General features: G+C 63.9%; 107 protein-coding genes, 1 pseudogene and 1 riboswitch (2 of these 109 running past the window's edge). Of the genes and pseudogenes, 71 read left to right on the top strand and 37 right to left on the bottom strand.

The genetic code is table 11. The features are described from left to right. Positions 1-155 carry the end of an ABC transporter permease gene (locus tag J2Y48_RS04445; RefSeq protein ID WP_310414301.1) on the top strand. It extends 724 nt beyond the left edge of the window, so only the last 155 of its 879 coding nucleotides appear in the window; the start codon falls outside the window, past its left edge; its stop codon occupies positions 153-155. Next, complete coding sequence (locus tag J2Y48_RS04440; protein ID WP_310413326.1) at positions 155-949, top strand: ABC transporter ATP-binding protein; 795 nt, start codon at positions 155-157, stop codon at positions 947-949. Before J2Y48_RS04445 ends, J2Y48_RS04440 begins: the two co-directional genes overlap by 1 nt. Before the next feature lie 49 nt (positions 950-998). Here the strand turns inward: J2Y48_RS04440 and J2Y48_RS04435 are convergent, their stop codons facing one another. After that, the gene (locus J2Y48_RS04435) at positions 999-1,640 is read right to left on the bottom strand and encodes a LysE family translocator (protein WP_310413323.1); all 642 of its coding nucleotides are present in this window, start codon (positions 1,638-1,640) and stop codon (positions 999-1,001) included. 177 nt (positions 1,641-1,817) lie between these two features. Between J2Y48_RS04435 and J2Y48_RS04430 the strand changes: the two genes are divergently transcribed. After that, a complete protein-coding gene (locus J2Y48_RS04430; RefSeq protein ID WP_310413319.1) occupies positions 1,818-3,041 on the top strand; it encodes an argininosuccinate synthase in 1,224 nt (407 codons plus the stop codon). Between the two features lie 144 nt (positions 3,042-3,185). Here J2Y48_RS04430 and J2Y48_RS04425 read toward each other — a convergent pair whose 3' ends face one another. Continuing rightward, a complete protein-coding gene (locus J2Y48_RS04425; protein ID WP_310414297.1) occupies positions 3,186-4,382 on the bottom strand; it encodes a saccharopine dehydrogenase family protein in 1,197 nt (398 codons plus the stop codon). Positions 4,383-4,407: 25 nt separating this feature from the next. Between J2Y48_RS04425 and J2Y48_RS04420 the strand changes: the two genes are divergently transcribed. Then, the gene (locus tag J2Y48_RS04420; RefSeq protein WP_310413316.1) at positions 4,408-4,848 is read left to right on the top strand and encodes an Lrp/AsnC family transcriptional regulator; all 441 of its coding nucleotides are present in this window, start codon (positions 4,408-4,410) and stop codon (positions 4,846-4,848) included. A gap of 29 nt (positions 4,849-4,877) precedes the next feature. Here J2Y48_RS04420 and J2Y48_RS04415 read toward each other — a convergent pair whose 3' ends face one another. The 3 genes from J2Y48_RS04415 to J2Y48_RS04405 all read right to left on the bottom strand — a co-directional run bounded on the left by J2Y48_RS04415 (position 4,878) and on the right by J2Y48_RS04405 (position 7,811). Continuing rightward, positions 4,878-6,131 (bottom strand): FAD-binding oxidoreductase, encoded by a 1,254-nt coding sequence (locus tag J2Y48_RS04415; protein WP_310413313.1) that lies wholly within the window; start codon positions 6,129-6,131, stop codon positions 4,878-4,880. A 90-nt stretch (positions 6,132-6,221) separates the two neighbouring features. Next, a complete protein-coding gene (locus J2Y48_RS04410; protein ID WP_310413310.1) occupies positions 6,222-6,989 on the bottom strand; it encodes an SDR family oxidoreductase in 768 nt (255 codons plus the stop codon). Positions 6,990-7,112: 123 nt separating this feature from the next. Further along, positions 7,113-7,811: a GntR family transcriptional regulator gene (locus J2Y48_RS04405; RefSeq protein ID WP_405030156.1), complete on the bottom strand. Its 699-nt coding sequence runs from the start codon at positions 7,809-7,811 to the stop codon at positions 7,113-7,115. Between the two features lie 143 nt (positions 7,812-7,954). On the opposite strand from J2Y48_RS04405, the gene J2Y48_RS04400 reads away from it, so the two are divergent. Then, the gene (locus J2Y48_RS04400; protein ID WP_310413303.1) at positions 7,955-9,304 is read left to right on the top strand and encodes a glutamine synthetase family protein; all 1,350 of its coding nucleotides are present in this window, start codon (positions 7,955-7,957) and stop codon (positions 9,302-9,304) included. Beyond that, a complete protein-coding gene (locus J2Y48_RS04395; protein WP_405030155.1) occupies positions 9,304-10,611 on the top strand; it encodes an NAD(P)/FAD-dependent oxidoreductase in 1,308 nt (435 codons plus the stop codon). Before J2Y48_RS04400 ends, J2Y48_RS04395 begins: the two co-directional genes overlap by 1 nt. An 82-nt stretch (positions 10,612-10,693) precedes the next feature. Here the strand turns inward: J2Y48_RS04395 and purU are convergent, their stop codons facing one another. Further along, positions 10,694-11,578 (bottom strand): formyltetrahydrofolate deformylase, encoded by an 885-nt coding sequence (gene purU, locus J2Y48_RS04390; protein WP_310413300.1) that lies wholly within the window; start codon positions 11,576-11,578, stop codon positions 10,694-10,696. Positions 11,579-11,864: 286 nt separating this feature from the next. Between purU and J2Y48_RS04385 the strand changes: the two genes are divergently transcribed. Next, positions 11,865-12,452: a YigZ family protein gene (locus tag J2Y48_RS04385; RefSeq protein ID WP_310413296.1), complete on the top strand. Its 588-nt coding sequence runs from the start codon at positions 11,865-11,867 to the stop codon at positions 12,450-12,452. 61 nt (positions 12,453-12,513) lie between these two features. Here the strand turns inward: J2Y48_RS04385 and J2Y48_RS04380 are convergent, their stop codons facing one another. Further along, entirely contained in the window at positions 12,514-13,605 is a 1,092-nt protein-coding gene (locus tag J2Y48_RS04380; RefSeq protein ID WP_405030154.1) for an AraC family transcriptional regulator, read from the bottom strand. 142 nt (positions 13,606-13,747) lie between these two features. Here J2Y48_RS04380 and J2Y48_RS04375 point away from each other — a divergent pair, with 142 nt between their 5' ends. From J2Y48_RS04375 to J2Y48_RS04325, 11 genes are all read left to right on the top strand, one after another. Further along, positions 13,748-14,515 carry a 3-hydroxyacyl-CoA dehydrogenase gene (locus J2Y48_RS04375; protein WP_310413292.1) on the top strand — a complete coding sequence of 256 codons (768 nt, stop codon included), beginning with the start codon at positions 13,748-13,750 and terminating at the stop codon, positions 14,513-14,515. 27 nt (positions 14,516-14,542) lie between these two features. After that, on the top strand, positions 14,543-15,730 hold the full coding sequence (locus tag J2Y48_RS04370; protein ID WP_310413289.1) for an acetyl-CoA C-acyltransferase: 1,188 nt from the start codon (positions 14,543-14,545) through the stop codon (positions 15,728-15,730). 27 nt (positions 15,731-15,757) lie between these two features. Continuing rightward, complete coding sequence (locus J2Y48_RS04365; RefSeq protein WP_310413286.1) at positions 15,758-16,885, top strand: acyl-CoA dehydrogenase family protein; 1,128 nt, start codon at positions 15,758-15,760, stop codon at positions 16,883-16,885. A gap of 68 nt (positions 16,886-16,953) precedes the next feature. Beyond that, positions 16,954-18,186 (top strand): 3-methyl-2-oxobutanoate dehydrogenase (2-methylpropanoyl-transferring) subunit alpha, encoded by a 1,233-nt coding sequence (locus tag J2Y48_RS04360; protein WP_310413283.1) that lies wholly within the window; start codon positions 16,954-16,956, stop codon positions 18,184-18,186. A 1-nt stretch (position 18,187) separates the two neighbouring features. Beyond that, positions 18,188-19,201, top strand: a complete 1,014-nt coding sequence (locus tag J2Y48_RS04355; protein WP_310413280.1) for an alpha-ketoacid dehydrogenase subunit beta — start codon at positions 18,188-18,190, stop codon at positions 19,199-19,201. Between the two features lie 3 nt (positions 19,202-19,204). Continuing rightward, positions 19,205-20,521, top strand: a complete 1,317-nt coding sequence (locus tag J2Y48_RS04350; protein ID WP_310413277.1) for a dihydrolipoamide acetyltransferase family protein — start codon at positions 19,205-19,207, stop codon at positions 20,519-20,521. A gap of 4 nt (positions 20,522-20,525) precedes the next feature. Continuing rightward, a complete protein-coding gene (gene lpdA, locus J2Y48_RS04345; RefSeq protein ID WP_310413274.1) occupies positions 20,526-21,917 on the top strand; it encodes a dihydrolipoyl dehydrogenase in 1,392 nt (463 codons plus the stop codon). Continuing rightward, the gene (locus J2Y48_RS04340; RefSeq protein WP_310413271.1) at positions 21,901-23,019 is read left to right on the top strand and encodes an enoyl-CoA hydratase/isomerase family protein; all 1,119 of its coding nucleotides are present in this window, start codon (positions 21,901-21,903) and stop codon (positions 23,017-23,019) included. The genes lpdA (J2Y48_RS04345) and J2Y48_RS04340 overlap by 17 nt, the downstream gene beginning before the upstream one ends. After that, entirely contained in the window at positions 23,016-23,912 is an 897-nt protein-coding gene (gene mmsB / locus J2Y48_RS04335) for a 3-hydroxyisobutyrate dehydrogenase (protein WP_310413269.1), read from the top strand. The genes J2Y48_RS04340 and mmsB overlap by 4 nt, the downstream gene beginning before the upstream one ends. A 17-nt stretch (positions 23,913-23,929) precedes the next feature. After that, positions 23,930-24,715 carry an enoyl-CoA hydratase gene (locus tag J2Y48_RS04330; protein WP_310413265.1) on the top strand — a complete coding sequence of 262 codons (786 nt, stop codon included), beginning with the start codon at positions 23,930-23,932 and terminating at the stop codon, positions 24,713-24,715. A 104-nt stretch (positions 24,716-24,819) separates the two neighbouring features. Continuing rightward, positions 24,820-26,118, top strand: coding sequence for an amidase (locus J2Y48_RS04325; RefSeq protein ID WP_310413262.1), 1,299 nt, complete (start codon positions 24,820-24,822; stop codon positions 26,116-26,118). Positions 26,119-26,162: 44 nt separating this feature from the next. Here J2Y48_RS04325 and J2Y48_RS04320 read toward each other — a convergent pair whose 3' ends face one another. The 5 genes from J2Y48_RS04320 to J2Y48_RS04300 form a co-directional block, all read right to left on the bottom strand. Continuing rightward, positions 26,163-26,324, bottom strand: a complete 162-nt coding sequence (locus J2Y48_RS04320) for a hypothetical protein (protein ID WP_310413259.1) — start codon at positions 26,322-26,324, stop codon at positions 26,163-26,165. A gap of 104 nt (positions 26,325-26,428) precedes the next feature. Continuing rightward, positions 26,429-27,442 (bottom strand): MsnO8 family LLM class oxidoreductase, encoded by a 1,014-nt coding sequence (locus J2Y48_RS04315; protein WP_310413256.1) that lies wholly within the window; start codon positions 27,440-27,442, stop codon positions 26,429-26,431. Between the two features lie 66 nt (positions 27,443-27,508). Continuing rightward, positions 27,509-28,462 (bottom strand): NrtA/SsuA/CpmA family ABC transporter substrate-binding protein, encoded by a 954-nt coding sequence (locus J2Y48_RS04310; protein WP_310413253.1) that lies wholly within the window; start codon positions 28,460-28,462, stop codon positions 27,509-27,511. Then, positions 28,401-29,219 carry an ABC transporter ATP-binding protein gene (locus J2Y48_RS04305; protein ID WP_310413249.1) on the bottom strand — a complete coding sequence of 273 codons (819 nt, stop codon included), beginning with the start codon at positions 29,217-29,219 and terminating at the stop codon, positions 28,401-28,403. The genes J2Y48_RS04310 and J2Y48_RS04305 overlap by 62 nt, the downstream gene beginning before the upstream one ends. Next, positions 29,212-29,985 carry an ABC transporter permease gene (locus J2Y48_RS04300; RefSeq protein ID WP_310413246.1) on the bottom strand — a complete coding sequence of 258 codons (774 nt, stop codon included), beginning with the start codon at positions 29,983-29,985 and terminating at the stop codon, positions 29,212-29,214. The genes J2Y48_RS04305 and J2Y48_RS04300 overlap by 8 nt, the downstream gene beginning before the upstream one ends. A 213-nt stretch (positions 29,986-30,198) precedes the next feature. Between J2Y48_RS04300 and J2Y48_RS04295 the strand changes: the two genes are divergently transcribed. Both J2Y48_RS04295 and J2Y48_RS04290 read left to right on the top strand, forming a co-directional pair. Beyond that, positions 30,199-31,713, top strand: coding sequence for an acetyl-CoA hydrolase/transferase family protein (locus J2Y48_RS04295; RefSeq protein ID WP_310413243.1), 1,515 nt, complete (start codon positions 30,199-30,201; stop codon positions 31,711-31,713). Between the two features lie 569 nt (positions 31,714-32,282). Then, positions 32,283-35,330, top strand: coding sequence for a calcium-binding protein (locus J2Y48_RS04290; protein WP_310413240.1), 3,048 nt, complete (start codon positions 32,283-32,285; stop codon positions 35,328-35,330). A gap of 127 nt (positions 35,331-35,457) precedes the next feature. Here J2Y48_RS04290 and J2Y48_RS04285 read toward each other — a convergent pair whose 3' ends face one another. Beyond that, complete coding sequence (locus J2Y48_RS04285; protein WP_310413237.1) at positions 35,458-36,543, bottom strand: DUF475 domain-containing protein; 1,086 nt, start codon at positions 36,541-36,543, stop codon at positions 35,458-35,460. 395 nt (positions 36,544-36,938) lie between these two features. On the opposite strand from J2Y48_RS04285, the gene J2Y48_RS04280 reads away from it, so the two are divergent. The 11 genes and pseudogenes from J2Y48_RS04280 to ppa all read left to right on the top strand — a co-directional run bounded on the left by J2Y48_RS04280 (position 36,939) and on the right by ppa (position 47,737). Continuing rightward, positions 36,939-38,999 carry a M3 family metallopeptidase gene (locus J2Y48_RS04280; protein WP_310413234.1) on the top strand — a complete coding sequence of 687 codons (2,061 nt, stop codon included), beginning with the start codon at positions 36,939-36,941 and terminating at the stop codon, positions 38,997-38,999. Continuing rightward, positions 38,995-39,184, top strand: a pseudogene (locus J2Y48_RS04275) (alkaline phosphatase); the annotation flags it as partial. The gene J2Y48_RS04280 and the pseudogene J2Y48_RS04275, both read left to right, overlap by 5 nt. Positions 39,185-39,326: 142 nt before the next feature. Next, entirely contained in the window at positions 39,327-41,153 is a 1,827-nt protein-coding gene (gene typA / locus J2Y48_RS04270; protein WP_310413231.1) for a translational GTPase TypA, read from the top strand. Between the two features lie 220 nt (positions 41,154-41,373). After that, a complete protein-coding gene (locus J2Y48_RS04265) occupies positions 41,374-41,880 on the top strand; it encodes a GNAT family N-acetyltransferase (RefSeq protein ID WP_310413228.1) in 507 nt (168 codons plus the stop codon). Between the two features lie 182 nt (positions 41,881-42,062). Continuing rightward, positions 42,063-42,449: a cytochrome c family protein gene (locus tag J2Y48_RS04260; RefSeq protein WP_310413225.1), complete on the top strand. Its 387-nt coding sequence runs from the start codon at positions 42,063-42,065 to the stop codon at positions 42,447-42,449. A 138-nt stretch (positions 42,450-42,587) separates the two neighbouring features. Further along, on the top strand, positions 42,588-43,427 hold the full coding sequence (locus tag J2Y48_RS04255; RefSeq protein ID WP_310413222.1) for a cytochrome c oxidase subunit II: 840 nt from the start codon (positions 42,588-42,590) through the stop codon (positions 43,425-43,427). Between the two features lie 39 nt (positions 43,428-43,466). Further along, complete coding sequence (gene ctaD, locus J2Y48_RS04250) at positions 43,467-45,245, top strand: cytochrome c oxidase subunit I (RefSeq protein WP_310413219.1); 1,779 nt, start codon at positions 43,467-43,469, stop codon at positions 45,243-45,245. Then, entirely contained in the window at positions 45,242-45,955 is a 714-nt protein-coding gene (locus tag J2Y48_RS04245) for a cytochrome c oxidase subunit 3 (protein WP_310413217.1), read from the top strand. Before ctaD ends, J2Y48_RS04245 begins: the two co-directional genes overlap by 4 nt. 10 nt (positions 45,956-45,965) lie before the next feature. After that, positions 45,966-46,688, top strand: a complete 723-nt coding sequence (locus J2Y48_RS04240; RefSeq protein ID WP_310413214.1) for a heme-copper oxidase subunit III family protein — start codon at positions 45,966-45,968, stop codon at positions 46,686-46,688. 9 nt (positions 46,689-46,697) lie between these two features. Next, the gene (locus J2Y48_RS04235; protein ID WP_310413211.1) at positions 46,698-47,075 is read left to right on the top strand and encodes a cytochrome C oxidase subunit IV family protein; all 378 of its coding nucleotides are present in this window, start codon (positions 46,698-46,700) and stop codon (positions 47,073-47,075) included. A gap of 128 nt (positions 47,076-47,203) precedes the next feature. Then, complete coding sequence (gene ppa / locus J2Y48_RS04230; protein WP_310413209.1) at positions 47,204-47,737, top strand: inorganic diphosphatase; 534 nt, start codon at positions 47,204-47,206, stop codon at positions 47,735-47,737. Between the two features lie 36 nt (positions 47,738-47,773). On the opposite strand, the gene J2Y48_RS04225 is transcribed toward ppa, so the two are convergent. From J2Y48_RS04225 to hemC, 8 genes are all read right to left on the bottom strand, one after another. Then, on the bottom strand, positions 47,774-48,070 hold the full coding sequence (locus tag J2Y48_RS04225) for a DUF167 domain-containing protein (protein WP_310413206.1): 297 nt from the start codon (positions 48,068-48,070) through the stop codon (positions 47,774-47,776). Positions 48,071-48,076: 6 nt separating this feature from the next. Further along, entirely contained in the window at positions 48,077-48,373 is a 297-nt protein-coding gene (locus tag J2Y48_RS04220; RefSeq protein ID WP_310413203.1) for a YggT family protein, read from the bottom strand. A 137-nt stretch (positions 48,374-48,510) separates the two neighbouring features. Then, positions 48,511-49,227 carry a glutamine amidotransferase gene (locus J2Y48_RS04215; RefSeq protein WP_310413200.1) on the bottom strand — a complete coding sequence of 239 codons (717 nt, stop codon included), beginning with the start codon at positions 49,225-49,227 and terminating at the stop codon, positions 48,511-48,513. A gap of 150 nt (positions 49,228-49,377) precedes the next feature. Continuing rightward, positions 49,378-49,854, bottom strand: a complete 477-nt coding sequence (locus tag J2Y48_RS04210; RefSeq protein WP_310413197.1) for a TerB family tellurite resistance protein — start codon at positions 49,852-49,854, stop codon at positions 49,378-49,380. 31 nt (positions 49,855-49,885) lie between these two features. After that, complete coding sequence (locus J2Y48_RS04205) at positions 49,886-51,502, bottom strand: heme biosynthesis protein HemY (RefSeq protein WP_310413194.1); 1,617 nt, start codon at positions 51,500-51,502, stop codon at positions 49,886-49,888. Positions 51,503-51,517: 15 nt separating this feature from the next. Further along, on the bottom strand, positions 51,518-52,750 hold the full coding sequence (locus J2Y48_RS04200; RefSeq protein ID WP_310413191.1) for a mitofilin family membrane protein: 1,233 nt from the start codon (positions 52,748-52,750) through the stop codon (positions 51,518-51,520). A 128-nt stretch (positions 52,751-52,878) separates the two neighbouring features. Further along, entirely contained in the window at positions 52,879-53,607 is a 729-nt protein-coding gene (locus J2Y48_RS04195; RefSeq protein WP_310413187.1) for a uroporphyrinogen-III synthase, read from the bottom strand. Further along, positions 53,607-54,536, bottom strand: coding sequence for a hydroxymethylbilane synthase (gene hemC / locus J2Y48_RS04190; RefSeq protein WP_310413184.1), 930 nt, complete (start codon positions 54,534-54,536; stop codon positions 53,607-53,609). The genes J2Y48_RS04195 and hemC overlap by 1 nt, the downstream gene beginning before the upstream one ends. Positions 54,537-54,609: 73 nt before the next feature. On the opposite strand from hemC, the gene tsaD reads away from it, so the two are divergent. From tsaD to J2Y48_RS04145, 9 genes are all read left to right on the top strand, one after another. Further along, positions 54,610-55,704, top strand: a complete 1,095-nt coding sequence (tsaD, locus tag J2Y48_RS04185) for a tRNA (adenosine(37)-N6)-threonylcarbamoyltransferase complex transferase subunit TsaD (RefSeq protein WP_310413180.1) — start codon at positions 54,610-54,612, stop codon at positions 55,702-55,704. Then, positions 55,701-56,693 carry an NAD(P)H-dependent glycerol-3-phosphate dehydrogenase gene (locus J2Y48_RS04180; protein WP_310413177.1) on the top strand — a complete coding sequence of 331 codons (993 nt, stop codon included), beginning with the start codon at positions 55,701-55,703 and terminating at the stop codon, positions 56,691-56,693. The genes tsaD and J2Y48_RS04180 overlap by 4 nt, the downstream gene beginning before the upstream one ends. Positions 56,694-56,707: 14 nt before the next feature. Further along, a complete protein-coding gene (locus tag J2Y48_RS04175) occupies positions 56,708-57,001 on the top strand; it encodes a YciI-like protein (protein ID WP_310413174.1) in 294 nt (97 codons plus the stop codon). A 5-nt stretch (positions 57,002-57,006) separates the two neighbouring features. Further along, the gene (locus J2Y48_RS04170; protein ID WP_310413171.1) at positions 57,007-57,438 is read left to right on the top strand and encodes an EVE domain-containing protein; all 432 of its coding nucleotides are present in this window, start codon (positions 57,007-57,009) and stop codon (positions 57,436-57,438) included. A gap of 7 nt (positions 57,439-57,445) precedes the next feature. Then, a complete protein-coding gene (locus tag J2Y48_RS04165) occupies positions 57,446-58,093 on the top strand; it encodes a methyltransferase (RefSeq protein WP_310413168.1) in 648 nt (215 codons plus the stop codon). Between the two features lie 414 nt (positions 58,094-58,507). Continuing rightward, positions 58,508-61,606 carry a helicase-related protein gene (locus J2Y48_RS04160; RefSeq protein WP_310414291.1) on the top strand — a complete coding sequence of 1,033 codons (3,099 nt, stop codon included), beginning with the start codon at positions 58,508-58,510 and terminating at the stop codon, positions 61,604-61,606. A 4-nt stretch (positions 61,607-61,610) separates the two neighbouring features. Beyond that, on the top strand, positions 61,611-62,030 hold the full coding sequence (locus J2Y48_RS04155; RefSeq protein ID WP_310413164.1) for an RNA-binding S4 domain-containing protein: 420 nt from the start codon (positions 61,611-61,613) through the stop codon (positions 62,028-62,030). A 226-nt stretch (positions 62,031-62,256) separates the two neighbouring features. Beyond that, positions 62,257-62,595: a ferredoxin FdxA gene (gene fdxA, locus J2Y48_RS04150; protein ID WP_310413159.1), complete on the top strand. Its 339-nt coding sequence runs from the start codon at positions 62,257-62,259 to the stop codon at positions 62,593-62,595. Positions 62,596-62,971: 376 nt separating this feature from the next. Beyond that, positions 62,972-63,541 carry a CarD family transcriptional regulator gene (locus tag J2Y48_RS04145; protein WP_310413155.1) on the top strand — a complete coding sequence of 190 codons (570 nt, stop codon included), beginning with the start codon at positions 62,972-62,974 and terminating at the stop codon, positions 63,539-63,541. 24 nt (positions 63,542-63,565) lie between these two features. Here J2Y48_RS04145 and J2Y48_RS04140 read toward each other — a convergent pair whose 3' ends face one another. Further along, positions 63,566-63,751: a hypothetical protein gene (locus tag J2Y48_RS04140; RefSeq protein WP_310413151.1), complete on the bottom strand. Its 186-nt coding sequence runs from the start codon at positions 63,749-63,751 to the stop codon at positions 63,566-63,568. 259 nt (positions 63,752-64,010) lie between these two features. Here J2Y48_RS04140 and J2Y48_RS04135 point away from each other — a divergent pair, with 259 nt between their 5' ends. Then, positions 64,011-64,880, top strand: coding sequence for an RNA polymerase factor sigma-32 (locus J2Y48_RS04135; RefSeq protein WP_310414289.1), 870 nt, complete (start codon positions 64,011-64,013; stop codon positions 64,878-64,880). A gap of 75 nt (positions 64,881-64,955) precedes the next feature. On the opposite strand, the gene J2Y48_RS04130 is transcribed toward J2Y48_RS04135, so the two are convergent. The 6 genes from J2Y48_RS04130 to thiB all read right to left on the bottom strand — a co-directional run bounded on the left by J2Y48_RS04130 (position 64,956) and on the right by thiB (position 72,956). Next, complete coding sequence (locus J2Y48_RS04130; protein ID WP_310413148.1) at positions 64,956-65,429, bottom strand: DUF2721 domain-containing protein; 474 nt, start codon at positions 65,427-65,429, stop codon at positions 64,956-64,958. A 69-nt stretch (positions 65,430-65,498) separates the two neighbouring features. Next, the gene (locus J2Y48_RS04125) at positions 65,499-67,574 is read right to left on the bottom strand and encodes a mechanosensitive ion channel family protein (protein ID WP_310413145.1); all 2,076 of its coding nucleotides are present in this window, start codon (positions 67,572-67,574) and stop codon (positions 65,499-65,501) included. Between the two features lie 149 nt (positions 67,575-67,723). After that, on the bottom strand, positions 67,724-69,229 hold the full coding sequence (locus J2Y48_RS04120) for a M48 family metalloprotease (RefSeq protein ID WP_310413142.1): 1,506 nt from the start codon (positions 69,227-69,229) through the stop codon (positions 67,724-67,726). A gap of 285 nt (positions 69,230-69,514) precedes the next feature. Then, complete coding sequence (locus J2Y48_RS04115) at positions 69,515-70,258, bottom strand: ATP-binding cassette domain-containing protein (RefSeq protein ID WP_310413140.1); 744 nt, start codon at positions 70,256-70,258, stop codon at positions 69,515-69,517. Then, complete coding sequence (thiP, locus tag J2Y48_RS04110) at positions 70,251-71,861, bottom strand: thiamine/thiamine pyrophosphate ABC transporter permease (protein ID WP_310413137.1); 1,611 nt, start codon at positions 71,859-71,861, stop codon at positions 70,251-70,253. The genes J2Y48_RS04115 and thiP overlap by 8 nt, the downstream gene beginning before the upstream one ends. 84 nt (positions 71,862-71,945) lie before the next feature. Continuing rightward, on the bottom strand, positions 71,946-72,956 hold the full coding sequence (gene thiB / locus J2Y48_RS04105; RefSeq protein ID WP_405030153.1) for a thiamine ABC transporter substrate binding subunit: 1,011 nt from the start codon (positions 72,954-72,956) through the stop codon (positions 71,946-71,948). Between the two features lie 39 nt (positions 72,957-72,995). Beyond that, positions 72,996-73,110: riboswitch (TPP riboswitch) on the bottom strand. Between the two features lie 105 nt (positions 73,111-73,215). On the opposite strand from thiB, the gene J2Y48_RS04100 reads away from it, so the two are divergent. Both J2Y48_RS04100 and J2Y48_RS04095 read left to right on the top strand, forming a co-directional pair. After that, the gene (locus J2Y48_RS04100; protein WP_310413134.1) at positions 73,216-73,875 is read left to right on the top strand and encodes a thiamine diphosphokinase; all 660 of its coding nucleotides are present in this window, start codon (positions 73,216-73,218) and stop codon (positions 73,873-73,875) included. Positions 73,876-73,877: 2 nt separating this feature from the next. Then, a complete protein-coding gene (locus J2Y48_RS04095) occupies positions 73,878-75,704 on the top strand; it encodes an ABC-F family ATP-binding cassette domain-containing protein (protein WP_310413131.1) in 1,827 nt (608 codons plus the stop codon). Positions 75,705-75,785: 81 nt separating this feature from the next. Here J2Y48_RS04095 and J2Y48_RS04090 read toward each other — a convergent pair whose 3' ends face one another. Further along, a complete protein-coding gene (locus tag J2Y48_RS04090; RefSeq protein WP_310413128.1) occupies positions 75,786-76,436 on the bottom strand; it encodes a hypothetical protein in 651 nt (216 codons plus the stop codon). Positions 76,437-76,745: 309 nt separating this feature from the next. Between J2Y48_RS04090 and sdhC the strand changes: the two genes are divergently transcribed. From sdhC to J2Y48_RS04000, 18 genes are all read left to right on the top strand, one after another. After that, positions 76,746-77,138, top strand: a complete 393-nt coding sequence (gene sdhC, locus J2Y48_RS04085; protein WP_310413125.1) for a succinate dehydrogenase, cytochrome b556 subunit — start codon at positions 76,746-76,748, stop codon at positions 77,136-77,138. Positions 77,139-77,147: 9 nt separating this feature from the next. Next, positions 77,148-77,528 (top strand): succinate dehydrogenase, hydrophobic membrane anchor protein, encoded by a 381-nt coding sequence (sdhD, locus tag J2Y48_RS04080; protein ID WP_310413122.1) that lies wholly within the window; start codon positions 77,148-77,150, stop codon positions 77,526-77,528. Between the two features lie 6 nt (positions 77,529-77,534). Further along, the gene (gene sdhA, locus J2Y48_RS04075; protein WP_310413119.1) at positions 77,535-79,376 is read left to right on the top strand and encodes a succinate dehydrogenase flavoprotein subunit; all 1,842 of its coding nucleotides are present in this window, start codon (positions 77,535-77,537) and stop codon (positions 79,374-79,376) included. Positions 79,377-79,394: 18 nt separating this feature from the next. Then, entirely contained in the window at positions 79,395-80,174 is a 780-nt protein-coding gene (locus tag J2Y48_RS04070; protein WP_310413116.1) for a succinate dehydrogenase iron-sulfur subunit, read from the top strand. Positions 80,175-80,419: 245 nt separating this feature from the next. Beyond that, a complete protein-coding gene (locus J2Y48_RS04065) occupies positions 80,420-80,947 on the top strand; it encodes a protease inhibitor Inh/omp19 family protein (protein ID WP_310413114.1) in 528 nt (175 codons plus the stop codon). A 42-nt stretch (positions 80,948-80,989) separates the two neighbouring features. Next, a complete protein-coding gene (gene zapE, locus J2Y48_RS04060) occupies positions 80,990-82,171 on the top strand; it encodes a cell division protein ZapE (RefSeq protein WP_405030164.1) in 1,182 nt (393 codons plus the stop codon). A 179-nt stretch (positions 82,172-82,350) separates the two neighbouring features. Further along, the gene (gene mdh / locus J2Y48_RS04055) at positions 82,351-83,313 is read left to right on the top strand and encodes a malate dehydrogenase (protein ID WP_310413109.1); all 963 of its coding nucleotides are present in this window, start codon (positions 82,351-82,353) and stop codon (positions 83,311-83,313) included. 30 nt (positions 83,314-83,343) lie between these two features. Next, a complete protein-coding gene (gene sucC, locus J2Y48_RS04050; RefSeq protein ID WP_310413106.1) occupies positions 83,344-84,537 on the top strand; it encodes an ADP-forming succinate--CoA ligase subunit beta in 1,194 nt (397 codons plus the stop codon). A gap of 17 nt (positions 84,538-84,554) precedes the next feature. After that, a complete protein-coding gene (sucD, locus tag J2Y48_RS04045) occupies positions 84,555-85,457 on the top strand; it encodes a succinate--CoA ligase subunit alpha (RefSeq protein ID WP_310413103.1) in 903 nt (300 codons plus the stop codon). Positions 85,458-85,605: 148 nt separating this feature from the next. Then, on the top strand, positions 85,606-88,602 hold the full coding sequence (locus tag J2Y48_RS04040; RefSeq protein ID WP_310413100.1) for a 2-oxoglutarate dehydrogenase E1 component: 2,997 nt from the start codon (positions 85,606-85,608) through the stop codon (positions 88,600-88,602). Positions 88,603-88,626: 24 nt separating this feature from the next. Further along, positions 88,627-88,905 (top strand): YciI family protein, encoded by a 279-nt coding sequence (locus J2Y48_RS04035; protein WP_310414283.1) that lies wholly within the window; start codon positions 88,627-88,629, stop codon positions 88,903-88,905. A gap of 50 nt (positions 88,906-88,955) precedes the next feature. After that, positions 88,956-90,176 (top strand): 2-oxoglutarate dehydrogenase complex dihydrolipoyllysine-residue succinyltransferase, encoded by a 1,221-nt coding sequence (gene odhB, locus J2Y48_RS04030; protein WP_310413097.1) that lies wholly within the window; start codon positions 88,956-88,958, stop codon positions 90,174-90,176. 12 nt (positions 90,177-90,188) lie between these two features. Beyond that, positions 90,189-90,602, top strand: a complete 414-nt coding sequence (locus J2Y48_RS04025) for an MAPEG family protein (RefSeq protein WP_310413094.1) — start codon at positions 90,189-90,191, stop codon at positions 90,600-90,602. Between the two features lie 16 nt (positions 90,603-90,618). Then, positions 90,619-91,260, top strand: coding sequence for a LysE family translocator (locus J2Y48_RS04020; protein ID WP_310413091.1), 642 nt, complete (start codon positions 90,619-90,621; stop codon positions 91,258-91,260). 3 nt (positions 91,261-91,263) lie between these two features. Continuing rightward, positions 91,264-91,773 carry a hypothetical protein gene (locus J2Y48_RS04015; RefSeq protein WP_310413089.1) on the top strand — a complete coding sequence of 170 codons (510 nt, stop codon included), beginning with the start codon at positions 91,264-91,266 and terminating at the stop codon, positions 91,771-91,773. Then, positions 91,770-92,522 (top strand): SDR family oxidoreductase, encoded by a 753-nt coding sequence (locus J2Y48_RS04010; RefSeq protein ID WP_310413086.1) that lies wholly within the window; start codon positions 91,770-91,772, stop codon positions 92,520-92,522. Before J2Y48_RS04015 ends, J2Y48_RS04010 begins: the two co-directional genes overlap by 4 nt. Before the next feature lie 25 nt (positions 92,523-92,547). Continuing rightward, positions 92,548-93,954 carry a dihydrolipoyl dehydrogenase gene (gene lpdA / locus J2Y48_RS04005; protein ID WP_310413082.1) on the top strand — a complete coding sequence of 469 codons (1,407 nt, stop codon included), beginning with the start codon at positions 92,548-92,550 and terminating at the stop codon, positions 93,952-93,954. Between the two features lie 116 nt (positions 93,955-94,070). Then, the gene (locus J2Y48_RS04000) at positions 94,071-94,571 is read left to right on the top strand and encodes a cytochrome b/b6 domain-containing protein (protein ID WP_310414279.1); all 501 of its coding nucleotides are present in this window, start codon (positions 94,071-94,073) and stop codon (positions 94,569-94,571) included. Positions 94,572-94,608: 37 nt separating this feature from the next. On the opposite strand, the gene J2Y48_RS03995 is transcribed toward J2Y48_RS04000, so the two are convergent. Next, positions 94,609-95,694 carry a TraB/GumN family protein gene (locus J2Y48_RS03995; RefSeq protein ID WP_310413079.1) on the bottom strand — a complete coding sequence of 362 codons (1,086 nt, stop codon included), beginning with the start codon at positions 95,692-95,694 and terminating at the stop codon, positions 94,609-94,611. A 137-nt stretch (positions 95,695-95,831) separates the two neighbouring features. Then, positions 95,832-96,767: a tyrosine recombinase XerC gene (locus J2Y48_RS03990; protein ID WP_310413077.1), complete on the bottom strand. Its 936-nt coding sequence runs from the start codon at positions 96,765-96,767 to the stop codon at positions 95,832-95,834. A gap of 127 nt (positions 96,768-96,894) precedes the next feature. Between J2Y48_RS03990 and J2Y48_RS03985 the strand changes: the two genes are divergently transcribed. The 10 genes from J2Y48_RS03985 to J2Y48_RS03940 all read left to right on the top strand — a co-directional run bounded on the left by J2Y48_RS03985 (position 96,895) and on the right by J2Y48_RS03940 (position 108,775). Beyond that, a complete protein-coding gene (locus tag J2Y48_RS03985) occupies positions 96,895-97,797 on the top strand; it encodes a 1-acyl-sn-glycerol-3-phosphate acyltransferase (protein WP_310413073.1) in 903 nt (300 codons plus the stop codon). A gap of 49 nt (positions 97,798-97,846) precedes the next feature. Further along, a complete protein-coding gene (locus J2Y48_RS03980; protein ID WP_310413070.1) occupies positions 97,847-98,980 on the top strand; it encodes an AAA family ATPase in 1,134 nt (377 codons plus the stop codon). Between the two features lie 58 nt (positions 98,981-99,038). Then, a complete protein-coding gene (locus tag J2Y48_RS03975) occupies positions 99,039-101,255 on the top strand; it encodes a primosomal protein N' (protein ID WP_310413065.1) in 2,217 nt (738 codons plus the stop codon). A 208-nt stretch (positions 101,256-101,463) separates the two neighbouring features. Continuing rightward, entirely contained in the window at positions 101,464-101,847 is a 384-nt protein-coding gene (locus J2Y48_RS03970; protein WP_310413063.1) for a DUF4345 family protein, read from the top strand. 263 nt (positions 101,848-102,110) lie between these two features. After that, on the top strand, positions 102,111-102,677 hold the full coding sequence (locus J2Y48_RS03965; protein ID WP_310413061.1) for a F0F1 ATP synthase subunit delta: 567 nt from the start codon (positions 102,111-102,113) through the stop codon (positions 102,675-102,677). Next, the gene (gene atpA, locus J2Y48_RS03960) at positions 102,677-104,206 is read left to right on the top strand and encodes a F0F1 ATP synthase subunit alpha (RefSeq protein WP_310413058.1); all 1,530 of its coding nucleotides are present in this window, start codon (positions 102,677-102,679) and stop codon (positions 104,204-104,206) included. Before J2Y48_RS03965 ends, atpA begins: the two co-directional genes overlap by 1 nt. A 28-nt stretch (positions 104,207-104,234) precedes the next feature. Then, the gene (locus J2Y48_RS03955) at positions 104,235-105,107 is read left to right on the top strand and encodes a F0F1 ATP synthase subunit gamma (protein WP_310413055.1); all 873 of its coding nucleotides are present in this window, start codon (positions 104,235-104,237) and stop codon (positions 105,105-105,107) included. A 26-nt stretch (positions 105,108-105,133) separates the two neighbouring features. Beyond that, positions 105,134-106,654: a F0F1 ATP synthase subunit beta gene (atpD, locus tag J2Y48_RS03950; protein WP_310413052.1), complete on the top strand. Its 1,521-nt coding sequence runs from the start codon at positions 105,134-105,136 to the stop codon at positions 106,652-106,654. 73 nt (positions 106,655-106,727) lie between these two features. Then, positions 106,728-107,135 carry a F0F1 ATP synthase subunit epsilon gene (locus tag J2Y48_RS03945; RefSeq protein WP_310413049.1) on the top strand — a complete coding sequence of 136 codons (408 nt, stop codon included), beginning with the start codon at positions 106,728-106,730 and terminating at the stop codon, positions 107,133-107,135. A 215-nt stretch (positions 107,136-107,350) separates the two neighbouring features. Further along, positions 107,351-108,775, top strand: coding sequence for a mannose-1-phosphate guanylyltransferase/mannose-6-phosphate isomerase (locus tag J2Y48_RS03940; RefSeq protein ID WP_310413046.1), 1,425 nt, complete (start codon positions 107,351-107,353; stop codon positions 108,773-108,775). A 27-nt stretch (positions 108,776-108,802) separates the two neighbouring features. Here J2Y48_RS03940 and J2Y48_RS03935 read toward each other — a convergent pair whose 3' ends face one another. The 6 genes from J2Y48_RS03935 to J2Y48_RS03910 all read right to left on the bottom strand — a co-directional run. Continuing rightward, positions 108,803-109,516, bottom strand: a complete 714-nt coding sequence (locus tag J2Y48_RS03935) for a metallophosphoesterase (RefSeq protein ID WP_310413043.1) — start codon at positions 109,514-109,516, stop codon at positions 108,803-108,805. Positions 109,517-109,683: 167 nt separating this feature from the next. Then, on the bottom strand, positions 109,684-110,484 hold the full coding sequence (locus J2Y48_RS03930; RefSeq protein ID WP_310413040.1) for a DUF6030 family protein: 801 nt from the start codon (positions 110,482-110,484) through the stop codon (positions 109,684-109,686). 247 nt (positions 110,485-110,731) lie between these two features. After that, the gene (locus J2Y48_RS03925; RefSeq protein ID WP_310413037.1) at positions 110,732-112,453 is read right to left on the bottom strand and encodes an ABC transporter substrate-binding protein; all 1,722 of its coding nucleotides are present in this window, start codon (positions 112,451-112,453) and stop codon (positions 110,732-110,734) included. 71 nt (positions 112,454-112,524) lie between these two features. Next, a complete protein-coding gene (locus J2Y48_RS03920) occupies positions 112,525-112,944 on the bottom strand; it encodes a DUF2160 domain-containing protein (protein ID WP_310413034.1) in 420 nt (139 codons plus the stop codon). Then, positions 112,944-113,831: a carbohydrate ABC transporter permease gene (locus tag J2Y48_RS03915; protein WP_310413031.1), complete on the bottom strand. Its 888-nt coding sequence runs from the start codon at positions 113,829-113,831 to the stop codon at positions 112,944-112,946. The genes J2Y48_RS03920 and J2Y48_RS03915 overlap by 1 nt, the downstream gene beginning before the upstream one ends. 11 nt (positions 113,832-113,842) lie before the next feature. Then, positions 113,843-114,443: the 3' portion of a sugar ABC transporter permease gene (locus tag J2Y48_RS03910; protein WP_310413027.1), read on the bottom strand. 266 nt of this gene lie beyond the right edge of the window; 601 of the gene's 867 nt are visible here — the last part of the coding sequence; its start codon lies off the right edge, out of view; the stop codon is at positions 113,843-113,845.

The following is a 114,443-nucleotide window of genomic DNA, read 5'->3' as shown; positions in this document are numbered from 1 at the left end:
GCGTGCTCGGCTCGATCCTCTACCGCATCGCCATCCAGCTTGCGCTATCGTCGGACGTTCTCGGACTACAAGCATCCGACCTCAATCTCGTGACGGCCGTGCTCGTCACCGTGGCGCTTGTGCTGCCGCGGCTGCGTCGTGGAGGAGTCGCCTGATGATTTCCGTTTCCGATATCAAAGTCGTCTTCGGCAAGGGTACGCCGCTGCAGAAGCAGGCGCTGAACGGCGTCAGCCTCACGATCGAGGAAGGTCAGTTCGTCACCGTCATCGGATCGAACGGCGCCGGCAAGTCGACGCTGCTCGGCGTTCTCGCCGGCGACGTCATCGCAACCGAGGGCCGGGTGATGATCGGTACGACCGACGTCACCCGACAGGGCACCGCTGCGCGGGCGGGCCGGGTGGCGCGCGTGTTCCAGGATCCGCTTGCCGGCAGCTGCGGCGCGCTGTCGATCGAGGAAAACCTGGCGCTGGCGGCCCGCCGCGGCGAGCGGCGCGGCCTTGCGCCGGCGCTCGGCTCCGGACGGCGCGCCTTGTTCCGCGAGCGGATCGCCGAACTGAACCTCGGGCTCGAAAACCGGATGCGCGACCGCATGGATCTGTTGTCCGGCGGCCAGCGCCAGGCGGTCTCGCTGGTGATGGCGACGCTTGCCGGGTCCGACGTGCTGTTGCTCGACGAGCATACGGCAGCGCTCGATCCGGGCATGGCCGAATTCATCATGAACCTGACGCAGAAGATCGTCTCGGACCGCAAGCTGACGACGCTGATGGTCACCCATTCGATGCGCCAGGCGCTTGACTACGGTCACCGCACGGTGATGCTGCACGGCGGCGAGATCGTCCTCGACGTCACCGGCGACAGCCGCAAGACCCTGCAGGTCGAGGACCTGATCGCCATGTTCCGCAAGATGCGCGGCCAGACGCTCGACGACGATTCGCTGCTGATCGGCTGACGCCGTCCGGGCTGCGCGGGCCGGACCATGGGTCGATCCGGTTTTGCGCTCAGCGCGCCGTCGTCATGAAGATCTTTACCGCGAAGAGCGAGAAGACGCCGGCGATCGAATAGTCGAGGCCGCGCAGCACCTTCCTGTTGTTTTGCAGCCAGGTCGACAGCCCGTCGGCGGCAAGCACGATGAGCGCGTTCACCGGCATGCCGAGCAGAATGAAGAAGAAGCCGAGGAAGACCAGCTTTCCGGTCACGCTCGGATCGCTGGCGGAGACGAACTGCGGCAGGAAAGTCATAAAGAAGATGATGACCTTGGGGTTCAGGAGATTGACCCAGAAGCCGCTGGAGACGTTCGCAAGGGTCGACATCTTCGGGCTGTCGACCGCATCGACGGTCAGGCTGGAGCCATGGCGGATCGCCTGGATCGCGAGCCACAGCAGATAGGCAGCGCCGCCGGTCTTGAGGATCATGAACGCGGTCGGCGAGGCGGTGATCAGCGCCGCAATGCCGAAGGCGACCAGCAGCGTATGCACGACGATGCCGCAGGCTGTGCCGAGCACGACCCAGAGCGCGGCGGATTTCCCCTGCGACAGCGCCCGGCTGATCGTCAGCGTCATGTCGGGGCCGGGCGTCGCGGCGAGCAGGAGCGTCGCCACGGCAAAGGCGGCAATCGTCGGCAGGGAGGGCAGGAAATCCATCGCATCTCGTCCTGTGTGGGTGCTGGGTCCTGATACTCCGGAGCCCGTCACATTGGAAGCCAAATTGCGATGCGCGGTGATCCGGACGCTTGTATCCGCGCGGTTTCTGGCTAAAAGTGCCGCCGAAAATCGTCGCGCGGCACCGCCGCCCCTTCCTCACCAGACGGACAGAGAACCATGGCATCTCCCAAGCAAGTCAAGAAGGTCGTTCTCGCCTATTCGGGCGGCCTCGACACCTCGATCATCCTGAAGTGGCTGCAGACCGAACTCGGCGCCGAAGTCGTCACCTTCACCGCCGACCTCGGCCAGGGCGAGGAACTGGAGCCGGCGCGCAAGAAGGCTGAGATGCTCGGCATCAAGGAGATTTTCATCGAGGACGTGCGCGAGGAGTTCGTCCGCGACTTCGTCTTCCCAATGTTCCGCGCCAACGCCGTCTACGAGGGTGTCTACCTGCTCGGCACCTCGATCGCCCGCCCGCTGATCTCCAAGCACCTGATCGAGATCGCGAAGAAGACCGGCGCGGACGCGATCGCCCACGGCGCCACCGGCAAGGGCAACGACCAGGTCCGCTTCGAGCTGTCGGCCTATGCGCTGAACCCCGACATCAAGATCATCGCGCCGTGGCGCGACTGGTCGTTCAAGAGCCGCACGCACCTGCTCGAATTCGCCGAGCAGCACCAGATCCCGGTTGCCAAGGACAAGAAGGGCGAGGCGCCGTTCTCGGTCGACGCCAACCTGCTGCACTCCTCTTCCGAGGGCAAGGTTCTGGAAGACCCGGCCGTCGAGGCACCCGAATACGTGCACATGCGCACCATTTCGCCGGAAACCGCGCCGGACAAGGCGACCACCATCAAGGTCGGCTTCGAGCGCGGCGACGCCGTCTCGATCAACGGCGTGCGCATGTCGCCGGCAACGCTGCTCGCGACGCTCAACAATTACGGCCGCGACAACGGCATCGGCCGTCTCGACCTCGTTGAAAACCGCTTCGTCGGCATGAAGAGCCGCGGCGTCTACGAGACCCCCGGCGGCACGATCCTGCTGGCCGCGCACCGGGCGATCGAGAGCATCACGCTCGACCGCGGTGCCGCGCACCTCAAGGACGAGCTGATGCCGCGCTATGCCGAGCTGATCTACTACGGCTTCTGGTTCTCGCCCGAGCGCGAGATGCTGCAGGCCCTCATCGATAAGAGCCAGGAGCATGTCGAGGGCGAAGTGACGCTGAAGCTCTACAAGGGCAACGTCATGGTCATCGGCCGTGAATCGGAAAAGTCGCTCTATTCCGACAAGCTCGTCACCTTCGAAGACGACCAGGGCGCCTACGACCAGAAGGACGCGGCCGGCTTCATCAAGCTCAACGCGCTGCGGCTGCGCACGCTGGCCGCCCGCGACCGCAGGGGCTGAACGGCACCCGACCGATCCGACAAAGTGAGCCCCGCCGAGAAAACTCCGGCGGGGCTTTTCTGTCTGGCGGCCAGGCGGTTCCCCCCAAATGAAAACGCCCCGGACGAGCCGGGGCGCTGATAGCCTTTGACCGAGTGTGCGCAATCAGCTTGCGGCGCGGTGGCCGTGCTGGTCCTGCGCGTAGTAGTGGCCGAAGCGGTTGGCGAGGAAGGAGTCGAGAGCGATCTCCTCCTGCTTGACGAAGCCCTTGGCGCGCAGCGAGCCGTCGGCCAGCATGTCGAGCACGGCGCAGATCGAGCCGGCCGTGGTGATCTGGATCGCCGAGTGCATGCGGCCGGCGATGACGGCGCTGTAGACCTTGTTGGCGTAGGTTTCCTGGATCAGGCGGCCGTCCTTGCGGCCCGAGACGGTGACGAAGATGATCACGACGTCCTGGGTGGTGGTCGGCAGCGCGTTCTCGAAGATGTCCTTCAGCACTTCGCGGCGGTGGCGCAGGCCGAGGTCGTTCAAGAGCGCCTTCATGATCGCGGCGTGGCCGGGATAGCGGATCGTCTTGTAGTTCAGCGTGCGCACGTTGCCTTCCAGTGTCTCGCACAGCGTGCCGAGGCCGCCGGAGGTGTTGAAGGCTTCGTAGGTGACGCCGTCGAGCGAGAACTCTTCGCGCTCTTCGAGCGCCGGCACTTCGATCAGCGAACCTTCGACGATTGCCTCGCAGGGCTCGATGTATTCGTTGATGACGCCGTCGGTGCTCCAGGTGAGATTGTAGTTGAGCGCATTCGACGGGTACTGCGGCAGGGCGCCGACGCGCATGCGCACGCTTTCCAGCGTGTCGAAGTGGCTGGCGAGGTCATTGGCGCAGATGGAGATGAAGCCCGGCGCCAGGCCGCACTGCGGGATGAAGGCGGTCTCGGCCTTGGCGGCGATGCGCTTGACGGCGCGGGTGGATTCGACGTCTTCGGTCAGGTCGAGGTAGTGGATGCCGGCGGCAGCCGCAGCTTCGGCGATCGCGACGGTCAGATGATAGGGAGCGGCACTCAGGACGGCGAACTTGCCCTTCAAGAGTTCGACGAGTGCCTTGCTGTCGGCGATGTCGACGACGGCGGTGACCACGGCCTTGTGCTCTTCGATGGCCGCGAGCTGTTCGGCGGAACGGTCGGCAACGGTGACCTTGTAGTCCCCGCTATGCGCGAGCAGCCGCGCAATGGTGGAGCCGATCTTGCCTGCGCCGATGACGACGATTTCTTTCATGGATGTGTCCCCTGTAAGGCGATAAAACTGACCCACTGATTTTGCCGCCGATTTTTGTCGATTTATAGCTTCGGATTTGGCATATTGCACCATCTGTATCGGCAAAATGACGACAAGAATGAGCATTTCGACATTGGGCGGGAAGGATCGCGAGCTCCTCGCCATCCTCAGCGAAAACGCCCGTGAGCAAACCGCGACGATCGCGCGAAGGCTCGGCCTGTCGCGCACGACCGTGCAGGCCAAGATCGAGCGACTGGAACGGGATGGGGTGATCACCGGCTACGGCGTGCGCCTGTCGGACGAATATGAGGACGGCATGGTGAAGGCGCACGTGCTGATCACCATCGCTCCGAAGACGCTGACCCGGATCACGACCGAGTTGCATGCCATCACGGAGGTGCGCGCGCTGCACTCCGTTTCCGGCACGTTCGACCTCATTGCCATCGTCGCGGCGGCGTCGATTGCCGAACTCGATCACCTGATCGACCGCATCGGCGCGATCGATGGCGTGGAGCGCACGCTTTCCTCGATCATCCTGTCGACGCGGATCAGTCGTTAGCGCACGCCATTCGTGCTCGCTTCGCCGGCCTATGCCAGAAAGCGCTCGGGCCTGAACGGGCCGATATTGATGAGGGTGCGCTCGCCCAGCATCTTTTCCGCCAGCGCACGGCCGGTGATCGGTCCGAGCGTCATGCCATGATGGGCATGGCCGAAGGCAAACCACAGGCCGGCATGACGGGGAGCCTTGCCGATGATCGGCATCATGTCCGGCGTGCAGGGCCGTGCCCCCATCCACGGCTCGTCGTCGCGGCGCTCGGCGAGCGGGAAGAACTCGCGCGCGACCTTTTCGGCGCGGCGAAGCTGGACCGGCGTCTTGCGGGCGTCCCGCTTGGCGAATTCGGCGCCGGTCGTCAACCGGATGCCGCGGTTCATCGGCGCGAGGAAATAGCCGCGCTCCGCATCAAGCACCCAGTTGTTCAGCTTCGCGCCATCGGCGGCACCGTAGTGCATGTGGTAGCCGCGCTTGACCGCAAGCGGGAAGTGATAGCCAAGCTTCCGCGTCACGGTGTCGGCCCATGGCCCCAGCGCCACGACGACATCGCGGGCTTCGAGCGGCCCCTCCGGCGTCGCGATCCGCCAGCCCTCGCCCTCCAGCACATGTTCGATCGTCGCGGCATCGCCTGCAGCCAGGGTGCCGCCGAGCGACTGGAAATATTTTAGGTAGGCCTTCAGCAGTCCGCCCGGATCGAGGATCGACCAGGGATCCGTCCAGCGCAGGCCGCCGGTCAAATCGGCGCGGATGTCGGGCTCTGCCTGTTTCATCTCGGCGGCCGACAGCTTCTGATGGTTGACCCCGAAATTTGCAGACCACAGTTCGGCCTCGGCGTAGGCGGCATCGCGCGCCTTCTCGGTGCGGAACACTTTCATCCAGCCGTCCTTGCGGATCAGGTCGCCGGCGCCAGAGGCGTCGATCAGGTCGGCGTGTTCGCTGATCGAATGCTCGATCAGCGGTGCGTACATGTGGGCAATGCTCTGGTGCTGCCGGAAGCCGGAATGCCACCAGTACCGGGCGAGAAACGGCACAAGACCCGGGAGCGCGGACAGGTGATAATGCGCATCGATCGTGTTGTTCAGCGCGTAGCGGAACAGCGCACCGAAATCATGCGGGAAGCCGTAAGGATAGACGCCCTCGCGCTGGATCAACCCGGCATTGCCGTAGGACGTCTCCTCCCCCGGCCCGCGCCGGTCGACCAGAACGACCGATTTTCCGCGCCGTGCCAGATGGATCGCCGTCGAAATGCCGACGACACCCGCCCCCAGAACGATGACATCCGTTTTCATGTGCTATGCCTCAGGATCCCGCTTTCGTTGCATCGATCAATGCACCCGGCTGGGGGTGCACGCAAGGCGCCCGCCGCCGGATTTTTTCCTTCAGAGCGAAGTGGTGATGCCGCCGTCGACATAGAGCGTGTGTCCGTTGACGAAAGAGGAGGCGTCGGAGGCGAGGAAGACCGCGGCCCCGACGAGTTCGCCGACTTCGCCCCAGCGGCCCGCCGGCGTCCGCTTCTCCAGCCAGGCGCTGAACTCCGAATTCTCGACCAGCGCCTCGTTCAGCGGCGTCCTGAAGTAGCCGGGCGCGATCGCGTTGATCTGCAGGCCGTATCGCGCCCAGTCGGCGCACATGCCGCGGGTGAGGTTGCGCACGGCGCCCTTGGTGGCCGTATAGGGCGCGATACCCGGTCGGGCCAGTTCGCTCTGCGCCGAGGCGATGTTGATGATCTTGCCGCGGCCGCGCGCGATCATGTGGCGAGCGACGGCACGGGAGACGTGGAAGACGCTGGAGACGTTGGTGCGTAGCAACTCGTCCCACTTCTCGACCGGGAAAGTCTCGAGCGGTGCGCGAAACTGCATGCCGGCATTGTTGACGAGGATGTCGATCGGGCCGGTCTCCGCCTCGATCACCGCGACCATCTGTGCCGCAGCGGCCCCGTCGGTGACATCGAACGGCGCGGCCTGCGCCGAATAGCCTTTGTCGCGCAAAACCTTGACTGCGCCGCCGAGTTTTTCTGCCGAACGGCCGTTGAGCAGAACGCTTGCACCGTGTGCGGCAAGTCCCTCTGCAATTGCAAATCCTATTCCCTGCCCAGAGCCCGTGACCAAGGCCGTTCGGCCGCTAAGATCGAACAATGGATACGACATGGCCATCGATCCTTTCGCTGCAGGCCGGCGACCTGTTCGCAACGGCCAAAGGGATCATGTCAGGATGCGCAATGTCAGCCAAACCGAAACGCGCGTGGCGTCATCAGCTGATCTTGAGCGGAGCTACTGCCCTGCGAGCCGCAGCAGGTTCTCGATCGCCGCGCGCTCGAATCCACCGATGCCCTCGCGGATGTCCGCGCCGATGGCGGCAGCAACGGCATCCCCGTCGCGCTTGCGCAGTGCCGCGATCGCCTCCTGATGGCGGTCGACGAAATAGAGCTGCTCCACGTACTCCATGGCGATGCCCAGGAACGGCCCGAGCTGCAGCCAGACGCTCTCCACCATTGGCATGATGATCTGGTCCGGATTGGCGGTGTAGAGCGTGCGATGGAATTCCTGGTTCAGCAGCAAGAGCGCGGTAGCGCTGTCCTTGCGCGCGATCGCCTCGTCCTGCGCCTTGTCGATCTCCACCAGCCGATCGATCTGCTTTTCGGTGATGTGGACGACGGCGCGCCGGGCGGCGTGTTGCTCGAGCACGGTGCGCAGGGCGATCAACTCACCGAAGCGGTCGGCGGTCATCTTCGGCACCATGATCCGCCGATTGTCGAGCACCTTCAGCGCCCCTTCCGAAGACAGGCGCCGCAACGCTTCGCGAACCGGCGTCGGGCTGCTCTCCATCGCTTCCGCGATTCCCCGAATGGTCAGGGCCTCACCCGGGCGGATGGAGCCGACCATGATCGCCTGGCGCAGCCGCCGGTGTGCGTATTCATGCGTGGTCATTCCGTCTGGCCGAACCAGCGGCTGCAGCTTCAAAGCGCCCAACGTCCCCTCCTGACCAGCAAAAGGACACGACCGGTTTCGGTCGCGCCCTTCTTGTTCCGGTCTTACCAGCTTGACCGACAACAAGAAAGTGTGCATATATTAGAAATGTGATCACAAAAATCAATATGTGATATGGAAAAATCATGAATGAATCTGAGGGGAACGACTGGCTCATCAACGCGGAGTCGGTAGAGAGCATCCAGGCGGTCGTGTGCGACCTGAACGGCATTCTGCGCGGCAAACGCGTACCGGTCAGCCAGGCAAAGAAGGTACTGGAGGGCGGCATCCGCATGCCGCTATCGATCGTCGGCGTCGACGTCTGGGGCGAGGACATCGTCGGCTCGTCGCAGGTGTTCACCAGCGGCGACCAGGACGGCATCTGCAGCGCGACGGGCCGCGGCGCCCTGCCGGTCAGCTGGACGCTGAAGCCGAGCGCCGTCGTGCCGTTGTGGCTGTTCAAGGAAAACGGCGAGCCGTTCCTCGCCGATCCGCGCCAGGCGCTCGCCCATATCGTGCGCCAGTACCATGAACTGGGCCTGCGGCCCGTCGTCGCCTCGGAGATGGAATTCTATCTGATCGATTCCGAGCCGGACCATGCCGAGCCGCCGATCTCGCCGTATACCGGCAAGCGCCTCGATTCCGACGCGATCCTGTCGATTGACGAACTCGACGACTTCGGCCAGTTCTTCTCCGACGTCTATGCGGAATGTGAGCGCCAGAACGTGCCGGCTGACTCGGCCGTCGCCGAGAACGGTATCGGCCAGTTCGAGATCAATCTGGTGCATTCGGACGATCCGTTGAAGGCGGCCGACGACGCGCTGTTCTTCAAGCGCATCATCAAGGGCATCGCCCGCAAGCACGGCTTTGCCGCCACCTTCATGGCCAAGCCCTACGGCATGCGCTCGGGCAGCGGTATGCATATGCATTTCAGCCTGATCGACGAGGGCGGCAAGAACGTCTTCGACGACGGTACCGAGCAGGGCTCCGACGTCCTGCGCCACGCGGTGGCCGGCCTGACGCGCGGCATGGCGGAGACGACGCTGCTGTTTGCCCCGCACTACAATTCCTACCGGCGACTTCGGCCGGACACCCATGCGCCGACGTCGATCACCTGGGGCTACGAGAACCGCACCGCGGCCATCCGAATCCCCGGCGGCAACCCTGCGGCGCGGCGTATCGAGCACCGTGTCGCCGGTGCCGACGCCAATCCCTATCTCGTCATGGCCGGCATCCTCGGCGCGGCGCTGATGGGAATCCGCAACAAGTGGGAGCCGCCGCCGCCGGTCGTGGGTAGCGCCTACCAGATGAGGGCGCCGCGCATTCCCAGCGAATGGGGCTCGGCGGTGAGCGCCTTCGAAAACGGCTCGATCGTCTCGGAGATCTTCGATCCCGACTTCCGCTCGATGCTGATCGCCTGCAAGCGGCAGGAGATCGCCGGCTTTGCCGAGCAAGTGACCGACTTCGAATTCAGCGCTTATCTGGAAATCGTCTGATGGCCAACAACACGCAATCCTATGCCGGCGACGGCCGCTACCCCGACAGCTACTACGCCGCCTCCCGCAACATCATCCGCACGCCGAAGGTCCTGGAGGGCGAGGTGCGGGCGGACGTGGCGGTGCTCGGCGCCGGCTATTCCGGCCTGTCGACCGCGATCCACCTCGCCGAAAAGGGCTACAAGGTCGTCGTCGTCGAAGGCGCCGGCGTCGGCTGGGGGGCTTCCGGCCGCAACGGCGGCCAGGTCGTCAACGGACTGAACGCCAGCCTCGACACGATCAAGCGCCGCTACGGCGATGCCGCCGGCGCCTTCGTCGGCAGCCTCGTGCAGGAGGGCGGCAAGATCATCCGCCGCATCGTCAGCCAGTACGGCATCGAGTGCGACCTGAAGGACGGCAACATCTACGCCGCCTACACCGCCGCCCACATGCGCGAACTGGAGCACAAGAAGGCGCTGTGGAAGAGCTACGGCATGGACGACCATCAGTTGCTCGACAAGGAGGCGATCCGCAAGCTCGTCAACACCGATGCCTATGTCGGCGGCATGCTGGACACCACCGGCGGGCACATGCACCCGCTCAACCTTGTGCTCGGCGAGGCGAAGGCGCTCGAATCGCTTGGCGGCGTCGTCTACGAGCAGTCACCGGTGACGAAGGTCGAGCACGAGGCGGAAAAGCCGGTCATCCACACGGCCAAGGGCCGCGTGATCGCCAATATCGCGGTCCTCTGCGGCAACGCCTATCTCGGCCATGTCGTGCCGAAGCTTGTCTCCCGCGTCATGCCGGTCTCGACCCAGATGGTCGCGACCGAGCCGCTCGGCGATCGCGCCGACGCACTGATCCCGTCCGACATGTGCGTCGAGGACGTGCGCTACATCCTCGACTATTTCCGGCTTTCGGCCGACAAGCGGATGATCTTCGGCGGCGGCACCGTCTATGGCGGCACCGACCCGGCCGACGTGCGGGCGAAGATCCGCCCCAACATGGAAAAAGTCTTCCCGTCGCTGAAGGGCGTGAAAATCGACTATGCCTGGAGCGGCAATTTCGCGCTCTCCTTCTCGCGCGTGCCGCAGATGGGCAAGATCGGTAGGAACACCTATTTCGCCCATGGCTACAGCGGCCACGGCGTCACCGGCTCGCACCTGTTCGGCAAGATCCTGAGCGAAGCCGTCCACGGCGACGCCAGCCGGTTCAGTCAGTTCGAGAAGCTGCCGTGGATTCCGTTCCCGGGCGGGCGCATGTTCCGCGCGCAGTACTCGACGATCGGCTCCTGGTGGTACCAGTTCAAGGACGCCTTCGGGCTCTGAGGTCCAAAACGGGGATTGATAACGAAAGAGGCCGGCGGAAATCTCCGCCGGCCTCTTTCATTGAGGGATCGATATCCGCCGCTCAGCCCATGCGTTCGGACTTGTAGGAGCCCGGGCTTGCCGGAAAAACGATGGTGCGGTTGCCGTTCATGAAGACGCGGTGATGGATGTGTGCGTGAACGGCACGCGCCAGCACCTGGCTCTCCACGTCGCGACCGATCGAGACATAGTCCTCGGCGCTCTGCGCATGGGTGATGCGCGCCACGTCCTGTTCGATGATCGGGCCCTCGTCCAGATCCTCGGTGACGTAGTGGGCGGTCGCGCCGATCAGCTTCACGCCACGCTCGAAGGCCTGCTTGTAGGGGTTGGCACCCTTGAAGGAGGGCAGGAACGAATGGTGGATGTTGATGATCCGGCCCGACATCTTCTTGCAGACCTCGTCAGAGAGCACCTGCATGTAGCGGGCGAGCACGATCAGGTCGGCCTCGGACTGCTCGACGACCTCCATCAGCCGGGCTTCGGCCTGCGGCTTGTTCTCCTTCGTCACCTTGATGTGATGGAAGGGGATGTCGTGGTTCACAACGACCTTCTGGTAGTCGAAATGGTTCGAGACGACGCCGACGATGTCGATCGGCAGCGCACCGATCTTCCAGCGGTAGAGCAGGTCGTTCAGGCAGTGGCCGAAGCGCGATACCATCAAGAGCACCTTCATGCGCTCCTGCGAATCGTGGACCTCCCAGGTCATGCCGAAGGCCTTGGCCACCGGCTGGAATCCTTCGCGGATCTCGCCTTCCGTGGCGCCCTCCTGGCTGATGAAGGTCAGGCGCATGAAGAACAGTCCGGTCTCGATATCGTCGAACTGCGAGCTGTCGACGATGTAGCAGCCCTTCTCGGCGAGGTAGGTGGTGATCGCGGCGACGATGCCGCGGGTCGATTGGCACGAAACAGTCAGTACATAGCTCTTCATCGGTTCCACTCTCGCTGTCGATGCGCCGCAATTTGCGCCGGCGGTTTCGGCGGAGGGCTCATATCTCAACCGTCCGCCGATTTTGCAAGGCCCGTCTGCAGGGTCTTATATGAGTGAAAGCTAAGCTGCGATGCGAAAGCAGACGCAACGGTTCGCGACATTCAATGGCAGGATAGAGCCAGGGGCTGGCGAGATGACCGTTCTTCTGCGACAAGGCCGCATGTCGATGCTCCGCACCCCGCATTGCCCAGTCCTCTGCCGTCATGCTCCGAGCGAAGGTTGAGCCATGTTCACTTTGCACACGACCGGCACTTTCGAGCAGGACATCAAGAAAAGCCGCTTCATCGCCGTCGCGGGCCCGATCGAGAGCGAGCAGGGCGCAAAGGACTTCCTCGCCGCCCACTCCGACCCCGGCGCAAACCACAATTGCTTCGCCTGGCGCCTCGGCCAGGTCTATCGCTTCAGCGACGACGGTGAGCCGAGCGGGACGGGCGGAAAGCCGATCCTACAGGCGATCGACGGTCAACAGCTGGACGGGGTTGCCGTCGTCGTCACCCGCTGGTTCGGCGGCATCCTGCTCGGCAGCGGCGGCCTGATCCGCGCCTATGGCGGAACGGCCGCGATGTGCCTCCGGGCGATGGCCAAGATGGAACTCGTCGCCCGGGTCGAGGCACGCGTGACCTGCGTGTTCTCCGATCACGCCCTGGTGAAGTCGCGACTTGCGGCGTCGGGCGATGTCCGGATCGAGGCTGAAGCCTTCACCGCCACCGGTGCCGAACTGGTCGTCGCCCTGCCGGAGGCGGAGGCCGCGACGATCATCCGGATGATCACCGACGTGACGGCGGGACGCGCGACCGTCGTCCTCAAAGATTGATCGATTTCCTGCGGAAACAAGCCGCCACTGCCGCGCCGCGACGCGGTCGGACTTGGAAGGATCACTCCCGGCGCTTCATTGCGGTGGGCCGAGGCTTGTCCACCGTCGTTTCGCGGCGAAAGGCCGCCGGCGTCTTGGCGGTCCACTTGCGAAAGGCGCGGTGGAACGCACTGGGCTCCGAAAACCCGAGCTGGGCTGCGATTTCACCGACCGCATGCGAACTGGTCTGCAGCATCTCGATCGCAAGGTCGCGGCGGATTTCATCCTTGATCCCGGCATAGCTCTGGCCCTCGGCCTGCAGGCGATGGCGCAGCGTCGAGGGCGACATGCGCAGTTGCGCTGCCAGTTCCTCGAATCCGGCCCATGATGCGGGCGACACCTGCCGCAGCCGCTTGCGGACGCTCGCGGCGAGGCCGGCATCGTAGCGGTAGCGCACGAGGATATTGGCCGGCGCCCCGCGCAGGAACTGCTTCAGCGCCTGCTCATTTCGGGCAACCGGCAACTTCAGTACTGCCGCATCGAAGGCCAGCCGGCTCGCCGGCTGGGAAAAACGGACGGGTGCCCCGAAAAACAGGCGATAGTCGGCACCCTGCCGTGGCTCGGCACAGCGGAAATCGACCATGCGGATGGGGATGCGCCGGCCGACCAGCCAGCAGGTGATTCCGTGCAGCAGGATCCAGTACATGCGGTAGGCGAAGGCCGAGCGCGGCTCGCACCGGTCGGAAAGCACGATCTGCGCCAGCCCGTCGGCGATCTCCAGGCGTCCGCTCGGATCTTCGAGCACGACGTCGAGGAACCGCAAGGCCCGATGCAGCGCCTGTTCCAACGTCCTTGCATGCAGGATGCAGTGGCACAGCAGCGTGAAACTGCCGCGTCGCATCGGCCGGCCGCCCATCCCGAAAAACTCGTCGTCGATCTCGGCGGCAATCGCAAGCCAGAGTGCGCCGTAGCTGTCAGCGGAGATCGGCGCGTCGATTACGGCGGGCAGGCCGAGGGTCGCGAGCACCTGTTCGGGTGCCTTGCCGTGCCGTCTCAGGCAATCGAGCGCCTCTTCCACGAAAGAGGGCGAGATCATTCGCCGTGCGGTTTCCATTGTCGTCATGCCCTGCAGAATATGGTAAAAGTGGCCGAACAATCGAGACGCTTCGGTCATCGCTTGCAATACCGCACCGGCATACAGTCGGGCAAGACGGACCGGGGCAGATCGCTCCAGCCGATCGAATGCGGCGCTGGGAGGACTGCATGACGCATCGAAACCGCCATGCCGGGCGCAAGTCCGCTGCGGGAGCACGCGAATGCTGATCCGTGGAAAGACGTTTCTCGTCACCGGTGGCGGTTCCGGCCTCGGTGCCGCGGTTGCCCGCATGCTGGCGGGCGAGGAGGCGAACGTCGTGATCGCGGACGTCAACGCGGAAGCGGGCGCCGGCATCGTCGGTGAACTCGGAGCGAGCGCTGCCTTCACGCGCACCGACGTCACCCAGGAAAAGGACGCCCAGGCCGCCGTCGACCTGGCGCTGGAGCGGTTCGGCCACCTGCACGGTTTGGTTAACTGCGCCGGCATCGCGCCGGGCGAGAAGGTGATCGGCCGCGACGGTCCCCACAAGCTGGAGAGCTTCGCCCGCACGATCGGGATCAACCTTGTCGGCACCTTCAACATGACCCGGCTTGCCGCAGCAGCCATCGCCACGGAGGAGCCCGGGGCCGAAGGCGAACGCGGCGTGATCGTCAATACCGCATCGGTCGCCGCTTTCGACGGCCAGATCGGCCAGGCCGCCTATGCGGCCTCGAAGGGCGGGGTGGCGGCGATGACGCTGCCGATCGCCCGCGAACTGGCGCGCTCCGGCATCCGTGTCGTCACCATCGCACCGGGCATCTTCGAGACGCCGATGATGGCGGGCATGCCGCAGGAGGTGCAGGATTCGCTTGGCAGAAGCGTGCCCTTCCCGCCACGCCTCGGCAAGCCGGCGGAATTCGCCGCGCTGGTCCGGCATATCTGCGAAAACATCATGCTGAATGGCGAAGTCATCCGCCTCGACGGCGCGCTGCGCATGGCGCCGCGCTGAGACAGGCCTCGTTCCGGGAGATCAGAAATGACGCAACAGGACCCGATCGTCATCGTTGGCTCGGCCCGTACCGCCATTGGCGGGTTCCAAGGCGACCTGAAGGATGCCGCCGCGCCGGATCTCGGCGCTGCCGCCATTCGTGCCGCACTCGATCGAAGCGGCGTCAGTCCGGAAGCGGTGGAAGAGGTGGTCTTCGGCTGTGTCCTGCCGGCCGGACAGGGCCAGGCGCCCGCCCGCCAGGCGGCGATCGCTGCCGGCCTGCCTTTCGCCACGGGAGCCACGACCGTCAACAAGATGTGCGGCTCCGGCATGAAGGCGGTGATGCTGGCGCATGACCTCATTGCCGCCGGCAGTGCTTCGATCGCCGTCGCCGGCGGCATGGAGAGCATGACCAACGCGCCCTATCTGCTCGACCGCGCCCGCGGCGGCTATCGCCTCGGCCACGGCCGGCTCATCGATCACATGTTTCTCGACGGGCTGGAAGACGCCTATGACAAGGGCCGCTTGATGGGCACCTTTGCCGAGGACTGCGCCGAGGCCTACCAGTTCACCCGCCCCGCCCAGGACGACTATGCGGTCACCTCGCTGACGCGCGCCCAGAAGGCGATCGAGAGCGGCGCCTTCGACGCCGAGATCGCACCCGTCACGGTGAGGGCGGGCCGCGCCGAACAGGTCGTCAGCCGTGACGAGCAGCCGGGCAAGGCGAGGCTGGAAAAGATCCCGACGCTGAAGCCGGCGTTTCGCGAGAACGGCACCGTGACCGCGGCGAACTCGTCCTCGATCTCGGACGGTGCGGCCGCGCTGGTGCTGATGCGGCGCTCGCAGGCCGAGCGCGAGGGTATCGATCCGCTGGCCACCATCGTCGGCCACGCCACCCATTCGCAGGCGCCCAACCTTTTTGCGACCGCGCCGATCGGCGCCCTGCGCACGCTGAGCGAGCGCACCGGCTGGAACCTCAAGGACGTCGACCTGTTCGAGATCAACGAGGCCTTTGCCGTCGTCGCCATGGCGGCGATGCGCGACCTCGACCTGCCGCACGACAAGGTCAACGTGCACGGCGGCGCCTGCGCGCTCGGCCATCCGATCGGTGCCTCCGGCGCCCGCGTCATCGTCACGCTGCTGTCGGCGCTCGAGCGCTACGGCATGAAGCGGGGCATGGCGAGCCTCTGCATCGGCGGCGGCGAGGCGACGGCGCTCGCGCTCGAACTGCACTGACCGGTTTTCGGGGGAGGAGACCGAGGCATGATCCTGAATGAGCAGCAGGTTCAGATCCGCGACATGGCGCGCGACTTCGCCCGCGAGCGCTTGGCGCCGGGCGCGGCCGAGCGCGACCTGAACAGCACCTTCCCGCGCCAGGAGCTGAAGGAGATGGGTGAACTCGGCTTCCTCGGCATGCTGGTGCCGGAGGACTATGGCGGCTCGGAGACCGGCACGATCGCCTATGCCGTGGCGCTCGAGGAGATCGCCGCCGGCGATGGGCCGTGCTCGACGATCATGAGCGTACACAGCTCGGTCGGCTGCGTGCCAATCCTGAAATACGGCACCGAGGAACAGAAGCAGCGCTTCCTGCCGAAGCTCGCATCCGGCGAGTGGATCGGCGGTTTTGCGCTGACCGAGCCGCAGGCCGGCTCCGACGCTTCGAACCTGAGGACCCGCGCCCGCCGCGACGGCGACCACTATGTCATCGACGGCGCCAAGCAGTTCATCACCTCGGGCAAGAACGGCAATGTCATCATCGTCTTCGCCGTCACCGATCCGGACGCCGGCAAGAAAGGGATTTCCGCCTTCATCGTCCCGACCGACACGGCCGGCTACGAGGTCGTGCGCGTCGAGCACAAGCTCGGGCTGCACTCCTCCGACACCTGCCAGATCGCCTTCAACGGCATGCGCATCCCCGCCGACCTCCGGCTTGGCGCCGAGGGCGAGGGCTACCGGATCGCGCTTTCGAATCTCGAGGGAGGGCGCATCGGCATCGCCGCCCAATCCGTCGGCATGGCGCGCGCAGCTTTCGAGGCGGCGCGCGACTATGCCCGCGAGCGAAGCGCCTTCGGCACGCCGATCATCGACCACCAGGCCGTCGCCTTCCGCCTCGCCGACATGGCGACGCAGATCGAGGTGGCCCGCCAGATGGTGCTGCACGCGGCGCAACTGAAGGAGGAAGGGCAGCCCTGCCTGACGGAGGCGTCGATGGCGAAGCTGTTCGCCTCCGAGATGGCGGAGAGGGTCTGCTCGGACGCGATCCAAATTCACGGTGGCTACGGCTACATGGCCGACTATCCGGTCGAGCGCATCTACCGCGACGTCCGCATCTGCCAGATTTACGAGGGCACGAGCGACGTCCAGCGCATCGTCATCGCGCGCAATTTGTAGGATAGTGGTGTCTGCGCCGTCTGCTGGGAGCAACGGGGCGGCTGCCGACAAGGGAGGTATGACAGGGCATGAATGAGGTCCCGCACCTGAGCTTGCATGTGCCAGAGCCGGCAGTCCGGCCCGGCGGCCAGCCGGATTTTTCCAACGTCAAGATTCCGAAGGCCGGATCGGTGCCGCGGCCGGACGTCGAGGTGGCGCCGGAGGAGATCCGCGATCTCGCTTATTCGATCATTCGCGTACTCAACCGCGACGGCGAGGCGGTCGGCCCCTGGGCGGGGCTGCTTTCGGACGACGACCTGCTTGTCGGCCTGCGCAACATGATGAAGCTGCGTGCCTTCGACACGCGCATGCTGATGGCGCAGCGGCAGGGCAAGACCTCCTTCTACATGCAGCACCTTGGCGAGGAGGCCGTCAGTTGCGCCTTCCGCAAGGCGCTGAACAAGGGCGACATGAATTTCCCGACCTATCGGCAGGCGGGGCTCCTGATCGCCGACGACTACCCGATGGTCGAGATGATGAACCAGATCTACTCGAACGAGGCCGATCCGCTGCGCGGCCGGCAGCTGCCGATCATGTATTCGTCCAAGGAGCACGGCTTCTTCACCATCTCCGGCAACCTCGCCACCCAATACGTGCAGGCCGTGGGCTGGGCGATGGCCTCGGCAATCAAGAAGGACACCAAGATCGCCGCCGCCTGGATCGGCGACGGTTCCACCGCCGAGTCCGACTTCCATTCGGCGCTGGTCTTCGCCTCGACCTACAAGGCGCCGGTCATCCTCAACATCGTCAACAACCAGTGGGCGATCTCGACCTTCCAGGGCATCGCCCGCGGCGGCTCCGGCACCTTTGCCGCAAGAGGCCTGGGCTTCGGCATTCCGGCGCTGCGCGTCGACGGCAACGACTATCTGGCCGTCTATGCCGTTGCCAAATGGGCAGCCGCGCGTGCCCGCCGCAATCTCGGCCCGACGCTGATCGAATACGTCACCTACCGCGTTGGGGCGCACTCGACCTCGGACGATCCGAGCGCCTACCGGCCGAAGACCGAATCCGAGGCCTGGCCGCTCGGCGACCCAGTCCTGCGGCTGAAGAAGCACCTGATCGTGCGCGGCGTCTGGTCGGAGGAGCGCCACGTTCAAGCCGAGGCGGAAATCCTCGACGAGGTGATCCAGGCGCAGAAGGTCGCCGAAAGCCACGGCACGCTGCATGCCGGCGGCAAGCCGTCGGTGCGCGACATCTTCGAGGGCGTCTACGCGGAAATGCCCGCCCACATCCGTCGTCAGCGGCAGAAGGCAGGATACTGACATGGCAAGAATGACGATGATCGAGGCCGTGCGCAGTGCGATGGACGTCTCGATGGGGCGCGACGACAACGTCGTCGTGTACGGCGAGGACGTCGGCTACTTCGGCGGCGTCTTCCGCGCCACGCAAGGCCTCCAGGCGAAGTATGGCAAGGCCCGCTGCTTCGACGCGCCGATCAACGAATCGGGCATCCTGGGCACGGCGATCGGCATGGCGGCCTACGGCCTGAAGCCCTGCGTGGAAATCCAGTTCGCCGACTACATGTATCCGGCCTACGACCAGATCACCCAGGAGGCGGCGCGCATCCGCTACCGCTCCAACGGCGATTTCACCTGCCCGATCGTCGTGCGCATGCCGACCGGCGGCGGCATCTTCGGCGGCCAGACCCACAGCCAGAGCCCGGAGGCGCTTTTCACTCACGTCTGCGGCCTGAAGGTGATCGTCCCCTCCAATCCCTACGACGCCAAGGGCCTGCTGATCGCCGCGATCGAGGATCCGGACCCGGTGATGTTTCTGGAACCGAAGCGGCTCTATAACGGCCCCTTCGACGGGCACCACGAAAAGCCGGTCACGCCGTGGTCGAAGCACGAGCTCGGCGAGGTGCCGGACGGGCATTACACGATCCCGATCGGCAAGGCGGAAATCCGCCGCGCCGGCGATGCCGTCACGGTGATCGCCTATGGCACCATGGTGCACGTTGCGCTCGCCGCCGCCGAGGAGACGGGGATCGACGCCGAGGTGATCGACCTGCGCAGCCTGCTGCCGCTCGACCTCGACACGATCGTCCAGTCGGTGAAGAAGACCGGCCGCTGTGTCGTTGTGCACGAGGCGACGCTGACTTCCGGCTTCGGCGGCGAGGTGGTCTCACTGGTGCAGGAGCACTGTTTCTACAATCTCGAAGCGCCCGTGGTGCGCGTCACCGGCTGGGACACGCCCTACCCGCACGCCCAGGAATGGGACTATTTTCCCGGCCCCGCACGCGTCGGCCGGGCCCTGCAAGAAGTGATGGAGGCCTGAGGCATGGGCGAATTCGTCATCAAGATGCCGGATGTGGGCGAAGGCGTTGCCGAGGCCGAACTGGTGGAGTGGCACGTCAAGCCCGGCGATCCGGTGCGCGAGGACATGGTGCTTGCCGCGGTCATGACCGACAAAGCGACGGTGGAGATTCCCTCGCCGGTCGACGGCACGGTTCTCTGGCTCGGCGCCGAGGTCGGCGACACCGTTGCCGTCAAGGCGCCGCTGCTACGGATCGCCATCGAGGGTGAAGGCCATGCGCCCGCCGACACGGCAATGGATACGGCCGCAAAGGCCGAGACACCCGCGGCTCCGCCGGAAACAGCCGAAATCATCCCGCTGGAGCGAGCGACGGCAGCGTCACCCCGCGTGGAGCCGGCCGCCCCGCCTCCGGCGGCACCGCGCCGCGAGTCGCCGGCGGCAGCCCACCCCGCCCGCCACGAACCGGGCGAAAGGCCGCTGGCTTCGCCGGCGGTGCGGCTGCGCGCGCAGGAGGCCGGGGTCGACCTGCGCCAGGTAGCGGCCACGGGGCCGGCCGGCCGTATCACCCATGACGATCTTGACCAGTTCCTCGCGCGCGGCGCGCAGCCGGCCACCGCCGTCCCCGGCCTGGCCCGGAAGACGGCCACCGAGGAGATCAAGGTCACCGGGATGCGCCGCCGCATCGCCGAGAAGATGCGGCTCGCCGCCTCGCGCATCCCCCACATCACCTATGTCGAGGAAGTGGACGTCACCGATCTGGAGGACCTGCGCGCGACGATGAATGCGGGCCGCAAGCCTGACCAGCCGAAGCTGACGCTCCTGCCCTTCCTGATGCGCGCGTTGGTGAAGACGCTCGGCGAGCAGCCGGGCGTCAACGCCACCTTCGACGACGACGCCGGCATCATCACCCGCCACGGCGCCGTCCACATCGGCATCGCCACCCAGACGCCGTCCGGACTGACCGTTCCGGTCGTCCGCCACGCCGAGGCGCGGTCGATCTGGGACAGCGCCGCCGAGTTGACGCGGCTCGCCGATGCCGCCCGCAACGGCACCGCCGCGCGCGAGGAGTTGTCCGGTTCGACCATCACCATCACGTCACTCGGCGCCATCGGCGGCATCGTCACGACGCCGATCATCAACCATCCGGAAGTGGCGATCGTCGGCGTCAACAAGATCATGACGCGGCCGGTTTGGGATGGCACGCAGTTCGTCCCGCGCAAGATCATGAACCTGTCGTCGAGCTTCGACCACCGGATCGTCGACGGCTGGGACGCCGCCGTGTTCGTCCAGCGGATCAAGGCCCTGCTCGAAACCCCCGCGCTGATCTTCATCGAAGGCTGACCGCATGAAAGAGATCGTCTGCAAGCTCCTCGTCATCGGCGCCGGCCCCGGCGGCTATGTCTGCGCGATCCGCGCCGGCCAGCTCGGCGTCGACACCGTGATCGTCGAATCCACCAAGGCCGGCGGCACCTGCCTCAACATCGGCTGCATCCCCTCCAAGGCGCTGATCCATGCGGCGGAAGAGTTCGATAAGGTCCGCCACATGGCAGGCGCCACGAACGGACTCGGCATTAGCGTCGAGGCGCCGAGGCTCGATCTCGCCCAGACGGTTCGCTGGAAGGACGGCATCGTCGGCCGGCTCAACGCCGGCGTGCTCGGGCTGCTGCGCAAGGCCAAGGTCAAGATCGTGCACGGGCGGGCGCATTTCCGCGACGGCAAGACGGTCGAGGTCGAGACCGAGACCGGAACCCAGCTGATCCGCGCCGAAACGGTGGTGATCGCCACCGGCTCCGAACCGGTCGAACTGCCGGCGCTACCTTTCGGCGGACCTGTGATCTCGTCGACGGAGGCGCTATCGCTGCCTACCGTTCCGAAGATGCTGGTCGTGGTCGGCGGCGGCTATATCGGCCTGGAGCTCGGCACCGCCTTTGCCAAGATGGGCTCGGAGGTCACGGTCGTCGAGGCGACACAACAGATCCTGCCGCAGTATGACGCCGAACTCGTCAAACCGGTGACGAAGCGGTTGACCGAACTCGGCGTGCGCATACTGACTGGCGCCAAAGCGAAGGGACTTTCCAACGAGGTGCTGGTCGTCGAGATGGCTTCCGGCGAAGAGAAGCGCCTTGCCGCCGACAAGGTACTCGTCACCGTCGGCCGCAAGCCCCGCACCGAAGGCTGGGGGCTGGAGGAGCTCGACCTCGATCGTTCCGGCCGCTTCATCCGCATCGACGAGCGCTGCCGCACCTCGATGCGCGGCGTCTATGCGATCGGTGACGTGACCGGCGAGCCGATGCTCGCCCATCGTGCCATGGCTCAGGGCGAGATGGTCGCGGAGATCGTCGCCGGCCGCAAGCGCGTCTGGGACAAGCGCGCCATTCCTGCCGTCTGCTTTACCGATCCCGAGATCGTCACCGCCGGTCTGTCGCCCGACGAGGCGCGGGCGCAGGGCTACGAGGTCCGCGTCGGTCTTTTCCCCTTCAGCGCGAACGGACGGGCGATGACCACCCAACAGGAAGACGGCTTCGTACGCGCGGTGGCGCGGGCGGATACCAACCTGGTGGTCGGCTTGCAGGCCGTCGGCGCCGGTGTGTCGGAACTTTCCAGCGCGTTTTCGCTGGCGCTCGAGATGGGAGCACGGCTGGAGGACATCGCCGGCACCATCCATGCCCACCCGACCCGCAGTGAAGGTTTGCAGGAAGCCGCATTGAAGGCGCTCGGCCATGCCCTCCACATCTGAACCCGCGACGCCGATGGCCACCGCAGCCGAGCAGCACACGCTCATCGAACGGATCGGATCGATCGGCCGGATCCGGCTCAACAGGCCGAAGGCGCTGAATAGCCTGACGCTGGCGATGGTGCGCGATATCGAGGCTGCGCTCGACGCCTTTGAGGCCGACCCGCAGGTGGCAGCAGTGCTGGTCACCGGCGAAGGCGATCGCGGCCTCTGCGCCGGCGGCGACATCCGCATGATCTACGACAGCGGCAAGGCCGGCTCGGACGAGCCGACGATTTTCTGGCGCGAGGAATATCGCATGAATGCCCGGATCGCCCGGCATTCGAAGCCCTATGTCGCAATCATGGACGGGATCGTCATGGGGGGCGGGGTCGGGGTGTCGGTTTATGGCAGTCACCGCATCGTCACCGAGCGTACAAAGCTTGCCATGCCCGAGACCGGCATCGGCTTCTTTCCGGATGTCGGCGCATCCTGGTTCCTCACTCGGCAGGAAGGCGAACTCGGCACCTATGCCGCGCTGACCGGCGCGCAACTGGCGGCGGGCGACGTGATCACCTTCGGTCTGGCGGACGTCTATGTCCCCTCGGACCGTATTCCGGCATTGGTCGAGGCACTGCCACAGCTGCCGGCGACCGCGACCCCTGCCGACGTCTCGACCACCATCGGCGCGTTAGCGGAAACGCCGCCGCCGGCGAATGTGGCGGCGAACCAGGAAGCCATTGACCGCCTCTTCGCCTTCGACACGATCGAGGCGATCTTCCGGGCACTCGAGCGTGAAGGCACACCGTTTGCGGAGAAGACGCTCGCAGACTTGAAGACCAAGTCTCCGCTGAGCCTGAAGGTCACGCTGCGCCTCCTGCGCCTCGGTCGGGGTGCGTCGTCGCTGGAAGCATGCCTGGAGCGGGAGTTCGCCGCAACGGCCGGCGTGTTGCACGGCCATGACTTTTTCGAGGGCGTTCGCGCGGCCGTCATCGACAAGGACCGCAATCCGCAATGGCGCCCGGCGCGGATTGCAGACGTGACCGATGCCGACGTCGCCGCCTTCTTCCAGCCGGCCGCCAAGCCCCTATTTGCTGCCACGACCAGGAAAGGAGAACGCACATGACTGCAATCGCTTTCATCGGCCTCGGGCACATGGGCGGCCCGATGGCAGCGAACCTGGTCAAGGCCGGTTACCAAATTCAGGGCTTCGACCTCGCCGCCCCGTCGCTGGAGCTTGCCCGGCAAAACGGGGTCACGACCGTTTCTTCGCTCGCCGAGGCGGTGGCCGGTGCCGATACCGTCATCACCATGCTGCCGGCCGGCAAGCACGTGCTTTCGGTCTGGCAGGAGCTGGTCGCGGCGGTTCCGGCGGGCACGCTCCTGATCGACTGCTCGACGATCGATATCGACAGTGCTCGCAAGGCGCACGCGTTGGCGCAAGCCCATGGCTGCCCGGCGCTCGACGCGCCCGTCTCGGGTGGAACGGGCGGTGCAGCGGCCGGCACGCTCACCTTCATGGTCGGCGGCGATGCCGGGGTTTTCGCCGGCGCCAAGCCGGTCTTCGAGGCGATGGGCAAGAAGATCATTCATTGCGGCGAGGCGGCCGCCGGCCAGGCGGCGAAGGTCTGCAACAACATGATCCTTGGCATCAGCATGATCGCCGTCGGCGAGGCTTTTGTCCTTGGCGAACGGCTCGGCCTGTCGCATCAGGCGTTGTTCGACGTCGCCTCCGTCTCCTCGGGCCAGTGCTGGTCGCTGACGACCTATTGCCCGGTCCCCGGGCCGGTGCCGGGCTCGCCTGCCAATCGTGAATACGAACCTGGCTTCGCGGCAGACCTGATGCTGAAGGACCTGAAACTGTCACAGGCGGCCTCGGAGGAGACCGGTGCCATGACGCCGCTCGGGGCAAAGGCGACGCGGCTTTACCAGCTGTTTGCCGACGAGGGGTTCGGAACGAAGGATTTCTCTGGCATCATCAACATGTTACGAGATAAATCGGGGACGAGCGCCGAGTAGCGCATCACGGAAACAGCATGGGAGAAGCTCCGGTGGAACAACCGATCATCGTTGAGCGGCAGGGCCGCGTCGTCATCGTCACGCTGAATCGGCCGGCGGCCCGCAACGCCCTGAACGCCGAGGTCATGCTCGCCATGGGCAACGAACTGGGGCCGCTGGACCGCGATCCCGGCGTTGGCTGCTTTGTCATTCGTGGCTCGGAGAAGGCCTTTGCCGCCGGTGCCGACATCAAGGAAATGGCCGAAAAGTCGTTTTCGGAAATGTACAACGACGACTTCTTCGCCGCCTGGGACCGGTTCGCCGCTTTCCGCACGCCGAAGATCGCCGCCGTTTCCGGCTATGCGCTCGGCGGCGGCTGTGAACTGGCGATGATGTGCGACATGATCTTCGCCGCCGACACCGCGATGTTTGGCCAGCCGGAGATCAAGCTCGGCGTCATTCCCGGCATGGGCGGCTCGCAGCGCCTGACGAAGCTGGTCGGCAAGGCGAAGGCGATGGACCTGATCCTGACCGGCCGGATGATGGATGCCACCGAAGCTGAGCGCTGCGGCCTCGTCGCCCGCGTCATTCCCGCCGACAGGCTGATGGAAGAAGCGCTGAAGGCTGCGGAAACCATAGCCGGCTACGGAAAAGCAGCAACCACAGCCGCTCGCGAAGCGGTGGACCGGGCGCTTGAAGGCGGCTTGCGCGAGGGCATCCTGTTCGAGCGGCGGCTGTTCCACGCGCTCTTTGCCACCGCCGACCAGAAGGAAGGCATGGCGGCCTTCGTCGAGAAGCGCACCCCGCAGTTCACGGGAGAGTAGAGAACTGGTCGCGTTCTGCACCTGCAAGAACCTGCAGATGGATTTGTCCGATTCGTCTGCTATGAAACCACACAGTTTCATTTCTTGATTCCAGCAGGCCGCACTTGTCTCAAAATCCGATCAGAACCCGACTAGAAGAAATTCTTTCCCGCCTCGAAGCGCGCAAGGACACGGAGCGTGCCTTTGTGGGGCTCTATCCGCAGACGGCGCGCGCCGAAGCCGACGCGGCCGATGCCCGCCTGCGCGAAGGCAAAACGATCGGCCCGCTCGACGGCCGCATCGTCTCGATCAAGGACCTTTTCGACGTGGCCGGCGAGCCGACGCTTGCCGGATCCATCATCCGCCGATCCAGCCCGCCCGCAGCGGCCGACGCGCCGATCGTTCGCCGGCTGCGCGAAGCCGGCGCCGTCATCATCGGCAAGACGCACATGACCGAGTTCGCCTTCACTGCGGTCGGGCTCAATCCGCACTATCCGGTGCCGGGCAACGCCACCGACGAAAGCCTCGTCCCCGGTGGGTCTTCGTCGGGAGCTGCGGTTTCGGCCGCCGAGGGCACCTGCGACATCGCGATCGGCTCGGACACTGGTGGCTCGATCCGCATTCCGGCGGCGTTGAACGGCCTGGTCGGCTTCAAGCCGACGGCGTCCAGGATCCCGCGCGAGGGTGCTTTCCCACTTGCGCCCAGCCTCGATTCGGTCGGACCGCTCGCAGCTTCCGTCGCCGATTGCGCCCTCGCCGATGCAATCATGGCCGGCGAGACGCCGGAACCGCTTATCGCAAAGCCGCTTGCCGGGCTGAAATTCGGTGTTCCGCGTGGGCGCTTGTTCGAGGACACGGCCCCGGCGATCGCGGCCGCCTTCGATGCCAATCTTGCACGCCTCGCAGAAGCCGGCGTCGAACTGGTTGACTGTTCCATCGACGACCTTCTCGCAGCCCTTGCGGAGGCGACCCGGATCGGATCGATCGCCGGCATCGAGGCGAGCCGCATTCACGCCGACTGGCTGGACGACGAGCAGGCCCCGGTCGATGTGCGGGTCACGACAACACTGCGTCGGCGCCGGCTCGTTTCCGACGCCGATCTCGCCGCCTTGCTGGAGACACGCAAAGACCTTGCGCGCGCGATGGACGCGCGGCTTTCGCCGTTCGACGCACTGGTGCTGCCGACGTCGCCGATCTTCGCGGCCACCATCGCCTCGGTTTCGTCCGACGAAGAAACCTACCGCCAGATCGAGGACCTGCTTTTGCGAAACAACCAGGTCGCCAATCAGTTCGACCTGACGGCGATCACCTTGCCGATGCCAGGGCTGGCGCACGCCGCCGGCCTCATGCTGTTCGGCCGCAACGGCACCGACAAGATGCTTTTGCAGATTGCCGCTTCCGTGGAAGCGCTAATCCGCAAGTAGGAATCTCCGGGCCGGCGCTGCCATCGCAGGGCCGGCCCGGCCGTTCAGTGTCGGGTCTCGAGCGGAATGTCCTCCGCGAGGAAGCCGAACGCGTCCCGCAGCGCGCTGACCAAAAGATCGGTCAGCGCTTCGCCGCCACCGCCTTCGAGAAGCAGGGCAACCGTTTCGTTGCTCACATCGCCGTCATGGCTTCCGTCCATCGACATCATGTCGTCCTTTCGTCGCCGCAATTCATATGCTTGACGGCGACAGGTAGGATGCATGGCTTGCGCTGACCTTGCGTGAGCCCGCGGGCACGGCCGAATTGGTATTATGGTGGCGTCAGGTCGAAAGTCCGGGCAAGAAGCTCGTAGTTGCGATGGCGCAGGGCGGCATCGTGCAACACGTCCTGCACCATGATCTCGGTGGCGCCGGTGTCGCGGGCCATCCGCTCGACAACGGCCTTCACTCGTTCCGGCGTGCCGATCACGTAGGCAGGCCAGTCGGCATCTTCCGCCGGCAGCACTTCGCCCATGATCGCGATCGCCTCCTCCGGCGTCGGCATTTCCGTCAGCATGATGTTGTTCTTGCGCCGCAGCTTGAAGGCGGTACGCATCGGCATGGCAAGACGCTCGGCTTCCTCCTGTGTCTCGCCGACGATCAGGCGGATGGCAAGCAGAGAGGTGGGTGCATCGACGCCGGCGGCAAAGCGGGAGGGCTGGAAATTCTCGTGATAGGCTTTCCACGTCGCCGGTGCATTCTCGGGAACATGAAAGGCGCTGCAGGCCATCGGCAGGCCGAGCCGGGCTGCGCGCCGGGCGCTCCCTTCCGTTGCCGCCAGAACCCAGGGAAGCGGCCCCGCTGCCTCGTCCGGCATGATGCCGATCCCGTTGAAGGGAGAGGATGGCGGCAGGTCATTGCCGAGCCAGCCGACGAATTCCTCGGTCTGGCTGTCGTGGTCGTCCGGTGTCTCGACATCGCGATGGCGCTTCAGCGCCGTGTCTGCCGTCACCCCGGCGGTGGCGCGACCGATGCCGACGTCGATGCGGCCGGGAAAAAGCACCGCGAGGGTGCGGATCGCCTCGGCCGACTTGTACGGGCTGTAGTGGTTGAGAAGCAGTCCGCCGACGCCGATCCGGATCGTCGTCGTGGCGCAGGCGAGCGCTGTAGCAAGCACCTCGGGTGCCGGGTTGGCTTCGTACGGCACGTCGTGATGTTCCACGAGCCAGTAGCGGTGATACCCCAGCCGCTCAGTTGCTTGCGCGAGTGCGATCGATCCGCGCATCGCCTCGCCCGAGGTCTGGCCGACGGGAATCTGCACCGGATCGAGGATCGAGAGCTTCATTTCGAATATCCTGAAATCATGGTGCCGGCATCGCGATCTGGCAATGCCGGCAACGCTTGGCGTCGCTTACTTGATCTCGAAGGCCGACGGGGCGACCAGATCAGCCTTGATGTCGATGGCGCTGTCCTTCGGCAACATGCCGCTATCGATCATGAAGGTCTGATCGGCCGTGAGGTTGGCGATATCGTCATCGGTCATGACCGGGGTGAAGTCATAGAGCGGCATCTGCTTGGCTGCTTCCTCGACCGAGATCTTCTGCTCCTTGGCCGCGATCTCGAGCGCTTCCTGCGGGTGGGCCGCTATGAATTCCAGCGCCTTGCGATGTGCGTCGAAATAGGCCTTTACGAGATCGGGATGCTCTTCCAGGAAAGCGCTGCGGGCGCCGATAACGGTGGTCGGTTTGATGAGGCCCTCGCCGTCTACCAGCGCCTTGCCGCCGGCTTGCTCGACCATGACCGCGTTGTTGCCAGCAAGTGTCGCGACATCGACTTGGCCCGAAAGGAGGGCTGCGCGGGCCGTCGGCAGATCCATGTTGATGTATTCGACATCGGCCAGCGTCAGCTTCTGCGAGGCGAGTGCCGCGGCGAGAAGCTGGTTCAGCACGGTTCCCTTCGGACCGGCGATCTTCTTGCCTTTCAGGTCGGCGAGGGCGGCAGGTCCGTCGGCACGGGTCATCAGGTAGTAGGCCTTCGGCGAGCGGGCATAGGCAGCAACCACCTTCAGGTCGACGCCGTTCGCCTTTGCCAGGATCGCCGAAGTGCCGCCAAGAACGCTGGCGATGTCGATTTCGCCGGCGGCGATGGCCTGGGTCTGCTGCGCACCCGACGTGATCTCCGGGCTCTCGACCTTGATTCCATGTGCCGCAAAGGCCTCGTCGAGGAACCCCTTCTCCCGCATCACGATCGACGGCACGTTGAACGGTGCCGAGACGTAAGTGATGCGGACGGTTTCGGGCTTGTCAGCGGCAAATGCCGAGGTCGCCAGCGAAAGGGCGAGCGCCAGGCCGGTGAGGAACTTCATGAATGTCTCCTGTCTTGTGGGTGTTGGATGCGGTCGCCTTCGGCGCGAGCAAGCGCTCCAGAATTCGTCGGCGACAGAGCGATATGGCCGGATCGGTCGGATCGCGGGGATAGGCAGCATCGATCAGGTCGCGCCCGACCAGATGCCCCTGATCGAGTTCGAGGACGGACTGCCCGAGCAGCACGGCCTCCTCCACGTCGTGCGTGACGAAGACGACCGTTGGGCGCCTTTCCTGCCAGATGTTGATAAGCTCGGCCTGCATCGTGCGCCGGGTAAAGGCGTCGAGCGCGGCGAACGGCTCGTCGAGCAAAAGCAGGTCTGGCTCCATGACGAGGGCGCGGGCGATCGCCACGCGTTGCGCCATGCCGCCGGACAACTGCGCCGGAAGGGCAGCCCGGAAATTAGCTAGCCCGACGAGTTCCAGCACCGCCAGGCACCGATTTTCGATTTCGTGGCGATCGAGACGCCCTCTAAGGCCGAAGGCGACGTTGTCGAAGACGTTGAGCCAGGGCATCAGCCGCGCGTCCTGGAAGACGACGCCGACTTTGAAACCGCCTTCCGCGTGATGCTCAAGCGTGCCGTCACTGGGCTCGGTAAGGCCGGCCAGGATCCGCAGCAGTGTGGTCTTGCCGCAGCCGCTCCGCCCCACGACCGTGGTGAAGCTCCCGGCCTGTAGCGTGACGCTGATGTCGCATAGGGCCACGACCTCGCGTTCACCGACGCGATAACTGCGGCTGATATTGCGCAACTCAAGCACGGGCGGCCTCGAGGTTGGTTGCGAGCCACGGTGCGGCCCGGACGATGCCCCTCTTCAAAAGCTGGTCGGCGAGGATCCCGATCGCGCCGATCACGAAGATGCCGGCCAGCACAATGTCGGTGCGCGCCAGGTTCTCGGCGTCCACGATCAGGTAACCGAGACCGGCCGAGGACGCGATCAGCTCCGCGCCGACAAGCGCGCGCCAGCTGTAGCCGAGCCCGATCCTGAGCCCGACGACAATTGAGGGCAGCGAAGACGGCAGCACGATCCGCCAAAGGATCTCTCCGTCGGAGAGACCGCAGACCTTTCCGACCTCGATGAGTTTCGGATCGACCTGGGCGATGCCGCCGCGCATGCCGAGGAAGATGGGAAAGAAGCAGGCAAGAACGATGATGCCCACTTTTTGCGCTTCACCGATTCCAAGCCAGAGCATCAGCAGCGGCATCAGCGCCAGCGGCGGAACTTGCCGCAGGAATTCCAGAAGCGAATCGAGCAATTGGCGCGTGATCGCACTCTTCGAGAAAACCACCGCGAGGAGAACAGCCAGCGCGACCGCCAGCAGGTAGCCCACGCCGACCCGCTGCAGGCTGACCAGCGTGTGACGCGCGAGTTCACCCGATTGCGCCATTTCGATGAGCGTGGTCAGGACCTTGCCGGGAGGCGGCAGGAGGAAGGCGCCGATCCAGCCGAACCGGCTCGCTGCCCACCACAGGCCCAGAACTGTGGCGAAAGCGGCTATTGCGTGGAGATGGCGGGGAGCAAGCATGAAGACGAAAGGCTGACAGGGATCAATTTCCCGCCGTATAAAAACATAAACATGATTATTCAAGTCATATTTTAATCTGGCGCTGCGAACAAACTTGGCTTGCCCAATGCCCCCTGTCGCATTTAGGACAATCGCTACGGCGATGTAGCCGAGCCCGGGACCTGCCGGTCGACGGGGCGCGGGCCGGCATCGGTAGAGAACGGGAAGAGACGAATGAACCAGTCACGGCTTGGCCATGAGAAGCTGCGCTCGAAGGTGATGAGCGCCGAGGATGCGGCGTCACTGATCGAATCCGGTACGACCGTCGGCATGAGCGGTTTTACCGGCTCCGGCTATCCGAAAACGGTGCCGCTGGCGCTGGCCGCCCGCATCGAAGCCGAACATGCCGCAGGCAACCCTTTTCGCCTGCGTGTCTGGACGGGCGCTTCTACCGGGCCCGAGCTAGATGGCGCGCTTGCCAAGGCGGACGGCATCGAGTTCCGCCTGCCGTACAATTCCGATCCGATTGCCCGCGAAAAAATCAATCGCGGCGAGATGGAATATTTCGACATGCATCTTAGCCAGGTGGCGCCGATGGCCTGGCAGGGCTTCCTCGGCCCGCTGGACACGGCCATCATCGAGGTCTCCGGCATTCGCCCGGACGGTTCGCTGATTCCGTCCTCCTCGGTCGGCAACAACAAGACCTGGCTCGACCGTGCCGGCAAGGTCATTCTCGAGCTCAACCGCTGGCAGAGCGCCGAGCTCGACGGCATGCACGACATCTACTACGGCACCGCGCTACCGCCGCACCGCGTCCCGATCCCGCTCGTGCACGCGGACGACCGCATCGGCGAGACCTCCTTCCGCTGCGATCCGGACAAGATCGTCGCGATCGTCGAGACCGACGCGCCGGACCGAAACCTGCCCTTCACGCCGCCGGATGAGACCGCCCGCGCCATTGCCGGGCATCTGCTGGAGTTCTTCCGCCACGAGGTGGCGAAGGGTCGGCTGCCGGCCTCGCTGCTGCCGATCCAGTCCGGGGTCGGCAACATCGCCAATGCCGTGCTGACCGGCCTCGTCGACAGCCCGTTCGAGAACATGACCGCGTTCACCGAAGTGATCCAGGACGGCATGCTTGACCTGCTCGACGCCGGCAAGCTCAAGATGGCATCAGCCACCGCCTTTTCGCTCAGCCCAGAGGCGGCCGCCCGCCTCAACGCCGACATGGGGCGCTATCGCGACAAGATGATCCTGCGCCCGCAGGAGATCAGCAACCATCCGGAACTGATCCGACGGCTCGGCTGCGTCGCCATGAACGGGCTGATCGAGGCCGACATCTACGGCAACGTCAACTCGACCCACATCATGGGCTCGCGGATCCAGAACGGCATCGGCGGCTCGGGCGATTTCGCCCGCAACGCCTATGTTTCGATCTTCATGACGCCGTCGACCGCCAAGGGTGGCAAGATCTCGGCGATCGTCCCGCAGGCCAGTCACGTCGATCACATCAACCAGGATGTCCAGGTGCTCGTCACCGAACAGGGTCTTGCCGATCTACGCGGCCTGTCGCCCAAGCAGCGGGCGCGGCTGATCATCGACACCTGCGCCCACCCGACCTATCGCCCGGCGCTCGACGACTATTTCCAGCGGGCGCTGCGCGGCTCCTACGGCATGCAGTCGCCCTCGCTGCTGAACGAGGCGCTGTCCTGGCACCAGCGCTTTGTCGAGACGGGGTCGATGCTGGCCTGACGAAGGCTGCGGCCTTAAGCGCAAAAATAGATCGGGCCGCCGACAAATGGCGGCGCCACGTTCATCACCTCCGCGGGCGAACCCATGCCGAGCGATCGGCATGACTGCTCTCGTCGTCCGCGCGCGAGCTTCTCGCCCCAGACCACCAGCCGCCGAAGCGGGACTGTCACAGCGACCTGCCTCGATAGGTGACCGCAACCGCGGCGCCGAAGCCTCTTAGGCACCCACCTGATGCGCGAGGGTACGGCTTTTGCTGTCCCTTGGCACGCGGCGCGCAAATAGCGGGCCCTCCGCTCCTGCTTCCAGCTTTGTCAGTTCCCGCTGGAACAGGGAGAACCACTTTTTTCAACAATATGGCGACTCAAGGTGGCGCATTTCGCGCCTACCGAGAACCGGGCCTTGCCCGGGGCATGGTGAAGAATGGGCTCAGGCTGCTGGCAACAAACCGACCGAATGCACGGATCGGCAGCGCGCCGGGCAGGGGCCGCAAGACCGCATCATTCGCATCCGCAAAGGCTGCGGCGCGTAACGCGAAACTCAAATTCGAAGAACGGTTACAGGAGAAGCACATGAAAGTGGTTTATGGCGACAACGGAGCCAACAATATCAAAGGCAGTGACCTCGAGGACGAGATGATCGTGCTGATGGGCGGCGACGACATCGCCGACGGCGGTATGGGATCGGACATGATCGATGGCGGCGACGGCAACGACCTGCTCAACGGTTCGTTCCAGAACGACGTTCTCACGGGCGGCGAGGGCGACGACACGCTGAACGGCGACAGCGGCGACGATGTGCTGACGGGCGGCGAGGGCGCCGACAAGCTCAATGGTGGGTCCGGCAAGGACATGCTCATGGTCGGCACGCCAGGCGATTTTGGTGGCGACGTCATCGACGGCGGCTCGGGCATCGACACCTTGATGGTCGATTACAGCAATTTCGATCGCGCACTTAACTTCACGGTGGGCGACTGGATCAATGACCAGACGCTTCCCGGCTACTTGCCGTCATTGGCCAGCAGCACGGCTACGGTGCGGATGGTCGAAAGCTTCCAGATCATCGGCACCGAATTCGCCGACAAGATCACCGGCGGCAACTACAGCGACATGTTCATGGGCGGCGCCGGCAACGACGTGCTCAGGGGCGGCCGCGGCATGGACATGCTGCTGGGTGGCGAAGACGACGACACGCTCTACGGCGGCTATGGCGCCGACAGCCTGATGGGTGACGAGGGCAAGGACACGCTCTATGGCGAGAAAGGCGCCGATTACCTTGCCGGCGGTGAAGGCGACGACAAACTCTACGGCGGGGACGACAGCGACTTCCTCGCAGGCGATGATGGCAACGACCTCATCAACGGCGACGACGGCAACGACTATATCGACGGCGGCGCCGGGAACGACACCCTGTCGGGTGGTGCCGGTAACGACACTCTGACTGGCGGGTTGGGCGATGACACCGTCAATGGTGGCGCCGGCAACGACACCTACGTCTTTGCCTTCGGCGACGGTAAGGACACCATCACCGACAGCAGCGGCAGCGATCGCCTTGTGATCCAGAAGTTCACCGGCAACTTCACGGCCAAGCTGCCGACCCAGGTCAACACGCTTGCCGGCGGAACGACCTTCTCCGGCATCGAACACTACAGCATCTACGCGACCGGAGCCGGAGCTAACAAGATCACGACCGGCAGCGGCAACGACATCGTCGATTCGGGTGCCGGCGACGACGTGATCAACGGCGGCAGCGGCAACGACGATCTGCGCGCCGGCACCGGCAAGGACACGGTTTTTGGTGGTGACGGCAACGACTACGTCTTTCTGGGCGACGGCGGCGCCGACAAGGCCGATGGCGGTGCGCAGACCGACCGCGTCACGGTTGATCGCCGCTCGCTGACGGCCAGCCAGACGTTTTCGGTCAGCGGCACCACGGCCTCGCTCACCGATGGCACGTCGTTGAAGAACTTCGAGCACTACAAGGTCGAGTTTGGCTCCGGAAATGACGTGGTGAAGTCGGTCGGCGGCGCCAAGAGCGTTAAATTCTTCGGCTATGCCGGCAATGACACGCTGCTCGGCACCGCCTACAACGATGAACTAGACGGCGGCGAAGGCAGCGACAAGATCACCGCCGGCGGCGGCAACGACACCATCCGCGATGCGGGCGGCACGAACACCATCGATGCGGGGACCGGAAACGACAGTGTCTGGGTCCGTGATGGCGCAAAATCGACTGCCAACTACACGGTGAAACTCGGCGACGGCAACGACTCGTTCAGGCGGGACGCCTCCACCGGGAAGCTCTCGCTCGATGGCGGTGCAGGCACCGACTTCGCCGCGATCGACTTCGCCAAGTACACCAGCGGCATCACCTTCAAGGTCGCCCCCTCTGTCACCGTTTCAAACGCACCGGTGACGGTCAAAAGCATCGAGCGGGTCTCTCTCGGTGGCGGCAGCGGCAAGGACGTGTTCACCGGCGGCGGACTTTCCGACACCCTGTCCGGCCGAAACGGCGACGACACCTTGTCGGGGCTCGGTGGCAACGACAAGCTCTCCGGCGATGCAGGCAACGACACGCTCCGTGGTGGCGACGGCAATGACACCCTCTACGGCGACGGTGCCGGCAAGACCGGCGGCAGGGACAGGATCTACGGCGACGCCGGCAACGACCACGTCTACGCCGGCGCGGGCGACACAGCGGACGGCGGCGCGGGCACCGACACGCTTCATCTGCTGATGAGCGAGCAGACGAAGGACATCACCTTCGCCTTCTCGACCGGGACCGTAAAGGCGGACGCGACCACGACCTTCAAGGGGTTCGAGGCGCTCGACTACGACGGCAGCAAGGGCAAGGATACCGTGACTGGCGGCGCGCTGGCCGACTGGCTGAAGGGCTATGCCGGTAATGACACTCTGCGCGGCGGCGCCGGTGCCGACCGGCTCGAGGACGGGGCCGGCAACGACAAGCTGTTCGGCGATGCCGACAACGACAAGCTGACCCGTACCGACTTCACCGGAACGGACGTGTTCGACGGCGGCGCCGGTATCGACACGCTCGCCTTCAAGCAAGGGCAGACCTCGATCGTCCTCGACCTGCAGAACCAGGCCACCAACAAGGGCTCCGCTCTCGGCCTGACCGTCAAGAACATCGAGATCGTCCAGGGCAGCGCCAAGGACGACGCGATCCGTGGCGACGCAACCGACAACATCTTCTACGGAAACGGCTCGGACGACGTGCTCGACGGTCGAGGCGGCAATGACAAGCTGATCGGTGGTGCAGGCGACGACTGGCTGACAGGCGGATCCGGAAAGGACCAGTTCATCTTCGACATGGCTGGGCGCGACGGCGAAGGGGATGTCATCACCGACTTCACCCGCGGCCAGGACAAGCTGGTCATCAGCAAGAGCGCCTACGGCATCGCTGCTGCGGACAAGACCGTCACCCTCGTGACCGGTGCGGATCCGGTGGCCACTAGTTCCAAGGGCACCTTCCTGTTCGAGACGGACAATGGTCGCCTCTGGTTCGATGCCGATGGCAAGGGCACCGACGCCGATCTCGAACTGGTCGCAACGCTGAAGGGCGTCACGAAGCTTTCGGTCGACGATTTTAGCTTCCTCTGATCGCCCATCGGGACAGTCAATGGCCCACGAGCCACCCCGCCTCGGGGTGGCTCACGCATCTCGATCACTTCATACCGGAATGGAAACATCGGTATGGGCCAGCGGCGCCGGAGCGCCGCCGGATCGGTCAGACATTCTCGACGGTCTGGCCTTCCGCCTCCGCCTGTTCCCGGCGGTTGTAGCGGATCGAGGACCAGAGCGAGATGCCGATCAGGGCGGCTCCGCCCAGTCCGGTGATGACCTCTGGAATGTGCACCAGCGTCTGGCAGTACATGATCACCGACAGGATCAGGATCGCATAGAAGGCGCCGTGCTCCAGATAGCGGTATTCGGCGAGCGTGCCTTTGTCGACCAGCATGATCGTCATCGAGCGCACGTACATTGCGCCGATGCCGAGGCCGATGGCGATGACGAAGAGGTTCTGCGTCAGCGCGAAGGCGCCGATCACGCCGTCGAACGAGAAGCTCGCGTCCAGCACCTCGAGGTAGATGAAGGCGCCGAGACCACCCTTGGCGGCGGCGCTCATCGTCTGCTGCGAGGCGTCCAACAGGCCGCCGACGACTTCCACCGCAAGGAAGGTCAGAAGACCATAGATCGCCGCATAGACGAAGGTATGCGCCGCATCGCCTTCGAGGAAGTTGGAGAAGACCAGGATCAGGACCAGCACGAAGGCGATCTCAATGCCCTTGATCGTCGCGTAGCGGGCCATGTGCTTCTCGATGAAGGCGATCCAATGCACGTCCTTCTCCTGGTCGAAGAAGTAGGTGAGGCCGACCATCATCAGGAAGGTGCCGCCAAAGGCTGCGATCGGCAGGTGGGCATCGTTCATGATGCGTGCATATTCGCCCGGTTGCTTCGCAGCAAGGACGATGGCCTCGATCGGGCCGATCTTGGCGGCGATCACGACGATCAGCAGCGGGAAGACGATACGCATGCCGAAGACGGCGATCACGATACCCCAGGTGAGGAACCGGTGCTGCCAGACCGGCGTCATGTCCTTCAGCTTGTTGGCGTTGACGATGGCGTTGTCGAAGGACAGCGAGATTTCCAACACCGCAAGCACGGTGCAGATGAAGAAGACGGTTGCCATTCCACCGATCGTGCCGGTGCTCTGCCAACCAAGCCACGCACCCAGCAGAAGACCAAGGGCGGTGACGATGAAGGCCCACTTGAAGTAACCGATTGCGGATTGCGGCTGAGAGGGGGTGGTCATGCCAGCACCTCGCTTTCGCACGTGATCGGTTTGTTCAGGGGATAGGGAAACGAATTGCGCGTGCCGAAAAGCGCATGCGCGTTAGGCATGGTCAGGATTTTCATTTTTCTCTGATCCGCCGGCTCAATTGCTGGCGGTACCGACATCACGAGAGCGCCGTAAAACTCTCGCCAGAGGGGCCCGGCACCATAGTTTCTGCTGCGGCGGGATGTCCGGGGCCGCAACATAAGTCGTTTTCCCTGATGTCGTGTGCTTCGTCAAGAAGTTTCGCCACTTGCACACCGCTGCGAGACGATCGGCCGCAAATCGAATGAAATCGCGGAGCGGCGTACACAAGCCCGCTTTCTCCTCCTATATTCGCTCCACCATACGATTTGCCGCCACGAGGAGCTTTCATGAGCGAACCCAAGACAATCAGCCCTGCTCTCGTCGAATGGAGCGGGATCAACGGCCTGCCGCGCTTCGATCTCGTTTCCGACGATGCGTTCGCCGAGGCTTTCGATGTCGCGCTGGCGTCGCATGAGGCGGAGATCGATGCGATCGCCGGCAATCCCGAGGCCCCGACCTTCGACAATACCGTCGTCTCCCTGGAAGTCGCCGGGGACGCGCTGTCACGCATTTCGGCGCTGTTCTGGAGCCGCGCCGGCGCAAACACCAACGAGACCATCCAGACGCTCGAACGCGAGATCGCGCCGAAGATGGCGCGTCATTATTCGAAGATCGGCAACAATGCCGAGCTCTTCGCCCGCATCGACACGTTGTGGGAAGGGCGCGACGCGCTGGGGTTGACGGTCGAGCAGACCCGGGTGCTGGAGCGACATTGGAAGGGGTTTGTGAAGTCCGGTGCGAAGCTGGCAAAGCCCGAACAGGAACGTCTTTCCGCGATCAACGAGCGGCTTGCGGGGCTCGGCGCGCAGTTCGGTCAGAACGTCCTGGCGGACGAGAAGGACTGGGCGCTGTTTCTCTCGGACAAAGAAGAGCTTGCCGGTCTGCCCGAGTTCTTGACGGACGCGATGGCGGCGGCTGCGCGCGACCGCGACGAGGCGGGCAAATTCGCCGTTACCCTGTCGCGCTCGATCATCGAGCCGTTCCTGACCTTTTCCAGCCGTCGCGACCTGCGCGAACAAGCCTTCCATGCCTGGACCGCGCGCGGCATGAACGGCGGAGCGACGGACAACCGCGAGATCGTGCGCGAAACGCTGGCGCTGCGCGCCGAAAAGGCAGCGCTGCTCGGCTACGAGAACTACGCGGCGCTGAAGCTCGACAACACGATGGCCAAGACCTCCGAGGCCGTGAGTGCCCTCCTGACGCAAGTCTGGGAGAAGGCCGTCGCGCGTGCCGGCGAAGAAGAAGCGGATCTTGCGCGCCTGATCGCCGCGGAGGGCGGCAACCACCCGGTCCTGCCCTGGGACTGGCGCTACTACGCGGAGAAGCTGCGAGCGGAAAAATTCGATTTTTCTGAAGCCGAACTGAAACCGTATCTGCAGCTCGAAAAGATCATCGATGCCTGCTTCGATGTCGCCGGACGGCTCTTTGGCATCCACGCCGTGCCGCTCCAAGGCGTTCCGGCCTATCACCCCGACGTCCGCGTGTTCGAGATCCGCGACCGGCAGGGCAAACTCGTCGCGATGTTCCTCGGCGACTATTTCGCCCGCTCCTCAAAGCGTTCCGGGGCGTGGATGAGCGCCTACCAGAGCCAGCACAAGCTGCCGCTGGCGAACGGTTCCTTGGGAGAGATCCCGATCGTCTACAACGTCTGCAATTTCGCCAAGCCCGCGGAAGGCAAGCCGGCGCTGCTGTCGCTCGACGATGCCCGCACGCTCTTCCATGAATTCGGCCACGCCCTGCACGGCATGCTGTCCGACGTGACCTATCCGTCGGTGTCGGGCACCGGCGTGTCGCGCGATTTCGTCGAACTGCCCTCGCAACTCTACGAGCACTGGCTGACCGTTCCCGAAATCCTCAAGACCTATGCCGTGCACTACGAGACCGGCGAGCCGATGCCGCAGGCGCTGCTCGACAAGGTCCTGGCCGCGCGCACCTTCAATGCCGGCTTCAACACCGTCGAGTTCACCTCCTCCGCGCTGGTCGACATGGCGTTTCACACGCAAGGCACGGTCGAGGATCCGTTGGCGGTGCAGGCCGAAGTGCTGGACAAGCTCCGCATGCCGGCCTCGATCGTCATGCGGCACGCCACCCCGCATTTCCAGCACGTCTTTTCCGGCGACGGCTATTCGGCCGGCTACTATTCGTACATGTGGTCGGAGGTGCTGGACGCCGACGCCTTCGCCGCCTTCACCGAAACGGGGGACGCCTTCGATCCCGGCATGGCGGCGAAGCTGAAAGCGAACATCTACTCGATCGGTGGCGCCGTCGATCCGGAAGACGCCTACAAGGGCTTCCGCGGCAAGCTGCCTTCGATCGATGCCATGCTCGAGAAGAAGGGGCTGGCCTAAGGAGCTGCTACGCTTCATGAAGGGGTCGGGCGGCGGTGCCGACAGCAATCTGCTGCCATCGGCCGGCTTGCAGTTCTGCGGGCTGGTCGATATCGCTGGCGCCAGAGAACCGATGACGTGCGCCTCATGGATCGCGACGACCGGGAACTCTGGGCACCACGCTTGATCCTGCGGTGACGTCGTGAGGCGTGAGCTGCGAGATTTTCGCACCGCAGGCGCTTGCCAGTGTCGGGCTGCCCCTTTCGCAATTGCGGAAAACCATGTAAGAGCGCGCCATTGAAGATGGCGCCGCCTTTGCCGTGCGCGCCCAAAACCCAGAGATCAAACATGTCCATTCGTAATATCGCGATTATCGCGCACGTCGACCATGGCAAAACCACGCTCGTCGACGAGCTCCTGAAGCAGTCCGGCTCGTTCCGCGAAAACCAGCGCGTCGCCGAACGCGTCATGGATTCGGGCGACATCGAAAAGGAACGCGGCATCACCATCCTCGCCAAGGCCACCTCGGTCGAGTGGAAGGGTACCCGCATCAACATCGTCGACACCCCCGGTCACGCCGACTTCGGCGGCGAGGTCGAGCGCATCCTGTCGATGGTGGACGGCGCGATCGTTCTCGTCGACAGCTCCGAAGGCCCGATGCCGCAGACCAAGTTCGTGGTCGGCAAGGCGCTCAAGGTCGGCCTGAAGCCGATCGTCGCCATCAACAAGATCGACCGTCCCGATGGCCGCCACGAGGAAGTGCTGAACGAGGTCTTCGACCTCTTCGCCAACCTCGACGCCACCGACGAGCAGCTCGACTTCCCGATCCTCTACGGCTCGGGTCGCAATGGCTGGATGAACGTCAATCCGGAAGGCCCGAAGGATCAGGGCATGGCGCCGCTGCTCGACCTCGTGCTCAAGCACGTGCCGGAGCCGACGGTTGCCGACGGGCCGTTCAGCATGATCGGCACGATCCTCGAGGCCAACCCCTTCCTCGGTCGCATCATCACCGGCCGCGTGCATTCCGGCTCGGTCAAGCCGAACCAGGCTGTCAAGGTGCTCGGCCAGGACGGAAAGCTGATCGAATCCGGACGCATCTCCAAGATTCTCGCCTTCCGCGGCATCGAACGTCAGCCGATCGAGGAAGCGCAAGCCGGCGACATCATCGCGATCGCCGGCCTCACCAAGGGCACGGTTGCCGACACCTTCTGCGATCCGGCGGTCTCCGAGGCGCTTACGGCCCAGCCGATCGACCCGCCGACCGTCACCATGTCCTTCATCGTCAACGATAGTCCGCTTGCCGGCACCGAGGGCGACAAGGTCACGAGCCGCGTCATCCGCGACCGCCTGTTCAAGGAAGCCGAAGGCAACGTGGCGCTCAAGATCGAAGAGTCCGGCGACAAGGATTCCTTTTTCGTCTCCGGCCGCGGCGAGTTGCAGCTTGCCGTGTTGATCGAGACCATGCGCCGCGAAGGCTTCGAGCTTGCCGTCTCGCGTCCGCGCGTCGTCATGCACAAGGACGAGAACGGCCAGCCGCTTGAGCCGGTCGAGGAAGTGGTCATCGACGTGGACGAGGAGCATTCCGGCGTCGTCGTCCAGAAGATGTCCGAGCGCAAGGCTGAGATGGTGGAACTGCGCCCGTCGGGTGGCAACCGCGTCCGCCTCGTCTTCTTCGCGCCCACCCGCGGCCTGATCGGCTACCAGTCGGAGCTTCTGACGGATACGCGCGGCACGGCGATCATGAACCGCCTCTTCCACGACTACCAGCCCTACAAGGGCGAGATCGGCGGCCGCGTCAACGGCGTGCTGCTCTCCAACGAATCCGGCGAGGCCGTGGCCTATGCGCTCTTCAACCTCGAAGACCGCGGCCCGATGGTCATCGACGCGGGCGACAAGGTCTATGCCGGCATGATCGTCGGCATCCACACGCGTGACAACGACCTGGAAGTGAACGTGCTGAAGGGCAAGAAGCTCACCAACATCCGTGCCGCCGGCAAGGACGAGGCCGTCCGTTTGACGCCGCCGATCAAGATGACGCTGGAACGCGCCCTGTCCTGGATCCAGGACGACGAGCTGGTCGAGGTGACGCCGAAGTCCATCCGCCTTCGCAAGCTCCATCTCGATTCAAACGATCGGAAGCGATTCGAAAAGCAGCGTGCGGCCGGTGCCGCCTGATTCGCGCCGAAAGTAGGCGATAGCATCCTCAAAACGATCGAGGCCCCGGCACAAAAGCCGGGGCTTTTTCATGTGTGTGCCGAGTTAATACGACTTGTGGCAATTCTTAGAAATGCGTTAACCTTTTGGGCGTGCCGCATGCGAACTTGCCTGTGGGCAAGAAGGATCCCTGGGGCGACCGGGATTCCGGCGGAGTCGACGCGGGTTTAGAGTCATTTCGATGAAAACACTATCGATCGATGTAAGGCGTGCGGAGCCGCAGGACGCATGGGGCATCTCAGAGACCCATCGGGCGTCCTGGCTGCAGGCCTATGGCGGGATCATTCCGCACAAGCCGCTGACGCAGATGGTGCATCGTCGGGACGAACGTTGGTGGCGCAAGGCCACTCGCGGGCCGGCGACCTTGCTTGTTCTCGACGTGGCCGGTGTCATCGCCGGCTATGCGACGCTCGGACTTAACCGGGCGCAGGCGCTGCCGCAGGACGGCGAGATCTACGAGATCTACCTGCGTCCCGAGTACCAGGGCCTTGGCCTCGGCCGCTTGCTGTTCGGCGAGAGCAGACGTTTGCTGAAATCGCTCGGCTGCAACGGCATCGTGGTCTGGTGTCTGGAGGACAGCGATATGGCGGAACGGTTTTTCCGCTCGGTCGGAGGCCTCGACATCGCCGAGGGCATGGAAGATTTCGGCGGCAAGGAATTGAGGAAGATCGGCTTCATCTTCCGCTGATGCCGACGCCTGTCAGATGCCACTTCCTCTCTCATCCCTCCGGTCGGATTGACTTGTTTCTGTATTTGCCTACCTTCTAATGTTCGCAGAAGCCGACCAGGCTGAGAGGCAGCAACGGGCGTGCCGCGCGACGGTCGCTACGCGGCGGCTGTCGGTTCGAACGATTTACTGGAGGGATTGCGATGCGTTTTTGTGGACCCCTATCAATCGGCATCATTCTCTGCATGGCCGGCAGCGCTGTCGCGCAGGAGGGCAACGCGACGGCCGGCGAGACCGTCTTCAAGAAATGCGCGGTCTGCCATGTGGCGGACAAGGATACCAACAAGGTCGGACCTTCGCTTCATGGCGTATTCGGGCGCACGGCGGGCACCCATCCCGACTATAAATACTCGACCGCAATGATCGATGCGGGCAAGGGCGGGCTCGTTTGGGACGAGACGACCTTGCGCGACTACCTGCACAATCCGAAGGCCAAAGTGAAAGGCACAAAAATGGTCTTTCCAGGTCTGAAGGATGACAGCGACATTTCAAACCTGTTGGCCTACCTGAAGCAGTACTCGCCGCAATGAGCGAAGGGGCGTGCGCCCCACAACCGCGGCACGCCTTTCGCTGGAATTGCTTGTCTTTTTTGTTCATGAGATAATTATGAAATAGAATTGCGGATTGCAGGTTCATGCCCACGGCCGAGCGAGGCGGGAGGGACGGAAATGGCAGTCGTGCTGATGCTGGTTGCGATCGCCGTGGGTTCGGTCGTGTTCCACCTCGTAAGCCCTTGGTGGTGGACGCCGATCGCGTCGAACTGGGGCTATATCGACTCCACCCTCGTCATCACCTTCTGGATCACCGGTGTCGTCTTTGTCGCCGTGGTGATGTTTCTCGCCTACTGCGTCTGGCGCTTCCGCCACGATCCGAACCGCCGGGCGGCCTACGAGCCTGAGAACCCGCGGCTGGAGAGCGGTCTGGCGATCGGTACGGCGCTCGGTGTCTTTGCCATGCTGGCGCCGGGGCTGTTCGTCTGGCACCAGTTCATCACCGTGCCAAAGGGGGCGGACGAGATCGAGGTCGTCGGCCAGCAGTGGCTCTGGAGCTTCCGCCTGCCGGGAGCGGACGGCAAACTCGGACGGGCCGACACACGCGACGTGGCTGCCGACAATTCTCTCGGCATCGACAAGGCCGATGCAAGCGCCCTCGACGACGTCGTCATCGAGGGCGGTGAACTGCACCTGCCGGTCGGCAAGCCTGTGAAGGTGCTGCTACGGTCGATTGATGTGCTGCACGATTTCTACGTGCCGGAGTTCCGCGCCAAGATGGACATGATCCCGGGCATGGTGACCTATTTCTGGCTGACGCCGACCCGCACCGGCACCTTCGACATCCTGTGCGCCGAGCTTTGCGGCGTCGGCCATCCGCAGATGCGCGGCACGGTCGTCGTCGACACCGAGGCCGATTACCAGGCCTGGCTCGCCGGACAATCGACATTCTCGCAGTTGCAGGCGTCCGCACAGCCCGCGGGCGCGATCGTGGCGGAGGTGTCCGCCGGAAAATAGCAGACAGGGTCCGGGAGGGATCCGACAGGAGGAGCGACGATGGTTGAAGTCAGTCCGGGTGCAGGCGAGGTCGTCCCGCCGGCCGCTGTGGAGGACGTGGAGCTCTACCATCCGCACAGCTGGTGGACGCGCTACGTCTTCAGCCAGGACGCGAAGGTCATCGCCATCCAGTACGCCTCGACGGCGCTGGCGATCGGTCTGGTCGCGCTCGTTCTCTCCTGGCTGATGCGCATCCAGCTCGCCTTCCCGGGAGCACTCCCGTTCATCGACGCCGAGCGCTACTACCAGTTCATTACCATGCACGGGATGATCATGGTGATCTACCTGCTCACCGCGCTCTTCCTCGGCGGCTTCGGCAACTACCTGATCCCGCTGATGGTCGGCGCACGCGACATGGTGTTCCCCTACGCCAACATGCTGAGCTACTGGATCTATCTTTTGGCGGTCCTGGTGCTCGCCGCCAGCTTCTTTGCATCGGGCGGACCGACAGGCGCCGGCTGGACGCTCTACCCGCCCCAGGCGATCCTCTCCAACACGCCCGGCGGTCAGAACTGGGGCATCATCATGATGCTGGTCTCGCTGATCATCTTCATCATCGGCTTCACCATGGGCGGGCTCAACTATGTCGTCACCGTGCTGCAGGGGCGCACGCGCGGCATGACGCTGATGCGGCTGCCGCTGACGGTGTGGGGCATCTTCACCGCCACCGTCATGGCGCTGCTAGCCTTCCCGGCTCTGTTCGTCGCCTGCGTGATGATGCTGTTCGACCGCGTGCTCGGCACGAGCTTCTTCATGCCGGCGATCGTCGAGATGGGCGAGCAGCTGAAACACGGCGGCGGCAGCCCGATTCTGTTCCAACACCTGTTCTGGTTCTTCGGCCATCCCGAGGTCTACATCGTCGCGCTGCCGGCCTTCGGCATCGTCTCCGACCTGATCAGCACCCATGCCCGCAAGAACATCTTCGGCTACCGGATGATGGTCTGGGCGATTGTCATCATCGGCGCGCTCTCCTTCGTCGTCTGGGCGCACCACATGTATGTCAGCGGCATGAACCCCTATTTCGGCTTCTTCTTCGCCACCACCACGCTGGTGATTGCCGTGCCGACGGCGCTCAAGGTCTACAACTGGGTGCTGACGCTGTGGCGCGGCAACATCCACCTGACGCTGCCGATGCTGTTTGCACTCGGTTTCATCGTCACCTTCGTCAATGGCGGGCTGACCGGGCTGTTCCTTGGCAATGTCGTCGTTGACGTGCCGCTGTCGGACACGATGTTCGTCGTCGCCCATTTCCACATGGTCATGGGGGTGGCACCGATCCTCGTCATCTTCGGGGCGATCTACCATTGGTATCCCAAGATCACCGGGCGGATGCTCAATGAGGGCATGGGCCAGATCCATTTCTGGATCACCTTCGTCGGCGCCTACCTGATCTTCTTCCCGATGCATTACGTCGGCCTCGTCGGCGTGCCGCGCCGCTACTACGAGATCGGCGAGACGAGCTTCGTGCCGGCGTCGGTTCACGACCTGAACATCTTCATCACGGTGATGGCGCTCATCGTCGGCGCCGCACAGATGGTGTTTCTGTTCAACCTCGTCTGGAGCCTTCGCAACGGGCGGGAGGCGGGCGGCAACCCCTGGCGCGCCACGACGCTCGAATGGCAGACGCCGCAGACCCCGCCCGCGCACGGCAACTGGGGCAAGGAGCTGCCGATCGTCTATCGCTGGGCCTATGACTACAGCGTGCCCGGCGCACCGGAGGACTTCATCCCGCAGAACCAGCCCGGCGCCTATGGCCTCGCGCGGGAGGCGACCGCATGAGCGCCATGCTTGTCTTCCTCGCCGTCATTGCCGCCATCGCCACATGGTGGCTGGCTCGCCACGGGATCGCCTCGAAACCCTGGCTCGAGGTCGGCAACACCGATGTCGGTGACACTTCACACTTCGAGGTGGCGAAGATGCCGGTCGCCAAGGTCGGTCTCGGTGTCTTCCTGGCCGTGGTGGGAGCCCTCTTCACCCTGTTCGTCAGCGCCTATCTGATGCGTGTCGACACTCGTGACTGGTGGGCGCTGCCGGTCCCGCGGCTGCTGTATGTCAATACCGGCATTCTCTTCCTGAGCAGCGTCTGTCTTCACTGGGCAAAGGTCGAGGCCTTGCGCGTCCGACGCGAGGGCCTGAGGACGGCCCTGCTGGCCACTTTCGCCACCGCGCTTGCCTTCGTAACCGGGCAGGTGTTTGCCTGGCAGCAACTGGTGGCGGCGGGCTACACGCTGACCGACGATGCGGCCGCCAGCTTCTTCTACGTCATCACCGGGATGCATGGACTGCATATCCTGGGCGGCATGGTTGCGCTTGTTCGCACCGCGCGGCTGGCCTGGGGTGACGGCCCGGTGAACGGGAAGCTGCGGCTGAACGTGGAACTCTGCGCCATCTACTGGCATTTCATGCTGGCCGTCTGGCTCGTGCTGCTTGCCCTCTTCGCCGGCTGGGCAAGCAATTTCGTCGATATTTGTCGGCAACTGCTACAATAGGAAAGCGATCATGGCCGAAACCGTGCAGACGCATCCGCCGCACTCCTCCCCGCCGGCCCACGGCATGCACGGTTTCGTCTCCGACTGGGCCTCCGACCAGCAGGCGTTCAAGAACGTCTCCTGGGGCAAGGCCATGATGTGGATCTTCCTGCTCAGCGACACCTTCATCTTCGGCTGCTTCCTGCTGGCCTACATGACCGCGCGCATGTCGACGGTCGTGCCCTGGCCCAATCCCAGCGAGGTGTTCGCGCTGACGATAGCAGGGCACGAGATCCCGCTGATCCTGATCGCTATCATGACCTTCGTGCTGATCACGAGCAGCGGTACGATGGCGATGGCGGTCAATTTCGGCTACCGGCGTGACCGGCGCAAGACGGCCCTCCTGATGGTCCTGACCGCTCTTCTCGGCGCGACCTTCGTCGGCATGCAGGCTTTCGAGTGGACCAAGCTCATTCATGAGGGCGTGCGGCCGTGGGAGAATCCGTGGGGGGCGGCGCAATTCGGCTCCTCATTCTTCATGATCACGGGCTTCCACGGAACCCACGTCACGATCGGCGTCATCTTCCTTCTCATCATCGCGCGAAAGGTCTGGCGCGGCGATTTCGACACGGAAAGGCGCGGCTTCTTCACGAGCCGCAAGGGGCGCTACGAGATCGTCGAGATCACCGGCCTCTACTGGCACTTCGTCGACCTGGTCTGGGTCTTCATCTTCGCGTTCTTCTATCTCTGGTGAGGCAGCGCCATGGCACAGGCAACCGTCGAGTCCCCCACGCACCCAATTGTTCCGGCAGCGGCGCATGCCGAGCATCAGCAACACCCGATCAAACTTTACCTGCTCGTCTGGGGACTGCTGTTCGTTCTCAGCATCTGTTCCTATCTCGTCGACTACTTCGGGCTGCAGGGCTACCTTCGCTGGTCGCTGATCGTGATCTTCATGCTGCTGAAAGCCGGCCTGATCGTAGCGGTGTTCATGCACATGGCCTGGGAGCGCCTCGCGCTGATCTATGCGATCCTGCTGCCGCCGCTGCTGGTGCTGGTCTTCGTCGGCTTGATGGTGTCGGAATCGGATTACACGCTGGTGACGCGGCTTGCTTTCTTCGGGCCGGCCCCCGTGAATTGAGCGATCGGTTGCCGCAAGCGCCCGCGCGGCTACAACCCGTTATCGGACATCCCTACCAATGGCTTGTTGCGTTGCAGCGGGTTTCGCTCTACGAAGCCCGCGAAATCCACTGCATACACGGAGTCCCCATGCGCATCGATGCAATCTCCATTGGCAAGAACCCGCCGGAAGACGTGAACGTCATCGTCGAGGTTCCCGTCGGCGGTCACCCGATCAAGTACGAGATGGACAAGGAAGCCGGTGCGCTGATCGTCGACCGCTTCCTCTATACGCCGATGACCTATCCGGGGAACTACGGGTTCGTGCCACACACGCTGTCCGAGGACGGCGACCCAATCGACGTGCTGATCGCCAATACCCGTCCCCTCGTCCCGGGCTGCGTCATCAACGTTCGCCCGATCGGCGTCATGGTCATGGAAGACGACGGCGGCAAGGATGAGAAGATCCTCGCCGTTCCGGTGCCGAAGCTGACGCGCCGCTACGACAAAATCGAGAACTACACGGACCTGCCGGAAATCACGCTGAAGCAGATCGAGCACTTCTTCGAGCACTACAAGGATCTGGAGCCCGGAAAGTGGGTGAAGATCGCCGGGTGGCAGGATGTGAACGTCGCCAAGAAGCTCATCGTAGAGGCAATCGAGCGGTACAAGGCGGAGAAGTAAGCCCTCGCGCTGCGCACTCCGCGGCGCGCTGCTCGCTCAAAGACCAAGTCTTTTCATGATCTCCTCCGGGTCGCCCTCGATCCGGAGGATTTTCTTTCTCTGGGTCTCACCGCTGACGAGCGATACGGCCGATTTCGCAACGCCGGCCGTCTTGGCAAGCAGGGCGACCAGTGCCTTGTTGGCCTGGCCCTTCTCGGGCACGGCACGAACACGCACTTTCAGATGGCGCTCGCCGCTTGCGTCTGCCTCGATACCGTCGATCGCGTCGCGTCCGCCATTCGGCGTCAGCCGCACCGTCACTGTCACATGGTGCTCGTGACGGCGACCCGGCACCTGAGGTCAGAGCCCGAGGAGGGCGGGGGCGAGAACGCTGCGAATGACCTGTTCGAGGAAGAAGAGGATGATCAGCACGACGATCGGTGACAGGTCGACGCCGCCGAAATCCGGCAGCAAGCGACGGATCGGGCGGTAGAGCGGTTCGGTGAGGTTGTAGAGCGCGCGGCCGATCGAGGCGATCACCTGGTTGTTGGTGTTGATCACGTTGAAGGCATACAGCCAGGAAAAGATGGCCGATGCGATGATGATGAACCACGCGATGCTGATGATGAACAGCAGGGTGTTGATGATCGCGATCATGGGTGTCTCGTTGTCTCCGGTTGCGTGCGCCCACATGTAGCCATTGGCCGGCTCGCCAGCAAGTGCGCTCGATGGCTGCAACCGCAAACATATTTAATGTCCCCGATGCGTCCTGAGATCCTGGCGGCAACCGTTATTCAGTTCTCGTGGAAAACGCGGTCCAGAAAACCCATCATCCACTGGCGCAGCGCCGCGTCGTGCAACAGGCGCCCGTCGAGATGGGCGCGGCCGATCTGGGCGCCCGGCAGCTCGAAGCGGTGAGCGCCGTGCACGACCCAGCGGTGCATCATCGCCAGCGTCAATTCGCCGTGAAACTGGATGCCCCAGGCGTTGTCGCCGTAGCGAAAGGCCTGGTTTTCATAGTGTTCGCCGGTGGCAAGCAGGGTCGCGCCGGAGGGAATCGTGAACCCTTCGCGATGGAACTGGTAGACCATCGAAGGCCAGGCCATCAGTTCACGCCCTTCCTCGGTCGGCTCGAGCGCGTACCAGCCGATTTCGGTCAGTCCGTCGATGTGCGGGCCGACCTCGCCGCCGAGTTGGCGCACCAGCATCTGCGCGCCGAGGCAGATGCCAAGGAAGGGGCGGTTTTCCGAAAGGGGGACGGAAAGCCAGTCGATTTCGCGTTTGACGTAATCGTGATCGTCGTTGGCGCTCATCGGTCCGCCAAAGATGACCGCACCGGCATGGCCGTCAAGCGATGTCGGGAGCGGTTCGTCCATCACCGGGCGACGAATGTCGAGGTCGTAGCCCATTTGTTGCAGGATCTGGCCGACGCGGCCGGGGCTCGACGATTCCTGGTGCAGGACGATGAGGATCGGGCGTTTCGGTCCGGGCTTTCGCGGGGTCTGAAGCATCGTGTCGGCTATCCTGACGCGTCGCCTTCCGATAGGCGGGATCCCGGACGGCGCGCTGTGCAATCCAAGATGTCAGAGCCGTGTTTGCCTGTCCACCCGATTGCGCAAGGCCGCCCTACCTGATTGCGACGCGATCGGGTGCGATGTGTTTCAATTGTCGTCGCCTGTGCGGTTGTCACCGTGCCGGCCGGCGACCTCCTGGCGCTTCATGATCCGCTCTCGACCGGAAACGCCGAGCAGGTCCGCAATGCGCCAGATGGCATGGTCCTCGAGTTCGCTGCGTTCGCCGTCGGCATAGACGATCTCCCAGAGCAGGCCGACGAGGTCGACCTTCTGTTCTTCGGAGAGCTGTCGCTTCAGTTCCGAGGTGAACTGGAAGAAGTCGATGGCTTCGCTTGCGGCCGCCGTGCCCGCCTCGATCAAGGCGGCGAGATCTGCCTCATCCAGCTCATAAAGGGCGCGAAAGCGTTCGCGCAGCGCCGAGCGCTCGGCGTCCAGCACCTTGCCGTCCGCTTCCATCACCTGGATACAGAGCGCCATCACCGCGAGACGGGGATCACCGGCTTCAAAGTTCTGCCTGTCGCCGCGCGAAAGGCTCGAAAGCAAACGCTGCAATCGTTCGAACATGCCACCTCTTCAGGTCTGAATCTGGAGCGCTCTAGAAAAGGCGAAAGCTGGCGCTGCCATTGCTTCCCTCTTTCTTCGCCTCATTCTTGACGCCGGGATCGTCGGGCGGGCCGCCGAAGAACGGCTTGGTTTCGTCCTCCCGCGACATCGGCCCGGCTGCGACGGCCGGTTCTGACCGTGGGATGGCGGATTCGGTCGCCGACGGTCTGATCTCGATCGGTTCGGAGCGGGCCGGCTGTTGCGGTCGCTCATCGGCCCGCTCCATCGGCCGGCTGTCGGTGATCGCCACGGGCGGCAATGTGCGAATGGCCTCGTCGGCGCTGTTGGCGACGCCCTCTTCGATCGGCCCCTGCCATTCGCTTACCGGAGTCTTCCATTGGAAGGCGTCCAGCTTTCCCGTTACCGGCGACACCGGCAGCCACACCGGTGACGTGACCCCGTCGGCGGTCCAGGCCGGATCGCGCGGCGATTTCAATGCCTGGTTCATCCAGTGCCGGATGCGGCCCTGGTCCCCGGTCTCGGCGTCCTCGATGTCGGCGAGCAGGAGGAAGGCGCGTTCGCTCGGGGCGAGCCTGGCCGCTGCCTCCGCCTTGGCGCGGGCGAGGGGAAAATTCCGAGCGTCCAGTGCTGCCTGACCGACGGCGAAGAGCGTCTCGGCATTGTTGGACCGCAACGCCTCCAGCTTCTCGGCCCGCTTCAGGCGATCGACCGGGGAATCGCCGATGCGGGCGTGGATGAAGAGCCGCGCCACATCCGGATGCGGGTTCGCCTTCCACAGCCGCTCGAGGATGTGGGCTGCCTTGCGCAGGTTGCCCTCGCGCAGATAGGCCTTCGCGGCGATCAGCCCCGCCGGAATGAAGGTTTCGTCGATCTTCAGGGCGGCGAGCGCGTCGTCGCGGGCAGCCTTGGGATCGGATTCGCTCTCCAGCTTTGCGCCGGCGCGTGCCGTCAGCAGCACGACCTTGCGGCGGTCCAACTGGTTGCGTTCCTCTACCGAACTCGGCCTGTGCTGGTCGAGCAGGCGGAGCGCCTGATCCCACTCTCCGGCCTGGGCACGTTCTTCCAGGACCGCGTCGGCGGCCCAGGGAAGCTGCGGTGCCTTCTCCGCGGCGCGCTCGGCATATTGCCGCGCCGCTTCGGTGGCGCCAAGGCGCCTTGCCTCGAGATAGAGCCCGCGCAGGCCCAGTTCGCGCGTTTCCGGATCGTCCGCCATCAGCTCGAACTTCTGACGGGCTTCGTCGTGGCGCCCCTCGATCAGGGCAGCCTGGGCTTCGAGGAGGTGCACGAGCGGCTCTTGGTCTGCATTGATCAGTCCCTTGGTCCGCGCCAGCATCTTGCGGGCGGCGGTGGCGTCGCCGGCGCCGGCGGCGATCAGGCCGGTGGAGAGCGCCTGGTAGCCGCGATCACGCTTGCGGGCGCGAAAATGGCGCCGGATCGCGTGGGGGGATGTCACGATGACGCGCGCGAGCCACCACAGGAAGATCACGGCGGCCATCAGTGAAACCGTAATCGTCGCGGCGACCATCAGGCTCATGCCGATGCGTTGGCCCTGCCAGATGATCGACAATTCGCCGGGGCGGTCGGCAAGCCAGGCAAAGCCCGCGCCGAGCGCGAGAACGATGAGGATGAAAGAGAGCAATCTTGTCATGGTCGAACCCGTCCCTCAGCCTTGGTTGCCGCTTGGCGCCATCGCGCCGGAGACAATGGCGCCGACCCCGTCCTCGACGGTGATCCGCTCGTCCAGGGTGGTCTTGTAGGTAGCCGCTGCGGTGCGGGCGACCTCGGGCAGCGTTTGCCATTCGATTTGCGCACCCTTCAAGTCGCCATTCTGCAGCTTGTTCTCGATCCGGGCGATGATTGCTTCCGGCGTGTCTCCCTCGACGCTGCCGACCGGGCGGATCTTGATGACGGACGAGGCGCTGGAAATCAGCCTGTCGACAATGCCCTGGTCCCCAGTCGGCTGGTGCACGGCTTCGACCATTTGGTCGGCGACAGGCCCGAAGGCGCGCGCCAGATCGGCACGTGAGGGCACACCCGTTGCCGCAAGTGGCCGCAGCACGGCGATCGATGGATCGTCCGGGGCGATGCTGGCGAACGCGTCGAGCTCGGCGAGGTAGGGGCCACCGCGGTCGATCGCGGTCTTCAGCGCAGTTGCTGCGACCGCGCGTGCCATGGCCACGTCGCTGCGCGGCTCATCCAGCTTGCGCTCGGCGGCGTCCAGTCGCTGTGTCAACGCGGAGATCTCGTCGGCAGAAGCGCGGTTGGCTGCCGTCGTTTCCTCGCGCAGCGCGGTGATATCGGCGGTGAGCTTGGCGACACTCGTTTCCAGCGCGGTGACGGACTGCTCCGCTTCACCGGAAAGCGCGGACGTTGCCGGCATCTCCGCAGCCGCCTTTTCGAGTGCGGCGAGACGGGTTTCGATCGCTTGCAGGTCCACCGACGGTGCGGGCTGCCGGGTATCGAGGCTTGCCAAGCGCGATTTGAGCGCATCGATCTCGACGCTCAACGGGGCGAGATCGACGTCGCCGCCGCGTTCCGGCCCGAGCGCCGGCAGATAGCCGCCGTATTGCAGGGCGCCGGCGCCGGCGAGCGCGACGAGGCCGCCGAGGATGGCGGCGGCAAAGGCGCCGGACCTGGCCGGGCTCGACTGCATCTGTGGTGCGGCCGTCATGCGGGGCGACGTGTCGGTGGTTTCTGGCTCCGCGGCGCTTGCCGTTCCAGGGCCGCCTGTGGATGTAGCCAGATCCGTGTCCGGCTTGGTTTCGACGGTCGGATCGGTTGAAACGGGTTGAGCCTCGTCCGTGGTGCCGCTTTCGGCAGCCTGTGCCGCCTCGAGGTCGATCGTCACGGGCGTCTCACCGGATTTCTTGCGGCGGGGCGGCTTTTCCGGGTCCATGACGGTCTCCTTGTTCTCCATTGCGATGCAATAAACCTAGTCAGGGAACCCGGGCAGGGAAAGCCCCTCCTTCGATTTAGGCGGGTCCCGGCTGCGATCTGCGAAGCTGGAACGCGCATCGTCGTCGCCTACAGCAGGTCGAGCAAATCGGCTTCGGTCGGCGTAGCGGCGATGACGATCGATTTCTTGAAACGTTGCGGAATCGCGGTCGCGACGCTGCGGCTGATGCAGAGAAAGAGCGTTCGAGCGAGGCGGTCCAGGTGCTCGGCGACCAGCGGCAGCGCAAAAAAGCGCAGGGCCGACTCTCGCGAGTGAAACAGGACGGCATCTATCTGCTTGCCGGTGAGAACCGGCTCCAATTCGGCGCGCTCGGGCCGGATTGTTTCCATCCGGTAGCACTCGGTGGTCTGATAGCTTACCCCAGCGACATCGAGCCGCTCCTCGAAGGACTTCGATCGCGGCGTGCCGGCCAGATAGAGAAGGGGATCGGGCGGGGTTCCATAGTCGCGCCGGTGGGCAACAATCAGATCGGCAAGGCTGTTGCCATCACCGCCATCCGGCGAGAGCACGGTGCGGAAACCGGCCTCCGCGGCCGTACGGGCCGTAGCTGTGCCAACGGCGAAGACGGTTGTCAGCAAGTGGCGATCGAGTGCCTCGCCGATCGACAGAAGCACCCTTACCGCCTCGCTGCTCGTGATCGCGATTGCCGAATGGTGTGTCGAGAGCGCCGCGAGCGTCGCCTCTCTGTCGTGGACCGGCTCCGCCAGCGGGACGACGACCGGCGTATGGCCAAGGGCCTTGAGTCTCGCCGCCGTTTTTCGTGCCTGGGCTTGCGGGCGGATCACAAGGACGCGCATCACCCCCATCCGTCGAAGAAGCTGGTTCCCGCGTCTTCACGCACGACGCGGCCCGCCTCGGCGCCGAGCGCCGCTGCGTCCGTTGCCGGTCCTTCGATTTCACTTTCGTGGAACCGTGAGCCATCGGGGGTCAGGATCATCCCGCGAAAGCGGATGCGGCCCGCTTCCGAGACGGCATAGCCGGCGATCGGCGTCCGGCATGAGCCGTCGAGCACGGCCAGGAAGCTGCGCTCGCAGGTAACCGCCTCATGGGTGGCCTGGTGGTCGATGGCCGCCAGCAGTTCGCCGATGCGGCGGTCGCCGATGCGCGCCTCGACACAGATCGCGCCCTGAGCCGGTGCCGGCATGAACACCTCCAGATCAAGGACCTGGGTCGCCACATATTCCTTGGAAATCCGCTTCAATCCGGCATAGGCAAGCATCGTGGCGTCGGCCTGGCCTTCGGCGAGCTTGCGCAGGCGCGTGTCCACCTGCCCGCGAAACGTGATGACGTTGATGTCGGGACGCAACTTGCGGATCTGGGCCTGTCGGCGCAGCGAGGCGGAGCCGACGGTTGCCCCATGCGGCAATTCCATCAGCGTCGGGGCCGTCCGTCCGACGACGGCGTCGCGCGGGTCCTCGCGGGGGAGAAAAGCGGCGAGCTCCAGACCGTCCGGCAGGCGTGTCGGCATGTCCTTCGACGAGTGCACGGCGAAGTCCAGATCGCCCGAATAGAGCTGTGCCTCGATCTCTTCGGTGAAGAGACCCTTGCCGCCGATGTCGGAGAGGGGGCGGTCGGTGATGCGGTCACCTTGCGTCGAGAGCACGACGATCTCGAACATCTCTTCAGGAAGGCCGTGGGCCGCCATCAGCCGATCGCGTGTCTCGTGCGCCTGTGCCAGCGCCAGCGGGCTGCCGCGCGTCCCGATCCTTAAAGGTTTTGTTTGCATCCGCCTTGATCCATTGTTACCGGAGGTCCTCGTATCCGGCTTTTGCCGCAACCGCAATCAAACAGCGTGCTTCATGTCGTCCCACCTGACCATCCTTGGCATCGAAACGAGCTGCGACGAGACCGCCGCGGCAATCGTCGTGCGAGATCCGGCTGGGCACGGTGAGATCCTGGGCGATGTCGTGCTCAGTCAGCTCGACGAGCATAGCGCATATGGCGGGGTCGTGCCGGAAATTGCCGCGCGCGCTCATGTCGAGGCGTTGGATGCGTTGATCGGCCAGGCGCTGGCGCGGGCCGGAAAGACGCTGGACGAGGTGGATGCAATCGCTGCGACCAGCGGCCCCGGCCTGATCGGTGGCCTGATCGTCGGCCTGATGACTGGCAAGGCGATTGCTCGTGCCAAGGGCAAGCCGCTCTATGCCGTGAACCATCTGGAGGGGCACGCCCTGACCGCGCGGCTGACCGATGGGCTTTCGTTTCCCTACCTGATGTTGCTTGTATCCGGCGGTCACACCCAACTCGTGCTGGTGCGCGGCGTCGGCGACTACGAGCGCTGGGGCACGACGATCGATGATGCGCTGGGCGAAGCCTTCGACAAGACCGCGAAGCTGCTCGGGCTCCCCTATCCCGGCGGTCCCGCGGTGGAAAAAGCGGCTGAAACGGGCAACCCGGACCGCTTCTCTTTCCCGCGTCCGCTTGTCGGCGAGAAGCGGCTGGATTTCTCCTTCTCCGGTCTCAAGACGGCGGTCCGCCAGGCGGCCCAATTGATCGAGCCGGTGAGCGATCAGGATATTGCCGACATCTGCGCCTCGTTCCAGAAGGCGGTCGCACGCACGTTGAAGGATCGGATCGGTCGCGGTCTCGCGCGGTTCCGGCAGGAATTTCCATCCGTCGCTGTGCCCGCGCTTGTCGTAGCGGGCGGGGTTGCGGCGAACAAGGTTCTGCGGTTGACTCTCCAGGATCTCTGCGATCGCAACAAGTTCCGTTTCGTCGCGCCGCCGCTGGCGCTGTGCACCGACAACGCGGCGATGATCGCCTGGGCCGGACTGGAGCGCATGGCGGCCGGCCTTTCGCCGGATGAGCTTTCGGTCGCGCCGCGTTCGCGCTGGCCGCTGGATGCGGCCGCCGCCGCAATGCTTGGATCGGGCAAGCGGGGGGCCAAGGCATGAGTTCACGTCCGCATGTCGTCGTTGTCGGGGCCGGTGCTTTCGGTACGGCGCTGGCAACGGTCGTCGCCGAAACCGGCGAAAGCCGGGTCACGCTGCTCGCCCGGCGCGGCGAGACCGTGCGCGAGATCGCGTCCCACCGTCGTAATGATGCGGTTCTGCCGGATATTGATCTTTCGGCCGCGCTCGAGGTGACCTCGGATCACGAGGTCCTTAAGCACGCACCGGTCGTGCTGTTTGCGATGCCGTCGCAGGCGCAGCGCGAGGCCGCCCGCGAACTCGCGCCCCATCTGATGGATGGGGCCTCGGTGATCGTCTGCGCCAAGGGCATGGAGAAGGCAAGCGGCCGGTTGTTGACCGACGTGCTGGAGGAGGAACTTCCACACCAGCACATCGGAGTGCTCTCAGGCCCCGGCTTTGCCGCCGACATCGCCCGCGGCCTGCCGACGGCGATGGTCATCGCGGCGCAGACGCTGGAGCAGGCGGCAGATCTCGCACACGCCCTGTCCGGCCCGACGTTTCGCCTCTATCCGTCAGCGGATCGCATCGGCGTGCAACTCGGTGGGGCGCTGAAAAACGTGCTGGCGATCGCCTGTGGCGTCGTGGAGGGTGCAGGGCTCGGAGATTCGGCGCGCGCAGCGCTGATTTCGCGCGGACTTGCGGAAATGTCGCGTTTCGTGGCGGCGCATGGTGGCGACGCGTCGACGGTGAGCGGCCTATCGGGGCTCGGCGATCTGGTGCTGACCGGCACCAGCCATCAGTCGCGAAACCTCCGCTTCGGCATTGCGCTCGGAAAACAGGGCAATGCTGGTGGTTGGGCGGGGGAGCTTGTCGAAGGGGCCTTTGCAGCGAGCGTCGCATCGAAGGTTGCGGCCGAGCGGGGCGTCGACATGCCGATCACCGATGCGGTCGCGGCGATCGTCGATGGCAAGCTGGATCTGGCAACGGCCATCAGTGCCTTGATGACCCGCCCCATCACCCAGGAATTTTGAGCAAAGGAGACGACATGCATTTCGCCTTTTTGTGCACGGACAAGCTTGGCGCCCTGCAGGTGCGGCTTGATACCCGTCCCGAGCACTTGGCCTATCTCAACAAGCTGAATGAAGAGGGCAAGCTGGCCTTTGCCGGTCCCTTCCTCGGGGATGACGGCAAGCCGACGGGCAGCCTCGTCGTCGTCAAGGCGGAGACGATCGAAGCGGCACGGGCGCTCGCCGAGGCGGATCCCTATGCCAAGGCCGGGCTGTTCGCCAATGTCGAGGTGAAGGCCTGGAATTGGGTCTTCAACAATCCGGAGGCATAAGGGGCATGGCTTTCTGGCTTTACAAGTCCGAGCCCTTCAAGTGGTCCTGGGCCATGCAGAAGGACGCGGGCGAGCAGGGCACCGAGTGGAACGGGGTGCGGAACTATCTGGCGCGCAACAACATGCGGGCGATGAAGATCGGTGACAAGGGCTTCTTCTACCACTCCAACGAGGGGCTGGAGATCGTCGGCATCACGGAAGTCTGCGCGCTGTCGCACCCGGATTCGACGGCCGGCGATGATCCGCGCTGGGATTGCGTCGACATCCGCGCCGTTTGCGATATGCCTCGCCCGGTTTCGTTGAAGGACGTCAAGGCGAACCCGAAGCTGGAAAACATGTCGCTCGTCACCTCGATGCGCCTTTCCGTCCAGCCCGTGACCGAAGACGAGTGGATCGAGGTCTGCCGCATGGGTGGGCTCGACAACCCGCCGCGCTGATCCGGCCGTGAAGACCGATCCCGAACGCTTCATCCTCGACAACACTTCGGTGCTTGCGCCGCCGCACGTGCCGGAGATCCGGCTCCGGCTGGCGTCGGAAGCTCACGATCTGTGGCTGAAGACGGAGGAGGAACTGGAGGACATCGGCCTGCCGCCGCCGTTCTGGGCGTTCGCCTGGGCAGGCGGCCAGGGACTTAGCCGCTACGTGCTCGATCATCCCGAGATCGTACGTGGCCGTAACGTGCTCGATTTCGCCAGCGGCTCCGGCCTTGTCGCGGTTGCCGCCAAGCTAGCCGGCGCGGCGCAGGTGCGGGCCGCCGACATCGATCCCTGGAGCGGGACGGCGATCCGGCTGAATGCCGCGCTCAACGGCATCGACGTGGCCTATAGCAGTGACGACGTCGTTGGGGACGATACCGGCTGGGACGTGGTGCTGGCCGGCGACGTTTTCTACGACAAGACCTTTGCGGAGGCGCTGATCCCGTGGTTCTCGCAGCTTGCCGCGCGGGGGGCTGCGGTTCTCGTAGGCGATCCTGGCCGATCCTATTGCCCTCGCGAGCGGATGGCGCCGCTCGCGACCTACGAGGTCCCCGTCACCCGCGCACTAGAGGATAGCGAAGTGAAGCGGACGACGGTTTGGCGCTTCCTGCCGTAGATCCGGCATCCGACGAAGAATCTTTGGCGCATGCCAGAAAAAGGGCTTTACAGGCTTTTTGGGCCAGGTTGCGTTTCATCGCGGTTGACTCGGCCTGGTAGCGAGGAAGATTCAGCATCTGGTGTACGAAGTCGCATGAAGGTCAATATTTTGTAGGGAACAAAACCTGAATCGAATGGAGTCTTCGTTTCGTCTCCGATTCGTTCGCAGGGTGTTCTGATTCGGCCGCCAAAGGGCTGATAGATCGGGCTTTGCGAGATCCTGCAACCCATTTCAGTCCGGGAGAAACGCCGCCAGATTGCACAGCACTCTTGCTATTGCGCATTGCGATGGGCATTTGTGTTGCCGGCGCGCGGGCCGCAACCGGCGCCGGACGATCGATACTTTCCGAGGCATGCCTTGTCTGCTGCACCGATGATATTGAGCGGCCGCGGTGTCACCGCGGTGCTCGGGCCGACCAATACCGGCAAGACCCATTACGCAATCGAACGCATGGTGGCGCACGAGACGGGTGTGATCGGCCTGCCGCTCAGGCTGCTGGCGCGGGAGGTCTATACGCGGATGGTCGAAAAGGTCGGCCACCACAACGTCGCGCTGATCACCGGGGAAGAGAAGATCACGCCGCACATGGCGCGCTATTCGGTCTGCACGGTCGAAGCCATGCCGCGCGAGACGCGGGCGTCGTTCGTGGCGATCGACGAGGTCCAGCTTGCCGGCGACCTCGAGCGCGGCCACATCTTCACCGACCGAATCCTGCACCTGCGCGGCCGTGACGAGACCTTGCTCCTGGGCGCGGCGACCATGAAGCCGATCCTCGAGCATCTGCTCCCCGGCATTACCGTCGTCGAGCGCCCGCGCCTGTCACAGCTCTTCTACGCCGGATCGAAAAAGATCACGCGCCTGCCGCAGCGGACGGCGATCGTCGCGTTCTCCGCCGACGAGGTCTATGCCATCGCCGAGCTGATCCGCCGCCAGCGCGGGGGGGCTGCCGTCGTTCTAGGGGCGCTGTCGCCACGTACGCGCAACGCCCAGGTGGGTCTCTACCAGGAAGGCGACGTCGAGTATCTCGTGGCCACCGATGCGATCGGCATGGGCCTCAATCTCGACGTCGACCATGTCGCATTCGCGCAGGACCGTAAATTCGACGGCTACCAGTTCCGCAATCTCAATCCGGGCGAGATCGGACAGGTCGCCGGACGTGCCGGCCGTCATGTTCGGGACGGGACCTTCGGCGTAACCGGAAGGGTCGATCCCTTCGACCCGGAACTCGTAGAGCGAATCGAAGCGCATGCGTTCGAGCCGGTTAAGGTCCTGCAGTGGCGCTCCAAGAGGCAGGATTTCGCCTCGCTCGCGAGCCTAAAGGCGAGCCTCGATGCGCCGCCTTCGGTTTCCGGCCTGGTTCGTGCCCTGCCGGCCGTCGACCAGCAGGCGCTCGAGCATCTGTCGCGCTATCCTGATATCAGGGACATGGCGACGACGGCCGAGCGGGTGGAAAAGCTCTGGGAAGCCTGCGCACTGCCGGACTATCGGCGCATAACGCCGGCGCAGCACGCCGATCTCATCTCTACCCTCTATGCCGATCTGGTTCGGCGGGGTACGGTGAACGAGGACTTTCTTGCCGAACAGGTGAGGCGAGCGGATCGTACCGATGGCGAGATTGACACGCTTTCGGCACGAATTGCCCAGATAAGGACTTGGACCTATGTGTCGAATCGCCCGAATTGGCTGGCCGATCCGACACACTGGCAGGAAAAGACGCGGGAAATCGAGGACCGATTGTCCGACGCGTTACATGAAAGGTTGACGAAACGCTTTGTTGATCGCAGGACATCTGTGCTCATGAAGCGCCTGAGAGAGAATGCGATGCTGGAAGCCGAAATCAGTGTAAATGGCGATGTCTTCGTCGAGGGACATCATGTAGGGCAGTTGGCCGGATTCCGGTTTACGCTCGCTTCGGGCACGGAGGGGCCGGACGCGAAGGCCGTGCAGGGTGCAGCCCAGAAGGCGCTGGCGCTCGAGTTCGAGGCGCGTGCGGCCCGGCTTCATGCCGCCGGCAACAGTGACCTCGCCGTCGGCTCCGACGGAACGGTGCGCTGGCTCGGCGAGCCCGTCGCCCGCCTCGCGGCCAGTGATCATGTCATGCGGCCACGCGTCATCCTGCTCGCCGACGAGCAATTGACCGGCAGCGCGCGTGACCATGTCGCCGCTCGTATCGAGCGCTTCGTCAACCACCACATCGCCACCGTCCTGAAGCCGCTCGACGATCTGTCGCGCGCCGAAGATCTGCAGGGGCTTGCCAAGGGTCTGGCGTTCCAGCTCGTCGAAAACCTCGGCGTGATGTTCCGCCGCGACGTTGCCGATGACGTCAAGTCGCTCGATCAGGAGGCGCGCGCCTCGATCCGCAAGCACGGCATCCGTTTTGGCGCCTACCACATCTTCATGCCGGCGCTGCTCAAGCCGGCCCCGGCGGAACTCATCACGCTGCTTTGGGCGCTGAAGAATGACGGACTCGACAAGCCGGGCTACGGCGAGCTGATCCCGGCGCTGGCCGCCGGCCGCACCTCGGTCGTCGCCGATCAGAGCTTCGAGCGCACCTTCTACAAGCTCGCCGGCTTCCGGTTCCTCGGTAAGCGCGCGGTGCGCATCGACATCCTCGAGCGCCTGGCGGATCTCATCCGGCCGCTGCTTCAGTGGAAGCCCGGCACGACGCCGCGTCCGGAAGGCGCCTATGATGGCCGCCGGTTCACCGCGACGACCTCCATGCTCTCGATCCTCGGCGCAACGCCCGACGACATGGAAGAAATCCTGAAGGGCCTTGGCTATCGCGCCGACAGCGTGAAGGCCGAGGAGGCCGCCGCTTTCCTGGCCGCGGAAGACGCAAAGACCGCTGTCCCGGCGACCGGCGAGACGGTGGAAGCTGCCGGTGTCGCTGCTGACACCGTCGAGGCAGGGGTTGACGACGATGCTGATGCGGAGCCGCCGGCCGAATCTGCGCCCGCGACTGCCGGCGAAGGCGAAGAGCCAGCCGCCGAAGCGGCCTCTGCCGAGCCGCCCGCGGAAACGGCCTCTACCGAACCGACCGCGGAAGCGGCTGGCAGCGAAGGTGTCGTTGCCGAGGCGACGGAAGATGCGGTTCCGGCGGAAGCACGGCCGGTACTGTTGTGGCGGCCCGGTGGCCGCAACGACAACCAGCGTCATGGCCAGCGCGGCCAGGGTGACCGGCGCGGTGATCGCGGCCAGAAGGCCGGCGGACGGCGTGAAGGCGATCGGCGTGACGGTGATCGACGCGATGGCCGGCCGCAGGGCGGTCGTCCGGAGTTTGCCAAGGGCCGCGACGGAAAGCCGCAGGGTGGCCGCCCGGATCGAAATGACCGAAACGACCGTCCGCAGCGCGACGACCGCTCCGGCAAGCCGGCCAAGTTCGAGGCGCGCCCGCCGCGCAAGGAGAAGCCGGTCGATCCGGATTCGCCCTTTGCCAAGCTCGCCGCGCTCAAGGAGCAGATGAAGAAGTAGGGACATGGCCGACAAGCGGGAACAGCCACCGGATCCGGTGCGCCAGCGCATCGACAAATGGCTGTTCTTCGCTCGGCTTCGCAAGTCCCGCTCGCTCGCGGCGAAGTCGGTGGAGCAGGGCGATGTCTCCGTCAACGGCCAGTCGATACGCCAGCCGTCTTTCAACCTGAAACCCGGCGACACGGTCGTGCTGTCGCTGGAGCGCCATGATCTTGTGGTGAAGGTGCTCCTGCCGGGCACCCGCCGCGGGCCTTTCGAGGAGGCCCGTACGCTCTACGAGGATCTGACACCGCCGCCTCCGCCGAGGGCGGAGCGCAGCCTGTTCGAGCAGGCGACGCGCGAGCGCGGCGCAGGGCGTCCGACAAAACGCGAGCGTCGCGAAACTGATGCGCTGCACAGTCGCTTCGATGAAGCGGAAGATTAATCCCTAATCCTAGCGAAATTGTTGGTGTGCATAGAAAATTCGTCCTTCGTCCGCTCGATCTTGCGCATGGTTTTTCCTTGCAAACCGGGGTCAAAGCCTTTACCTCCAAGCCGGAAGACGGGCGGCATCGGATATCCTCAGGTGCCCGGATCGCGTCCGTTTCGCCGGTTGATATGGCGGTGTCAGGCCGCTCGGCCGCCGACGAGGAAATTCGCTGGAGTTCATCATGACGTATGTCGTGACCGACAATTGCATTCGCTGCAAATATACGGATTGCGTGGAAGTCTGCCCCGTTGACTGTTTCTACGAGGGCGAGAACTTTCTGGTGATCCATCCGGATGAATGCATCGACTGCGGCGTCTGCGAGCCCGAATGCCCGGCCGAGGCGATCAAGCCCGACACCGAGCCGGGGCTCGACAAGTGGCTGAAGGTGAATGCCGAATTCGCGCAGGTCTGGCCGAACATCACGGTCAAGAAAGAACCGATGCCGGATGCCAAGGCCTATGACGGCGAAGAAGGAAAGTACGAGAAGTACTTCTCCGCCGAGCCCGGCCAGGGCGACTGATCGGCCCGCGCCTTGAACGGCGTGGTTACAATTGGGGAAAACCGAGCATGTCCGTCCGCAAGTTGGATAGGGCAGGCTTGATGACCCATGCGAAGCAAATTATTGATTTAGGCACTTTTTTGTGGTAGGGTCGCAATACTGATCCAAGCGAGGCACTTGGTGTGCCCAAGCACCACCACGAGCAAACGATCTCCCGGCGCCGCTCACCTCCCATAAGCAACGTCACGTTGCTCTCTTGTGAACGCGCAGCCGCATCCGTTTGTGCCTTGTTGGACGGACCAGGAATGGTGTCACCCCGACGGTGTCTCCGTCTTTCCCGGGCCTCTTGACCCGGCCCCGGCCTGCGCCGGGACGTAACAGGGAGTATTTGAATAGAATGACGACCCAGCAGAAGAAATCTTCCACGCGCCAGGGCTTCAAGACCGGTGAATCGATCGTCTATCCGGCCCATGGTGTCGGCCAGATCGTCGCGATCGAGGAGCAGGAAGTCGCCGGCATGAAGCTCGAGCTTTTTGTCATCGACTTCGAGAAAGACAAGATGCGCCTGAAGGTTCCGGTCGCCAAGGCCGTGTCCATCGGCATGCGCAAGCTGTCGGAAACCGATTTCGTCGAGCGCGCGTTGAAGGTTGTCCAGGGTAAGGCCCGCGTCAAGCGCACCATGTGGTCGCGGCGGGCGCAGGAATACGATGCCAAGATCAATTCCGGCGACCTGATCTCGATTGCCGAAGTGGTTCGCGATCTCTATCGCGCCGAAAACCAGCCGGAGCAGTCCTATTCCGAGCGCCAGCTGTACGAGGCCGCTCTCGACCGGATGGCCCGCGAGATCGCTGCCGTCAACAAGATGTCCGAGACCGAAGCGGTCCGTCTCGTGGAGGCCAACCTCAACAAGGGGCCGAAGCGTGGAAAGGTCATCGAGGAAGACGACGCACAGGACGAAGCCGCCTGATACGTCCTCTGTCCTTCGGAACTTTCAACCCGGCTGGCTCTCCCAGCCGGGTTTTTTCATTTGCCCCCTGCAGTGCAGAATTCGATGCAATGGCAGGCTCGGTTCTGCACGCTCGCTCCACACCGGCAGGTTGATGCAGATAGTCGTGCCGAGCTCGGCGGCGGAATCTCTGGCAACCTCGATCTGAAGCAGAACAGCGGCAAGACCCAATTGGCTATCCATGGCGGTGGGCGCGTTCCGGCGCCGCTTCCTGACCAATGCCAAAAATAGCCACTCGCCCCCCGACGATGAGAAGTATAGCATGATCGTATTGGCGGCCGGTTTGGCAGGGTCGCCATCCATAGGCTTTAGCCTTCGCAGCCGGATCATCAGCTGGCTGAAACCGAAGTGCTCGCAGATGCGTTGTCAGGTGAATACCATGGCGATGTTGGCCATGGATCCTTTCCAATCCCGGCTCAGGGAGATGCCAATGGCTACCGATACCGCAGCAGACCGTCGCATGATCAAGATCGCCATGTCCGCGCCCTATCTCGAGCGGCATGAAGAGCAGGCGTTGGCATTTGCCTGGCGCAACAACCATGATCAGGAAGCACGCAACCGCATCGCCATGGCCCACATGCGGTTGGTGATCGCGCTTGCCTCGCGCTTTCGTAATTTTGGCCTGCCGTTCAACGATCTGCTGCAGGAAGGCTATATCGGATTGCTGGAGGCCGCTGCCCGCTTTGAGCCTGAACGTGAAGTTCGTTTCTCCACCTACGCCACCTGGTGGATCCGCGCCTCTATCCAGGATTATGTGCTGCGCAATTGGTCGATTGTCCGCGGCGGCACCAGTTCGGCGCAGAAGTCGCTGTTCTTCAATTTGCGCCGCCTTCGTGCCCGCATTGCCCGGGGCCAGACGCATTTGACCTCCGAGAGTGTCTATCTGCAGATCGCAAATGCGTTGAAAGTCAGCACCGCGGACGTGCGCACCATGGACGCACGGCTCGCCGCCGCGGACGTGTCCTTGCAGGCGCCGGTGGCTGGCGAGGGGGAGACGGGGGCGAGCCACATCGATCTGCTCGCCAGCGAGGCGCCCTTGCCGGACGAGCAGGTCACGGAGATGATCGACGGCGAGCGCCGGCGGGAATGGTTGCGTCGGGCGCTGACACGGCTCAACGAGCGGGAAATGAAGATCATTCGCGCCAGACGGCTGACCGACAGCAGTTCCACTCTGGAGGAATTGGGCGCCGATCTCGGGATTTCGAAGGAACGAGTGCGCCAGCTCGAGAACCGAGCCCTCGAAAAGCTGCGGGCCGCACTTTGCGAGGCGACGCCGGCGTTTGCGGAACTCTGCACCTGAATTGTCAAATGCGCCGCGCTAATACCAGTGACGCGGCGCAGCCCACGGCCGTTTCCGGCGTCGCTGGCGATCGCGCTAATCCCTCTCTTTCGAGGCGCGCCGCCGTTCGAGTACAAGCGTATCCGATGCGATCTGCTGCAGCATGCTGCGGCCTGCAAGGCTCATCTCGTAGAGGAAGGCGAGCAAGGCTCCGATCAAGGTCGCAACTGCCAGCCCGAAGAACCAGAGCAAGATCTGCTCGCGGTAAACCTGCCGCATCGCGCCGACCATGAAGCCGAGCGTTGCCAAGCACGTGCTCACGCCAGACGCTGTTGCCAGCAGGACTGCGGCTTCCAGTGCGAGGGTCCGCTTGCGCAGGAACAGCAGATGCAAGAGGTGCTCGTCGTCCGGGTCCTCGATCGACTCAAACAGCGAATTGACGCGATCCGAGACCCGAGCCAGGCGGGTCGCAAACACATTCAGACAGCCCGCGGTGGCCGTCAGCAGGAAAACGGGTGTGAGGGCCGTCTGCACTATGGTCGCGGCGTCGGATATTTCAAACTGATACACGCCGCAATCTCTTTCCTAAACGGCCGGATACCTTGCTAAATCCTGCTCGGCGCTCAACGGCGCATGGTCTCAGGTTTTCGCCTCCCCTCCCGCCGCTGCCTGTTCGGCGGCCAGATCCACCTGCCGCTTGTACATCGCAGCCGCGGCGGCTCCCTCCTTTTCACCTTCTCCGCCCACCTGGAACGTCGGCTGGGCGAATGAGATATCGTTTTCGGCGAACGCCTGGGTAATCATGGTGTAGGCGCGCCGCCTGATCGCCGTCTGCTCGCCGGTTGGCCGCGCGGTGAAGCCGAAGCTGATCTCGATGCCGAACTCGCCGATCTGCTCCACGCCCTTCAGCTTCAGCGTCTTGATGATGTGCGGCCCGAGTTCCGGATCCTCCAGCAGTTGCTTGCCGATATCCTTTGCGATCTTGGCGACCTTGGTCATGTCGGTCTTGAACGGCACCCTGACTCGGAACTTGTCGACGGTCCAGTCGCGGCTGCCGTTGCGGATCGCACCGAGCGAGCCGAAGGGGACGGTGAACACCGCGCCGCGGTGATGACGAAGTCGGATCGAACGCAGGCTGAAGGATTCGACGACGCCATTGTAGCTGCCGCTCTCGATCCACTCGCCGACGCGGAAGGCATCGTCCATCAGATAGAAGATGCCGCTGACAATATCCTTCACCAGCGTCTGGGAGCCGAAGCCGATCGCGACGCCGAAAATGCCGGCACCGGCGATCAGTGGGCCGATCTGAACGCCCATTTCCGCAAGGATCGTCATGACCGCGACGCACAGAACCACGACAGCAAGCCCATTGCGAAAAATCGGCAGGAGCGTCCGCATGCGTGCTCTTCGCGCCTGCTCGTCCGGTGTCAAGGCAGCTTCGTCCTCGCCAGGCGTCAGCTTGCGGTCAATCGCCGTCTTGGCCAGTTGCCAGGCGAGATCGGCGAGCAGGAGGATAATGACACTCTTGAACAGGCCGGTGATGATCGTCTGGAGGAGCGGACTCTCCTTTGCAATGACGTTGGGGTTGTAGTTCCAGAGGAGGGCGATCCAGCCGACTGCGATCAGAATGACGATTGCGCGAATCCCTCTGACGAGCAGGACCATGCGCGGCGTGTCGCTGTTCTCCTCGTTCCAGTGTGTCAACGCGAATGCCCTCGTCAACCGATCGGTCGCCGCAAGGACTTTTGGAAGGGCGAGCGCGTATATGCCGAGCCAGAACAGGCCCGGGAAATTCACGCACCAAAGCATCCAGAGGCCCACCAGGTAGAGGCTAGCAAGGATGTTGGTTGCACGGGTCGGCGGATTGCCGCTGCGGTCGAGCGGTCGATGCCAGACCGTTTCGATGCACACGGCCAGAAGGACGATCGAAAAGGCGTAGGTGATGATGGTGCGAACATCGGGATCGACGCCGAGGGGCCGGCACATCGCCCAGATGGCGATGGCAAATGCCAGAATGGCTCCGAAGATCCGCAGGCGGGTGTAGTGAAACTGCGAGGTGCCGCCGACATCCATCGACAGCCGGCACAATGCGAGCGCAATTCGATAGCCGATCATCGCCAGCAGGGCGTACAGGATCACGACGCGAACGAGTGGCGGCCACTCCAGTGCCAAGAACATCAGCGCGGCAACGGCCGTAAACACGAGCAGGGGGCCGAACTCGGCATAGGCGTGGGTCAAGATCGCGCTTTCGAATTTCGCCTTCTGCACCCTCTTGCGGAACAGCCATTCGGCACCAGCGCCGACAGCGACGATGCCAAGCAGGAGGATGAATGCCGGCGCAAAGCCGCTTTCACTTGCCTGCTGCCGCACCCGACTGGCAGCCGCGGCAATCTCGGACGGAACCTTCGGGATTGCCGCCCCCAATGCCTTAAACCGGCTGCGAGCCTTGGCCTCGATGTCTTCGACCTCCAGCGTTGCTTCCTTGGAAACTTCGCTCGAAGTGGCCGCCGTGGAAGAGCGACTCTGGATCCATTTTCGAATGTCCGGATCGTCCAGCAGCTTCAGAAGTTCGGTGACTTTTTCCGGCGGCGGGGCCGCCTGACCCGCTTGGGCGGGGCTTGCCGGCGCCGTCTGGGCCATGGCGAATGGAGCAGCGGTCAGGCCGAGTAAAAGACAGAAAAGGCTAAAGGACAGGAAAGCAAAAAACCTGGACATCGTACCCCACACGTGTTTGCGGAACCCAGAATGTCATTTCAGTCTGTCGTTGAATTCGAATGCCAGTATATAACTAGCACTTACGCGGATGCGCCGAAAGATGGCGCAATCGTGGCCAGCCACGCCCGAACAACTCCGTCGCAGGCCTGCTATTCGGTGATGATCTTGAGTTTATCGCCCGGCTTGATCGTGCTGGTCGAGTCCAAGGCGTTGATCAGGCGGAAAAGACCGAGCTTGCGATCGGTCCCCATCATTTGGCCGGCGAGCGAGGCGACGGTGTCCCCCTGCCGCGCGGTGACCACGCGGACCCTCAGTGGCTTCAGCGATGCGACCTCCTGCGGCGTCAGCCGCCGGAATGAGCTTTTCAGGACGTTTGCGGTCGGTTCGAGGGCAGTCGAACCTTGCGGAACGGCCGTCAGGAAGCGGTAGATCCGATTGCCGATCCGCACGACGGTGACGTCGAATTCCCAGCGGTCAGCGGCCGCCCGTGCCGTTGCTGCTTCCAAGCCGTTGACGGTGGTCGGACGGATCGTTTCCGTCTTCAGGCCGGTGACCCAGCCGCTGGAGATGTAGTTGACGAGGCTTTGGCGCTGGTTGTCAGCGACGCCGTCGAAGCGGATCGCGATGTCGCCCGGGCCGGTCGCAAGGACGGCATCCGCCTTGTTGTCGATCTGGAAGCCGGCGGGCACATCGTAGCGGATGCCGAGCGTGCCGTGCAGGAACGTTTGTCCGCGCACGTAACCTTCTTCGGGGCTGTCGCCATAGAGCAGACCGTCGATGCCGGCGAGGTAGTAGTCACGACCGCGGTCGCCAACCGTTCCTTGCGCGCCGAAGGCACGGGCATGGCGGCGGGCAAGTTCGACCCGCTGCGGTGCGTTCGGGTGACTGGACAGGAAGTCCAGGCTCTGGTCGGCTTCCGGATCGACCGACGTGTATTGGCCGTAGGCGGCCATGGAATCGAGGAAACGCGCTGCCGCATAGGGCTCGTAACCTGCCTCGGCGAGCATGCGCACGCCGATCACGTCCGCTTGCAGTTCCTGATTGCGCGAGAAGGCGGCAAGCCGCAGCTTGCCGCGGGCGAGCGCCTGCTTGCCCGCAAGATTGCTCGACAGCACTTCGGCGACGACGCGGCTGGCGATGACTTCCGCCTCTTCCTTCTTCTGCCGCTCGATGCCGTGGTTTGCCGTCACGTGGGCCATCTCGTGCGACAGAACGGCCGCCACTTCCGAGGCGTCGTTGGCGAGCGCCAAAAGGCCGCGCGTGACATAGAGATAGCCGCCCGGCAACGCAAACGCATTGATTGCCGGCGAGTTGAGGATGGTGATCCGATAAGACTGGCTCGGATTCTCCGAGACCGCCGTCAGCGCTCCGGCGATGCGGGCGACGAGACGCTCGGTCTTGGCGTCCTTGTACTCTCCGCCATAGCTGGCAACGATGCGCGGATGCTCGCGCGCGCCCATGGCCGCGCGTGGATCGTTCTTCTGAACTTCGTCGACGATCTGTGGACTGGACGAGGGCGCGACGGTCGGCTCATAGGTCTGATCGAAAGCCTGGCACGATACGACAAGGCCCGCGACCGCGACGGCAAGCACGGAACGCGCAACGGCGGCTCCGCGTCCTCTGCCCAATCCCGGATGCCGACTCTTGCCCAGCATTCGCCCCATGTCCCTTTTGCAACCTAACGACCTGTTCGGAAATCACCCGGGCCTCGACATCCGGACCGTATCCGATTCGAAGACGAACGACCCGCGCTTGTTCGGATTGTTGTTACGGCTTTCCGAAGTATCGTGCCGACACCCGCAGGTCCCGTTAGGACCCTTCGCCGAGAGATAGACGCACCGCCCCTTGCCGACAACTCCCGATTCCAGAATCGGTTTTCAATGTGGCTCCGGTGACACAGCGTAGCGTCCAAAGTATGGCAATCCTCGGGCTGAGAGGCATTATCCATCAGAACCAAGGAAGGCGGCCAAAGCCGGCAGCTTCCGGTGCGCAAGAAAGCCCTCGAGCGGCGCCATCAACGCGATCGCTCCGTCGTCGATGAACATGGCCCGATCGGCGAGACGTGGCAGATCTTCGACCTGATGGCTGATGAACAGCAGCGTGCTTCCCGTTTCGATGCGAAGTTCCGACAGGAGCACTGCCATTTCGGCGCGCATGGCCGGGTCAAGCGCCGCAAAGGGCTCATCGAGGAGCAGGACCGGACGGTTCCTAACAAGCGCACGGGCAAGGGCCACCCGCTGCCGCTCTCCACCCGAGAGCTGCGCCGGCATGCGATGCCCATAGCCGGCCAGTCCGACGCGGGCGAGGGCCGTATCGACCTTCTCCCGCTCGGCCGGCCCCAGGCGAAGCGATGGGTCGATGCCCAGGCCGACATTCTGCGCCACCGTCAGATGGACGAAGAGATTGTTCTCCTGGAACACGATGGAGACTGGCCGCGCTGCCGGCTCACGTCCAGCCATGTTCTTTCCAAAGATCGCAACGGTACCGGAGCTGATCGGCTGGAAGCCGGCGATGACGTTGAACAGCGTCGACTTGCCGGCGCCGGATGGTCCGGTGACGGCGACGCTTGCTCCCTTGGGGATGGTGCAATCAAAGACGAGGCGCTTTTGCTCGAACTGCACGGTGGCAAACTCGAGCCGGATCGCCGGAGGGGCCTCCGCGCCCTGCTGGGAGGGTTCACGCATTCTCTTCCCTTTTGTTCTTCTCCGCTGCGGTGGAGGGCAGCGTCAGCAGCAGGCAGAGCACGCCGAGAAGCAAGGCAATCCCCGCCGCGTCCTCCGTCCGATAGCTTCCCATCCGGCTGAACAGCAGCCAGGGCAAGGTGACAAAACCATCGGCGCCGAAGATCGCGACGGCGCTCAGATCGCCGAGCGACAGAGCCATGGCGAAGGCAAAGGCGGTCATCAGCGGCCGCTTCAGCGCCGGCAGATCGACCCATCTCATTCGATGCCAGCCGGTGACACCGAGGCTGACTGACAGCCGTCCGGTTCGCACCAGATGCGTCCGGTAGGCCGGTCCCAGGACACGGACCACGAAGGGCAAGGCCATCAGGGCGTTGACGACGACAACCACATAGGGTGCAAAGCGTCCGGTTGCACCAACGTGGCGCAGCAGCAGGAACCAGCCGGTGGCAACCACGACGGGGGGGACGAGCAGAATCAGCGAGCTTGCGGCTTGCAATCCGGCGGCCAGGTGGCGCGTGCCTTTGATCCCGACCTCGCCGAGTTGTGGAACTGCGACGGTGGGAACCGCGATTGTGAGCGAAAGCGCAGCCGAGACAACCGAAATGGCCAGGCTGGTGAGCAGCGCCTGGTGCAGGAGCGGATCAGTTGCCAGCCGACCCAGATCGGCGGACAGGCCGGAGGCGGCCACGGCCAGGAGCGGCGCCACCGTGAACACGGCAAAGACCGCAATCACGATGCCGTCGGCAAACCTTCCCCGGCGGCTGTCGAACCGACGGACGGCGCGGCCGGTCGTCGGCGCGTCATCTGCGGGCGTTCCGAGCATCCGCATCAGTGCCAGCAGCGTCCCGGTAACGATGATCTGCATGGCGGACAGCATGACGGCGCGCGGCGGGTCGAATTCGAAGCGCAGGGCCTGGTAGATCGCCACTTCGATCGTCGTCGCGGCCGGCCCGCCGCCGAGCGTCAGGACGATCGTGAAGCTCGTTGCGCAAAGCATGAGGATGAGACCGGCGATTCCTGGCAGCAGTCCGCGGATCACCGGCCATTCGATCAGGCGGAATACGGCGGCCGGGCGCATGCCGAGATTAGCCGAGGTCAGCCAGTATTCGGCGGGGATGCGCTCGAGCCCGGCTAGCAGCAGGCGCGCTGCGAGCGGCAGGTTGAAGAAGACATGCGCGACGAGGATGCCCGCCAGACCATAGATGCTGACGGGATTGTCGAGTCCGAGCGCGCTCAACATTTTGTTGACGACACCCTTCCGCCCCCAGACCTCGATGATGCCGAGAACGGCGACCAATGCGGGCAAGCCAAGGGGGAGGGCGGAAAGCCGGACGATCCAGATCCGGCCGATAAAGGACCGTTGGCGTGCCAGTGCGCTCGCTACCGGAATGGCAAGGGCCACCGACAGCACGGTCGACAGGCCAGCCTGGAGCAGCGTGAACCTGGCGATACGGACGAGATAGCTGTCGAACAGCGTGCCGTACGTGTCGCCTTCGGCGCTGAGCAGCAGCACGGCAGTCGAAATGCCGGCAAACAACAGGATGAAGCCGAGGGCGGCGCCCCCGGCTGCTGTAATCGCTGCTCTTTCGCTGTTCGTGTACATGCAGTGACCCAAGCAACATGTTGGCCGTTCACGCGGGCGATGCCACTCGTCCGCGTGAACGGTCTTTCGGCAGAGGTCAGGCCCTCATTTGGCGCTCATCGCCGACAGCCATTCGTCGATCCAGGCCTTGCGGTTCGCGGCAACCTCGTCGGCGGGGAAAAGGAAGGTGTGCTCGGGCTTCACCAGTTTGCCGAAGGCGTCCGGAAGCGGCTCGCGGGTCGCGCCGACTGGCATCATCCAGTTGGTCTCGGGAATGATGGACTGGAAATCCGGGCCGGTCATGAAGCTGAGGAACTTGCGGGCGAGGTCCGGATCGCTGGCCGCCTTCGTCATGCCGGCGACCTCGATCTGCACGTAGTGGCCTTCGGCAAAGGGGGCCGCCTGGTAGCGCTCGGAGTTCTCCGCCACCATGTGGTAGGCCGGCGAGGTGGTGTAGGACAGGACCATCGGCGCTTCGCCCTTGGTAAAGAGCCCATAGGCCTCGGACCAGCCGGGGGTGACGGTCAGGATGCGATCCTTCAACTTCGTCCACGCCTCGCCCGCCTTGTCGCCATAGACGGCCTTGACCCAGAGCAACAGGCCGAGGCCCGGCGTCGAGGTGCGGGGATCCTCGATCACGATCTTTTCCTTCGGATCGCCCTCGATCAGTTCCTTCAGGCTCTTCGGCGGGTTCTTCAGCGTCTCGGTGTCATAGACCACGGCGAAGTGGCCGTAGTCGTAAGGCAGAAAGGTGTCGTCGACGAAATTGCCCGGCACGGTCAAGCCTTCGGGAGAAAGCTGGTGGGGCACAAACAGCCCCGTCGCCTTGGCTTCAGCCACGAGGTTCGTATCAAGGCCGAGAACGAGATCCGCCTTGGTGCCTTCGCCCTCCAGCTTCAGCCGAGTCAGCAGTTCGACGCCGTCGGCAACGCCGACCCATTCGACCTTGCAGTCGCAGGTCTTCTCAAACTCGGCTGCGACCTTTGCGCCGGGCCCCCATTCGGTGACGAAGCTCTCGTAGGTGTAGATGGTGAGCGTCTTGTCCGCCGCAAGCGCGGGAGAAACGAAAGACGTTGCAGCAAGTAGCATGAAAGATGGAAGAAGTCCTATGCGCATCGGCGCCTCCTTTAGTTCCAAATAAACGGGAATAGGGCGCTGAATGTGCCGTCTAATCCCTCCGCCGGTACAAACCGGATCAGGTTCCGCGGGTTGGCAAATGCCTCTCAGCCGCTGGTCATCTCATAACCGTGCGGCACCCCGTTAGAGCAGGAAGAGCTTTAGTCCGGTGGCGCCGCTTATGCAAGCGGCTGGACGCTGCAGCTTCTTCTGCAAAGGCGTTTCCATTCCCGCTGAACATGCGCTAGACGGTGTGCCCATGACGAACGCCGCCGATCAACTGTTTGTCCTCCTTCTCGGAGGAACCCTTGAACCGACCCCCCGGTTCAAGGCGGCCATTGACGGTGCCCGTTTCATCGCCGCCGACGGCGGCATGCGCCATGCGACGACGCTTGGCATCACCCCCGAAGCCTGGGTCGGCGATTTCGATTCCACCACGCCGCAGGAACTTGCAGCCTGGAGCCATGTTCCGCGCGAGCCCTATCCGACTGCCAAGAACGCGACCGATGGCGAGATTGCCGTCTCGGCTGCGCTTGCACGCGGGGCGCAAAGACTGATCCTCGCGGGGGGGCTCGGCGGCGAGCGCAGCGATCACGCCCTCATGCACTTGCTCCATGCGGCAGCGCTGAAGGCGGACGGCTGCGACATCATGCTGAGCTCCGGGTTGGAGGAAGCCTGGCCGCTGCCTCCGGGCCGCACGACGATCGAATTGCCGGAGAACAGCCTCTTCTCGATCCTCGGCCTGACTGCTCTGTCGGGCCTTTCGATCGAGAACGTGCGCTACCCATTGAACGCGTTCGACCTGCCGTTCGGCTCGTCGCGCACGGTCTCCAACGTGGCGCTCGGCGCCGTCACCTTAACCCTTGATGCCGGGCTGGCCGTGTTGCTCGCCCGACCCTACGATCTTTCAGGAGCCTGATTTTGGCACCGCCCATTCTGAAACTTGACGACATGCTCCTGAGCTTCGGCGGAACGCCGCTGCTGGCCGGTGCGAACCTGCAGGTGGAGCCGGGCGATCGCATCTGCCTTGTCGGCCGCAACGGCTCGGGCAAGTCGACGCTTTTGAAAATCGCCGCCGGCATCGTCGAGCCGCAGTCCGGCGAGGTCTTCCGCCACCCGTCCGCAACCATCCGCTATCTGGAACAGGCGCCGGATTTCGAAGGGTTCGCAACGGTTGCGGCCTACGCTGAAGCCGGTCTCGGCCCCGGCGACGATCACTATCGTGTCACCTATCTGCTGTCGCATTTGGGCCTGACTGGTGAGGAGGACCCGAAGACGCTTTCAGGCGGCGAAGCGCGCCGTGCTGCACTGGCACGCGTGCTTGCGCCGGAACCGGACATCTTGCTCCTCGACGAGCCGACCAACCACCTCGACCTGCCGACGATCGAATGGCTGGAAGATGAACTGACAAAGAGCCGGTCAGCGCTCGTCGTCATTTCGCACGACCGGCGCTTCCTGGAAAAAGTCTCCAATGCCACGGTCTGGCTCGACCGCGGCACGTCACGCCGCCTCGACCGTGGCTTCGGCCATTTCGAGGCGTGGCGGGATCAGGTGCTGGAGGCTGAGGAACTGGAGCAGCACAAGCTCGGCAAGGCGATCGAGCGCGAGGAGCACTGGTTGCGCTACGGCGTGACGGCACGGCGAAAGCGCAACATGCGCCGGCTCGGCGAGTTGCAGGACATGCGTGCCCGCCACCGCGGCCACAAGGGACCGCAGGGCACCGTCCAGGCGACGGCGTCGGATGCGCAGGAATCCGGAAAGCTGGTGATCGAGGCCGACAAGGTCACCAAGGCCTATGGTGAACGGACGATCGTCGCGCCCTTTTCGATCCGCGTCCATCGCGGCGATTGCATCGGCCTTGTCGGGCCGAACGGTGCCGGCAAGACGACGCTGCTGAAAATCCTGACCGGTCAGCTCGCACCCGATAGCGGCACCGTCAAGCTCGGCACCAATCTCGAGATCGCCACCCTCGACCAGCGCCGCGAGGAACTGAACCTGGACGACACGCTGGCGCATTATCTGACGGATGGCCGCGGCGAGAGCCTGATCGTCAACGGCGAGCAGCGCCACGTGACCGGCTACATGAAGGAATTCCTGTTCCAGCCGGAGCAGGCCCGCACGCCGATCCGCAACCTTTCCGGCGGCGAGAGAGCCCGGCTGATGCTGGCGCGGATCCTGTCGCGCCCGACCAACCTGTTGATCCTCGACGAGCCCACCAACGATCTCGACATCGAAACGCTGGACCTCCTGCAGGAGATCGTCGCCGGCTTCTCCGGCACCGTCATCCTTGTCAGCCACGACCGCGACTTCCTCGACCGTACGGTCACGTCAACGATCGCACCGGCCGATCCGGAGGCGCCGGATGGGCGCTGGATCGAATATGCCGGCGGTTACTCCGACATGATGGCCCAGCGCCGCGGCGCAATCGAGGAGCGTCGCAAGGCGGAAAAGGCCGAGAAGGCGAAGAGCGACAATGCGTCCGCTGAAAAGGCCGGGGACAAGGGCAGGGCGAAGCTATCCTACAAGCAGAAGTTTGCGCTGGAGAACCTGCCGAAGGAAATGGACAAGGTGGCGGCCGAAATCGCCCGGCGCGAGGAGAAGATGGCCGATCCGGCGCTGTTCTCGAAGGACCCTGCGGGTTTCAACCGCCTTGCTGCCGAGATGGAAAAGCTGCGTGCGGACCTGACTCGAATGGAAGAAGAGTGGCTCGAACTGGAAATGCTCCGGGAGGAACTGGAGGGGTCATGACCTCTCGGCTCCCCCGGCCGGCTGTGAGCCGCAGTGGTTGTCACAATGCGCGCCAGGAAACAGGAAGCCGGGCGCAAGCCGTCAGGGGCGAATGACGCAGACGCCGGCTTCAAAGCTGCAGCTCGAGGTCTCCGTTTCCGGCGACACGACGATGACCTTGGCGTTGTTGGCGGAACGGACCGAGAAGCCGCCCTGATCGCCCATGCCGTCGCCGTAGCCATCCATGTAGAAGTACATCCCGTTGCCCGGATCGTCATAGGCGGAGATTGAACCGCCGTAGAAGTTGTTGTTGAACCGCTCGCGATCGTCATACTGGCCGGCGTAATAAGGACGGTATGGCCCAGCGTAATAGGGGCGAACGCGATTGCGCAGCAGGTCCGGTTGCCCCACCCAATCCGGGCGGGCGATCTGCCAGTCCCGGCCGAAGCGCCAGTCGTTGCCGAAGCGCCCATCGTGTCTCCGGCGATTGTCCCGGAACAGGTTGCCGCCGACAATATCCCGGCCGAGCACATTGCGATCCCTGTTCCGGTGATGGCGGTTGTCGTCGTTGCGGGCTTGGTGATTACGCCGCCACACCCGAGACGTGTTTCCGCCTGAGACGCTGCCATTGGAAAAGCCGTTGTGGCCGCGGCCGTCATGGCCGTCCCGTGCCGCCGCCGGCATCGCAATGACGCAGGGGACGGCGACGGCGAGCGCGACTGCAATCATGCAGGCTCTTGAAAACAGACTCATTCTGTTTTGCCTCCAGGTTACGCGGAAACAGGTCCACTCAACCAGCTTTGCCTATTTCTGCTGGAAAGTCACGGGTTTGGTTAATGACTAGGTAATAATCGTTAACAATGGTTAACGGGCTTGGAGGACCCTCAATGCCATACTTTTGTCTTAATCGATTAAATTGATTTTGCAGTGCAATGACACTTGTCGTTCCGCATTCCGGCGATTAAACGTCGCTCTCACTGCATTGCGCACAAACTAAGTGCAATTCCGGAGTATAATAGTCCAGTTATCGGGGCAATTCTCCGGGGTTCCGTGAGGGTTCTGATGACGAATGTCACAAAAAGCCGGCCGCTCTCGCCGCATCTTCAAATCTATAAGCCGATCCCGACGATGGTCATGTCGATCATGCACCGCATCACCGGTGGTGCGCTCTATGTCGGCACGGTTCTCGTTGCGTGGTGGCTGATCGCCGCCGCGATGGGCGAAAGCTATTTCAACTGGGTCAGCTGGTTCTTCGGTACCTGGATTGGCAGGCTGATTCTGTTCGGCTACACCTGGGCGCTGTTCCATCACATGCTCGGTGGCATCCGTCACCTGGTCTGGGACACGGGGCGCGGCTACGAGAAGCATTTCTCCACCAAGGTTGCAAAGGCCATGCCGGTCGTCTCCGTCGCCCTGACGGTATTGACCTGGATCATCGGTTATCTGGTGCGCTGAGGAACTGACATGGATATGCGTACACCTCTCGGTCGCGTTCGCGGCCTCGGTTCGGCCAAGGATGGCACCGATCACTTCTGGCGCCAGCGTATGACCGCGGTCGCCAACCTGCCGCTGCTCCTGTTCTTCGTCGGCTTTATCGTCTGCTACGCCGGCGCGCCCTATGCGGAGGTCCGTGCGGCGCTGTCGCATCCGATCGTCGCGGTGCTGATGGGCCTCGTCGTCATCTCCGGCCTGTACCACATGAAGCTCGGCATGCAGGTCATCATCGAGGACTATGTCCATGCAGAGGGCCCGAAGGTCCTGCTGCTCATGCTCAACACCTTCTTTGCGGCGCTGGTCGGCGGGCTCTGTCTCTTTGCCGTCCTGAAGATCGCTTTCGCGGGATAATTCATCATGGCACCGAACTCCTCGCCGGCGACGAACGGCAAAGCCTATCAGTATGTCGATCATGCCTACGACGTGATTGTCGTCGGCGCCGGTGGTGCGGGTCTGCGCGCCACCCTCGGCATGGCCGAGCAGGGCTTCCGCACCGCCTGCATCACCAAGGTCTTCCCGACCCGTTCGCACACGGTCGCTGCCCAGGGCGGCATCGCGGCCTCGCTGCAGAACATGACGCCGGACAGCTGGCAGTGGCACCTCTACGACACCGTCAAGGGTTCCGACTGGCTGGGCGACGTCGACGCCATGCAGTATCTCGCCATGGAAGCGCCGAAGGCGGTCTATGAGCTGGAGCACTACGGCGTGCCGTTCTCGCGCAACGCGGAAGGCAAGATCTACCAGCGTCCGTTCGGCGGCCACATGCAGAACTATGGCGAAGGCCCGCCGGTGCAGCGCACCTGCGCCGTTGCCGACCGCACCGGCCACGCCATCCTGCACACGCTCTACGGCCAGTCGCTGCGACACAACGCCGAGTTCTTCATCGAATACTTTGCGATCGACCTGATCATGTCCCCCGACGGCCGCTGCACCGGCGTCGTCGCCTGGAACCTCGACGATGGCACGATCCATCGCTTCTCCGCCAAGATGGTGGTGCTGGCGACCGGCGGCTACGGCCGTGCCTACTTCTCTGCGACCTCGGCGCACACCTGTACCGGCGACGGCGGTGGCATGGCGGCCCGCGCGGGCCTGCCGCTACAGGACATGGAGTTCGTTCAGTTCCACCCGACCGGCATCTACGGCTCCGGCTGTCTGATCACCGAAGGCGCCCGCGGCGAGGGCGGCTACCTTGTCAATTCCGAAGGCGAGCGCTTCATGGAGCGCTATGCGCCGTCGGCCAAGGACCTGGCCTCGCGCGACGTCGTCTCGCGCTGCATGACGATGGAAATCCGCGAAGGCCGAGGCGTCGGCAAGAACAAGGACCACATCTTCCTGCACCTCGACCATCTCGATCCGGCGGTTCTGCACGAGCGCCTGCCAGGCATTTCCGAGAGCGCGAAGATCTTCGCCGGCGTCGACGTGACGCGCGAGCCGATCCCGGTTCTGCCGACCGTGCACTACAACATGGGCGGCGTTCCGACCAACTTCTGGGGCGAGGTGCTCAACGCCGACAGCGCCAATCCGGGTCGGATCGCGCCCGGCCTGATGGCGGTCGGCGAAGCCGGCTGCGCTTCGGTGCACGGCGCAAACCGTCTCGGCTCCAACTCTCTGATCGACCTTGTGGTCTTCGGTCGCGCCGCGGCAATCCGTGCCGGCGAAGTCATCGACCGCGCCGAGCTGATCCCGGCCCTCGACAAGGCGGCCTGCGACAAGATCATGGACCGCTTCGACCGTTTGCGCTTTGCTGACGGCGGCACGCCGACGGCGGTCCTGCGCGACAAGATGCAGCGCACCATGCAGGAAGACGCCGCCGTGTTCCGCACCCAGGAATCGCTGGAAGCCGGCTGCCGTCGCATGAAGGAACTCTGGGGCGAAATGGCCGACCTGAAGGTCACCGACCGCTCGTTGATCTGGAACTCCGATCTCGTCGAGACGCTGGAACTGGAAAACCTGATGGCTAACGCGATCACCACGGTCGTCGGCGCCGAGGCCCGCAAGGAAAGCCGTGGCGCGCACGCCCGCGAGGACTACAAGGACGGTCCGCTCGGTGGTCGCGACGACGTCAACTGGCGCAAGCATACCCTTGCCTGGGTAAACGAAGCCGGCGACGTCAAGCTTGATTACCGCCCGGTCCACACCGACCTCATCGCTGACGGCATCGATCCGCAAAAGATCGCGCCGAAGGCACGCGTCTATTGATCCCGAGGAAAACTGGACATGGTTGAACTCGCTCTCCCGAAGAACTCGCAGGTCACCGAAGGCAAGGTCTGGCCGAAGCCGGCCGGCGCCACGAACACCCGCGAGTTCCGCGTCTATCGCTGGAGCCCGGACGACGATAAGAATCCGTCGATCGACACCTATTACGTCGACGTCGATGATTGCGGCCCGATGGTGCTCGACGCGCTGCTCTACATCAAGAACAAGATCGATCCGACGCTGACGCTGCGCCGCTCCTGCCGTGAAGGCATCTGCGGCTCCTGCGCGATGAACATCGACGGTACCAACACGCTCGCCTGCACCAAGGGCATGGACGAGGTGACCGGGGCCGTGAAGGTCTACCCGCTGCCACACATGCCAGTGGTCAAGGATCTCGTACCGGACCTGACGCATTTCTACGCCCAGCACCGTTCGATCGAGCCGTGGCTCAAGACGGTGTCGCCGACGCCGGCCAAGGAATGGCTGCAGAGCCATGAGGACCGGCAGAAGCTCGACGGGCTCTACGAGTGCATTCTGTGCGCCTGCTGCTCGACCTCCTGTCCGAGTTACTGGTGGAATGGCGACCGCTATCTCGGTCCGGCCGTGCTGCTGCAGGCCTATCGCTGGCTGATCGATAGCCGCGATGAGGCCACCGGCGAGCGCCTCGACAATCTCGAGGATCCGTTCCGCCTCTATCGCTGCCACACGATCATGAACTGCGCCCAGGCCTGCCCGAAGGGGCTGAACCCGGCCAAGGCGATCGGCGAGATCAAGAAGATGCTGGTCGAGCGCCGGCTCTGACGGGCGCACTGCTTTGATCTTAAAAATGCCGGGTACCTTGCCCGGCATTTTTGTTTCCCGGCGTATAGTGCCAAGGAAGTCCTGAAGCCTGATGGCTGGACACCGTTTCTGTCCAACGGTTGGCAGATTGCGCTGGGCTCCGGCCAATCCGTCGGCGGAGACTTGATTTAGACTCGCGATTCACGCTAATCCGGCCAAGATTGCTACGTATCGATAGCGTCCGACGCAGCGGCAGGAGTTTCGACATGCGGATTCAACATGTGGCAGGCGGCCTGATGATGGCGCTCGCACTGGCCGGCTGCCAGCGGACTTCGATGAGCGGCATCGACACGCAGCCGGTAACGCCGCTGCAGGCCGCACCGGTGGGCTCCGTATCCTCGGGTCAGTTGCCCGATCCGACGACGAGCACCTCGCAGCAGTTCCCTGATGCGCCGACGACGAATACCGCGATGGCGATGCCGGGTGACGCTTCTGGTGCCGCCGCCGGCGGGCTCGAGGTGAAGAAGGAAGCGATGGTCGGCAACTGGCGGGTCGCCAACGGTCCCACCTCCTGCGACATGTTCCTGACACTGACCAATCTAGGCTCCGGTTCGCGGGGCGGCACGCGCGGCTGCGCCGGCGAGTTGACGCAGATGGGGTCGTGGGAAGTGGCCGGCAGCCAGGTGATCCTGAAGGACCGCAGCGGCAACCCGATCGCCCGGCTCAGCAAGACCGGCGACTCCCGGTTCGAGGGCGCGACTTCCGGCGGGCAGCCGATCAGCCTGTCGCGCTGATCAGCGACGACCAACACATCACGGAGATCGGTTACGGTGCCCATCAAGCAGGATTGGGACGGTGTTTCCGCCTATCCCGAGCACGGTGTCTCCGACAGGCTGACGGCGATGGTGGCGGCGGGCGAATTGCGCCCCGACCCGCTGCAGGCGACGATGGCGCGGCGGTTCGATGCCTTGCTGGAAGCCATCCAGGCCCAGCGCCCGGCGCGAAAGTCCAGCGCGCTCGGTTGGCTCTTCGCTTCCCGCAAGCCGGAAAAGTCCGTCGTACCCCGCGGGCTCTACATCCATGGCGGTGTCGGTCGCGGCAAGACCATGCTGATGGACCTGTTCTTCGCGCTCGTTCCGATCAAGCGCAAGCGCCGGGCTCATTTCCACGAATTCATGGCCGATGTGCATGACCGCATTCATCAGCACCGGCAGAAGTTGAAGCGCGGTGAGACGAAGCAGGCCGATCCCGTTCCCCCGGTTGCCGAGAGTCTGATCGCGGAGGCGCGGCTCCTCTGCTTCGACGAGTTTTCGGTCACCGACATCGCCGATGCGATGATCCTGTCGCGCCTGTTCGGCGAGCTTTTCGCGCGTGGGTGCATACTCGTTGCGACCTCGAACGTTGAGCCGGACAATCTCTACAAGGATGGGCTCAATCGCGGCCTGTTTCTGCCTTTCGTCGATCTCCTAAAGAAACACGTCGACATCGTCGCGCTGGACTCGCAGACGGATTATCGCCTGGAGAAGGACGAAGGCCTGCCGGTCTTCCGTTTTCCCCTGGGTCCGGAGGCCGACGAGGCGATGGACCGTGCCTGGCGGCGGGAAACGGCCGACCGGGATGTGGCGCCGACGGCGATCAGCTTTCGCGGGCGCAAGATTGCAGTTCCGGCAGCGGCGGGCAGGGTCGCACGGTTTACCTTCGCCGACCTCTGCGAGAGGCCGCATGGCGCTGCGGACTATCTGGCCATTCTCAAGCACTACGATACCATTTTCGTCGATCATATCCCGTTGCTCGGACCGGACCGCCGAAACGAGACGAAGCGTTTCATCAACCTAGTCGACACGATCTACGATCACGGCGCGCGTCTTTTTGCATCCGCCGCCGCCGCCCCCGAAAACCTGCTGGTGGCGAAGAAGGGTACGGAAGGGTTCGAGTTCGACCGCACGGTATCGCGGCTGATCGAGATCCGCAGCGTGGAGTATGCCGAAAGCCATCGTCAACGGATGGCCGAATTGTGACGAATTTGCAGCCGAAATTCTTACGTGAACGTAAGAATTTTTGCTTCTAACCGATTGAAATATCTCACGCCAAAAGTAGTGATTGATCTTCCAGCCGTTGGGCGCTATTGCGTTTTGCCGGACGGTTGGGCGTTTGCGGCGCCGACCTTTCGAACTTAGATCGCAAAGGAAGCACTTTCATGGCGCGCAAGAAGATCGCACTTATTGGTTCTGGAATGATCGGTGGCACGCTGGCCCATCTGGCCGGCCTCAAGGAATTGGGCGACATCGTCCTGTTCGACATTGCCGACGGCATCCCCCAGGGCAAGGGCCTCGACATCGCCCAGTCGTCCCCGGTCGAGGGCTTCAATGCTTCGCTCACCGGCGCCAGCGACTACGCTGCCATTGAGGGCGCGGACGTCTGCATCGTCACCGCCGGCGTCGCCCGCAAGCCGGGCATGAGCCGCGACGACCTTCTCGGCATCAACCTCAAGGTCATGGAACAGGTCGGCGCGGGCATCAAGAAGTACGCCCCGAACGCCTTCGTCATCTGCATCACCAACCCGCTCGACGCGATGGTCTGGGCGCTGCAGAAGTTCTCCGGCCTGCCGAAGAACATGGTCGTCGGCATGGCCGGCGTGCTGGATAGCGCCCGCTTCCGCCTGTTCCTCTCCGAGGAATTCAAGGTCTCCGTCCAGGACGTCACCGCGTTCGTGCTTGGCGGTCACGGCGATACCATGGTGCCGCTCGCCCGCTATTCGACCGTTGCCGGCATTCCGCTCACCGACCTCGTCAAGATGGGCTGGTGCACGCAGGAGCGCCTCGACCAGATCATCCAGCGCACCCGCGACGGCGGCGCCGAGATCGTCAGCCTGCTGAAGACCGGTTCGGCCTACTACGCTCCGGCTGCCTCGGCGATCGAAATGGCCGAGTCCTACCTGAAGGACAAGAAGCGCGTCCTGCCGGTTGCCGCTCACCTGTCCGGCCAATACGGCGTCAAGGACATGTATGTCGGCGTGCCGGTCGTTCTCGGTGCCGGCGGTGTTGAGCGCATCGTCGAGATCGACCTCAACAAGAACGAGAAGGAAGCCTTCGACAAGTCGGTCGGCGCGGTCGCCGGTCTTTGCGAAGCCTGCATCAACATCGCTCCGGCGCTGAAGTAACCCGCTTCGGCCAAGAGAGAGGATTTTTTCATGAACATTCACGAATATCAGGCGAAAGCTCTGCTGAAGAGCTATGGCGCACCGGTCGCCGAAGGCGTTGCCATCCTCAAGGTCGAAGAGGCCGAGGCTGCTGCCAAGAAGCTCCCCGGTCCGCTCTACGTGGTCAAGAGCCAGATCCACGCCGGCGGCCGCGGCAAGGGCAAGTTCAAGGAACTCGATCCCGACGCCAAGGGCGGCGTTCGCCTGGCGAAGTCGATCGATGAGGTCGTTGCCCACGCCAAGGACATGCTCGGCAACACGCTGGTGACCGCGCAGACCGGCGAGGCCGGCAAGCAGGTCAACCGCCTCTACATCGAAGACGGCGCCGACATTGCCCGCGAGCTCTATTGCTCGCTGCTGGTCGACCGTTCGGTCGGTCGCGTTGCCTTCGTCGTCTCGACGGAAGGCGGCATGGACATCGAGGCCGTCGCACACGACACGCCAGAGAAGATCCATACGATCGCCATCGATCCGGAAACCGGCGTCACGGCTGACGACGTCGCCAAGATCTCCAAGGCTCTCGAGCTGTCCGGTGCTGCTGCCGAAGACGCCAAGTCGCTCTTCCCGGCGCTCTACAAAGCCTTCAACGAGAAGGACATGGCGCTGCTCGAGATCAACCCGCTGATCGTCATGCAGGACGGCCACCTGCGCGTCCTCGACGCTAAGGTCTCCTTCGACGGCAACGCGCTGTTCCGGCACGACGACGTCAAGGCCCTGCGCGACGAGACCGAAGAAGATGCCAAGGAAATCGAGGCCTCCAAGTGGGATCTCGCCTACGTGGCGCTCGATGGCAACATCGGCTGCATGGTCAATGGCGCCGGTCTCGCCATGGCGACGATGGACATCATCAAGCTCTACGGCAAGGAGCCGGCCAACTTCTGCGACGTCGGCGGCGGCGCCGGCAAGGACAAGGTCGCTGCGGCCTTCAAGATCATCACTGCCGACCCCAAGGTCGAAGGCATTCTCGTCAACATCTTCGGCGGCATCATGAAGTGCGATGTCATCGCCGAGGGCGTTGTCGCGGCCGTTCAAGAAGTCGGCCTGAAGGTTCCGCTCGTCGTGCGCCTTGAAGGCACGAATGTCGAGCTCGGCAAGAAGATCCTGAACGAGTCGGGTCTGGCGATCACGGCAGCAGACGATCTTGACGACGCTGCCAAGAAGATCGTCGCTGCGATCAACGGCTAATTGAAGGACCTGTACTCATGTCGATTCTCGTCAACAAGAACACCAAGGTCCTCGTTCAGGGCCTGACCGGCAAGACCGGCACCTTCCATACCGAGCAGGCGCTGGCCTACTACGGCACCCAGATGGTCGGCGGTATCCATCCCAAGAAGGGCGGCGAAACCTGGACCGGCTCCAAGGGCGAAGCCCTGCCGATCTTCGCGTCCGTTGCCGAAGGCAAGGAAAAGACCGGCGCCGACGCGACCGTGATCTACGTTCCGCCGGCAGGCGCCGCGGATGCGATCATCGAAGCGATCGATGCGGAGATCCCGTTCATCACCTGCATCACCGAAGGTATTCCGGTGATGGACATGGTGCGCGTGAAGGCTCGCCTCGACCGCTCCAAGTCCCGCCTTCTCGGTCCGAACTGCCCGGGCATCCTGACGCCGGAAGAATGCAAGATCGGCATCATGCCCGGTTCGATCTTCCGCAAGGGTTCGGTCGGCATCGTTTCCCGTTCGGGCACGCTGACCTATGAGGCCGTCTTCCAGACCACCAACGAAGGCCTTGGCCAGACCACGGCCGTCGGCATCGGCGGCGACCCGGTCAAGGGCACCGAGTTCATCGACGTGCTCGAGATGTTCCTCGCCGACGAAGCCACCCAGTCGATCATCATGATCGGCGAGATCGGCGGCTCGGCGGAAGAAGATGCGGCGCAGTTCCTCAAGGACGAAGCCAAGAAGGGCCGCAAGAAGCCGATGGCCGGCTTCATCGCCGGGCGCACCGCGCCGAAGGGCCGCACGATGGGCCACGCCGGCGCTGTCGTTTCCGGCGGCAAGGGCGATGCTGAATCGAAGATCGCGGCGATGGAATCGGCGGGCATCAAGGTGTCGCCGTCTCCGGCACGCCTCGGCAAGACCCTGGTCGAAGTCCTCAAGGGCTGAAACGATCGCTTGGGCGGCCGGCACTGAGCCGGCCGTTCCATGAAGGTCGCCCGGGCCCCGCCGTTGCGAGGGGCCGGGCGGGCATTTCCCCCGGAAGGACGGGGGTGGATTTTAGTCAGGAGGCGGGCGCGGCGCCCGCGAGTGGCACATGGCAAGACAAGACGCCAACGAACAGTTTCAGGTAACGTCGTTCCTCGACGGCGCCAACGCCAACTACATCGAACAGCTCTATGCCCGTTTCGAGCAGGACCCGTCTTCGGTGTCGCCGGAATGGCAAGGCTTCTTCAGGGGCCTGGGCGACCAGCCCGCCGACATCCAGAAGGCGGCGCAGGGCGCGTCCTGGAAGAAGTCGAACTGGCCGATCGCTGCCAATGGCGAGCTCGTATCGGCCCTCGACGGCGACTGGGGCACGGTCGAAAAGGCGATCGAAAAGAAGGTCAAGGCGAAGGCTGAAGTGGTGGCCGCGCAAACCGGCGCGCCGGTCAGCGCAAGCGAGGTCGAGCAGTCGACCCGCGATTCCGTTCGCGCCATCATGATGATCCGCGCCTATCGCATGCGCGGTCACCTGCACGCCAATCTCGATCCGCTCGGTCTGGCCGATCCGGTCGACGACTATAACGAGCTTTCCCCTTCGGCCTACGGCTTCACGGAAGCTGATTACGACCGCAAGATCTTCATCGACAACGTGCTGGGCCTCGAATACGCGACGGTCCCGCAGATGATCGAGATCCTGAAGCGCACCTATTGCTCGACGCTCGGCGTCGAGTTCATGCACATCTCCGATCCGGAAATCAAAGCCTGGATCCAGGCTCGCATCGAGGGGCCGGACAAAGGGGTCGACTTCACGCCGGAAGGCAAGCGCGCGATCCTCTCCAAGCTGATCGAGTCGGAAGGCTTCGAGCAGTTCATCGACGTCAAGTACAAGGGCACGAAGCGCTTCGGTCTCGACGGCGGCGAGTCCCTGATTCCGGCGCTGGAACAGTTGATCAAGCGCGGCGGCCAGCTCGGCCTGAAGGAAGTCGTGCTCGGCATGGCCCATCGCGGCCGCCTGAACGTGCTCTCGCAGGTGATGGCCAAGCCGCACCGGGCGATCTTCCACGAGTTCAAGGGCGGGTCCTACGCACCGGACGACGTCGAAGGCTCCGGCGACGTGAAGTACCACCTCGGTGCTTCCTCGGACCGTGAGTTCGACAACAACAAAGTCCACCTGTCGCTGACGGCGAACCCGTCGCACCTGGAAATCGTCAACCCGGTCGTCATGGGCAAGGCGCGCGCCAAGCAGGACCAGATGGCGACGATCTTCGAGGGCGACATCATTCCGCTGCGCGAGCGCGTCAAGGTGATGCCGCTGCTGATCCACGGCGACGCCGCCTTCGCGGGGCAGGGTGTAATCTCGGAGATCCTCGGCCTTTCCGGCCTGCGCGGCTATCGCGTCGCCGGTACCGTCCACGTCATTATCAACAACCAGATCGGCTTCACAACGAACCCGGCGTTCTCGCGTTCGTCGCCTTATCCGTCTGACGTCGCCAAGATGATCGAGGCGCCGATCTTCCACGTCAACGGCGACGATCCGGAGGCGGTTGTCTACGCCGCGAAGGTCGCGACCGAATACCGGATGAAGTTCCACAAGCCGGTCGTCATCGACATGTTCTGCTACCGCCGCTTCGGCCACAACGAAGGCGACGAGCCGGCGTTCACGCAGCCGAAGATGTACAAGGCGATCCGCGCCCACAAGACGGTCGTGCAGCTCTATGCGCAGCGGCTGGTCGGCGAGGGCCTGATTACCGAAGGCGAAGTGGAGAAGATGAAGGCCGACTGGCGCGCCAAGCTCGAACAGGAGTTCGAAGCCGGCCAGTCCTACAAGCCGAACAAGGCCGACTGGCTGGACGGCCTTTGGTCGGGCCTGCGCGCAGCCGACAATGCCGATGAGCAGCGCCGCGGCAAGACGTCGGTGCCGATGAAGCAGCTGAAGGAGGTCGGCCGCAAACTGTCGACCATACCGGAAGGATTCAAGGCACACCGTACAATCCAGCGGTTCATGGACAACCGCGCCCAGATGATCGAGACGGGCGAGGGCCTGGACTGGGCCATGGCCGAGGCGCTCGCCTTCGGCACGCTCTGCCTCGACGGCCACAAGATCCGCCTTTCCGGTCAGGACTGTGAGCGCGGCACCTTCTCGCAGCGCCATTCCGTCCTGTACGATCAGGAGACCGAAGACCGCTTCATTCCGCTCGCCAACCTGTCGCCGAACCAGGCACGGTTCGAGGTCATCAACTCGATGCTCTCGGAAGAAGCGGTGCTGGGCTTCGAGTACGGTTACTCGCTGGCGCGTCCGAACGCGCTGACGCTCTGGGAAGCGCAGTTCGGCGACTTCGCCAACGGCGCCCAGGTCGTGTTCGACCAGTTCATCTCGTCGGGCGAACGCAAGTGGCTGCGCATGTCGGGTCTCGTCTGCCTGCTGCCGCACGGTTACGAGGGCCAGGGGCCGGAGCATTCCTCAGCTCGCCTCGAGCGCTTCCTGCAGCTTTGTGCGGAAGACAACATGCAGGTCGCATACTGCACGACGCCGGCAAACTATTACCACATCCTGCGTCGCCAGATGCGCCGTGATTTCCGCAAGCCGCTGATCCTGATGACGCCGAAATCGCTGCTGCGCCACAAGCGCGCCGTCTCCAGCCTGTCGGAACTTGCCGGCGAAAGCTCGTTCCACCGCCTGTTGTGGGACGATGCCGAGGTGATCAAGGACGGCCCAATCAAGCTGCAGAAGGATGCCAAGATCCGGCGCGTCGTCATGTGCTCGGGCAAGGTCTACTACGACCTGCTCGAGGAGCGTGAGAAGCGTGGCATCGACGACGTCTACCTGCTGCGTCTGGAGCAGCTCTATCCGTTCCCGGCCAAGGCGCTGATCAACGAGCTGTCGCGCTTCCGCAATGCGGAGATGGTCTGGTGCCAGGAAGAGCCGAAGAACATGGGCGCCTGGTCGTTCATCGATCCGTACCTGGAATGGGTCCTTGCCCACATCGATGCCAAGCACCAGCGCGTCCGCTACACCGGCCGTCCGGCGTCGGCCTCGCCGGCAACGGGTCTGATGTCCAAGCATCTTGAACAGCTGGCCGCATTCCTCGAGGATGCGCTCGGCGGTTGAGGAAGGGGGACGCGATGGCATAAACTGCTGCCGCCGCGTCCAAGCTTTCCCCATGATGCAAGCGAGAAGGAGATGGAAGCCATGAGCCGGCATGCCACCTACTGGCGCGAGAAGGCTGCGGCAGGAACGGCGATCGCCGTCGGCCCGGTCTTCGAGCCCGAAGGCGCCTGGGGCATGGCGGTGATCGAGGTCGAGAATGAGGCGGCTGCGCAGACCGTGGCCGACAACGATCCGGTCATCCTCGCCGGCCTCGGCTTTCATTTCCGCGTCTCGCCCATGCCCTCCCTGATCCTCCGGCCGTGAGGCCGGATCCGCCCAAGAATTCAACCATTCAACATTTCAGGACTTGAACAATGGCTACTGAAATCCGCGTCCCGACCCTCGGTGAATCCGTCAGCGAAGCCACCGTTGGCACCTGGTTCAAGAAGGTCGGCGATGTCGTCAAGGCTGACGAACCGATCGTCGAGCTCGAAACCGACAAGGTGACCGTCGAAGTGCCGGCACCGGCCTCCGGCGTGCTTTCCGAGATCCTCGCCGCCAACGGCGAGACCGTCGGCCTCGGCGCGCTGCTCGGCCAGATCGCCGAAGGCGCTTCTGCCGGCGCTGCTGCGCCCGCCGCCAAGGCGGCCGAACCTGCCGCTGCCGCCCCGGTTGCGGCTGCTGCAGCCGCGTCCACCATGTCGCCGGCGCCGGCCGCCGCCAAGATGCTCGCTGAAAAGAATCTGTCGGCTGACCAGGTCGATGGTTCCGGCAAGCGCGGCCAGGTGCTGAAGGGCGACGTGATCACTGCCGTCGCCAAGGGCATTTCGGTTCCGTCCACGCCCGCCGAGCCGGTCAAGATCCAGGCGCGTGCCCCGTCGTCGGAAGCCGACGCGCCGCGCGAGGAACGCGTGAAGATGACGCGCCTGCGCCAGACGATCGCCCGGCGCCTGAAGGATGCGCAAAACACCGCCGCGATGCTGACCACCTACAATGAGGTGGACATGAAGGCGGTCATGGACCTGCGCAGCCGCTACAAGGACATCTTCGAGAAGAAGCACGGCGTCAAGCTCGGCTTCATGGGCTTCTTCACCAAGGCCGTCACCCACGCGCTGAAGGAACTGCCGGCCGTCAACGCCGAGATCGACGGCACGGACATCATCTACAAGAACTTCTGCCACGTCGGCGTCGCCGTCGGCACCGACAAGGGTCTTGTCGTCCCGGTCGTGCGCGATGCCGACCAGATGTCGATTGCCGAGATCGAGAAGGAAATCGGCCGCCTCGGCAAGGCAGCCCGTGATGGTCAGCTCTCCATGGCCGACATGCAGGGCGGCACCTTTACGATCTCGAACGGCGGCGTCTATGGCTCGCTGATGTCCTCGCCGATCCTGAACGCGCCGCAGTCGGGTATCCTCGGCATGCACAAGATCCAGGAGCGCCCGGTCGTCGTCGGCGGCCAGATCGTCATCCGCCCGATGATGTATCTCGCGCTTTCCTACGACCACCGGATCGTCGACGGCAAGGAAGCCGTCACCTTCCTCGTGCGCGTCAAGGAAAGCCTGGAAGATCCGGAGCGCCTGGTTCTGGATCTCTAAGGACGGATCACCATGGACGCAGCAGCGCTCGCCGCCTCACCCTTCGTCACGCTCGTGGCGTGGAGCGCGGCGCTGCTCGTCCTTCAGGTCGCGCTGCAAGGCTTTTTCTCAACGGTTGAGTTGGGCGCCGAGTGGAATGCGGGCCCGCGCGACGACGAGCGCGAGCCTTCCGGCGCGCTTGCCGGTCGCGCGGCCCGCGCCTCGGCGAACCTGCGCGAAACGTACCCGGCCTTCGTCGGCCTGGCACTTGCCCTTGCCGTTGCCGGGGACCCCTCGGGATGGGGCTTTCGCGGCGCTCTGATCTGGTTTGCCTGCCGCATCCTCTATCTGCCGCTCTATCTGGCGGGTATTGCCTATATCCGCTCACTGGTGTGGCTCGGCGCTCTTGTCGGGCTTTTCTGCATGTTCGCCGCCCTCGTCCTCTGATCGACGGAGACCTGAGATGCATACCTATCTGATCGAGCTTGCCTCCCTGATGGCGATCTTCTTCTTCGGGATCATCTCGCCCGGGGCGGACTTCGCCATGGTCTTGCGCCAGTCCATCGTCCACGGTCGCCGGTCGGCGGTCATCACGTCGTTCGGCATCGGCACCTCGCTGATGGTCCACGTCAGCTACACGATCCTTGGGCTGGGGCTGATCATTTCCCAGTCGATCTATCTCTTCAACATCGTCAAATGGTGTGGCGTCGCCTATCTCGTCTATATCGGCATCAAGGCGTTGCGCGCCGGCAAGACCGAAATTGACCCCGGGATGGGCACCGGCCTCACCCCCGCCAAGCGTCAGTCGGCGCCTAAGGCGTTCGGCCTCGGTTTCATGGCCAATGTGCTCAACCCCAAGGCCGTGTTCTTCTTCCTGTCGATCTTCTCGACCGTCGTCAACGCACACACGCCGATGGTGGTGAAATTCGGCTATGGGCTTGTCATGGCCGCCTCCCTGATCCTCTGGTTCGTCGGCGTCTCGTTGTTCATGACCACACCGAGGATGCGCGCCGCCTTCTCGCGCGCCAGCCAGTGGATCGACCGCATTAGCGGCGTCGTCTTCATTGGGCTCGGCATCAAGCTTGCAACGGAACGGGCGGTCTAACTCATGGTCACTCGATCCCTGCTGGTATCCACGGCGTTGTCGGCCTGCGTGGCGAATGCTGCTCTCGCGGAAGAGTGCAAGCAGGAACGGGCGGTCTACGCGGATCGCGACGGTGCCTATGAACTTGCCTTCGAGCCCGTCGGTTCGGAGGCTGCGGCCATCACGCATCGTTTCAAGGTGAAGGCCGTGAAGGGCGAGCTCGTGCTCGACGGTCACATCATGATGGGTGACGAGGTGGTCCGCTCGATCGGCATGGTCATGCACAACTGCCCGGAAGGGGACGTGACCGGCGAGGAGATTGCCGCCTGCACCGTTTGGCAGGGGATTGTCTATCCGCTGGACCAGGCCACCGGAATGCCGGCTGAACTGGTTCCGGCCGAAGGAGAAGATGCCGCACAACGCCTGCTGTTTGCCGGCATCGGCCCGGCATTGCGCTTTTCCAATGCCTGGGACGAAGGAAAGCTCTCCATCGCGCCGTGGGATGTCCTGACTTACAAGGGCTGCGCACAATGAGCGATCATCGCGTGCTTCTCGTCACCGGCGGAAGCCGGGGCATCGGCGCCAGCGTCTGTCGGCTTGCCGCGGCGGCCGGTTGGCAGGTTGCGGTCAACTATGCGTCGAATGCGGCCGCCGCGGACGCGGTCGTTGCCGAGATCCGTGCCGCCGGTGGCTCGGCAGTTGCGATCGAAGGCGATGTCGGTACCGAAGTGGGCCTCGCCTCGATCTTCGCAGCGGTGGACGCGACCTTCGCCCGCCTCGACGGCCTGGTCAACAATGCCGGCATCGTCGGCCATCCCGCCCGCGTCGACGAGATTTCCGTCGAGCGCCTCGACCGCATGTTCGCCGTCAATGTCATCGGCTCGATTCGCTGCGCGCAGGAAGCCGTGCGGCGTATGTCCACCCGCCACGGCGGCCGGGGCGGGGCCATCGTCAACGTCTCCTCCGTGGCGTCATTGCTTGGCTCTGCCGGGCAGTATGTCGACTACGCTGCCACCAAGGGCGCGATCGACAGCTTCACGATCGGGCTTGCGCGCGAAGTCGCCACCGAAGGCATTCGCGTCAATCTCGTGCGGCCCGGCATCATCGACACAGACATTCACGCATCGGGCGGGCTGCCGGACAGGGCGCGCGAGCTGGCTTCGACAATTCCGTTGCAACGTCCGGGTTCGCCCGATGAAGTTGCGCAATCGATTCTCTATCTGCTTTCAGACGCGGCCTCCTATGTGACGGGTGCCGCCCTCAACGTCAGCGGCGGCCGGTAGCCGTCGCCCTCAGGAAGGACATTTCATGGCATATGATCTCGTTGTTATCGGTTCGGGTCCTGGCGGTTACGTCTGCGCCATCAAGGCGGCGCAGCTCGGCCTGAAGGTCGCGGTCGTTGAAAAGCGCGCGACCTACGGCGGCACCTGCCTCAACGTCGGCTGCATCCCCTCCAAGGCGCTGCTGCATGCCTCCGAGATGTACAGCCACGCCGCCCACGGCATGGATGCGCTCGGCATCGAGGGCCTGGTACCGAAGCTGAACCTCGAGAAGATGATGGGCCACAAGGACGCGACGGTGAAGGCCAACGTCGACGGCGTCGCCTTCCTGTTCAAGAAGAACAAGATCGATGCCTTCCAGGGCACCGGCAAGGTGCTCGGCACGGGCAAGGTGGGCGTCGCCAACGACAAGGGCGAGGAGCAGGTTCTCGAAACGAAGGCGATCGTCATTGCCACTGGCTCGGATGTTGCCGGCATTCCGGGCGTTCCGGTCGACATCGATGAAAAGGTGATCGTTTCCTCCACGGGCGCGATCGCGCTCGACAAGGTGCCGCAGAACCTCGTCGTTGTCGGCGGCGGCGTGATCGGGCTCGAACTCGGTTCGGTCTGGCAGCGCCTCGGCGCCAAGGTCACCGTCGTCGAATACCTCGACACCATCCTCGGCGGCATGGACGGCGAGGTTTCCAAGCAATTCCAGCGCATGCTGGCCAAGCAGGGCATGGACATCAAGGTCGGCGCCAAGGTGACGGCTGTCGAAAAGTCTGCCACCGGCGCGAAGGTCACCTATGAGCCGGTCAAGGGCGGCGAGGCGACGACGATCGATGCCGACGTCGTGCTGATCGCCACCGGCCGCAAGCCCTACACTGACGGTCTCGGTCTTGCCGAGGCCGGCGTTGCGATGGACAAGCGCGGCTTCATCGAGATCGACGGCCACTTCCAGACGGCCGTTAAGGGCGTCTATGCGATCGGCGACGTCGTGCGCGGCCCGATGCTGGCGCACAAGGCCGAAGACGAAGGCGTCGCGATCGCCGAGATCCTCGCGGGCCAGGCCGGTCACGTGAACTATGACGTCATTCCGGGCGTCGTTTATACCCAGCCGGAAGTCGCCTCCGTCGGCAAGACCGAAGAAGAACTGAAGGCGGCAGGTGTTGCCTACAAGGTCGGCAAGTTCCCGTTCACCGCCAACGGCCGTGCCCGCGCCATGCTCGTCACCGACGGTTTCGTGAAGATCCTTACGGACAAGGAATCCGATCGCGTGCTCGGCGGCCACATCGTCGGCTTCGGCGCCGGCGAGATGATCCACGAGATCGCCGTCCTGATGGAGTTCGGCGGCTCGGCGGAAGACCTCGGCCGCACCTGCCATGCCCATCCGACCATGTCGGAAGCGGTGAAGGAAGCAGCACTCGCGGCCTTCTTCAAGCCGATTCACATGTGAAAACGCAAACGGCAGATTAAATTTTGTCCACCTTGGAAACCGCGGCTTGCCGAACAAGCCGCGGTTTTTATGTTCAGGATGTTGATAAAGCTAACATCTTGATAAAAGGCAAGAAAATGCAATCTGCAGCTGTTTTGTCCTATTCGGTGCCACAGCGTCTTGTTCACTGGCTGATGGCCGCCCTCATCCTTTTCAACCTCCTCTTTGCCGAGGACATGGAGAAGCTCTGGCGCGTGGTGCGCAACGGCGGAACCCCGTCCGCAGACCAGGTTTCGGCGGCCAATATCCACGCCTATGTCGGCATCGCCGTCCTCTGTCTCGCGGTCCTGCGGATCGCGCTGCGCCTGGCGCAGGGAGCACCAGATGCTCCGGCAGAGGAGCCGCCGCTTTTCAAGACGGCGGCCAAGGTCGTGCACGTGACGTTCTATCTGCTCTTTTTCGCCCTGCCGCTCAGCGGAATCGCCGCCTATTATTTCGGGATCGGCGGTGCGGCGCTGCCGCATGGGGGGCCGCTGAAACTGGCCATGTGGATCCTGATCGTCGTGCACGTCGCCGCGCTGTTCGTCCACCAGTTCCACTGGAAGACCGCGGTCGCGCAACGCATGACGAAGGGCTGACCTGGGGTAGTCCCAAACGGGGGGCGGCCGAGGTCTGCTACTTGCCGACTGCGGTCAGGGTAAAGCCTTTGTTCTGCAGCAATTCGATCACCCCCTGATTGCCCGGCAGGTGAAGCGCACCGACGGCGATGAAGATGTTGCCACCGGCCAGGATGGGGACTGCGCGCTCAGCCATGCGGTGGTTGCGGTCGACGATGATGCGCTGCTCGAAATCGGCATAGGCGTCGGCGTCGTCTTCGCCCTCCGGTACGGCCGCCCGCATCATCGGCATGATCATGCCGGTCTCGCCCGCCAGGTAGAGTTGGCTCATGGTCTCGATGACATCGTCGATGCCGTCGCCGAGCTCGACGGTCTGGACGAGGCCGGCCAGCTGCGGCTCGATCGGCAGCGCGTCAAGAGCCGTGATCTGTTCGAGCAGCGTTTCCAGCCCCTTGAGGGTCTTGCCTTTGGCAACGGCCTCCTTTGCCAGCTTTTGGTCAAGGAAAGCCGCACCGGCCTGCTTGCGCGCCATTTCGCAGGCCGGCAGCGCCACAAAACTCGCGATCATCCAGGGCTTCATCCGCGAGACGGCGGCGAGCGACAGGCCTCGCGCCTTCAGCCCCGCGGCAAGGATTGTCGCGTCCTTCTCGCCGAGCAGGCCGGTGATCGTGCGCCCGTCCGTAAACATCGTCAGGTCCGGTCGCGCAAGCAGGGCGGTGCTCGCTTTGCGCTCGTCGGCGATCTCGTCGGATTCGACGACGACCGTCCCGGCATTCTCGTAGGCGGCGCTTGCGCCGTCCGGCATGGCGAGCACGCGCGGGTCGGTCACGTGCATGGTGCCGAGCAGGTAGGACGGGGCGATACCCGCTTTCTCGATTTTCCAGAAGATGCCTTCGCCGTTTGGCGTCGCTTTTGCTTCCGCAACCAGCTTGTCATAGGCCGCCGGGTCGCTTGCTTGCATCCTCGCCAGCAGGTTCTCCCCGCCGCAGGCCGGCTCCTCGGCGGCACTTGCCGGGGAAAGCGACAGCAGGACGGAAAAGAACAGCACGGCGGCGAGGACGTGCAGCGTCGCCACGAGCCAGAGGGCCGTGTCCGCCAGGCGATCGAGGATATGGTCCCGTGCCGGTTGAAGGAAACGATTCATCAGCTTTCGGCTCCCAACGATTTCAGCCTGAAACTAGCGGCGGAGCCCTCACAATCCCTTAACGGGACCACTTGTGGCAGGTCGGCGCGGCGATTGCGTGGCAATTCTGCACCGGACGAGCTGAGCGTCGATTGATCTCAGGCGCGCGGATGCGCCCTGTCGTAGATTTCGAGCAGCCTGGTCGAATCGACCCCGGTATAGACTTGGGTGGTCGAAAGGCTGGCGTGGCCGAGCAGTTCCTGGATCGTGCGCAGGTCGCCGCCGCCGGCGAGCAGATGCGTGGCGAAGGAGTGGCGGAGCGCATGGGGCGTGGCGCTGTCCGGCAGGCCGAGGGCGCTGCGCATTTTCTGCATCTCGCGTTGAATGATGGCCGCCAGCAAAGGGCCGCCGCGAGCGCCACGAAAAAGCGGCTGGTCGTTGGCGAGCGGGTAGGGACAGAGGCGGACGTAATCCTCGACACCGGTGCGGGCGGCCGTGAGCAGCGGCACGATGCGGGTCTTGCCGCCCTTGCCAGTGATGCGCAGCGAATTCGTGCCAGCGGCGAAGTCGTCCGGCGTAAGCGACAGGGCTTCAGAGATGCGCAGCCCGCAACCGTAGAGGAGCGTCAGCACGGCGGCGTTGCGCACGCTGACCCAGGGCTCCTCGGCCAGCTGCGCGCCGGCATCGACAACGGAGAGCGCCTGCTGGTCGGTCAGCGGCTTGGGCAGTGATTTTGGCTGCTTCGGCGAACGAATCGCTGCCGCACCCGCCGCATTGGCGAGGCCCTTACGCTCGAGATGGCGCAGGAAGGAACGCAAGCCGGCCAGGCCCCGCCCCAGTGTGCGGGCGCCGACCCCGTCACGCCGCCGGGCCGCCAGAAAGCCGCGCAGGTCGGCGGGTCGCAAGTTGTCTATGTCCTTCAGGCGGGCCGGAGCGGCGAGGTGGCCCGTCAGGAAGGCAAGGAACTGGCGCGTGTCGCGTTCATAGGCGTCCAGCGTATTGTCGGAAAGACGGCGCTCTTGCGCAAGTGAGGCGAGCCAGGCCATGCGCTCGTCCAGCAGGGGCTGGTCGGCAATGATGAGCAGTTGATCCATCGATATCCAATCCGTGTCGCCCCATCCTGCGGCTGCGCGGTTAGGGATTTGCTAACATTGACTTCGCAACTGTCACGATTAGATCATATGGAACTGCGATATCGGGCTGTACTCGGCAGGGAATCCCATGGAAAGGCGCGATTCAGCAACGGCGTTCGCCCACTTCGCAGAGACCCTGGCGCTGGTGTCGCAGGGACAGCCCGGCCATATCGTCGACACGCTGATCGCCGAGCGCGGCACGCGGATTGTCCTCCACCCGCTTTGGCCTGTTTTGCGGCCCCTTCTCTACACGGTGCTCAACTATCGCCGGGCGATCGAGTTCGCGGGCGCCGTGGCCAACCTGTCTGGCTTCCAGGCCTTTGAATTCCTGAGTGCGTCATTGATGCTGGACGTCGCGGTCCGCCATCCGGACCGCATCCCCGAGCGGGGCGGATTTCTGCTTGTCAGCAACCACCCAACCGGGATTGCCGACGGCATCGCCATGTTCGACCTGATGAAGACGCGGCGTCCGGACATGATGTTCTTCGCCAATCGCGACGCCATCCGCGTCAATCCGCGGTTCGCCGAGATGATCATCCCGGTCGAATGGCGCGAGGAGCACAAGAGCAAACTCAAGACGCGCGAGACGCTCCACCTCACCAACCGGGCATTTGCCGAGGGAAAGGCCGCCATTCTCTTTCCCTCCGGCCGCATCGCCTATTGGGGCGACGGTCGATTGAACGAGCGGCCGTGGAAGATCTCGGCGGTTTCGCTTGCGCGCAGGTACGACCTGCCGATCCTGCCGGTGCACATGTCGGCGCGCAATTCCGGTCTGTTCTACTGGCTTGCCAAATGGTCCACCGAGTTGCGCGACATGACCGTCTTCCACGAGCTCCTGAACAAGAAGGGCAACCGGTTCGAGTTCACGATCGGCAATTTGATCCAGCCGGACGAATTGGCGGGCGACCCGATGGAAGTGACCAAGGCCTTGGAGCGTCACAGCGTTTTCTCGCTGGCACAGGATCCGGACGCGGTGTTCCCGCGCGCCTGAGGACGCATTAATCCTTTTCTCTGGCGCGTGGAATCGCTTAGGTAAGGCCATGTTGCTGCGCTCCATGCTTGCCGAAAACTACCGCTCGCTCCGGTCGATCCGCATGGATCTCGGCCAGGTGAACCTGTTTGTCGGCGAGAACGGTACGGGAAAATCGAACCTTTACCGCTCGCTGCAGCTCGTGCAGGCCGCCGTCAGGGGCACGCTTGCAGAGGAGATCGCCGCCGAAGGCGGCATGGCCTCGGCGCTGTGGACCGGCCGCAGGCGCCCGAACGAGCCGATCCGCATCCGGCTTGAGGCGGAACTCCTCGATGAGGAGCGGGCGATCACCTTCCGCTACCGCATCGAGGCGGGGCTGCGCCCGCCGGCCGCGGCGGGCTTTGCCTTCGAGCCGCAGATCAAGACGGAGGAGCTGGCGATCGAAACCGGCAGCCGGCCGGTGACGATGCTGAAGCGTGCCGGCCCCGGCATCATGGTGCGCAACGAAGCGGGGCGGATGGAAGAATATCCGGAACAGGCGCTGACCTCGGAAACGGCGCTGGCCCTTCTCGGCGACGCCGGCCATTACCCAGAAATCGGCACCTTCCGCCGCGCCGTCATGCAGTGGCGTTTTTACCACGGCTTCCGCACGGACCGCGAATCGCCGCTGCGCCAGCCCTGCCTTGCCGTCACCGCGCCAATGCTGGACGAGGGCGGCGGTAATTTGGCGGCGGTGTTTGCGACGCTCGCCCATACCCGGCAGGACAGCGTCGACTTAGACCGGGCGATCGCCGAAGCTTTCGAGGGCGCAAGCCTCTCGGTGCCCGAGCCGGGCGAGTTCGCCTCCTTCGGGCTGGTGTTTCCGCAGTTTCCCCAGCGCACCTTCCAGCCGCGCGAACTCTCCGACGGCCAGATCCGCTTTCTCGCGCTGGCAGCCGCACTGCTCTCCTATCGAAGCCCGCCGCTCGTCGCGCTGAACGAGCCGGAAGCGAGTCTGCATCCCTCCATGCTACCGGCGCTCGCCACCATGATTTCCAGCGCGGCAGGCTCGAGCCAGGTCTGGCTCGTCACCCATTCCGAGCTGCTGGCGCGCGAGGTGGAGCAGCGCTGCGGCATTCGGGCAAAGCGCGTGATCCGCAACGAGGGCGCCACCTGGATCGAGGGCATGCGGCTGAGCGGCGAGATCGCGGAGGAGGACGCGTGAGCAGCCTTGGCGTCCGCATGGAATTGTCGCCCCCGTCGCTGCGTGGGAACGTGGCCGCATGAACCGCCTGTCCGACGACCTGTTCGGCGGGCCGCCGACGCCGCACCCCGTATCGGTGACCGTGCCGGTGCTTGTGCCGATGCCGGCGCCGCGCCCCTACTCCTATGCCGTGCCGGAGGGCATGGCGGTGGAGCCGGGCTCGATCGTGCAGGTTCCGCTGGGATCGCGCCTCGTCTTCGGCGTCGTCTGGGACCGGGAGAGCGACAACACGGTCGATCCGAAGAAGCTGAGGCCGATCGAGAAGGTGTTCGACTGCCCGCCCCTGACGAAGGAAATGCGCGTCTTCATCGACTGGGTTTCCGCCTACACGTTGACGCCGCCGGGGCTGGTGGCGCGGATGGCGCTGCGCGCGCCGGCCGCCTTCGACCCCGAGCCGATGATCGAGGGCCTGCGCTTCACCGGGGTCCGGCCGGAACGCATGACGACGGCGCGCGAGCGGGTGCTGGCGCTGGCTGAGGAAGGCTTCCCCTGGACCCGCTCCGGCCTCGCGCACGCAGCTGGCGCTTCCTCGAGCGTGATCGACGGCCTCACGGCCCAGGGCAGCTTTGAAACGGTCTTCCTTCCGCCGCCGCCTGTGGTGGCCAGACCCGACCCGGACTATGTCGCGCCACGGCTGGAGGGACCGCAGACGGATGCGGCGGCCGATCTCGTCGAGCAGGTGTGCGCAGGCCGTTTCAGTGTGGGGCTGATCGACGGCATCACCGGCTCGGGCAAGACGGAGGTCTATTTCGAGGCGATCGCGGAAACGTTGCGGCGGGGTCGGCAGGTGCTGATCCTGCTGCCGGAAATCGCACTGACGGCAAGTTTCCTCGAACGCTTCCAGGATCGGTTCGGCTCGAAGCCGGCCGAGTGGCATTCCGATCTGGCCCCCCGAACCCGCGAAAAGGTCTGGCGGCAGGTGGCGACGGGCGAGGTGCGTGTCGTCGCCGGTGCCCGCTCGGCATTGTTCCTGCCATTCGAGAACCTCGGCCTTGTCATCGTCGACGAGGAGCACGACCCGGCCTACAAGCAGGAAGACCGCGTCTTCTACAATGCCCGCGACATGGCGGTGGTGCGCGCCCGTATCGGCGATTTTCCGGCCGTCCTCGTCTCGGCGACGCCGTCGGTCGAAAGCCGGGTCAACGCCGATCATGGCCGTTACCAGGCCTTGCACCTGCCGACGCGCTTTGGCGAGGCGGCACTGCCGGACCTGCACCTTGTCGACCTGCGCCGCCATCCGCCGCAGCGCGGCGGGTTTCTCTCGCCCGTCATGCTGCGGGCAATCGGCAAGACGGTCGAGCGCGGAGAGCAGGCACTGCTCTTTCTCAATCGTCGCGGCTATGCGCCGCTGACGCTCTGCCGCGTCTGCGGCCACCGTTTTCAGTGCCCGCAATGTTCGAGCTGGCTGGTGGAGCACCGGTTTCGCGGGCAGATCCAGTGCCACCATTGCGGCTATGCCGAACGCACGCCGGAAGCCTGTCCGGAATGCGGTACCTTCGATCACCTGGCCGCCTGCGGTCCCGGCGTGGAACGCATCGCCGAGGAAGTCGAAAAACATTTCCCGGAGGCTCGCACGATCGTGCTCTCCTCCGACCTGATGGGGGTCAAGCGGCTGCGCCTCGAACTCGAGGCGATTGCCAAGGGCGAGGCGGACATCGTGATCGGCACGCAACTCGTGGCGAAGGGGCACAATTTCCCGCTGATGACGCTGGTCGGCATCGTCGACGCGGATCTCGGCCTGTCGAACGGCGATCCGCGTGCGGCCGAGCGCACCTTCCAACTCCTGTCGCAGGTGACGGGCCGGGCGGGCCGGACGGGTCTGAAAAGCCACGGCCTGATTCAGACCTATCAGCCGCTGCATCCTGTCATGCAGGCGATCGTGTCCGGCGATGCGCGCGACTTCTACGAACGCGAGATCGGCGAGCGGGAGAAGGCGATGCTGCCTCCCTTCGGCCGCCTCGCTTCCGTCATCGTTTCCGCCGACAGCCGCGCGGACGCCGAAGGGCACGCGCGCGGCTTGCGGCAGGCGGCGCCCGCCGTTTCCGGCATCGCCGTCCTTGGTCCCGCCGAGGCGCCGCTGGCGCTGATCCGCGGCCGCCATCGCTTCCGCCTGCTCGTGCACGGCCAGCGCTCCAGCGACATGCAGGCCTTTCTGAGCGCGATGCTGGCCAACGGACCGAAAGAGCGCGGTTCGATCCTCGTACAGGTCGATATTGACCCGCAGAGTTTCCTCTGAGCGCATTACGCCGGTTATCGATGGTGTCACAATGTCGCAGCCAGGCGGGACGCGTCCGAAGCTGTCGGCCAGCGCTCGGTCATATGGTTCTGCGGGTTGGGCTCGCATTGCGGCCAATCGTCGTGCATAACCAGTTGGTTCGGATTCCTCGTGCCGCAGGTTTGTGCAATAAGTCCACCAGACCAAGGGCAAGCGCCGGAGAGCGTTCATGGAATTCTATGTTCCGACAGAAACTGGGGAATTTCTCGCATTTTGCGGCGCGCTCGCCGCGCTTCTGTTCGGTCTTGTCGGCCTGTTCGCGCCGCGATCGAGCCTGAAGTTCAACGGCCTTCAGTTGCGCGACGGAACGGCGGAGGGATATGCCGCTGCTCGATCTCTCGGCGGTTTTCACGCCGGACTGGCTCTCTCCGCCGTGATGGTTGCGCAGGATTGGGCCTACCTCGCGGTCGGCTCGGCCTTTGCGCTGGCCGCCTTCGGGCGTGTGCTCTCGATGATGTCGGACGCCTCGTTCAGCATGAAGAACCTTGCTCTGCTTGTGGCGCAACTGGTGCTCGCCGCCTTGCCGCTCGCCTACGTTTTCGGCCTTGTCTGAGAAGGATTTTCTCCCTCGCGGCGCGGAATCAGCAGCAGCGGATTCAATTTTGCCAAAATTCGGGACAAGGCTTCTCCACATATCACGGATTCCTGCGCCTCGGCGTGTTGCGAGTCTGAAGTTCCTATGCTAGACGAACCGCGAATTTCAGAAAGAGCGGGCGTCCAGCCTTGTGAGAACTGAAAACAATCGCAACGAATTCAGGGTTTTGAGTTTACGGCCAGTCCGCAAGCTGCCGCTCTGAATGAAAATAAGAGAAGCTTGTGCCCGTGGCAGACACATCCCAGCTTATTTCCGGTGTTGCAGAAAGGTATGCGTCGTCGCTTTTCGAGCTCGCGCTCGAGGCCGGAAACGTCGAAGGGGTTGGTTCTGACCTGAACCGCTTCCAGGCGATGATCGATGCAAGCGACGACCTGAAGCGCCTGATCCAGAGCCCGGTATTCTCCGCCGAAGAGCAGACGAAGGCCATTGCGGCAATCGTCGAGAAGGCTGGCTTCACGGGCCTCGTCGCAAACTTTCTGAAGGTCGTGGCCTCCAATCGCCGGCTTTTCGCCGTGCCGGGCATGGTCAGGGCTTTCCGCGTCATTGCGGCGCGCCATCGCGGTGAGATCACCGCTGACGTAACCTCCGCGCACGTCCTTTCGGCGGCGCAGGAGACCGAATTGAAGGCGGCGCTCAAGGGCGTCACCGGCAAAGACGTGGCGATCGCCGTCACCGTCGACCCGTCTATCCTCGGTGGCCTGATCGTCAAGGTCGGTTCCCGCCAGATCGACACTTCCCTTCGCACCAAACTCTCTACCCTTAAGCTTGCACTGAAAGAGGTCGGCTGATGGATATCCGCGCCGCGGAAATCTCCGCAATTCTCAAAGATCAGATCAAAAACTTCGGCAAAGAGGCGGAAGTCTCGGAAGTCGGCCAGGTGCTCTCCGTCGGTGACGGTATCGCCCGCGTCTACGGCCTCGACAACGTCCAGGCCGGCGAAATGGTCGAATTCCCGGGTGGAATTCGCGGCATGGCGCTGAACCTGGAAAGCGACAACGTCGGTGTCGTTATCTTCGGTTCGGACCGTGACATTAAGGAAGGCGACACCGTCAAGCGGACTGGCGCCATCGTGGACGTCCCGGTTGGCCCGGAACTGCTCGGCCGCGTCGTCGACGCGCTCGGCAACCCGATCGACGGCAAGGGCCCGATCAACGCCAAGCAGCGCGCCCGCGTTGACGTCAAGGCTCCGGGCATCATTCCGCGCAAGTCGGTGCATGAGCCGATGTCGACCGGCCTCAAGGCCATCGACGCCCTCATCCCGGTCGGCCGCGGCCAGCGCGAGCTCGTCATCGGCGACCGCCAGACCGGCAAGACCGCCATCATCCTCGACACGTTCCTGAACCAGAAGCCGATCCACGACAACGGCCCGGAGCAGGACAAGCTGTATTGCGTCTATGTCGCCATCGGCCAGAAGCGTTCGACGGTTGCACAGTTCGTGAAGGTTCTCGAAGAGCGGGGCGCACTGCCCTACTCGATCATCGTTGCCGCGACCGCTTCCGATCCGGCCCCGATGCAGTACCTTGCGCCGTTCGCCGGCGCTGCCATGGGTGAGTACTTCCGCGATAACGGCAAGCACGCGCTCATCGGCTACGACGACCTTTCCAAGCAGGCCGTTGCCTACCGTCAGATGTCGCTACTGCTGCGCCGCCCGCCGGGCCGCGAAGCCTATCCGGGCGACGTTTTCTACCTGCACTCCCGCCTGCTCGAGCGCGCTGCAAAGCTGAACGACGACAACGGCGCCGGCTCGCTGACGGCTCTGCCGGTCATCGAAACGCAGGGTAACGACGTTTCGGCGTTCATTCCGACCAACGTGATCTCGATCACCGACGGCCAGATCTTCCTTGAAACGGACCTGTTCTACCAGGGTATCCGCCCGGCCGTTAACGTCGGTCTGTCGGTTTCCCGCGTCGGCTCGTCCGCACAGATCAAGGCGATGAAGCAGGTTGCCGGCTCGATCAAGGGCGAACTCGCCCAGTATCGCGAAATGGCCGCCTTCGCCCAGTTCGGTTCGGACCTGGACGCTGCGACCCAGCGCCTGCTGAACCGCGGTGCGCGCCTGACCGAACTCCTGAAGCAGCCGCAGTTCTCGCCGTTGAAGACGGAAGAGCAGGTCGCGGTGATCTTCGCCGGCGTCAACGGCTACCTCGACAAGCTGCCGGTCAACGAGGTCGGCAAGTTCGAGCAGGGTCTGCTTTCGTACATGCGTACGGAAGGCAAGGGCATCCTCGAAACGATCCGTACGGAGAAGGCCATCAGCGACGACACCAAGGGCAAGCTCAAGGCTGCTCTTGACGCCTTCGCCAAGACTTTCGCCTGAACGGGCTTTATTCTAGGACGGACAACGGATGCCTTCACTTAAGGATCTGAAAAACCGGATCGCCTCCGTCAAGGCGACGCAGAAGATCACCAAGGCGATGAAAATGGTCGCCGCGGCGAAGCTTCGGCGTGCGCAGGAGGCGGCCGAGGCCGCTCGGCCCTATTCGCAGCGCATGAGTGCTGTTCTTGCCAACATCGCGCAAGCGGTCGGCCAGGACGACGCGGCACCACGCCTGATGACGGGCACCGGCAAGGACGACGTGCACCTGCTCGTCGTCTGCACCGCCGAACGCGGCCTCTGCGGCGGTTTCAACTCGCAGATCGCTCGTCTCGCTCGCGACCACACGCGCAAGCTCCTTGCCAACGGCAAGACGGTCAAGATCATCTGCGTCGGCAAGAAGGGCTTCGATATCCTGCGTCGCGAATATGCGTCGCTGATCATCGACCGCGTCGATCTTCGTGAAGTCAAGAAGATCGGCTTCGCCAACGCCGATGACATCGGCCGCAAGGTGATCGGGCTGTTCGACAAGGGCGAGTTCGACGTCTGCACGCTGTTCTACTCGGAGTTCAAGTCGGTCATCGCGCAGATCCCGACGGCTCAGCAGCTGATCCCGGCTTCGGCTGGCGAGGCAACCGAGCAGTCCGACGCGATTTACGACTACGAACCCGATGCGGCCGCGATCCTCGGTGATCTCATTCCGCGCAACATTTCCGTCCAGATCTTCCGGGCCCTGCTCGAGAACGTTGCCGGCGAGATGGGTGCGAAGATGAGCGCCATGGACAACGCGACACGCAATGCCGGTGAGATGATCAACAAGCTGACGCTCAGCTTCAACCGCCAGCGTCAGGCTCAGATCACCAAGGAACTCATCGAAATCATCTCGGGCGCTGAAGCGCTCTAAGGACCAGGACAAAGAGGGTAAGGATCATGGCTAAGGCAGCTACCCCGAAAGAAACCGCAGCGGAGAAGAAGCCCGCTGCCCCGCGCAAGACGGCAGCCGCCAAGGCCGCATCGACCTCCGTTTCCGCCGCTGGCGCAAACGGCCGCGTGACCCAGGTCATTGGCGCCGTCGTCGACGTCGCCTTCGACGGTCACCTGCCGCTCATCCTGAACGCGCTGGAAACCGACAACAACGGCAACCGCCTTGTTCTCGAAGTCGCCCAGCACCTCGGTGAGAACACCGTTCGCACGATCGCCATGGACTCGACCGAAGGTCTCGTTCGCGGTCAGCCGGTCTCCGACACGGGTGCTCCGATCTCGGTTCCGGTCGGCGACGAGACGCTCGGCCGCATCATGAACGTCATCGGCGAGCCGGTTGACGAAGCCGGTCCGCTGAAGACCAAGGCGAAGCGCGCCATCCACCAGGACGCTCCGGCCTATGTCGAGCAGTCGACGGAAGCCCAGATCCTCGTCACCGGCATCAAGGTCGTCGACCTGCTGGCGCCTTACGCGAAGGGCGGCAAGATCGGCCTGTTCGGCGGTGCCGGCGTTGGCAAGACGGTTCTCATCATGGAACTGATCAACAACGTCGCAAAGGCGCACGGCGGCTACTCGGTATTCGCCGGCGTTGGCGAGCGTACCCGCGAAGGCAACGACCTTTACCACGAAATGATCGAGTCCGGCGTTAACAAGCTGGGCGGCGGCGAAGGCTCCAAGGCAGCCCTCGTTTACGGTCAGATGAACGAGCCGCCGGGTGCCCGCGCACGCGTTGCTCTCACCGGTCTGACGATCGCTGAAGACTTCCGCGACAAGGGCCAGGACGTTCTGTTCTTCGTCGACAACATCTTCCGCTTCACCCAGGCAGGCTCGGAAGTGTCCGCTCTGCTCGGCCGTATTCCTTCGGCCGTGGGCTACCAGCCGACGCTTGCCACCGACATGGGCCAGATGCAGGAACGCATCACCACGACGACCAAGGGCTCGATCACCTCGGTTCAGGCCATCTACGTTCCGGCCGACGACTTGACCGACCCGGCGCCTGCAACCTCGTTCGCCCACCTGGACGCAACGACCGTTCTGTCGCGTTCGATCGCCGAAAAGGGTATCTACCCGGCCGTTGACCCGCTCGACTCCACCTCGCGTATGCTCGACCCGATGATCGTCGGCGAAGAGCACTACGAAGTGTCGCGGAAGGTGCAGACGACCCTGCAGCGCTACAAGTCGCTTCAGGACATCATCGCCATCCTCGGCATGGACGAACTGTCCGAAGAGGACAAGCTGACGGTTGCCCGCGCCCGCAAGATCGAGCGCTTCCTGTCGCAGCCGTTCTTCGTGGCTGAAGTCTTCACCGGTTCGCCGGGCAAGCTCGTCGCGCTCGAAGACACGATCAAGGGCTTCAAGGGCCTGGTCGCCGGCGAGTACGATCACCTGCCGGAAGCAGCCTTCTACATGGTCGGCTCCATCGAGGAAGCCGTCGAGAAGGCGAAGAAGCTGGCTGCTGAAGCCGCTTAATGCCGAATGTCTCGGGCGCCCGCTTGCCGGGCGCCTGTTTCTGACCTGATGAAATCAGAAGAAGTGAATGGTCATGGCCGACAGTTTCAACTTTGAACTCGTTTCTCCGGAGCGGCTGCTTCTTTCCGACAGCGTGGAAGCCGTCGTGCTGCCGGCGACGGAAGGCGAAATGACCGTCATGGCCAACCATGCGCCAACCATGACGACCATTCAGCCGGGCGTCGTCACCGTGAAGTTCGCAAACGGCAAGACCGATCGCTTCGTCGTCTTTGGCGGCTTTGCCGATATCCTGCCCTCCGGCTGCACGCTGCTGGCGGAATCGGCGGTCCACGTCGATGAGATCAGCCGTGACGATATCCTCAAGCGCGTCGAGGTTGCCCGTTCCGAGCTCGAGGCCGCGTTGAACGACGAGCACCGCGCCAACATCGAGCGCTACATTGCGCAACTGGGCACGGTGCAGGGAACGGTCCTGCCAGCCTGAAACCGCTAGGCGATCAGATATCAAGCCCCGCGACAGCGGGGCTTTTTTGTTGTCCAAGGTCTGCCGGTATGGCGAAGAAGCGCTTAACTACAACGGCAGATTGGTGGCATTCGGCAGACTAATTGCTTTGAAACGGAGCAGTTTGCTGTTTCTATGCGCCAACCGCGCTGGCTGCGGCGCGCCGGCTCCATTCGTGCTTCGCTGGATTTAGATCAATGTCCGACAAAATCATTCCCATCATCATGGCGGGCGGCAAGGGAACGCGACTGTGGCCTTTGTCGCGCGCGCAGGCGCCGAAACAGTTCCTCGAACTGCTGGGCGGCAGGACGCTGTTCCAACGCACGCTGGAGCGGGTCTCCGACAGTGAGCGCTACGAAGCGCCGATCGTGCTGACCAATGCGGAGTTCCGCTTCCTGGTGGCAGAACAAGCGCGCCTGATCGATCATCAATTGGCGAAGATCCTGCTCGAACCGGTGGCGAGGAACACCGCTCCGGCTTTGGCGGTCGCTGCCTTGGTTGTCGAACGGGAGCACGGTGAAGGCGCCGTCATGCAGGTGCTGGCCTCTGATCACGAGATTGCTGCCGACGAGGTTTATTTCGATTGTGTCGCAAGGGCGCGCGACGCCGCACAGGCGGGACGGCTCGTCACGTTCGGGATCACGCCCGTGGAGCCTGCGACGGGTTACGGCTATATCGAGGCCGGCGAGGAGCTCGGTGGCGGTGCCTTTGCCGTCAAGCGCTTCATCGAAAAACCGAACCGGGAGAAGGCCGAGGCGCTTCTCGCGGCCGGCCATCTCTGGAATTCGGGCATGTTCATGCTGCCGGTAGGGCCGTTCCTGAAGGAACTGCGCCGCTTGGCGCCTGGCGTTCTCGATGCGGCGAGCCGGTCGCTGGTTGCTGCACAACACGACCTTGATTTCGAGAGGCTCGACCCAGAAGCCTTCGCGACGGCTCCGGACATTTCCATCGACTATGCCGTCTTCGAGAAGACGCCGATCGCTGCCGTCGTGCCGTCGCCGATAGAGTGGTCGGATCTGGGGAGTTGGGATTCGGTCTGGAAGCTGGGCACCCGCGATGAGCAGGGTAATGTCGCCGAGGGGCGTGCGACCTTGCTCGAAACGCACAATTCGCTTGTCCTTTCCAAAGACATCCATGTCGCCGTCCAGGGTCTTTCCGACGTGGCTGTCATTGCCAGCGAGGATGCTGTCTATGTTGGCCGCATGGAGGACAGCCAGAACGTCGGCAAACTGGTCAAGTATCTTGCCTCGATGGAAGAGACGGCGGCACTGACCGAGACACACCGCACGTCCTATCGACCGTGGGGAGGCTACACTTCGGTGCTCAATGGAGAACGCTTCCAGGTCAAGCGGCTGTTCGTCAACCCCGGAAAACGGCTTTCGCTGCAGAAGCACCACCATCGCTCCGAGCACTGGATCGTCGTGCGCGGTACGGCTGAAGTGACCATCGGGGACCGCACCGTCCCGCTGCGAGAAAATGAATCGATCTATATCCCCCAGGGCGAGGTTCACCGTCTCTCCAACCCCGGAAAGATCCTGCTCGAACTCATCGAGGTGCAGACGGGATCGTATCTCGGAGAGGACGACATCATTCGCATTGAGGACGAATTCGGTCGGCAGTAGCGTTTGCGCCAGGCCGGCCGCACTGCATCAGAGCAGACGCGCGCCTGCCGCATCGATTTTCAGGACCGTCAGGCGGCCGGTGGCGAAGCAGCCGGTGTCGATGCCGATGCGGCCGCGTGCAAATTCTGGATTGCTGCAAGGCGTGTGACCGTGCACCACGATTTGCGGCGGCTCCGATCCGGCGATGAGGAAGGGCTCGCGGATCCACAGCAGATCCTCGTCCTCCTGTGCTTCCAGGGGGATCCCTGGCCGCAGGCCGGCGTGAACAAAGACATAGTTCCCGACTGTCAGCAGGACCGGCAGTCCGGCCAGGAACATGATGTGTCGTGCCGGGATGATCCGTCGCAACCAGGCGGAAAGTGCCTCCGTATCGAGTTCCCGCCAGCGGACGTCGTCGAGGCTGATCCCATAGGAGGCGAGGGTCGCTTCGCCGCCAAAATTGGGGCCAAGCCAGTATCCCCACGCGACGGGGTCCCGAATGAATTGCAGGAAGATATCGTCGTGGTTGCCACAAAGAGTAACCCGCGTCAGGCCGTCGTGATGTTCCCGAGTGAGATGGTCCAGTACCGATGCTGCGGCCGGGCCCCGATCGACATAGTCGCCGAGATAGACGACCAGGGCCTCGTTTCCGGCGGATCGCAGGTCAACCCTGATGCGGGCTTCGGCCTCGAGCACCTCCCGATAGCAGCCATGCACGTCGCCGATCGCGTAGATGCTGGGGAGCGGGCCGTCCAGTCGCAAACGTCTCCGGCCTCGGCGACGACCGCGGGGGGAAACAATCTCGACAATTCTGTCCAACAGCTGTTCCATTGTCGCGTAAGGATAGGAGCAGATCCTGAATCTGCGCATATTCCTCGGCAGAAATCGAATCCGAATTTCCGGCCGCATGTCGGTGCCAAGCCCCGGACTCAGCGGTTCTCGAGAGGCTTCTCCGGCATCGGAAGCCACTTTTCGCGATTGAAGTAATCCGGCAGGTAGCTGTCCTTCGGTCGGGTTCGGTCCGGCGTGATGATGAAGTTGTAACGCGGCGTTTCTCCAAATTCCTTCTTCAGCTGGATCCGGTTGCCGAACACGACAACATCGAATTCCCTCAGGTTCCGGATGCTGTCGACGATCTCGGGCGCATCCTTCCAGCGCACTTCGTCGAGAAAGACCTCCACGGCGGCAATGGCGGCATCGGTGAGCTCGGCCCGGTCGTCTTCGTTCTCCAGATTCAGCTTGATGCGGAACGAGCTAAGGCGTGCGGAATCACTGCCGCGGATGGAAAGATAGGCGGAACTGGCCGGTCCGCTTGTGCCCTCCTGGACGGGAAACTCGCGATAGGAGGTGCATTCCCAGCTGCCCTTTGCCAGTCCTTCCTTCCAGCCGGCGTTGAGAAAACCGCTGCGCTCGAGCGCTGCACAAAGGTCTTTCGGGTCGCGGCGTATCTGTCGCCTGAACTTCGTTTCCATGGGAACGAGGTCGGAAACAAGCCTCTCGGGGATCTCGACCTTGGGGCGTGGAATGCGCTTGCCGCGGATCTCGTGGGAAAGGGGTTCCCGGGCGGCAGACTGGTTCTGGACCGGGGCATAGCCTAAGCGATCGAGCAGGCGGTTCAGGTTGCGGTAGTCGTTGGCAAGCAGGACGGTGGCGGCGATTGCGGAAAGAATGCCCAGCGTCAGCAGCGCAAACAGGGTCTTGCCGGATCTGCCTTTCCTCTGGTCCGCCATGCTGTATGGATGCCGTCGCTGCCCGATCGCTGCGAATTCCACCAGTCCGGTTCGAGCCGGGCCGGCCGGTGGTGCCGGATCCGCCGGTTGTGTCGGTGATAGGGCAGAACGCTTCTGGCGGCAAGTGCAACGAGGCGGCTGCCCGGACTTGCAGGCGTGGACAGCGCCGCAACAGAAACCGCCCGGAAGGTGTCCTCCGGGCGGCGTGTTCTGGGCTCAGGTCCGCTTGGGCCCGACCGCGTTCAACCTACTGCTCCCAGCTCTTGACGAGCTCGTCGTAGTTGACTGTCTGCGGCTGTTCCTTCTCGTTCTCGATCTTGAGCTGCGGCGCGAGGTTGCCCTTGGCGACCGCATCCTTGTTCCAGTATTCGAGATCATGCTCCTCGGCGAGCTTCGGGCCGATGTCGCCCTGGACGCCGGCGCGTTCCAGGCGGCTCAGCACCTGTTCCTGCTCGGCGCAAAGCGAGTCCATCGCCTCCTGCGCGGTCTTCGCACCCGAGGACGCATCGCCGATCGCCTGCCACCACAGCTGGGCCAGCTTCGGATAGTCCGGGATGTTCGTACCGGTCGGCGACCACTGGACGCGGGCCGGCGAACGGTAGAACTCGATCAACCCGCCGAGCTTCGGAGCGCGGTCCGTGAAGCTCTGGTGCTGGACGGTGCTTTCGCGCGTCAGCGTCAGGCCGACGTGGCTCTTCTTGACGTCGACCGTCTTGGAGGTGACGAACTGCGCATAGAGCCAGGCCGCCTTGGCACGGTCGTCAGGTGTCGACTTGAGCAACGTCCAGGACCCCACGTCCTGATAGCCGAGCTTCATGCCGTCCTTCCAGTAGACGCCATGGGGCGAGGGGGCGAAGCGCCACTTCGGCGTGCCGTCCGCGTTGACGACCGGCAGACCATCCTTCACGAAGTCGGCGGTGAACGCCGTGTACGTGAACATCTGCTGAGCAACTTCACCCTGCGAGGGAACCGGGCCGGATTCCGAGAAGGTCATGCCCTGGGCAGCTGCCGGTGCATAGGCCTTCATCCAGTCGAGGTACTTCTGGATTGCGTAGACCGAGGCGGGGCCGTTGGTGTCGCCGCCACGGGCGACGCACGAGCCGACCGGACGCGACTTCTCGTCGACCTTGATGCCCCATTCGTCGACCGGAAGACCGTTCGGCAAGCCCTTGTCGCCGTTGCCGGCCATCGACAGCCAGGCATCGGTGAAGCGCCAGCCAAGCGAGGGGTCCTTCTTGCCGTAGTCCATGTGACCATAGACCTTCTTGCCGTCGATCTCGCGGCCGGTGAAGAACTCGGCGATATCCTCGTAGGCCGACCAATTGACCGGAACGCCGAGATCGTAGCCATACTTCGCCTTGAAGTCGGCCTTGTTCTTCTCGTCGTTGAACCAGTCGTAGCGGAACCAGTAAAGGTTCGCGAACTGCTGGTCGGGCAGCTGGTAGAGGTCGCCGTCCGGAGCCGTCGTGAACTTCAGGCCGATGAAATCGTCGAGGTCGAGGTTCGGGTTGGTGACGTCCTTGCCCTCGTTCGCCATCCATTTCGTCAGCGACCGGGCCTGCTGGTAGCGCCAATGCGTGCCGATCAGGTCGGAGTCGTTGATGTAGGCGTCGTAGATGTTCTCGCCCGACTGCATCTGCGTCTGCAGCTTCTCGACCACGTCGCCTTCGCCGATCAGGTCGTGCGTCAGCTTGATGCCGGTGATTTCCGAGAACGCCTTGGCCAGAACCTTGGATTCGTATTCGTGCGTGGTGATCGTTTCGGAAACGACCTTGATGTCCATGCCGGCAAACGGCTTGGCGGCATCGATGAACCACTGCATTTCAGCTTCCTGAGCGGTCCGGTCGAGCGTCGACATGTCGCCGATTTCCGCATCAAGGAACTTCTTCGCCTCGTCCATACCTGCAAATGCGGTGCCCGTTAGGGCCAGCAACAGGGTTGCCGTAGTCGTCAGAAGGTGCCTTCGCATCATTATCCTCCCTTAGGTTGTGCGACTGCAGTTTGAAAGGCCGGGCGTGCCCGGCCCCTCGTTCTTGTTGCCTACACGTAGCGGAACACGCCGATGGCGTAGACCACGCTCAAGGCAAGAGCCCACCACAGGTTGGAGCCGACAAGCCCCAGCCATGCGAGATTGATGAATGCCGAACCGAGCAGCGATATGAACAGTCGGTCGCCGCGCGTCGTCTCGAAGTGCAGGATGCCGACGCGGGGATTGCCGCCGGGCCGCGCGTACTCCCAGACGGCCATCAGCGCCAGCAGCGTGAAGATGGACAGGAAGAACATCGCGGTCGGAAAGGTCCAGGCCATCCAGCCGCCGGGAATGAGCGGTGCGAACCAGTCGCGCGCGTCGTCCTTCACCGGCAGCGACATCACCAAAAGGCCGGTGGCAAGCGCGTAGGCCAGCAGAACGGCCAGGAGTGCGACGGGCCAGCGGTTGTTGCGGTTGGCGTTGGCAGCCATCAGACCCTCCCCAGGGCGAAGCCCTTGGCGATGTAGTTGCGAACGAAATAGATCACCAGCGCCCCGGGGATGATCGTCAGCACCCCGGCCGCGGCAAGCACGCCCCAGTCCATCCCCGACGCCGAGACCGTGCGCGTCATCGTCGCGGCGATCGGCTTGGCGGCCGTCGTCGTCAGCGTGCGGGCAATCAAGAGTTCGACCCAGGAGAACATGAAGCAGAAGAAGGCGGCCACGCCGATGCCGGATGCGATTAGAGGCACGAAGATCTTGGCGAAGAACTTCGGGAACGAGTAGCCGTCGATATAGGCCGTCTCGTCGATCTCCTTCGGCACGCCCGACATGAAGCCCTCGAGGATCCAGACGGCGAGCGGAACGTTGAACAGGCAATGCGCCAGGGCGACGGCGATATGCGTGTCGATCAGGCCGAAGGCCGAATAGAGCTGGAAGAAGGGCAGGGCGAAGACCGCCGGCGGCGCCATGCGGTTGGTCAGCAGCCAGAAGAACAGGTGCTTGTCGCCGAGGAAGCGATAGCGCGAGAACGCATAGGCCGCCGGCAACGCAACAGTGACCGAGATCACCGTGTTCATCACCACGTATATGATCGAGTTGATGTAGCCGGAATACCAGGCGGGATCGGTGAAAATGACGATGTAATTGCGGAGGGTCGGATTCTGCGGCCACAGTGAGAAGGTGCCGGTAATCTCCATGTTCGTCTTGAAGCTCATGTTGACGAGCCAGTAGATCGGCAGCATCAAGAACAGGATATAGAGCGTGGGCACGACCCAGGAAAAGCTGCGGTGCGGCGACCGGGAGACATTCGCCCGAGCGCGTTCAGCGGTCCGTGCGGGCGCCTGTGCGGCGGCTTGTGGTTCAACGCGTGCGGTCATGTTCTCCTCCCTCACGCCTGCTCGTCGCTGCTGGTCATGACCGTGTAGAAGATCCACGACAGCAGCAGGATGATCAGGAAGTAGATGAGCGACATCGCCGCCGCCGGCCCCAGGTCGAACTGGCCGATCGCCATCTTGACGAGGTCGATCGACAGGAAGGTCGTCGAGTTGCCCGGCCCGCCGCCGGTGACGACGAAGGGTTCGGTATAGATCATGAAACTGTCCATGAAGCGCAGCAGGAATGCGATCAGCAGCACGCGCTTCATCTTCGGCAACTGGATGTGACGGAAGACGGCCCAGCGCGAGGCACCGTCAATCTTGGCGGCCTGGTAGTAGGCGTCCGGAATGGAGACGAGGCCGGCATAGCAGAGGAGTACGACCAGGCTTGTCCAATGCCAGACGTCCATGACGATCAGCGTCACCCAGGCGTCGAAGACGTCGTTGACGTAGTTGTAGTCGAGGCCGAGGGCGGACAGCGTGAAGCCCAGCAGACCGATGTCGACCCGACCGAAAACCTGCCAGATCGTGCCGACCACGTTCCACGGAATGAGCAGCGGCAGCGCCATCAGCACGAGGCAGACCGGTATGCCGATCCCCTTCTTCGGCATGTTG

Origin of the sequence: Mycoplana sp. BE70 (genome assembly GCF_031455855.1) — a bacterium.
Lineage (GTDB): Bacteria > Pseudomonadota > Alphaproteobacteria > Rhizobiales > Rhizobiaceae > Mycoplana.
This window is presented reverse-complemented; position numbering and strand designations above follow the sequence as displayed.

Coding starts and splice junctions, on each gene's coding strand:
- J2Y48_RS04260 (WP_310413225.1), top strand. CDS start 42,063: ATGCGTTTTTGTGGACCCCTATCAATCGGCATCATTCTCTGCATGGCC.
- J2Y48_RS03980 (WP_310413070.1), top strand. CDS start 97,847: ATGTTGCTGCGCTCCATGCTTGCCGAAAACTACCGCTCGCTCCGGTCG.
- hemC (WP_310413184.1), bottom strand. CDS start 54,536: ATGCAAACAAAACCTTTAAGGATCGGGACGCGCGGCAGCCCGCTGGCG.
- J2Y48_RS04365 (WP_310413286.1), top strand. CDS start 15,758: ATGATCCTGAATGAGCAGCAGGTTCAGATCCGCGACATGGCGCGCGAC.
- J2Y48_RS04215 (WP_310413200.1), bottom strand. CDS start 49,227: ATGCTTCAGACCCCGCGAAAGCCCGGACCGAAACGCCCGATCCTCATC.
- J2Y48_RS04015 (WP_310413089.1), top strand. CDS start 91,264: ATGGTCACTCGATCCCTGCTGGTATCCACGGCGTTGTCGGCCTGCGTG.
- J2Y48_RS04425 (WP_310414297.1), bottom strand. CDS start 4,382: ATGGTGCAATATGCCAAATCCGAAGCTATAAATCGACAAAAATCGGCG.
- J2Y48_RS03975 (WP_310413065.1), top strand. CDS start 99,039: ATGAACCGCCTGTCCGACGACCTGTTCGGCGGGCCGCCGACGCCGCAC.
- J2Y48_RS04145 (WP_310413155.1), top strand. CDS start 62,972: ATGACGACCCAGCAGAAGAAATCTTCCACGCGCCAGGGCTTCAAGACC.
- J2Y48_RS04240 (WP_310413214.1), top strand. CDS start 45,966: ATGGCCGAAACCGTGCAGACGCATCCGCCGCACTCCTCCCCGCCGGCC.
- typA (WP_310413231.1), top strand. CDS start 39,327: ATGTCCATTCGTAATATCGCGATTATCGCGCACGTCGACCATGGCAAA.
- J2Y48_RS04280 (WP_310413234.1), top strand. CDS start 36,939: ATGAGCGAACCCAAGACAATCAGCCCTGCTCTCGTCGAATGGAGCGGG.
- J2Y48_RS03945 (WP_310413049.1), top strand. CDS start 106,728: ATGGCCGACAGTTTCAACTTTGAACTCGTTTCTCCGGAGCGGCTGCTT.
- J2Y48_RS04380 (WP_405030154.1), bottom strand. CDS start 13,605: ATGACCGAAGCGTCTCGATTGTTCGGCCACTTTTACCATATTCTGCAG.
- J2Y48_RS04440 (WP_310413326.1), top strand. CDS start 155: ATGATTTCCGTTTCCGATATCAAAGTCGTCTTCGGCAAGGGTACGCCG.
- J2Y48_RS04350 (WP_310413277.1), top strand. CDS start 19,205: ATGGGCGAATTCGTCATCAAGATGCCGGATGTGGGCGAAGGCGTTGCC.
- J2Y48_RS04135 (WP_310414289.1), top strand. CDS start 64,011: ATGGCTACCGATACCGCAGCAGACCGTCGCATGATCAAGATCGCCATG.
- purU (WP_310413300.1), bottom strand. CDS start 11,578: ATGAAGAGCTATGTACTGACTGTTTCGTGCCAATCGACCCGCGGCATC.
- lpdA (WP_310413274.1), top strand. CDS start 20,526: ATGAAAGAGATCGTCTGCAAGCTCCTCGTCATCGGCGCCGGCCCCGGC.
- J2Y48_RS04160 (WP_310414291.1), top strand. CDS start 58,508: ATGATATTGAGCGGCCGCGGTGTCACCGCGGTGCTCGGGCCGACCAAT.
- mmsB (WP_310413269.1), top strand. CDS start 23,016: ATGACTGCAATCGCTTTCATCGGCCTCGGGCACATGGGCGGCCCGATG.
- J2Y48_RS04370 (WP_310413289.1), top strand. CDS start 14,543: ATGACGCAACAGGACCCGATCGTCATCGTTGGCTCGGCCCGTACCGCC.
- J2Y48_RS04180 (WP_310413177.1), top strand. CDS start 55,701: ATGAGTTCACGTCCGCATGTCGTCGTTGTCGGGGCCGGTGCTTTCGGT.
- atpA (WP_310413058.1), top strand. CDS start 102,677: ATGGATATCCGCGCCGCGGAAATCTCCGCAATTCTCAAAGATCAGATC.
- J2Y48_RS04285 (WP_310413237.1), bottom strand. CDS start 36,543: ATGACCACCCCCTCTCAGCCGCAATCCGCAATCGGTTACTTCAAGTGG.
- J2Y48_RS03990 (WP_310413077.1), bottom strand. CDS start 96,767: ATGGATCAACTGCTCATCATTGCCGACCAGCCCCTGCTGGACGAGCGC.
- J2Y48_RS04395 (WP_405030155.1), top strand. CDS start 9,304: ATGGCCAACAACACGCAATCCTATGCCGGCGACGGCCGCTACCCCGAC.
- sdhA (WP_310413119.1), top strand. CDS start 77,535: ATGGCACCGAACTCCTCGCCGGCGACGAACGGCAAAGCCTATCAGTAT.
- J2Y48_RS04330 (WP_310413265.1), top strand. CDS start 23,930: ATGGGAGAAGCTCCGGTGGAACAACCGATCATCGTTGAGCGGCAGGGC.
- J2Y48_RS04320 (WP_310413259.1), bottom strand. CDS start 26,324: ATGTCGATGGACGGAAGCCATGACGGCGATGTGAGCAACGAAACGGTT.
- sdhC (WP_310413125.1), top strand. CDS start 76,746: ATGACGAATGTCACAAAAAGCCGGCCGCTCTCGCCGCATCTTCAAATC.
- J2Y48_RS04290 (WP_310413240.1), top strand. CDS start 32,283: ATGAAAGTGGTTTATGGCGACAACGGAGCCAACAATATCAAAGGCAGT.
- odhB (WP_310413097.1), top strand. CDS start 88,956: ATGGCTACTGAAATCCGCGTCCCGACCCTCGGTGAATCCGTCAGCGAA.
- J2Y48_RS03915 (WP_310413031.1), bottom strand. CDS start 113,831: ATGACCGCACGCGTTGAACCACAAGCCGCCGCACAGGCGCCCGCACGG.
- J2Y48_RS03985 (WP_310413073.1), top strand. CDS start 96,895: ATGGAAAGGCGCGATTCAGCAACGGCGTTCGCCCACTTCGCAGAGACC.
- J2Y48_RS04420 (WP_310413316.1), top strand. CDS start 4,408: ATGAGCATTTCGACATTGGGCGGGAAGGATCGCGAGCTCCTCGCCATC.
- sdhD (WP_310413122.1), top strand. CDS start 77,148: ATGGATATGCGTACACCTCTCGGTCGCGTTCGCGGCCTCGGTTCGGCC.
- J2Y48_RS03940 (WP_310413046.1), top strand. CDS start 107,351: ATGTCCGACAAAATCATTCCCATCATCATGGCGGGCGGCAAGGGAACG.
- tsaD (WP_310413180.1), top strand. CDS start 54,610: ATGTCGTCCCACCTGACCATCCTTGGCATCGAAACGAGCTGCGACGAG.
- J2Y48_RS04220 (WP_310413203.1), bottom strand. CDS start 48,373: ATGATCGCGATCATCAACACCCTGCTGTTCATCATCAGCATCGCGTGG.
- J2Y48_RS04385 (WP_310413296.1), top strand. CDS start 11,865: ATGTTCACTTTGCACACGACCGGCACTTTCGAGCAGGACATCAAGAAA.
- J2Y48_RS04070 (WP_310413116.1), top strand. CDS start 79,395: ATGGTTGAACTCGCTCTCCCGAAGAACTCGCAGGTCACCGAAGGCAAG.
- J2Y48_RS04040 (WP_310413100.1), top strand. CDS start 85,606: ATGGCAAGACAAGACGCCAACGAACAGTTTCAGGTAACGTCGTTCCTC.
- J2Y48_RS03925 (WP_310413037.1), bottom strand. CDS start 112,453: ATGCGAAGGCACCTTCTGACGACTACGGCAACCCTGTTGCTGGCCCTA.
- J2Y48_RS04265 (WP_310413228.1), top strand. CDS start 41,374: ATGAAAACACTATCGATCGATGTAAGGCGTGCGGAGCCGCAGGACGCA.
- J2Y48_RS04300 (WP_310413246.1), bottom strand. CDS start 29,985: ATGCTTGCTCCCCGCCATCTCCACGCAATAGCCGCTTTCGCCACAGTT.
- J2Y48_RS04400 (WP_310413303.1), top strand. CDS start 7,955: ATGAATGAATCTGAGGGGAACGACTGGCTCATCAACGCGGAGTCGGTA.
- J2Y48_RS04310 (WP_310413253.1), bottom strand. CDS start 28,462: ATGAAGTTCCTCACCGGCCTGGCGCTCGCCCTTTCGCTGGCGACCTCG.
- ctaD (WP_310413219.1), top strand. CDS start 43,467: ATGGTTGAAGTCAGTCCGGGTGCAGGCGAGGTCGTCCCGCCGGCCGCT.
- J2Y48_RS04100 (WP_310413134.1), top strand. CDS start 73,216: ATGACGAACGCCGCCGATCAACTGTTTGTCCTCCTTCTCGGAGGAACC.
- J2Y48_RS04415 (WP_310413313.1), bottom strand. CDS start 6,131: ATGAAAACGGATGTCATCGTTCTGGGGGCGGGTGTCGTCGGCATTTCG.
- J2Y48_RS03995 (WP_310413079.1), bottom strand. CDS start 95,694: ATGAATCGTTTCCTTCAACCGGCACGGGACCATATCCTCGATCGCCTG.
- J2Y48_RS03955 (WP_310413055.1), top strand. CDS start 104,235: ATGCCTTCACTTAAGGATCTGAAAAACCGGATCGCCTCCGTCAAGGCG.
- thiP (WP_310413137.1), bottom strand. CDS start 71,861: ATGTACACGAACAGCGAAAGAGCAGCGATTACAGCAGCCGGGGGCGCC.
- J2Y48_RS04375 (WP_310413292.1), top strand. CDS start 13,748: ATGCTGATCCGTGGAAAGACGTTTCTCGTCACCGGTGGCGGTTCCGGC.
- J2Y48_RS04155 (WP_310413164.1), top strand. CDS start 61,611: ATGGCCGACAAGCGGGAACAGCCACCGGATCCGGTGCGCCAGCGCATC.
- J2Y48_RS04235 (WP_310413211.1), top strand. CDS start 46,698: ATGGCACAGGCAACCGTCGAGTCCCCCACGCACCCAATTGTTCCGGCA.
- J2Y48_RS04430 (WP_310413319.1), top strand. CDS start 1,818: ATGGCATCTCCCAAGCAAGTCAAGAAGGTCGTTCTCGCCTATTCGGGC.
- J2Y48_RS03920 (WP_310413034.1), bottom strand. CDS start 112,944: ATGGCTGCCAACGCCAACCGCAACAACCGCTGGCCCGTCGCACTCCTG.
- J2Y48_RS04355 (WP_310413280.1), top strand. CDS start 18,188: ATGGCAAGAATGACGATGATCGAGGCCGTGCGCAGTGCGATGGACGTC.
- J2Y48_RS04210 (WP_310413197.1), bottom strand. CDS start 49,854: ATGTTCGAACGATTGCAGCGTTTGCTTTCGAGCCTTTCGCGCGGCGAC.
- sucC (WP_310413106.1), top strand. CDS start 83,344: ATGAACATTCACGAATATCAGGCGAAAGCTCTGCTGAAGAGCTATGGC.
- J2Y48_RS04115 (WP_310413140.1), bottom strand. CDS start 70,258: ATGCGTGAACCCTCCCAGCAGGGCGCGGAGGCCCCTCCGGCGATCCGG.
- J2Y48_RS04410 (WP_310413310.1), bottom strand. CDS start 6,989: ATGTCGTATCCATTGTTCGATCTTAGCGGCCGAACGGCCTTGGTCACG.
- J2Y48_RS04360 (WP_310413283.1), top strand. CDS start 16,954: ATGAATGAGGTCCCGCACCTGAGCTTGCATGTGCCAGAGCCGGCAGTC.
- J2Y48_RS04125 (WP_310413145.1), bottom strand. CDS start 67,574: ATGTCCAGGTTTTTTGCTTTCCTGTCCTTTAGCCTTTTCTGTCTTTTA.
- lpdA (WP_310413082.1), top strand. CDS start 92,548: ATGGCATATGATCTCGTTGTTATCGGTTCGGGTCCTGGCGGTTACGTC.
- J2Y48_RS04245 (WP_310413217.1), top strand. CDS start 45,242: ATGAGCGCCATGCTTGTCTTCCTCGCCGTCATTGCCGCCATCGCCACA.
- J2Y48_RS04315 (WP_310413256.1), bottom strand. CDS start 27,442: ATGAAGCTCTCGATCCTCGATCCGGTGCAGATTCCCGTCGGCCAGACC.
- mdh (WP_310413109.1), top strand. CDS start 82,351: ATGGCGCGCAAGAAGATCGCACTTATTGGTTCTGGAATGATCGGTGGC.
- atpD (WP_310413052.1), top strand. CDS start 105,134: ATGGCTAAGGCAGCTACCCCGAAAGAAACCGCAGCGGAGAAGAAGCCC.
- J2Y48_RS04120 (WP_310413142.1), bottom strand. CDS start 69,229: ATGCTGGGCAAGAGTCGGCATCCGGGATTGGGCAGAGGACGCGGAGCC.
- J2Y48_RS04295 (WP_310413243.1), top strand. CDS start 30,199: ATGAACCAGTCACGGCTTGGCCATGAGAAGCTGCGCTCGAAGGTGATG.
- fdxA (WP_310413159.1), top strand. CDS start 62,257: ATGACGTATGTCGTGACCGACAATTGCATTCGCTGCAAATATACGGAT.
- J2Y48_RS04195 (WP_310413187.1), bottom strand. CDS start 53,607: ATGCGCGTCCTTGTGATCCGCCCGCAAGCCCAGGCACGAAAAACGGCG.
- J2Y48_RS04090 (WP_310413128.1), bottom strand. CDS start 76,436: ATGAGTCTGTTTTCAAGAGCCTGCATGATTGCAGTCGCGCTCGCCGTC.
- J2Y48_RS04255 (WP_310413222.1), top strand. CDS start 42,588: ATGGCAGTCGTGCTGATGCTGGTTGCGATCGCCGTGGGTTCGGTCGTG.
- J2Y48_RS04170 (WP_310413171.1), top strand. CDS start 57,007: ATGGCTTTCTGGCTTTACAAGTCCGAGCCCTTCAAGTGGTCCTGGGCC.
- J2Y48_RS03930 (WP_310413040.1), bottom strand. CDS start 110,484: ATGGCGGACCAGAGGAAAGGCAGATCCGGCAAGACCCTGTTTGCGCTG.
- J2Y48_RS04200 (WP_310413191.1), bottom strand. CDS start 52,750: ATGGACCCGGAAAAGCCGCCCCGCCGCAAGAAATCCGGTGAGACGCCC.
- J2Y48_RS04340 (WP_310413271.1), top strand. CDS start 21,901: ATGCCCTCCACATCTGAACCCGCGACGCCGATGGCCACCGCAGCCGAG.
- J2Y48_RS04205 (WP_310413194.1), bottom strand. CDS start 51,502: ATGACAAGATTGCTCTCTTTCATCCTCATCGTTCTCGCGCTCGGCGCG.
- J2Y48_RS04020 (WP_310413091.1), top strand. CDS start 90,619: ATGCATACCTATCTGATCGAGCTTGCCTCCCTGATGGCGATCTTCTTC.
- J2Y48_RS04010 (WP_310413086.1), top strand. CDS start 91,770: ATGAGCGATCATCGCGTGCTTCTCGTCACCGGCGGAAGCCGGGGCATC.
- J2Y48_RS03970 (WP_310413063.1), top strand. CDS start 101,464: ATGGAATTCTATGTTCCGACAGAAACTGGGGAATTTCTCGCATTTTGC.
- J2Y48_RS04000 (WP_310414279.1), top strand. CDS start 94,071: ATGCAATCTGCAGCTGTTTTGTCCTATTCGGTGCCACAGCGTCTTGTT.
- J2Y48_RS04435 (WP_310413323.1), bottom strand. CDS start 1,640: ATGGATTTCCTGCCCTCCCTGCCGACGATTGCCGCCTTTGCCGTGGCG.
- J2Y48_RS04175 (WP_310413174.1), top strand. CDS start 56,708: ATGCATTTCGCCTTTTTGTGCACGGACAAGCTTGGCGCCCTGCAGGTG.
- ppa (WP_310413209.1), top strand. CDS start 47,204: ATGCGCATCGATGCAATCTCCATTGGCAAGAACCCGCCGGAAGACGTG.
- J2Y48_RS04065 (WP_310413114.1), top strand. CDS start 80,420: ATGCGGATTCAACATGTGGCAGGCGGCCTGATGATGGCGCTCGCACTG.
- sucD (WP_310413103.1), top strand. CDS start 84,555: ATGTCGATTCTCGTCAACAAGAACACCAAGGTCCTCGTTCAGGGCCTG.
- thiB (WP_405030153.1), bottom strand. CDS start 72,956: ATGCGCATAGGACTTCTTCCATCTTTCATGCTACTTGCTGCAACGTCT.
- J2Y48_RS04025 (WP_310413094.1), top strand. CDS start 90,189: ATGGACGCAGCAGCGCTCGCCGCCTCACCCTTCGTCACGCTCGTGGCG.